Source organism: Amycolatopsis sp. PSD-21 (genome assembly GCF_055561455.1).
This window is the reverse complement of record NZ_CM145712.1, coordinates 9,039,915-9,150,801: the sequence shown is the minus strand read 5'-3', so window position 1 is coordinate 9,150,801 and position 110,887 is coordinate 9,039,915. Positions and strand designations below refer to the sequence as shown.

Below are 110,887 nucleotides of genomic sequence, written 5' to 3'. Positions count from 1 at the left end.
TAGTAGTCGAGCAAGGCCTGCGCGACGGTTTCGGGCGTGCCGACCAGCGCGTTGGAGTTCCCGGCGCCGCCGGTCGCGGCCGCCGTCGGGGTCCACAGTGCCCGGTCGAATCGTTCCCCTTCGGCGGCGACCGCGAGGAGCCGCTGCGAGCCGGTGTTCTCCGGGTTCGTGAGCGAATGCCGCCGGGTCAGCTGCTTGCCCCCGCTCGTCCGCTTCTTGATGGCGTCGACCGTGCGGTAGGCCTTCTCCCAGGCGAGTTCCTCGGTCGGCGCGATGATCGGGCGGAAGGCCACCTGGATCCGCGGCACGTCCGTCCGCCCGGCGGCCTTCGCCGCGGCCTTGACGGACTCGATCTGCTCGGCCGTCTGCGCGAGGGGCTCGCCCCACAGGCAGAAGATGTCCGCTTCGGCCCCGCCCGCCGCGTACGCCGCCGGAGACGAGCCGCCGAACGAGACTCCCGGGCGCGGCTGCTGCACCGGACGGACGTCGAGGACGAAGTCGGCGAAGCGGTAGTGCTCGCCTTCGTGGTCGAAGGGCTCTTCGGACGTCCAGGCCCGCTTCACGATCTGGATGTACTCGCGCGTGCGTGAGTAGCGCTCGTCCTTGGTGAGGTAGTCGCCTTCGCGCTGCTGTTCGTGGTCGCTGCCGCCGGTGATGAAGTGCACCGTGAGCCTTCCGCCGGAAAGCTGGTCCAGCGTGGCGAACGTTTTCGCCGCGAAGGTCGGGTACGAGACGTTCGGCCGGTGCGCCAGCAGGATCTGGAGCTTGTCGAGCTTCGACGCGACGTACGCGGCCGCCTGCGCCGGATCCGGCCCGCTGGAGCCGTACGCGAACAACACCCGGTCCCAGCCGAAGTCCTCGTGCGCCCGGGCGAGGCGCAGCGTGTAGTCCTTGTCGAAGACGCCGCCCGACCGCGGATGGGTCTCCGAACCGTCGTTGGTGCCTCCGATACCCAGGAATTCGACCGGCATCGCACGTTCCTCTCGTCCGTGTCCCCCTGCTCGACGAGTACGCGCCGGTTCTCCGCCGTGGCAACGGGTTCCGCTCCTTGAGAACCCGCACACCGCCCGGAATCCCGGCGTAGCTTCGGCTTCGTGGGTACCGCAGACCTTCCCTACGTGCTCGCGGTGGTCGGCGCCGGTCCACGTGGGGTGGGCGTGCTCGAACGGCTCGGCGCCAACGCCGCCGAACTGCTCGGCGGACGACGGCTGGTGGTGCATCTCGTCGATCCCTTCCCCGCCGGGGCGGGGCGGGTCTGGCGGTACGAACAGTCTCCGTTGCTGCGGATGAACTCCATGCCCGAGGACGTCACGGTGTTCACCGACGACACCGTGCGGATCGACGGCCCGGTCAGGCCGGGCCCGTCACTGATCGAGTGGGCGCGGCTGGTCCGCTCGGGCGAACTCGACGCCGAGGTGGACGACAGTCTGAGCGCCGAACTCGAAGCACTGCAAAGAGATCACTTCCCGACGAGGCGGCTGCAGAGCGCGTACCTCGCGTGGTTTCACCGCAAGGTACGCGCCGAACTTCCCGCCGGAATCGAGGTCGTCGAGCACCGGACCCGCGCGGTGCGGCTCGAAGACGGCGAGCCGCAGTCGCTCTGGCTGGAAGGCCGCGCGGAACCCCTGGAGGTGAACGCCGTTCTGTTCACCGTCGGGCATCTCGACGCCGAACCGCCCGAACGGGAGGCCGGACTCGCGGATTTCGCCGCGCGTCACGACCTCGCCTACTATCCGGCCGGTTACACCGCCGACGTCGACTACTCGGCGATCGAGCCGGGGGAAACCGTGCTGGTGCGCGGATTCGGCCTCGCGTTCGTCGACCTGATGCTGCTGCTGACCGAAGGCCGCGGTGGCCGGTTCGAAGAGCAGGCGTGCGGCGGGCTGAAGTATCACCCGTCCGGGGCCGAGCCCGTGTTGCACGTCGGATCACGTCGCGGGGTGCCGTACCACGCGAAGATCGGCTACCGGTTGCGCGGGAAACCGTTGCAGCTGCCCAAGTTCTTCGACGCTTACGCCATCGAAAAGCTGTGCGCCGTGCCCGGGCGGATCGACTTCCGCCGCGACGTCTGGCCGCTGATCTCGAAGGAGATCGCGTGGGCCTATTACAGCGAGTTGTTCACCGCTCATCCCGAGCGGGTGCGGATGGAATTCGCCGTCTTCGCCGATGCCTTCGCGGACGCCGCACCCGGTGAGCTCGACGAGCTGGTGGCGCGCGCGGTTCCGGGCGTGGACGACCGGCTCGATCTGGAGCGCCTGGACCGGCCGATGGCGGGAGCCCGGTTCGGCAGCGCCGAGGAGTACGGCAAGGAGCTGCGCGAGTACGTCGAGGCGGACTTGAGCCGGCGGGCGGACCCCGGGTACAGCGCGGATCTCGGCGCGTTCACGGCACTGTTGTCCGTGATGGGGCAGCTTCCCGCGCTGGTGCAGACGGGACGGCTCGACGCGGTCTCTCAACTGTCCGATTTGGACGGCTGGTTCCTCGGCTTCTTCTCCTATTTCGCCAGCGGCCCGCCTCCACGACGGCTCGAAGAACTGCTCGCGCTCCAGGAAGCCGGTCTCGTTTCCTTCCTTGGCGCCGAAACACGGGTGTCGGCCGACGAGGAACGCCGGACCTTCGTCGCTTCCGGCGCGAGCTTCCCCGGCGAGACCGAGGCGCGCACACTCGTCGAGGCACGGCTGCCAGAGCCGAGTGTCACCAGGGCGTCCGATGTCCTTTTGCGACAGTTGCACGCCAGCGGCGCGCTCGGTGAGGAGGCCGTCGTCGACACGGTGACCGGCGACAGGCTGCTCGCCGGCCGGATCCACACCCGCGTCTCCGACGGCCGGATGCTCGACGGTGCGGGCCGTCCGCATCCGCGCCGGTTCGCGCTCGGACCGCATACGTCGGCGCGGTCGGCCGGGGCGTTCACCCGGCCGCGGACGAACGCGCTCCCGTTCCGGCAGAACGACGTCGTCGCGCGGGAGATCCTGAAGCTGGTCGCGGAGGCGTAACTCGCGTGATCAGAGCCGTAACTCACGTGATTGGAGACGTAACTCGGGTGTGCCGCGTCTGATCACGCGAGTTACGCCTTCAATCACGCGAGTTACGTCTCTAATCACGCGAGTGCTGGCTTTCCCAGACCCGCGAGGGCAGTTCCTTCCGCACGATCGGGACCACCTCGGAGGCGAAGAGCTCCAGGACGTCCCGCGCTTCCCCGGAGGTCAGCCCGTCGACCGACACCGCCTGCACCTCGTGCCCGAACGACGCGTGGTAGTCGCCGATCTTGTCGATCACCTGCTCCGGGCTCCCGACCAGCGCGGAACCTCCGGTGATCTTGTCCTCCAACGTGGTGAACTCGGACTTGTTGTGCTGATACGCGGGCGTCTTCATCAGCGCCTCGAAGTACGGCCGGTAGCCGTCCAGCGCCTCCTGCGAGGTCTTGGCGACATACAGCCCGCCCGCGCCCGAACCGACGAGCGCGTCCGCCGGGTCGTGGCCGTACTCCGCCCATCGCCGCCGGTAGTGGTCGATCAGGTCCGCGTACTTCTTCTTGGGGTGGAAGCCGTTCGCGGTGAACAGCGGATCGCCGAACTTCGCCGCCAGCTCGGTCGACTCGGTGCTCGACGCGCTCCCGTGCCAGATCCGCGGCCGCGCGTGGAACGGCCGCGGCTGGGTCGTGACGTCGGTCAGCGGCGAGCGGAACTCGCCATCCCAGGTCACTCCTTCCTCCTGGAACAGCCTGCGCAGCAGGGCGAACTTCTCCGCCTGGTACTCCCACTGCCGCTCCTCTTCGAGGCCGAACAGCGGGAAGTGCCGGGGATCGTTGCCCTTCCCGATCATGAGCTCCAGCCGTCCGCCGGAAAGCTGGTCGAGCGTCGCGTAGTCCTCGGCGACGCGCACCGGGTCGAGCACGCTGATCACGGTCAGCGTGGTCAGCAGCCGGACGCGCCGGGTGCGTTCGGCCACCGCGGCCAGGATCACCGGCGGCGCCGAGGAGAGAAACGGCTCGCCGTGCCGCTCGCCGACGCCGTACGCGTCGAAGCCGAGCTCTTCGGCGAAGATCGCTTCGTCGACGACTCGGCGAAGGCGCTCATGCTGGGTCGGTGTCGCCCCGGTTTCGGGGTCGGGATGGTTGGCGACCAGGGAGAAGAGCCCGAACTTCATCGTGTCTCCAGGGGTTTCCGGCCGGGGATGGCGGCGAGCAGTTCCCGCGTGTAGTCCGCGGACGGCCGTTCGAGGACGTCCCGGGCGGGGCCGAGTTCGACCAGTTCGCCGCCGCGCAGCACGCCGACGGTGTCCGCGATCTGCCGGACCACGGCGAGATCGTGCGAGATGAACAGGTACGTCAGACCGAGCTCGTCCTGGAGATCGGCGAGCAGCCGCAGGATCTGCGCCTGTACCGAGACGTCCAGCGCGGACACGGGTTCGTCGGCGACGATCAGCTCCGGGCGCAGCGCGAGCGCCCGCGCGATCGCCGCGCGTTGCCGTTGCCCGCCGGACAGTTCGGCGGGTTTGCGCTTCAGCACCGAAGACGGCAGGGCGACCTGGTCGACCAGCTCCGCCGCCCGTGCCCGGCGTTCCGCCTTCGTGCCGACGCCGAAGGCCCGCAGCGGCTCGGAGATGACGTCCTCGATGCTGAACTTCGGATTCAGCGACGCGTACGGGTTCTGGTACACGAGCTGGAACCGGCGCCTCAGCCGTCGCAGCTCCTCGCCGCGCAGCGCGGTGATGTCCTCGCCGTCGAACTCGACGACGCCGTCCGTCGGCGTCTCCAGTCGCAGGATCATCCGCGCGGTGGTCGACTTGCCCGAACCAGATTCGCCGACCAGCGCGAGCGTCCGGCCGCGGGCGATGTCGAACGAGACGCCGTCCACGGCGCGGACGGCCCCGAAGGTCTTGCCGAGATCGCGGACCGACACCAGGACGTCGGACGACGGTGGCTTCGGGTCCCGCAACGGGGTGTCGGACAGGCTCGGCGCGGCGGCGAGCAGATCCCGCGTGTACTTCTGGGTGGGCGCCGCGAGGATCTCACCGGTCGTCCCTTCCTCGACCACGGCCCCTTGGGACAGCACCACGATCCGCGACGCCCGGTCGGACGCGACGCCGAGATCGTGGGTGATCAGCAGGACGGCGGTGCCCGCGTCGGCGGCGAGTTCTTCGAGATGGTCGAGGATCTGCCGTTGCACGGTGACGTCGAGCGCGCTCGTCGGCTCGTCGGCGATGATGAGTTTCGGCCGTCCGGCGAGGGCGGCGGCGATCAGCGCCCGCTGACGCAGCCCGCCGGACAACTCGTGCGGATACTGCCGTGCCCGCGTCTCCGGGTCGGCGATCCCGGCCTTGCGCAGCAGTTTCACCGCCTCGGCGCCGGCGTCGCGTTTGCCGGCGAGGCCGTGGATGAGCAGCACCTCCGCGACCTGATCACCGATCCGGTGCACGGGGTTGAGCGACACCGTCGGATCCTGGGGGACCAGCGCGATCTCGCGGCCGCGCACCGAACGCCAGGCGCGGTCGGAGAGTTTCGTGAGATCACGGCCGTCGAAGGTGATCTCGCCGCGGTCGATCCGCCCGCCGCGCGGCAGCAGCCCGATGGCCGCGTGCGCCGTCGTGCTCTTGCCGGATCCGGACTCGCCGACCACGGCGACAATTTGTCCCTTGTGGACGGAGAGCGAGACGCCGTCCACGGCGGGCACGGATTTGTAGGAAACCGCGAGATCGCGGATGGTCAGCAGTTCGCTCACCGCACGTCTCCTTCGATCGCTCTGGACAGCCGGTTCGCGGACAGCACCACGGCGGCGACGGTGAGCCCGGGGAAGGTCGTCATCCACCAGGCGGTGGCGAGGAAGCCGCGGCCGCCCGCCACCAGCGAGCCCCATTCCGGCGTCGGCGGGGTGGCGCCGTAGCCGAGGAAGCTCAGCGCGCTCACCTCCAGCACCGCCGTGCCGAAGGTGAGCGTCGCGAGCGCGAGCACCGGGCCGAGCGCGTTGGGCAGCACGTGCCGTCCGAGCACCCCGGTCCAGCGCACGCCTCCCGCGCGGGCGGCCTCGACGAACACGCCACTGCGGACACGCAGCACCTCGGCGCGCATCAGCCGGGCGAACTGCGCGAGATTCGCGACCCCGACCGCGATCGCGACGTTGGTCGTGCCGAAACCGAGCGCGGTGACCAGCGCCAGCGACAACAGGATGGACGGGATCGCCAGCAGGACGTCGACGCAGCGCATGATCGTCGAATCGAGCGCGCCGCCCCGGAATCCGGCGAGCAGGCCGAGCGCGGAACCGGCGGCGAGCGCGACGACGACGGCGATCACGGTCGCCTGCAACGAAAGCGCGGCGCCGTGCACCACCCGCGCGAAGATGTCCCGCCCGGTTTCGTCGGTGCCGAAGAGGTGTCCGAGCGACGGACCCCGCATCTTCTCCGCGGGGACGCCGGCGAGCGGGTCCTGCCCGGTGAAGAGGCCGGGGGCGACCGCCGCCAGCAGGGCGAACGCGAGGACGGCGATCGCGATGATCAGGCCCGGCTTCCGCCGGGTGCGCACGAGAACGTCAGGCATCGGCGGTCTCCCGGTGTCGGATCCGCGGGTCGAGCAGGGGATAGACGAGGTCGACGAGCAGGTTGATCACGACGAACACCAGCGCGGCGAGCACGATCACCGCCTGTACCACCGGGATGTCCTGCGCGGTGACCGCCGACGACGTCACGCGGCCGAGGCCGTCACGGGAGAACACGGTCTCGGTGATCACCGAACCCGCGATCAGGTTTCCCGCGACCACTCCGGCGATGGTCAGTGTCGGCACCGCCGCGTTGCGCAGTAAGTGTCCGAAGTGGACCCTCGACCGGCTCGCTCCCTTCGCCAGCGCGATCTCGGCGTACGGCTCGGCGAGCTGCGTGCGGAGGCTCTTCGCCAGCACCTGCCCGATGATCGCGCCGGTCGGGATGGCGAGCGTGATCGCGGGCAGGATCAGCGACTCGAAGCCGTTCGAGCCCAGCGCGGGCAGCAGCTTGAGCTGGAAGGAGAAGAACTGGATGAGCAGCAGCCCGACCCAGAACGGCGGCAGTGAGATCCCCAGCGGCGGCAACGCGAGCAGGAGGTTGCCCAGCCAGCGGTGCCGGGTGAGGGTGCCTGCGAACGCGATTCCGCCGCCGAACAGGATCGCGAGCACCAGGGCGAAGCCGGTCACCGCGAGGGTCGGCGGAAGTGCCGAGACGACCATGTTCGTGGCGTCGTCCCCGGTGGCGATCGAGCGGCCGAAGTCGCCCTGCGCCGCCGCGACCAGCCGCTTTCCGTACTGCAGCGGCAACGGATCGTCGAGTCCGTACTCCGCCTTCGCGGCGGCCAGTTGTTCCGGCGTGACCGAAAGACCGGCCTCGCCTCCGCCGAGCTTCGCGCTGACCGCGTCACCCGGCAGGAGGTAGAGGATCACGAAGGAGACGGTGAACGCGGCCCAGAGGACGAAGACCGCCTGCAGGACCCGCCGGAGTAGATATCGCCTCACGAGCCGGACACCCAGGCGTCGAACAGCTGAAGCCGGGACGACGCTTCGAAGCCGACGCCGTGCGCGTTCGGCCCGTGCGCCAGCACCTGCGTCAGCTCGAACACCGGCGCCGAGTAGCCGTGCTCGATGATCGCGCGCTGCGCCTCCTCGGCGGCGGGCTTCCGTTTCGCCGGGTCCACAGTGGACGACTGGGCGTCGAGCGGCGCGTCGACCGGATTCTCCGCGGGCAGCTTGCTGCGGTTGTTCGCCTTGGTGGAGAACAGGTTGCGCAGGATGTCCGGATCGGCGCGGGTGGTGTTGTACCAGAGGTACTCGTAGTTCCCGCTCTGCGTGATCTGCACGCTCTCGGCCGTCGTGCGTTGCTCGATCTGGAGGTCGAAGCCGATCTTCCGCAGCTGCTGCTGGACGAGTTCGAGCACGCTCTTGTTCTGGTTGAACACCAGGGAGAAGACGACCTTCGCGGTCAGCCGCTGCCCGTTCTTGGTGCGGATGCCGTCGGGGCCGGGCAGCCAGCCCGCGCTTTCCAGCAGCGCCGTCGCGCCGGCCGGATCGTAGGCGAGCAGTGGCGAAAGGTCGGTGTAGAACGGCGTCGCCGAGCCGAGGATGCTGGTGGCCGGCTTGTAGTTCGGCGTCAGCACGGTGTTCGTGACCTCGGGCCGGTTGATGCCCTTGACCACCGCCTGGCGGACCTTCTCGTCGGTGAGCACGCCCTTGGTGACGTTGGCGTGCAGGTTGAACACGACGCCGGGGTTCGGCCGGGTGGGCTCGGTGAAGCCGTTGCCGGTGAACTGCGGTTCGTCGACCGGCTGGACGTCGGTGATGGCGTCGAGCTGCGCGGACGCGAGGCTTCCGGTGCGCACACCGGGTTCCGGCACGATCTTGTACGCGATCTTGTCGAGGTACGCCTCACCCTGGTGCTTGAACAGTGACGACCCCCAGCCGTAGCCCTTCCGTTTGGCGAGAACGATCTCTTGGTTCTGTTTCAGGCTCTCGAAAACGAACGGCCCGGAGCCGATCAGGCCGTCGCCCTGGCAACGCTGGTCGGCGGTCTTCCGGTACGCGGCGGGCGCGAGGACGCCGAGCGACATCGTCGAGCTGGCCTGCAGGAACTGTGCGCTGGGAACGGAGAACTCGATCTTGACCGTCTTCGGGTCGACGACCGTCGTTCCCTTGTACACGGCCAGATAGCCCGAGCCGAGCTGCGATTTCGGGCCGAGCGCCTTGATCGCGTCGAAGCTCGTCTTGACCGCGGCCGCGTCGACCGGGCTGCCGTCGGAGAAGGTCGCGCCGTCACGCAGATGGAAGGTGAACGCGGTCGAATCCGCGTTGCTCTCCCACTTTTCGGCCAGCCACGGCTTGATCTCGCCGGTGGCCGGATCCTGGTCGGTCAGCGAATCGACCAGCTGGCGGCCGACGTTCAGCGAAGCGTTGGTGCCGACCTGTTGCGGATCGATGCAGTCCGGGCTGGACGAGATCCCGAGGCGCAGCGTGCCACCGGGTTTGGGCGGCCCGGCGTCGGCGCCCGTCGAGCCGCCCGCGGAGGAGCAGGCGGTGATGACAAGTGCGGTGAGCGCGAGTAAGGATGTGGTGGCGGTACGGGACACCGGGTGGCCTCCAGCGGGGAACGGAGCGCGTTTTCTCTTGCGCTGACCCGATTCACGCTAATCACGCCCTTGAGGCCCGCCCACATACTGAGCCCGGCTCCCAGCCCGCGAAACGTCCCATGTTTCCGCTTGACAGCACCGAATGCGCGTGAAGGCCCCCTTCACGCGGCTGAGCCGAGGGAAGGGGGCCTTCACGCGGGAACGGATCTAGCAGCGGTTGAGCATGTCCGTCAGCGCGGTCTTCTCCGCGGACTTGATGCTCAGCTTGTACTTGTACTTCACCGTGGTCCACATCTTCGCGTAGGTGCACCAGTAGCCGACCGTCGGCGGCTTCCAGGCGTCCGGCGACTTGTCGCCCTTCTCCTGGTTGACGTTGTCGGTGACGGCGATCAGCTGCGGCGAGCTGAGGTCGTTCGCGAACGCCTGCCGCTGCGCGGTGGTCCACGACGAGGCGCCGGTGCGCCACGCGGCGGCCAGCGGGACGACGTGGTCGATGTCCACATCGGACGCCGCACGCCAGGTGGCGCCGTCGTACGGGCTGAACCAGCTGCCGGAGACGGCGGCGCAACTGCTGTCCTGCTGGACGTTCGTCCCGTCCCGCTTCAGCACGACCTCACGGGTGTTGCAGCTGTTGCCCTGGTCGGACCAGTGCGGGAACTTGTCGCGGCTGTACCCGGTCGACGAACCGTCCGGCTTGACGGTCAGCGCGGCGAGCTGGGTCTTGGCGGTGTCGGCCGACGGGATGCCCGGGGGCGTCGCTTCGGCGACGCCGACCACACCCGCCGAGACGATCGCCGAAACGGCGAGAACGGTGAAGGAGCGACGAACAGCAAGCGCAGTTGGCATATTGCTGCCTCCGTGTCAGGTTTGGGGACCTGGTCACCTTGCGGTACGGATATGGCCCACGCAACACCATCGGATGACACTCTGCTGGCTATTCGTGAACGGAGGGTGTCACGAGCAGGTAGGACAAGGTGTCCGTCGCCGAAAAATCTTCGGAAAGTCCAGCTGAAGGTTCTGAGCCGAACGGGCTAGTCGTGTCGCTACTCGAGCCCGCGGACCAGCCGGAGGTCCTCCGTGTGCCGGTACCAGGTCCACCGGCTCATGGCGCGCGGATGGGCGACACCGTCGAGGCTCGGCCGGGTGGGGATGCAGCCGAGCTGGAACGCCCGCGCGTAATGCGTCGAAGGCCGCTTGAACAGCGTCCCCTTCGTGACCCGGACCATGAGCCCAGGGCCACTCGCGTCCGGCTCGACCTCGATCGAGCGCGCGGGCCCGCGCAGCACGGTGTGCTCGTCGCAGTAGGCCACCCCGCGGATCATCCCGATCGTCCCGCGCCCGACCAGCACCCCGCCGGTGTCGTCGCGGATCAGCGGCACCGGGTCGACCTCGCCACGCAGGGCGAGCGAGAGGGCACGCAGCGGCTGCGTCGGCAGGCTCCAGATGCGGGCGACGTCGGAATCCGGCGACGACGGCACGAAGCCGAGCGACACGCCCGAGAGCTGTTCTTTTCGTAACAGCCGCAGCGCGACGGCCGCGAGGTCCGCGTCGGTGCCCGCGACCACCAGATGATCGTGTTCCCCCAGCAAGGGGTCGATATCCGCCTTGCCGGGACGGCTCGGGACGCGCACCATTTCGACGTCGTCGATCTCCGGGAGTGTGGGCTCGCCCTCGGGACAGACCACCACTATTCCGCGCACCCGAAGGCCCTCCGTTACGCTCATGCACCGGCATTTACCAGCGCCAAACCACAAGTCGCCGAACACCTGGAGTGTCACATGCCGGCCATCGTGCTGATCGGGGCCCAATGGGGGGACGAGGGCAAGGGCAAGGCCACCGACCTGCTCGGCGACCGCGTCCAGTGGATCGTGCGTTACCAAGGCGGTAACAACGCGGGCCACACCGTAGTCCTTCCCGACGGGCAGAACTTCGCCCTCCACCTCATCCCGTCCGGGATCCTCACGCCGGGCGTCACCAACGTCATCGGCAACGGTGTCGTCATCGACCCGGGTGTGCTGCTCGACGAGCTCGCCGGGCTGGAGGAACGCGACGTCGACACCAGCAAGCTGCTGATCTCCGCCGACGCGCATTTGATCATGCCGTACCACGTGGCGATCGATAAGGTCACCGAGCGTTACCTCGGCAGCCGCAAGATCGGCACCACCGGCCGCGGCATCGGCCCCTGCTACCAGGACAAGATCGCCCGCGTCGGCGTCCGCGTGCAGGACCTGCTCGACGAGAAGATCTTCCGGCAGAAGGTCGAATCGGCACTGGAGTTCAAGAACCAGGTGCTGGTCAAGGTCTACAACCGCAAGGCGCTCGACGCGGACCAGGTCGCCGACGAGGTGCTGGCCGCGGGCGAGAAGTTCGCGCACCGCATCGCCGACACGCGCCTCCAGCTCAACCAGGCCCTCGAACGCGGCGAGACCGTGCTGCTCGAAGGCTCGCAGGGCACCCTGCTCGACGTCGACCACGGCACCTACCCGTTCGTGACGTCGTCGAACCCGACCTCCGGCGGCGCGAGCGCGGGTTCGGGTATCGGCCCCGGCAAGATCGACACCGTGCTGGGCATCCTCAAGGCCTACACCACGCGTGTCGGCTCCGGCCCGTTCCCGACCGAGCTGGACGACGAATCCGGCGAGTACCTGCGCAAACAGGGCGGCGAATTCGGCGTCACCACCGGCCGCTCGCGGCGCACCGGCTGGTTCGACGCGGTCATCGCGCGCTACGCGGTGCGGGTCAACGGCATCACCGACTACTTCCTCACCAAGCTGGACGTGCTGTCCGGCCTGGAGAAGGTGCCGGTGTGCGTCGGCTACGAGGTCGACGGGTTCCGGACGTACGACATGCCGATGACGCAGACCGACGTGCACCACGCGCTGCCGATCTACGAAGAGCTGCCGGGCTGGTTCGAGGACATCTCGGGCTGCCGCACCTTCGAGGAGCTGCCCGCGAACGCGCGGGCCTACGTCGAGCGGCTCGAAGAGCTCTCGGGTGCGCGGATTTCGGCGATCGGCGTCGGGCCGGGCCGCGAGCAGACCATCGTTCGCCACGAGTTCGTCTGACCTCGTGAGTGGCTAGGACGGTTAGAACCGCCCTAGCCACTCACGACTCAGGCGAGCGAGGTCTTCACCGGCGTCGGGTTCCGGAACAGGTCGAGCACCGGGCAGTGCTCGTCCACCTGCCGCTTTAGGTCCTCGTAGGCTTCCGCCCCCGCGGGCCCGCTCAGCTCGACCGAAACGCGCACATCGCCGAAGCCCGGCCGGGTCTCCGAGAACCCGAAGAACCCGTGCAGGTCGATGTCGCCGTCCACGGTCACCTTCACGCCTTCGAGCGGCACGCCGAGCTTCGCCGCCCAGAACTGGTAGGTGATCACCTGGCACGAGCCCAGCGCGGCGAGCGCGTATTCGACGGGGTTCGCCGCGGTGTCGGTGCCGCCGAGCGCGGCGGGTTCGTCGACGGTGAACGCGTGATCGCGAACCCGCACGTCGACCTGCGTCGCGGTGCCGGGGTTCAGCGCGTTGGCGACGCTGAACGAGACGGCGGCGTTGCGCGGGTCGGCGTCGACGGCGGTCTTGGTTCCTTCGATGACATCGGTCAGCGACATCGGGTCACTCCAGGATCGAGGTGTCGGACGCCGCCAAGGGTGGGCCAACAGCGGAAACCGCGCGCGTGATCTCAGTCCGTGAAAAGCGAAATATCCTTTGGACAGCGTCGTTGGCGTTGAACATGACCATCGGAGTGGCACTCCCGTCCGGGGACACCGCGGACGCAGTCAACATCGTCGACGAACTCATCACGCAGACCCGGCAGGCCGCCGACGCGGGCCTGACGTCCGTTTGGTTCTCCCAGCAGATGGAGCACGACGCGATCACCGTCGCCGCTCTCGCGGGCCGCGCCGTCCCGGGGATCACCGTCGGGACCGGCGTCGTGCCGATCTACCCACGGCATCCCTTGCTGATCACCGGTCTCGCGCAGACGGCGCAGGCCGCCACCGGGGGCCGGTTCGTCCTCGGTCTCGGAACCGGCGCGAAGAACTGGCTCGAACCGGCGTACGGCGTCGAGTACCCGTCGCCGATCAAGCACCTTCGCGAGTACCTCACGATCCTCCGGCAGGTGCTCGACGGCGGCGAAGTCGACTTCCAGGGCGAGACGGTCCAGGCGCACGCCGAGGGCTTCGCGGCTTCGCTGTCCGTCGCGGGTTCTTCGGACATCCCGGTGATCATCGCGGCGATGGGACGGCAGGCGCTGCGCGTCACCGGCGAACTCGCCGACGGCACGATCCCGTTCCTTGCCGGGCCGAAGGCCCTTTCCGGGCTGATCGTCCCGGAGATCACCAAGGCCGCCGCCGGCCGCCCGGCGCCGCGGATCATCGCGATGGCCCCGGTCGTCGTGACCGACGATCCCGATGCCGTCCGTGCCCAGGTCGACCGGCAGTACGCGTTCTTCCGCGACATCCCGTCCTACCGCGCGGTCTTCGACCACCAGGGCGTGGACTCCGCCGGTGAACTGGTGATCGCCGGTGACGAGGAGACCGTCGCGGCCGAGATCCGGCGGTACTTCGACGCCGGTGCGACCGAGGTCGTCGCGACGCAGAGCGGCATCCGGAACAGCGAAGAGCGGCTGCGCACCTGGAGCGTCCTCGGGGAACTCGCCAAGCGCTGAACCCGCATGTCAGGAAAGGGGCGTTCAGGACATTCATCGTCCTGAACGCCCCTTTCATGACTTCGACAGGCCCAGTGGCCTTGCTCACAGCGTTCGTATTGTGCATACTCGTGCGCATTGCGAACACAGCTGGAGGTCTTCAATGTCCACTGCCGCGGCCCGTTCGTGGGTGGTCCCACTCGCCTGGACGGCGGTCCTGCTCGACGGATTCGACCTGGTCGTCCTGGGTACCGTGCTGCCGTCGCTGCTCCGTGACCACGTCTGGGGCCTGACCCCCGGCACGGCGTCGGTGATCTCGACGTTCGGCCTGATCGGCATGATGATCGGCGCGATGGCGATCGGCACGATCACCGACGTCATCGGCCGCCGCAAGGCGCTGATCATCGCGGTCACGGCCTTCTCCGCGTTCACCGCGCTCTGCGCGATATCGCCGTCGGCGTTCGTCTTCGGTCTGCTGCGTTTCCTCGCCGGGCTGGGCCTCGGAGGCTGTCTGCCGACGGCGATCGCGCTGGTCACCGAGTACGCCCGCAAGGGAAAGGGCGGCAGCGCGACGACCACGGTGATGACCGGCTACCACGTCGGCGCGGTGCTCACGGCCCTGCTCGGCATCTGGCTGATCCAGCCGCTCGGCTGGCGCGCGATGTTCATCGCGGGGGCGCTGCCCGCGCTCGTGCTGGTACCGCTGATGATCAAGTACCTGCCCGAATCGGAGTCCTTCGAGCGGGCGCGGGAGACACAGGAGAAGTCGGCGACCCAGGTCGTCGGCGGGCTGTTCCGCGGCGGGCTCCTGCGCGCCACCATCGCGTTCTGGGTGACGTCGTTCATGGGGCTCCTGCTGGTCTACGGGCTCAACACCTGGCTGCCGGAGATCATGCGCCAGGCCGGATACCCGCTGGGCGCGGCGCTCGGGCTGCTGCTCACGCTGAACCTCGGTGGTGTCGTCGGTTTGCTCGTCGCGGGCCGGGTGGCGGACAAGGTCGGTGTGCGGCCCGCGGTGATCTTCTGGTTCCTCGGCGCGGCCGTGTTCTTGGCCCTGTTGAGCGTGAAACTGCCCGCCGTCGGCTTGTACGCGGCCGTGTTCCTCACCGGCGGTTTCGTGTTCAGCGCGCAGGTGCTCGTGTACGCCTACATCGGCAAGACGTACCCGGATGCCATGCGCGCCACCGGGATCGGCTGGGCGGCGGGGGTCGGCCGGGTCGGCGCGATCAGCGGCCCGATCCTCGGCGGCGCGCTGCTGAGCGCCGGAATCGCGTACCCGTGGGGTTTCTACGCCTTCGCCGGAGTCGGGGCGCTGGGAGCGGCCGCGGTGACCGTGGTCCGGGCGGGCCGCTCCCAGGAGAACGCCGCTACCCCAGTTCCTTGAGTTCCCTTTCCACCGCGGCGAGTTCTTCCTCGGAACCCTGCACCTTCGGGCCCGTGAACCACTTGCGCGCCGAGGCGAACCACCACACCGCCGCACCACCGAGTACGACGAGGAAGGCGATGGGCGTGTAGTTGAAGCTGTCGATAGTGACCGGTGATCCCTGCGGGAGCATGAAGAGCACGAAGATGAAGCACACCCACACGGTCGCGATGGTCCCGACGAGCTTGCCCCAGCGGCCGAGGTTCCACGGCCCTGGTTCGAAATCGTCGCCCTTGCGCACCCGCAGGAACACCGGGATCACGTAGGCCACGTAAAGGCCGACGACGGCGATCGAGGTCACCGCCGCGTAGGCGGTCGCGCTCCACAGGTACGGCAGGGCGAGCAGGAGCGCGCCGCCCGCGGCCAGCCACACCGCGTTGGTCGGCGTCTGGGTGCGCTTGTTGATGCGGTGCCAGAACTTCGAACCCGGGATCGCGCCGTCGCGGGCGAACGCGTAGATCATCCGGGAGTTCGCGGTCACCGACGCCATCCCGCAGAACAACTGCGCGCCGATGCAGATCAGCAACAGGAACTTGCCGGTCGTCGCGCCGGTCGCGTCGATGAAGATCTGCGCGGGCGGCACCCCGGTTTCGGAGCCGACGGCGCCTTCGTAGTCCTGGATGGCGAAGGTGATGCCGATCAGCAGGATCCAGCCGGCGACCAGGGAGACGAGGATCGAGTTGATGATCCCGCGCGGCCCGGCCTTCGCCGCGTTCTTGGTCTCCTCGGTCATATGGGCCGAGGCGTCGTACCCGGTGAGCGTGTACTGCGCGAGCAGGAGGCCCAGTAAGAAGACGTAGACAGGCGACGCCCAGCCGGTGTTGTTCACGAACTCGCCGAAGACGAACGACGCGTCCTGGTGCTTCTCGGGAACGATGATCAGCACCCCGACGATGACCAGCACGCCCGCCAGATGCCACCACACGCTGATGCTGTTCAGCAGCGCGACGATCTTGACGCCGAAGGTGTTCAGCAGCCCGTGGATCACCAGGATGATCGCCAGCAGCAGGATCGTGTTGCCCGGTGTCGCCTCGAACCCGAACTGCAGATCGAGGAAGGCGTTGAGGAACAGCGCCGCGCCGAAGTCGATCCCCGCGGTGACGGCGATCTGCCCGATGAGGTTGAACCAGCCGGTGAACCACGACCACGCCGCGCCGTTGCGCGGGGCGAGCTTCGCCGCCCAGTAGTAGAGGCCGCCCGCGGTCGGGTAGCTGGAGCAGACCTCGGCCATGCCCAGCCCGACCAGGATGACGAACAGGCCGACCAGCGGCCAGCCCCAGATCATCGCGGCGGGCCCGCCGGTCTTCATACCGAACCCGTAGAGGGTCAGGCAGCCGGAGAGGATCGAGATGATCGTGAAGGAGACGGCGAAGTTGGAGAAGGCCGACATCGTGCGCCGGAGTTCCTGCGCGTAGCCGAGCTGGTGGAGCCGGGCACTGTCTTCGTCGGCGGGTTCTGCGGCCTGCTTGTCAGAGACATCCATCGGGCACCCACTTCAAAGGTATGCGGACAGACCATTGAGATCCGCCGAAATTAGGCCCGCCGACCTGCGCATGTCAAGGTCCCGTCAAGACCTCGCCCCTCCGGACGCGAGGAACGGGCTGTTCAGGGCCGCGGTGACCGGACCTGTCACGCGGGCACACGGTCGGCGCCCTGTGGGCCCGCGTCCCGCAGGCCCGTCCCGAGTCCGGTTGCCGTGATCCGTTGCCGACGACCTGTGGCGGTCCGCTCGTGGACGAGGGCAGCTGCGGTCGGGGTGCTCAGCCTGGCGATGCGCTCGGGGGCTTTCCCGCCCACCTCAACCACCACAGCCCCTCGGGCACCTCCGAAACGTCGAGCCTGTCACGCAGGCCCACATCGCCACACTCGTCCAACCGAACCGGCGCTCTCGAAGTACATGAAGGCCCCCTTCCTTGCGCCTGGCGCAAGGAAGGGGGCCTTCATGTACTTGGGCAGGTCCTCAGCGCCCCCGGAACGCCTTCACGGCCTCCAGCGCGGTGTCCGGGTGGTCCGAGAAGTACCCGTCGACACCCGCCTTGAGGAACGCCTCCTGCTCGGCGAACGTGTTGCCGTACTCGGCGAGGTTCGCCGACGAGCGCAGGCTCTGCGGGAGGAAGTTGTTCTCGTTGCGGAACGTGTACGGCCCGACCTTCAGCCCGGCCTGGTGCGCGTCGGCGACGAGCCTGGTCGGCTGCCCCAGCGCGCCGTTCACCACCGGGATGACCTGCGCCTTCTCCGGGCCCAGGTAGTCCGCGTACTTCGAGATCTCCTTCAGGCCCGCCGGCGTCACGAGGTCGGCGTACGTCCGCGGGTCACCCTTCGCGACGAAGTCGGCCGGAGCGCCGGTCGCCGAAGTCAGCTGCAGCAGCGGCACCCGCACCTGCCGCGAGAGCGCGATCAGGTTCGACACCTCGAACGACTGGATGATCACCGGCGCCTTCGGGTGGTTGAGCCCGTTGCGCTTGATCAGCTCGACCAGCTTCGGCTCGGTCGGGTTCTTGATCGACGAGAAGTAGGTCGAGTGCTTGATCTCCGGGTACGTCCCCAGTTCGCGGCGCAGTTCGCGGCCGAGCCGTCGCGTCAGGTCGAGCACCTCCTGGTAGGTGGCGATCTGGTAGCGGCCGTCGTAGATCTTGTTGTTCGGCCGCAGCTGCGGGATCCGCTCGGTCGCGCGCAGGGTCTTCAGCTCGGCGAGCGTGAAGTCCTCGGTGAACCAGCCGGTGTACGACGTGCCGTCGATGACCTTCGTCGTCTTCCGGTTCGCGAACTCGGGGTGCTTCGCGACGTCGGTGGTCCCGCCGATCTCGTTCTCGTGCCGGGCGACGAGCTGGCCGTCCTTGGTCGGCACGAGGTCGACGTCGACCCAGTCGACGCCCTGGCGGTAGGCGAGCTCATACGAGGCGAGCGTGTGCTCCGGCCGGTAGCCGGGGGCGCCGCGGTGTCCGACGATCACCGGACCATCGTGACCCTTCGCCAGCGCCGACACATCTTGGGTGCTCGGCTCGGCGGCGCCCGCCAGCCCTGTGACGCTGAGTACGGCGAGTCCGGACAGGGCGAGCACGCCCAGGCGCTTTCGCATGGTGGGGAACCTCTTTCGCTTGAACTCGGGGTACCGCGCAACCCTTGACGCAGGAGGCGTCCGGACGGCGAAGACGGACCGGCGGAGCGCTGACCGCCGGGTGAACGCCGGATGGAACCACCCGCTCGAGGACGGCGACGTCTCTGTAGCTCACCGGCCCGGTTACCCTGTGCGTCGTGCGCGTACTGGTAATCGGGTCCGGCGCCCGTGAGCATGCACTCGTCCTCGCGGTCGCGGAAGACCCTTCCGTCACCGCACTGGCCTGTGCCCCGGGCAACGCCGGCACCGCCGCGGTGGCCGAACAACTCGGCGTGGACGCGGCGGACCCCGAGTCCGTCTCCGCCCTCGCCAAGCAGTGGCAGGCGGACCTCGTCGTGGTCGGTCCCGAGGTCCCGCTGGTGGCCGGAGTCGCCGACGCGGTCCGGAAGGCGGGCATCGCCTGCTTCGGCCCGTCCGCGTCCGCGGCAAGGATCGAGGGCTCGAAGGCGTTCGCGAAGGACGTCATGGCGGCCGCGAAGGTGCCGACGGCGCACTGCGAGGTCGTCGACAACCCCGCCCGTCTCGACGCCGCTCTCGGCCGTTTCGGTCCCACCTGGGTGGTCAAGGACGACGGGCTCGCCGCGGGCAAGGGTGTCGTGGTCACCACGGACGTCGACGTCGCGCGCAAGCACGCCCTGATGCTGCTCGACGGCGGGCACCCGGTGCTCCTGGAGTCCTTCCTCGACGGCCCGGAGGCCTCTCTCTTCTGCTTCGTCGACGGCCGCACGGTCGTCCCGTTGCTGCCCGCGCAGGACTTCAAGCGCGTCGGCGACGGCGACGCGGGCCCGAACACCGGCGGCATGGGGGCGTACGCGCCGTTGCCGTGGGCGCCGAAGGACCTGGTCGACGACGTCGTCGCCCGCATCGTGCAGCCCGTGGTCGACGAGCTCGACAACCGCGGCGCCACCTTCTCCGGCCTGCTCTACGCCGGTCTCGCGCTGACTTCCGAGGGCCCGCAGGTCATCGAGTTCAACTGCCGGTTCGGCGACCCGGAGACCCAGGTCGTCCTGGCGCTGCTGCGCAGCCCGCTCGGCAAGGTCCTGCACGCGACGGCGACCGGCGGACTCGCCGAACTGCCGCCGCTGGAGTGGGACTCCGGCGCGGCGGTCACCGTCGTGCTCGCCGCGGACGGCTACCCCGGCAAGCCGAGGACCGGCGACGTCATCACCGGTGGCGAGCTCGAAGGCGTACTCCACGCCGGCACCCGCCGCCGCGACGACGGTGCCGTGGTCTCCTCCGGCGGCCGCGTGCTGTCGGTGGTCGGCACCGGCAAGAACCTGAAGGCCGCCCGCAAGGCCGCCTACGCGACGGTCGAGAAGGTCCACCTGGCCGGCTCCCACCACCGCACCGACATCGCCCTGCTCGCCGCCAAGGGAGAGATCGCCACCCCGGTCTCGTGAATTCCCGGCGGAACCGCCCGGGCGACCGCTGCGTCTAACCCGGTATTTCCTGAGAAGCTTAGGCGCTCGATACATCGGCGTTGGTAGCCTCGACAGGGCGAACGGTCACCGTGCGTGTTTCCAAGGGGTGGGGAATGGCAGCATCGAGCAAGGTCCAGGACCTCACGTCGGCGGTCCCGACGCCACCGTCGGTGGCCGACATCAGAGTCGACCCGTCGAAGCTGCTCGAAGTGGCGAAGATCGTCGAAGAGCAGGTCGACGCTCTGCAGGACAAGCTCATGACACGGCTGGACCAGCTGCGTATCGACACGCCGGCCAACGACACCGTGAGCGTGCACGCGACCAGCGTCTGGAACGAGCTCGTGGCCGACGGCGACCAGTCGTACGCCGCGCAGGTCCGGGCGTACGTGGCCGGTCTCCGTGGCCTGGTCAGCCAGCTCCGCACGGCGGCCAAGGAGTACAAGACCAGTGATGCGGACAAGGCCGCCGCGTTCGGGGACCGTGGTGTACACCGGGCGTAGGCCTCGTGTGCTGGTGACCGGCGGGGTGCTCACCCTCGTGCTGGCCGGATGCGCCACGGACACGGGCGGGCAGGCGTTCCCCGACGAACCGGCGCTGGCCTCGGTCACGCAGGGCGCCAAAGCGTCGGCGTTGCCCGCCAGACCCGCCGAACTGAGCCTGCAGGGCGTCGATCCGTGCGCGCTGTTCACCGATCCGCAGCTCGACCAGCTCAAGATCAACAGCAAACCGCGCGCGGCCGCGGAACCGATCGACGGCCCGACCTGTGTCCTCGACGCGGACGCCGCGCAGCCCTTCCGCAGCTACTACGTCCGCACGATCACCGCGGACGTCGAAGAATGGTTCACCGGCAAGCGCCGCAAGAACAGCATGACGACGGAACCGACGGCGGTCGGCGGGTTCCCCGCCATCAAGAACCACCGTGACGCCGGCACACCGGGCGATTGCGAAACGCTCGTCGGGGTGGCTCAGGGACAGACGCTGGCGGTGCGGGCGGTCACCGTCACCGCCGGCGCGTTCACCATGCCGCAGCTGTGCGAGATGTCCGCACAGGCGGCCGATTCGGCTTTGCAGACCTTGAAAGCACGCAACTAGGGAGGGCGGCGTGAACGTTTCCGACCTCGCGGGCAGGCTCCGCGATCTTCGGTTCGACGGCTACACCGACACCGGGATCGCGACCGAGATCGAACGCTTCCGCAGTGGTGACGGCACCGGAAGTATCGGTATCGCCGTCGACGCGTTGAAATCCGTCGCGGGCGCGCTCGCCGACACCGACAAGACGCTGCGTGACGAGCTGGGCAAGCTCGGCGTGGAATGGCAGAGCGAGGCCGGCGGTGCCGCCGGTCAGGTGTTCACCGAGCAGGCGGGCTTCTCCCAGGACGCGAACTCGAAGGTCTCGCACTCCGCGGAGATGATCTTCGCCCAGGGTGAGGCCTTCAACCGGACGCTGCACAAGCTCCCGGATCCGGAAGTGGTCCGGAAGGGCGCCGGCGGCCTGACCGTCGGTGACGTCCTGCTGAGCCTCATCGGGTTCGAGACCGACCACGCCAAAACCGTCAGCGCCGCGAACAACGCGCGGGCGCAGGCGCAGGAGGCGTTGAACGACTACGCCAAGACGAGCGGCGAGAACCTGCTGTCGACCGGCACGCTGGCCGACCCGCAGGCGATGAACCTGACCCAGACCACGACGGCCGCCGGAGCGGGCGGCGGTTCCGCGACGCTCGACCTGGCGGGCACGGCCACGGACCTGACCCTGGACGGCAGCGTGCGGCCCGCGTCGGCCGCCGTCGAATCGAAGTACGTGCCGCCGGTCGCGCAGCCCGTCAGCAACCCGAAGGCGCCGTCCTACGACGCGCCGACCCCGGCCTACGGCGTCGCCATGGGCGGCGGGACGGCCCGCAAGACCGGTGCGTCGGCGCCGAACGCCGGGGCCACGGCTCCCGCGGCCGCCGCGCCGACGGTGCCGTCCGGCACGTCGAAGCCCGCTCCCGCGCCGGGTGCCGGCTGGGTGACGCCGAACCGCCCGTCCCCGCAGCCCGAACAGGGCAGGCCGTCCTATCCAGTCGCCGGTTCGCCGCCGTTCGCTCCGCCGGGCGCGCCGAACATCCCGAACATCCCGAACGTGCCGCCGGGTCAGTCCACCGGCAGCGCGCCGCCGAACAGCACCACCTCGGCGCAGCCGGCCGGCAAGTCGTTCGGCACCGGCCCCGGTATCGACAGCGCTGTCGGAAAGGGCCCCGGCTCCAGCTCGGGTCCTGGTGTCTTCGGCAACGTCGGCGGTGGCGCGGGTGGCGACCAGGCACTCGGCAAGGGCCGCTCCGTCGGCTCCGGACCGCAGGCGCCGATGGCCCCCGGCAACGAATCCGGCCGCGGTTTCCCCGCCGTCCCGAAGATCACCGGACCGGCCGCGGGTGACCTGGGCGCCGGTGCCGCGGCGCTCGGCGCCGGTGTCGCCGGCGGTGCGCTCAGTGGCGACCGGGAACGCGACCGCCGTCCCCGTCAGGAAGGCGGCGGCGTGAAGCCGACCCGCCAGCTCCCGATCGGTGAGCTTCCCGAAGAGGAGGCCATGCGGCGCTCGGAGAAGATCGGCGCGAAGCAGCCGAAGCCCGAGTCGAAGTTCATGGAGCGCGCGGCCACCCAGGACGTCGAGGAGGACGCGGAGCACATCAGGCGTTACGGCGTCGACGACAAGGATCTGTTCACCGACGAGCGGCTGGTGTCGCCGGACGTGATCGGCGACCACGGCAACCGGGAAGCGCGCTGAACCTGTGCCGAACGACAACGGCAGCCTGGTGCTGTCCGCACTCGAGTTCGAGATGCTCTGGGAAGCCGAACGGCTGCCCCGTCGTCATGCCGCACTCGACGTGCCGAGCCCCGGAACGACCCACACGGAGCGGGCGGCGCTGATCGAAGAAGCCTGGGAATCCCTGCGCGCGCGAGGTCTCGCGCGGGGACACCAGGCGTCGGGCGAGCTGGTCGACATGCTGAACCTGTTCGCGCACCCCCGGATCGCGATCGACGTCTGGGTGTGGACCGACCGCGAGATCAAGGGCCAGGCGGTGAGCGTCGGCAACCAGGCGCTGCTCGGCGTGATCGACTCCGGCCAGGTGTGGCTGATCCCCGCCAGGGAGAGCTCCCTCGCCGAAGCCGCGGTCTCGGTCGCGGGTGATCTCGGCCCCGGCGTCGGCCAGTCGATCAGCGTCCCGCACGACGTCCTCGTCCAGGCCGACGCCGCCGCCCGCGGCGACGCGAAGGCTCTGGTAACCGCGCTGGAAGACCTGGACGTGCCCCTCTGGCAGGCCCAGGAGGTGGCGGGCATGCTCCTCGGCCAGGAGGCGCGCGGCCAGTTCGGTGTCGAGCGCGCCGGCCGCGACGGCCGTCCCCGGCGCGCGGACAGCGTTGTCGCCTTCTACGACACGGACGCGGGGCGGTACCTGTTCCAGGTCGCGCGGAACCGGGACGGGCGGGATTGGGCGACCATCACCCCGGCCGACAACCAGTTGCTGGCGACCAGGATCCGGGAAGTCGCCGATTTCTGATTCGCCCGATTATCGGCGGGGTGGAAGTTGGCGTGGATACGCACCCGGCCAACCGCGGAGGTCTTAAAGTAGGCGCCGGGAACCGTCCTGACCGGCCGCGCGTCTGATCGGGCGGATACGAGTTTTTCCGTGAAGGGGATGACGAACCGTGCCTGTGTACGACCCGGATTCCATGGGGATCGCCGCCGGTCAGGTGGAGAAGCTCAAGGACGAGTTCGAGAAGACGAAAAAAGGCGTCACCGGGATGGATGACGAGAAGGAATCCCCCTTCGGCGGAGTGGACGAGCACGGCGACGCGCACGGCGCGGTCGGCAAGTTCAAACAGGGCGTCCACAACGAATTCGATTCGGCCGGTCAGCTCATGGAGGCCACGGCCTTCGTGCTGCGAAAGGCGGCGGGGCTGATCAAGGAGACCGAAGCGGTCCACGTGGACAACCTGAAGGTGCACGGGGAACTGTGACGACTCGCCAGGCCTGGGGGCCGAAGACCAAGGGGGCTTGAGCAGTGGCTTTGAACGGTGTCGGTGCCGGCACGCCGGACGGCTGGGACGGACTGACCCAGAAGGCCGAGCAGATCGGCAAGGTCAACCTCGCCGCCATTCAGAACGCTTCGAGGCAGTTCAAGACGGCCGCCGACAACGCGGGCGACCACAGCGCGGCGTTGAAAACGTCGACCGAAGCGTTGAACGGCGGCGTCTGGGCCGGACCCGCCGCGGAGGCCTTCTTCGAGTACGTCAAGTCGATCACGAAGGCCGGGAAGAACGTCGAGGAGCAGCTGGGCAAGGTCGTCGACGACCTCGATCGCGTCCACACCGATCTCGGCAACATCAAGATGCAGGTGAAGGGTGTCTACGAAGACGCCGAAGCCGCGGTCAACAAAAGGAACACCCAGGCGGAGGCGGACAAGAACGCGGCGATCACGGCCGCCGCGCAGGCCGAGAAGGATCACAAGCCGGCGCCGAGCCCTTCGGCCGACGAGATCATCCAGAAGGCCAAGACCGACATCAACAAGATCGCCAGCGACGCCGACACCCGGGTCAAGGGCCTGCTCGACCAGGCCAACCAGATGATCCAGAAGTCCCAAGAGCTGATGAAGAAGGACATCCAGGGCGGCTACTCCACCGTCCCGATGCCCGGCAAGGACGGCTCCGTCCCGAAGCGCACCGGCGGTCTCCACGCCGGTGGCGGCGGCGGTGGAGGAGGCGGCGGTGGCGGTGGGGGCGGCGGCCTCGGCCCGAGCGGCGGCCCGCCCTCGACGACGCCGCCGGGCAACGTCCAGCAATGGATCCAAGAGGCCATCAAGATCCTGCAGGCCAACGGGATCCCGGTGACCGAGGCGGATATCCAGAAGATCTGGACGATCATCGAGAAGGAGTCCGGCGGCAACCCCAACGCCATCAACAACTGGGACTCCAACGCGGCGAAGGGCACGCCGTCCAAGGGGCTGATGCAGTGCATCGACCCGACCTTCAACGCGCACAAGCTTCCCGGGCACGACGACATCTACAACCCGGTGGACAACATCATCGCGGGTGTCCGGTACACGTTCTCGCGGTACGGCGGCTTCGAGGGGCACCCGGGCCTGAAGTCCATGGCCGGTGGCGGCGGTTACCAGGGCTACTAACGGCCTCGTGAGTGGCAGGGACGGTTAGAACCGTCCCTTACCACTCACGAGCCCTGGCCCGGCCCCGGCCGCCGCGCGTGATCCGCCGGACGCCACGCGTGACCCGCCGGACGACACGCGTGACTGGATGGACGCCACGCGTGATCCGATGGACGCCACACTCGCGACCGTATCGCGCCGCGTGCCGTCCGGCGGATCACACGTGCCGTCCGCCCAAGCACACGTGCCGTCCGGCCAGTCACGCGTGTCGTCCATCCAGTCACGCGTGTCGTCCGTCTGGACACGAGTGTCGTCCGTCCAATCACGCGTGTCGTCCGTCCAGTCACGGGTGTCGGCCCGCCGATCACGCGAGTCCCTGGCCCGTCGTGTCGCGAAAGCCACTTTCGGGACATCAGGCGTCGCGAAAGTGGCTTTCGCGACATGCCTCCGGAGCTCGGCACCCCGAGCGGTCAGTAATCCTTGAGCACCAGGCCGTTCGCCGCCTCCGTCAGCGGCCGCATGGCCGCCTTCATCACCCGGTCCCGGAACGGCAGGTAAGGCAGCAGCCGCATCGACTGGATCTGCTTCCACTGCCGGAACCGCGTCTGCTTCTTCTGGTTCAGCGAAGCCAGCGCCTGGTTCCGGAGGATGAACGGCCGCATTTCCCTTTCGTACGAAGCGAAAGCGGCGCGGTGGTCGCTGGAGGCAGCCAGTGAGCCCGCGAGCACATAGGCTCCGACGAGCGCCAAACTGGTGCCCTGTCCCGAAAGTGGCGACGGGCCATAACCCGCATCGCCGACGAGTGCGACGCGGCCGTCGGTGAACCGGTCCATCTGGATCTGGGTCATGGAATCGAAGTACAGCTCGCTCGACGCCATTTCCCGGAGCAGTCGCGGGATTTCCCAGCCCTGCCCCGGGAATCGGTCCGCGATCAGCTTCCGTTGCTGCTCGACGTCGTGGCGGTCGAAGTCGAGTTCCGGCGACTGGAAGCCGAGCATCGCCCGCGCCTCCGTGTTCTTTCGCGCGCTGTACAGCCCGGCGAGCTTCCCCGGGGTCATGTGGAAGATCTGCCAGCGGTCCAGATCGAGGAAGTTCGGCACGGTGAACACCGCGAGATAGGTGTCCAGGTAGTGCGAAAACTGTTTCTCCGCACCGAAAACCAGCGATCGCACGGCCGAATGCTGCCCGTCCGCACCGACGACGAGATCGAAGTCCCGCGCCTCGCCGCGAGCGAAGGCGACCCGGACACCGTCGGTCTGCTGCGCGATTCCGGTGATCCAGTCTCCGTAGACGTACTCGACACCCTCCTGGGCGACCGAGGTCAGCGTGTCGGTGAGGTCGTCCCGCAGGATCTCGACGTCCTCGCTGTCGGTGAGCCCGCCGGTCAGCGTGTGGTCGGTGACCTTTACGAGGGTCTTCCCCTCGCCGTTCACGAACGACATCCCGCGCATGTCCGTACTCAACTCCCGGAGCCGCCCGAGCACCCCCATCCGGTCGACGACGCCGAGCGCCGTGCCCCGGATGTCGACCGCGTGCCCGCCGACGCGGGGCGCGGGGGCCCGCTCGACGACCGTCGGCGCGAAACCGTGCCGCCGCAGCCAGTACGCCAGCGTCGTACCGGCGATTCCCGCTCCCGAAATCAGGACCTTCCGCATGTCCACTCCCTGTGTACGGTGTTTTGAAGCACTGCGTACAACGTATGGACACTGCGTCGAACCCCCAGGAAAAGTGGCAGAAAGTCCTCAGTGCACTAGTGCGATCCAGCTAGTGCGCCCGATAAACTGCCGTCAGGTGCACTATGGCAAGGAGCCGACCATGACCGAGCCGCCCTACCTGCGGATCGCCGCCGAGATCCGCCACCGGATCACCTCCGGTGAGCTGCGCGAGGGCGACAAGGTCCCGTCGACGCGCCGGATCATCGCCGAATGGGGCGTCGCGATGGCGACCGCGACGAAGGTCCTCGCCACGCTCAAACGGGACGGCCTTGTCGTCGCCAAACCCGGCGCGGGCACGGTCGTCGCGAGCCGCACCCGGAAGCCCCCGCCGCGAACCGAGGCGGAGCTGTCACGCGAGCGGGTGGTGAAGGCGGCGATCCGGATCGCCGACGCCGAGGGCATCCGCGCGCTCTCGATGCGCCGCGTCGCTTCGGGTCTCGGCGTCGCGACGATGGCGCTTTATCGCCATGTCACCGCGAAGGAGGAGCTGATCCTCGAAATGGCGGACATGGCGCTCGGCGAAATCCGTTTCCCGCCCGAACCGCCGCCCGGCTGGCGGGCCCAGCTGGAGTTGATGGCGAGGGCGCAATGGGCCCTGTTCCGGCGGCATCCCTGGCTCGCGCAGGCGCTCTCGATCACCCGCCCGCAGCCACTGCCGAACCTGCTCGCCCACGCGGACTGGGCGACCCGCGCGCTCGACGGCCACGGCCTCCCGGCGTCGACGATCATGTACGCGCACATCACGATCTTCAACCACGTCCGCGGCATCGCCCTCAGTTTCGAGTCCGAAGCCGACACCGAATCCGGGACGGCGGTCTCGGCCGACGCCTGGCTGGCGGAACACGAGCCGATCCTCTGGGACCTGGTGTCCGGCGGTCGTTTCCCGAATTTCGCCGGTGTCGTCTCGCGAGCCCCGTTCGACTACGACCTCGACACGCTCTTCGAGTTCGGGCTCCAACGACTCCTCGACGGCTACGCGGTTCTCCTCGCGAAGGCGAGTTAGCCTCACCCACATGTCTTTCCCAGGTCCCGCCGCACGTTCCGCCGTCCCGCCGTTCCACGTCATGGACGTCCTTTCGGCCGCGCAGGCGCGCCAACGCAGCCACGGGGACCTGGTCCCGCTGCTCGCGGGGCAGCCGTCCGCGCCGGCGCCGCGACCGGTCCTCGAAGCCGCCCAGCGGGCGTTGAAGGACCACAACCTCGGCTACACCGAGCAGCTCGGCATCCCGGAACTGCGCGAGGCCGTCGCGGAGCACTACAACCGCACGTACCCGGTCGACGTGAGCCCGCAGGACGTCATCATGACGACCGGTTCCTCCGGCGGCTTCCTGCTCTCGTTCCTCAGTGCCTTCGAGTCGGGAGACCGGGTCGCGATGGCGCGTCCCGGCTATCCGGCCTACCGGAACCTGCTGAAGGTGCTCGGCTGCGAGGTCGTCGAGTTCGCCACCGGGCCCGAGACGAACTTCCAGCCCACCGTCGCCCGGCTGGACGAGCTGGGGCCGATCAAGGGACTCATCGTGGCCAGCCCGAGCAATCCCACCGGCACCGTCCTGCCACCGGGTGAACTGGCTGCGATCAGCGGCTGGTGCGCGTCACACGGCGTGCAGCTGATCAGCGACGAGATCTACCACGGGATCTCCTACGGCGCCGGGCTCGATTGCGCCTGGCAGTACGGCGACGAGGCGCTCGTCCTCGGCTCGTTCTCGAAGTACTTCGCCATGACCGGTTGGCGGCTCGGCTGGATGCTGGCGCCCCAGCGGCTGCATCGCGCGATCGACGTCCTGACCGGCAACTTCACCATCTGCCCGCCCGCGGTCTCCCAGCACGCCGCGGTCGCCGCGTTCACCCCGGAGTCGTACGCGGAGGCCGACGGCCACGTCGAGCGCTACAAGGCCAACCGCGACGTGCTCTTCGCCGGCCTCAAGGGCATCGGCATCGACAAGCTCGCGCCGGCCGAAGGCGCCTTCTACGCCTACGCCGACGTTTCCGCGTACACGAACGACAGCCTCAGCTGGTGCCAGCGGCTCCTCGCCGACACCGGTGTCGCGATCGCTCCCGGGATCGACTTCGACCCGGTCGACGGCGGAAGGTTCGTGCGGTTCTCCTTCGCGGGCTCCCGCGAGGACATCGACGAAGGGGTCCGCCGGCTCGGAGACTGGCTCGGTCAGGGGGAACCCGGAAATCACCCTGAACGTTAGCCGGAAAGAAGGCGCTCACGACTCCCGCCTGACAACCTGGACTCACCGGGCCCGCATGGGCACGGCGAGGCAATCGGAGGATGCCATGTTCTGGAAGATCGTCGGCGGGCTGATCCTGGCTTGGGTGGCCTTCATGGTGCTCGGATCCGTGCTCGGTTTTCTCGTGAAGGCCGTCTTTTGGATCGCCGTCATCGGCGGTGCGGTCTTCCTCGGCACGGCCGCGTACGGCGCCATCAAGGGCAAGGGCACCCCGAAGCAGCTTCGCCGTTAAGGCTTACGCGCCACCCCGCCGAGCGACGTGAAGTTCACGGGCGAAAGCGGGGTGAAGCGCGGGCCGTCCGGCCACCACAGGTGCGGATACGTCAGGCCCGGCTCCATGAGATCGAGTCCCTCGAAGAAGGACTCGATCTCTTCGCGCGTCCGGTACAGCGTGTCCAGCCCTGTGCCGTTGAAGCGCTTCTCGAGTGCGGTCGCGACGTCGGCCGCTTCGGTGCCGTCGGCGGGATTGTGCTGGTGCAGCAGCGCGACGAACGAGCCCGGCGCCAGCGCGTCGACGTAGGCGCGGACGATCTTCCGCGCCTCGTCGAGATCCTGGATGTGGTGGACGATCGCGCACAGGATCAGCCCGACCGGCCGGTCGAATTCCAGCCGGTGGGTGCGGGCGAGCTCCTCGATGACCTCGGCCGGTTCGGTCAGGTCGGCGGCGGTCATATGCGCGAAGTCGTTCGCCGCCAGCAGTGCGCGGCCGTGCGCCTGCACCACCGGATCCCGGTCGACGTAGACGACCTGGGCCTCGGGGTTGTACCGCTGCGCGACCTGGTGCGTGTTGTCCATGGTCGGGAAGCCGGAGCCGAGGTCGAGGAACTGGTCGATGCCTTCGCGGTCGGTCAGGTAGCGCACGGTACGGACCAGCCAGTGCCGGACCTCCTTGGCCATGGCCCGCGCGTCCGGTGAGATCTCCAGGATCTGGCGCAGCGCCACCCGGTCGGCCTCGTAGTTGTCCTGGCCGCCCATTAGTGCGTCGAAGACCCGCGCGATGCTCGGCCGGTCGAAATCGACGGGCACGAACGGGCGTCGGTCCACGGACATGGGCACCTACCGGGGGTGAATCGGTTTGGACTGGTTCAGCGTAGGTCATCCGCTTCACCGCGCGTAAGCGGATGAGCGGCGAGGGTGAATTATTCCTCCGAAGAGCCGAAGCCGGATTTCGCCGTGGTCACGCCGACCCAGCGTTCCGCTCGCATCCCGACCGCCCGTGCTCCGTCCACATTGGACTGACGGTCGTCGAAGAACAGGCAGTCGGCCGGTTCGGCGCCTAGTTCGGCGAGCAGGATCCGGTAGATCTTCGCGTCGGGCTTCATGCAGCCGAGATCGCCCGAAAAGAGCTTCACGCGGAACAGCTTCGCCCATTCCTGCTCGCGCACCCAGCGGCCGAAGGTGGTCGACGCGTTCGAGAGCAGCGCGAGCGCCGCGCCCGCTTCGTGCAGCCCTTCCAGCAGTTCGAGGACGTCCGGTTCGAGGTGCGTCCAGCCCTCGACGTCGATGGCGGTCAGCTCGTCGGAGAACGCCTTGTCGACCGGGACGTCCAGCGCGCGGCCGATGCTCTGCCAGTACTCGAGGTCCGTGCCGCCGGAGTCGTACCGGATCCGCTCGGCCCAGTAGTGCGGCTCGAAGTCGGCGACTTCGAGTCCGAACGCCTTGGCCAGGGTCGGCAGCGCGTCGGTGTGCTCGCTGATGACGTCGCCGTAGTCGAAGACGATCCAGTTCATGTTCAGCCCCCGGTCTTGATGCGTTGAAGGGTTTCTTCGATGTCCGCCGCGGAAAGGTCCCGGTGTGCCACGAACCGGATCCGGCCCGAGCTCGGCAGCGTCAGGATCCCGAGGTCCGCCAGCCAAGCCAGCCGTCCTTCGAGGTCCGGCGCGGCCACCTGCACGATGTTGGTCTCGGGAGCGTTGACCTCCCAGCCGTGCTCCGCGAGCCCGGCCGCGAGCCGTGTCGCGTTCTCGTGCGTCTCGGCGAGGCTGTCGACGCGGTCCAGGGCGACCATGCAGGCCGCGGCCAGCACGCCGCCCTGACGGACACCGCCGCCGAGCATCTGACGCATCCGCCGCGCCTTCTCGACGAACTCCTCGCTGCCGGCCACCACCGAGCCGACGGGCGCCCCGAGCCCCTTCGAGAAGCAAGCCGAAACGGTGTCGACACCGACCGTGAGCGCCGCGGGCGGGATCCCCAGCGCGACCGACGCGTGCCAGATGCGGGCGCCGTCGAGGTGCACGGTCAGCCCGGCCTCCTTCGCCACCGCGACCAGCTGCGCGTGCTCGTCGGGCGGGGTGACCGCGCCACCGGCCGTGTTGTGCGTGTTCTCCAGGCACAACAGCGGGGTGCGCAGCGCGTAGTACGGCCCGCGCGGGACGCCGATCGCGGCCGAAAGCGTTTCCGGCGTCGGGCGGCCCGGCCCGGCGTCGTGCTCCAGCGGCTCCGGCATACCGCCCGCTAGCCAGGCGGCGGAACCGAGTTCGTCGGTGATCACGTGTGAGCCGCGCGGCGCGAGGAACCGGTCCCCGCGCTGGAGATGGATGCTCAGCGCGATCAGGTTGGCCATGGTCCCGCTCGGTGTCCAGAGCGCGGCGGGCATGCCGAGGAGTTTCGCGGCACGCCGTTCCAGCGCGCCGACGGTCGGATCGCCGTCGAGGACGTTGTCGCCGACCTCGGCCTTCGCCATGGCCTGGCGCATGACGTCGTCCGGCCGGGTCACGGTGTCGGAGCGGAAATCGATCTGCGGAAGGGAGCGCGAGGTCACGGTACGATCACATCACATCGACCGGCCTGCGGTGAATCTCCTCCCCGGCTGGTCCGCCGCGCCCGCTCATGCAACCGTGGACGCCCCCGGTTCCGTCCTACCCACCGACGAGGCAAGAGCGGAGACAAAACCCGCGTGAACCAGCGCGACGAACAAGAGTTCGCGGAGTACTTCGCCGCGAAGCGGGACGCCGTGCGCAGGACCGCGTACATGCTCTGCGGTGACTGGCATCGTGCGGACGACCTCGCGCAGACGGCGTTCGTCGCGCTGCACCGGAGGTGGAAGAAGATCAGAGAACGGGCGGCGACCGACGCCTACGTACGGAAGACCCTGGTCAGGGCGGCCATCGACGAATCGAGGCGGCCGTGGCGGCGGGAGTGGCAGACCGAGGAGCTGCCCGAACCGCCGCAGGACGGCTTCGACCTCGGCGAGCAGGTCGTCACCAGGGAGGACCTGCTGGCCGCGTTGCGCGAAGTGCCCCCGAAGCAGCGGGCCGTGCTGGTGCTCAGGTTCTTCGAGGGCCTGGACGTCGGTGCGGCGGCGAAGGCGCTCGGCTGCAGCGAAGGGAACGTGAAGAGCCAGACCGCGCGCGGGCTGGCGAATCTCAGGCAGGTCATGGAGAAGGAGGAGGTGGCACGGGATGGACGAGAATGACCTGAAGGCGTTGTTCCGTGACGCCCCCGGCGACGCGCCGTCGCCGACCTTCGACACCGCCGACGTGGTCCGCGCCTCCAAACGCGCCACTGCTCGACGCCGAAACGGTATCGCGGTGGCCTGTAGTGCTTTGGTTTTGGTCTTGGCCGGAGTGGGCATGTTCGGCGTGCTCGGCGGAACCGAGCTCCAGACGGGGAGCGCGGCCAAATCCGAGAACGAAGCGGCTTCCGCGGGGCAACCCGGGGCGGCGTCCGTACGTCCTCTTGACAGCGGGGACCCCTCGAACTTCTCGAACCCGCCGCCTCAGCAGGGGGGCGACGGGCCAGAGAGGACCGGCCAGAAGACGGCCGAAGGCACCTACGGGTGCGACCAGGTGGACCGGGAGCTCGCCACCGCCCTCGCTGGCGAGCTCCCGGTCCCCGTGGATGTCGCCAAGTCGACGCCCGGCGACCTCTGTACGACGGGAGCCAGGTCCGCGGGGTTCCAGGTGCCGGGCGGCACGGTCTCCGCCGCGGTCTTCCCGGCCGGTTCGGCCGTCCCGTCGCTGCCCACCGGGGCGGCCGAAGCGCGCCGGACCACCGCCAAGGGATCGCTCGTGGTCGTGGTGAGCCTCGGCGACGGCTCTGGCAGGCCGGCGCTCCCGGACTCCGACGTCGACAGGCTGGTCGGCGTCCTCGCCGCCCGCTACTAGCCGAGCTGGCAAAATAGCCCGGCATGACCGCAGCAGCGACCACACCGAAGGGTGAGCGACGCCGGGCCGAACTCATCGAGGCCGCCGCGTCGTTGCTGGCCGAGGGTGGGTTCGACGCCGTGCGGCATCGTGCGGTCGCCGAACGCGCGGGGCTGCCGCTGGCGTCGACGACGTACTACTTCGACTCGCTCGAAGAGCTGGTCACCGCCGCGGTGGAGCATCACGCGAAGGTGGAGTTGGAGACCGGGCGGCGACGCCTCGACGAGCTGGCGACCCGCAACCGCGGTGTGGAGGCCACGGTCGACCTGGTGCTGGACATGCTCCTCGGCCCGCTTCGCCCGGATCGTGAGGCAGACGCCGAAGCGGTGCTCCTGCGCTACGAACGTCTCGTCGGGACGGGCCGCCGTCCGTACCTTCGACCGCTGATGCGGACGCTGTCCGCGCAGCTGTACGAACTGCTCCACGAGATCTTCGCGCGCTCCGGCACGCCTGTGGACAGCACCGAACTGGAGCGGTTGGTCGCCCTGGTCGATGGCGCCGTGGTCAACGCGCTGATCGAGGTCGACCCCGAGCCCCGCGCCGCCGCCGCCCGGATGCTGCAGGCCGCCCTCGCCTAGCGCCCGGTTAGTCTGGCCGCGTGACGGACAAGCCCCGCATCCCCAACGTGCTCGCCGGCCGCTACGCCTCGCCTGAGCTGGTCGAACTCTGGTCCCCGGAACGCAAGGTCGTACTTGAGCGCGAGCTCTGGCTCGCCGTGCTCCGCGCGCAGGCCGACCTCGGCGTCGAGGTGGGCGAAGGTGTCGTCGCCGACTACGAACGCGTGCTGGAGCAGGTCGACCTCGACTCGATCGCCGCCCGCGAGCGGGTCACCCGGCACGACGTGAAGGCCCGTATCGAGGAGTTCAACGCGCTCGCCGGCCACGAGCACGTCCACAAGGGCATGACGTCGCGGGACCTCACCGAGAACGTCGAGCAGCTGCAGATTCTCCGCTCCCTGGAGCTGATGCGGAGCCGCGTCGGCGCGGTGCTCGCCCGGCTGGCCGCGATCGCGGTCGAGCACTCCGACACGGTGATGGCGGGCCGTTCGCACAACGTCGCAGCGCAGGCCACGACGCTGGGCAAGCGCTTCGCCACCGCCGCGGACGAACTGCTGGTCGCCTTCGACCGGCTCGAAAACCTCATCGGCCGCTACCCGCTGCGCGGGATCAAGGGCCCGGTCGGCACCGCGCAGGACATGCTCGACCTGCTCGGCGACGAGTCCACTTTGGACGAACTGGAGTCGCGGGTCGCGGCCCACCTCGGCTTCGAGAACGTGTTCACCAGCGTCGGCCAGGTGTACCCGCGTTCGCTCGACTTCGACGTGCTGTCCACCGTCGTCCAGCTCGCGGCCGCCCCGTCGAGCCTCGCGAAGACGATCCGCCTGATGGCCGGCCACGAGCTGGTCACCGAAGGCTTCAAGCCGGGACAGGTCGGCTCGTCGGCCATGCCGCACAAGATGAACACCCGTTCGTGCGAGCGCGTCAACGGGCTCGCCGTCGTGCTGCGCGGCTACCTGTCGATGGTCGGCGAGCTCGCCGGCGACCAGTGGAATGAAGGCGACGTGTCCGACTCCGTCGTCCGCCGGGTCGCGCTGCCCGACGCGTTCTTCGCGCTCGACGGTCTGTTGGAGACCTTCCTCACGGTGCTGGCCGAGTTCGGCGCGTTCCCGGCGGTCATCGGACGTGAGCTCGATCGCTATCTGCCGTTCCTCGCGACCACCAAGGTGCTCATGGCCTCGGTCCGCGCGGGCGTCGGGCGTGAAACCGCTCACGAGGCGATCAAGGAGAACGCCGTCGGCGTCGCGCTCGCGATGCGGGAGCAGGGGCTCGCGGAGAACGACCTCCTCGACCGGCTCGCCGCCGACGAGCGCATCCCGCTCGACCGCGGTGAGCTGGACAAACTCCTCGCCGACCGGATCTCGTTCACCGGTGTCGCGCCGCGTCAGGTGGCCGCGATCGCGTCCCGCGTCGAGGGCATCCTGGAGCGTTTCCCGGAAGCGGCGAACTACTCGCCGGCACCGATCCTCTGACCGCGCGTGAAGGCCCCCTTCCCTCGGCTCAGCCGAGGGAAGGGGGCCTTCACGCGCGTTGTGAGCAGCCCCACCACGGGGTGTTCACAGAGTGAGACGAAGTTACTCGATCGGGCGAAATGCCTAATCTCGATCGCTGAACCCGGAGCGCCAGGCCGCCCATGAGGCGGCCTGGCGTGTTTGTATCGCGCCTTGCGCGCCGAACCCACGGAAGAAGCGATGAGATCCACGCTGTCGAAAATCGTCGCCGTCGTCACGGCCGGAGCGGCCACCCTCGCCCTCGCCGCCTGCGGCTCCGGTGACGCGGGTACGACCGGCCAGAAGCTGCGGGTCGGCACCCTGACCGACGCGCCGCCGTCCATCTACCTGGAGAACGGCACCTTCACCGGCTACGACAACGAACTGCTGCGCGACATCGCGAAGCGCGAGGGCTTCGAGGTCGAGTTCGTCGGCACCGAATTCGCCGGCCTGCTCGCCGCCGTCGCCACCAACAAGTTCGACATCGGCAGCTCCACGATCTCCACCACCGAGGCCCGCAAGAAGACCGTCGCGTTCAGCAACGGCTACAGCACCGGGTTCACCTCGATCATCACCAAGAAGGGCGCGGGTCTCAAGGACGTCGCCGCCTTCACCGGCAAGCGGCTCGGCGTCGTGCAGGCGTCGGTGCAGGACGACTTCGCGACCGGCAAGGTGCCCGGCGCCAACGTCGTCCGGTTCCCCGACTACAACGCCGGTTTCGCGCAGCTGAAGGGCGGCAGCCTCGACGGCTGGGTCGTGCCGAAGGACATCGGGCAGAAGTACATCGACCAGAACCCGGATCTGCAGCTGGAGTTCGGCTACACCGTCGAGACCAAGGACACGCCGTCCGCGTTCGCCGTCCGCAAGGACAACAAGGAACTGCTGAAGAAGCTCAACGACGGCCTCGCGAAGGCCGTGGCGGACGGCACCGTCGCCCGCCTGCACGCTCAGTTCTTCAAGACCGAGCCGCTGCCCAAGGAACTCGAACAGGGCGGCCCCGGCCTGCCCGTCCAGAACGCGGGGGTCTGAAAACCATGAAGAAAGCCTTCCTCGCCACGCTGGCCGCCGGCCTCGTCGCCGTGCTCGCCGCCTGCGGTGGTGGCGAATCCGCCACCGAGAAGACCCTGCGCGTCGGGACGCTGAGTGACGCGCCGCCGAACATCTATGTCGAGAACGGCAACTACACCGGCTTCGACAACGAGCTGCTGAAGGCCATCGCCGCCAAGCAGAACCTGAAGCTCGAATTCGCCTCGACCGACTTCTCCTCGCTGCTCGGCCAGGTCGCGAACAACCAGTTCGACATCGGCAGCTCGGCCATCGCCCAGACCGACGAGCGCAAGAAGAACGTCGACTTCTCCAGCCCGTACAACTTCGAGGTCATGAGCATCCAGACCAAGGACGGCTCGCCGATCACCGAGGAGAAGGGCCTGTCCGGCAAGCGGGTCGCGGTCATCCAGGCGACCGTCGGCGACAAGTGGCTCACCTCGACGGTGCCCGACGCGCAGGCCGTGCGCTTCCCGGGATACGCGCCGGCGCTGGCCGCGTTGAAGAGCGGCGCCGTCGACGCGTACATCCTCGACCAGGCGATCGCCGAGACGAACGTCAAGGAGAGCACCGACGCGAAGCTCAAGGTCGTCAAGTCCTTCACCACCGACGTGCCTCACGGCTTCGCGGTGAAGAAGGGCAACGCGGAGCTGCTCACCAAGATCAACGAGGGCCTGAAGCAGGTCATCGCCGACGGCACCTGGGTCAAGCTGCACGAGAAGTTCCTGCCGACGGCCCCGGTCCCGGACCAGTTCAAGGCGTGAGGATCACGATGAAGAAGTCACTCGCCGCCGTCGTCGGTGCAGCCCTCGTGGCGGTGTTGGCGGCGTGCGGCGGCGGCGATGGCGCGAGCGGCGACACGCTGCGCGTCGGCACGCTCAGCGACTCGAAACCCAACGCCTATCAGGAAAACGGCGTGTTCACCGGGTTCGACAACGAGCTGCTGAAGGCCATCGCCGCGCACCAGAACCTGAAACTCGAGTTCGTCTCCACGGAGTTCTCGACCCTGCTGAGCCAGGTCGCGAACGGCAAGTTCGACATCGGCAGTTCGGGGATCTCGCAGACCGACGAACGCCGCAAGACCGTCGACTTCTCGGCGCCGTACAACTACCAGTCGCTCGGTATCGAGGCCCGCGAGGGCACCGGTATCACCGACGAGAACTCTTTGGCCGGTAAGCGGATCGGGGTCGTGCAGGGCACGGTGTCGGACAGCTGGCTGGCGGCCAACGCGCCCGCCGCGCAGGCCGTGAAGTTCCCGCAGGACGCCGCGACGCTGGCCGCGCTCAAATCGGGCGCGATCGACGGCGCGATCTTCGACCAGGCGACCGCCGAGGACTACGCGGCGAAGAACCCGGACGCGAAGCTCAAGGTGGTCAAGGCGATCACCACGACCATCCCGCACGGCTTCGCGGTCAAGAAGGGCAACACCGAGCTGGCTGGCAAGATCAACGCCGGACTCAAGGCGGTCATCGCCGACGGCACATGGGAAAGGCTGCACCAGCGGTTCGAGCCGAACGCGCCGGTGCCCGCGGAGTTCAAGGCCGGGCAGAAGTAAGTGGACGATTTCCTCAACACCTTCCTGAACTGGGAGTACATCTGGGAGGTCTTCCCGGACCTCCTCGGGACCGGCCTGCTGAACACGCTGATCCTGTCGGTGTTCTCGGCGCTGATCGGCACCGTGCTCGGCATGCTGCTGGCCACCATGGGCCTGTCCAGCAAGGCGTGGCTGCGCTGGCCCGCCCGGGTGTACACCGATATCTTCCGCGGCCTGCCCGCGATCCTGACCATCCTGGTGATCGGGCAGGGCGGCGGGATCCTCATCCCGTCGCTGTCACGGAATCCGTACCCGCTGGGCATTCTCGCGCTGAGCCTGATCGCCGCCGCCTACATCGGCGAGATCTTCCGCGCCGGTATCCAGAGTGTCGAAAAAGGACAGATGGAGGCCAGCCGCGCGCTGGGCATGAGCTACACCAAGGCGATGACGCTCGTCGTCATCCCGCAGGGTGTGCGGCGTGTGCTGCCCGCGCTGGTGAACCAGTTCATCGCGCTGGTCAAGGACTCCAGCCTGGTGTACTTCCTCGGCTTCCTCGCCGAGCAGCGCGACCTGTTCCGCATCGGGCAGGACCTCGCGGCGAACACCGGGAACCTGTCGCCGCTGGTCGCGGCGGGCGCGGTGTACCTGGTGATCACCGTGCCGCTGACGCATCTGGTCAACTACATCGACAAGAAGCTGCGCACCGGCAAGAAGATCCGGGTCGACGACGAGGGCGGCGAGCCGGAACTCCTGAACACCGGAAAGGTGCCGATGCCATGACCGCCGCCGTACGTTCATCGAGCGTCGAACTCCGCGACATCCACGTCTCCTTCGGCACCCTCGAAGTGCTGAAGGGCGTGAACCTCAAGGTCGAGAAGGGCCGTACGACCTGCATCATCGGCCCGTCCGGCTCCGGCAAGTCGACGCTGCTGCGCTGTGTGAACCGGTTGCAGGAGCCGGACTCGGGCGACCTGCTGCTGGGAGGCGAGAGCGTCATCTCATCCGACCCGGACGCGCTGCGCCAGCGGGTCGGGATGGTGTTCCAGCACTTCAACCTGTTCGGGCACCGCAGTGTGCTGGACAACATCACGCTGCCGCTGCGCAGCGTCCGCAAGCTCGGCAAGGAGGAGGCGGCGGAGATCGCGCACGCCCGCCTCGCCGAGGTCGGCCTCGCCGACAAGGCGCCGTACCGGCCGAGCGCGCTCTCGGGCGGGCAGCAGCAGCGGGTCGCGATCGCGCGGGCGCTCGCCATGGAGCCCGAGGTCATGCTGTTCGACGAGGCGACCAGCGCGCTGGACCCGGAGCTGGTCAAAGGCGTCCTCACCCTGATGGCGGGGCTGGCCGAACGCGGGCTGACGCTGCTCGTGGTCACCCACGAGATGGGTTTCGCGCGCGGCGTCGCCGACGAGGTCGCGTTCATGGACGACGGGAAGATCGTCGAACAGGGCGCTCCGGAGGCGATCTTCGACGCTCCGCGGAGCGAGCGGCTGCAGCGATTCCTATCTCAGGTGTTGTAGGGCGCCGCCGTTGCCCCGGGCCCGATCTGCGGGGTCTGTGGGGCCTGGAGCCGGTGTCGCGAAAGCCACTTTCGGGACATCAGAGGTCTCGAAAGTGGCTTTCGCGACATGATCACCATGCCTGGCCGCGGCCAATGTTGCGAAAGCCACTTTCGCAACGTTGAAGGTCTCGAAAGTGGCTTTCGCGACCCCCGGCCAAGCCCCAGCACCGGCGGTACCGAGCGCCTCGGGTTCTCGTGAGTGGCGATTCGGGTTCTAACCCGAATCGCCACTCACGACCACCTGTACCGACCGACTCCCGGCCGGACTCGTTAACCTGCGGTCATGGCGAGAGTGGCGAAACTGGTCTATTACCCGGTCAAAGGCTGCGCCGGGACGGCGGTCGAAACGGCCGACGTCACCCCGGCGGGGCTGAGGTTCGACCGTGCCTGGATGGTCGTCTCCCCGGAGGGCGAGTTCCGCAGCCAGCGCAAGCATCCGGTGATGGCCGCCATCCGGGCCGAGGTGGCCGACGACGGCGCCCGCCTGCGGCTCGCCGCTCCCGGCGTCGAAGATCTCCTGGTCGAGACGGTCACGGACGGCCCGCGGCACCCCGCCGCGACGTTCACCTGGCAGGGTAAGGGCGTCCATCAGGGTGACGAGGCCGCCGAGTGGTTCTCCACCGTGCTGGGCCTCCCGTCGGTGTTCGTCGGGCTAGCGCCGGAGCACGAGCGCGTCACCAACGGCGAGATCCCCGGCACCGCGGCTTTCGCCGACGCGCACGCGATCCTGCTGACCTCGGAGTCCTCTTTGGACGGACTGAACGAGCGGATCGCGTCGCGCGGCGCGGAGGCCGTGCCGATGGATCGCTTCCGGCCCAACATCGTCGTCTCGGGCTGGCCGGAGCCCCACCGCGAGGACGACGTCCGCTCGCTCACCGCCGGCGGTCTCGAACTCGGGTACGCCAAGGTCTGCATCCGCTGCACGGTGCCGATGGTCGACCAGGAGACCGGTGAGAAGGCCGGTCCCGAGCCGATCCGCTCGCTCGCCGACTACCGCCGCGAGCCCGAGGGCGGCGTCTCGTTCGGGATCAAGATGGCGGTGACCGGCCCGGGTCAGGTGTCCGTCGGCGACGAGGTGATCGTGCACTCCTGGGCGGGCCCCAGCCGGAGCACCTCCGACGCCGAACCGCCGTTCACGGCGACCGCGAGCCGTCCCGCGGAATCGGTGTAGAGCACGTTCCGGCCCGGCGGCACCGTGCCGAAGGTGTCGCCGACCAGCGCTTTCACCAGGACGTGTTCGCTGCTGACGGAGACCGTGCCCGCCAGCCCGGCCAGTTCGAGGTCGGCGGGGCTCGCGGCCAGCTGGACGTTGCCGAAGTGGTCGACCGTGAGCACTTCGGCCACCAGCTTGCCGGGGAACACCGCCACGAACGGATCCGGCAGGCGCACGAGGTCGTCGACGGGCGGCCCGAACTCCTCGGGGGCGACGCCGAGCGCGAGATGCGCCGCCGCGGGGGCGAAGACGTCGCGTCCGTGGAAGGTCGACGACGTCACCGGAAGGCGGTACTCCGGGGCCGCGAGTTCGTACGCCGCTATCACCCCGGTGAGTGTTTCGGCGGCGGGAATGAGAAGCCCGTTGTCCGGGCCGACGAGCATTCCGCGGTCGGTGACCACCACGACACCGCGCCGAGCGGTGCCGACGCCGGGGTCCACGACGGCGAGATGGACCGACTCCGGCAGATACGGCACGGTCTGGGCGAGTACCTCGGCGCCGGTCCTGACCTGCTGCGGAGGGATCTCGTGGCTCACGTCGATCACCCGTACGGACGGCGCGATCCGCGCGATCACACCGTGGCACGCGGCCACGAAACCGTCTCTCAGCCCGTAGTCGGTCGTGAACGAAACGCAGTGGATCGGCATGATCAGCCATCATCCTTGATCGCTAGGGTGCAGCCGTGACGACGCTCGAATACCCGAAGATCGCCGCCGGCAAGGTCCGTGAGCTCTACGCCGTCGATGACGAGCATCTGCTGCTCGTCACTTCGGATCGGATCTCCGCCTACGACGTCGTCTTCGACACGCCCATCCCGGACAAGGGTCGGGTACTCACCGCGATGAGCGTGTTCTGGTTCTCCCTGCTCTCCGATGTCCTCCCCAACCACCTGGTCTCCTACGAAGACGAACGCATCCCCGCCGAGGTCCGCGGCCGCGCGCTGCTGGTGCGGCGGCTGGCGATGCTGCCGCTCGAAGCCGTCGCCCGCGGGTACCTCACCGGTACCGGTCTCGCCGATTATCGCGCGTGCGGCAGGGTTTGCGGGGTCGAACTCCCCCCTGGCCTGTCCGAGTCGTCCCGGCTCCCCGAACCGATCTTCACCCCCGCGACCAAGGCCGACCGCGGCTCGCACGACCAGAACATCGCCTTCGACGACGTCGTCGGGCAACTCGGCCGCGAACGGGCCGAGGAGGTCCGCGAGGCGACGCTGGCGGTGTACCGCCGCGGCGCGGAGTTCGCCGCCGAACGCGGCATCCTGCTCGCGGACACGAAGCTCGAATTCGGCATCGACCGTCAGGGGAACCTCGTGCTGGCCGACGAAGTCCTGACCCCGGATTCCTCGCGCTACTGGCCCGCCGGCGGTTACGCGCCGGACAGCCCGCAGCCGTCGTACGACAAGCAGCCGCTGCGGGACTGGCTCACCAGCCCCGCGTCCGGCTGGCACCGCCGGGACAGACCGGAGTCGCCACCCCTGCCAGAGGACATCGTCGCCGCCACACGGGCGAGGTACATCGAGTCCTACGAACGCATCACCGGCCGGTCGTTGCAGGATTGGCCCGCCTGACCTGCGGAGTTCACTCCGACGTCAGGCGAGCGCAAGCCCGGGCTGGCTCACTGGTGGGGTGGATGCACGTTTGCTGGTTTCCCTGTCCGGCGTGACCACCCGGACGTTGCACCGCTGTGCCGATCTCGCGGCCGAACTCGACCGGCGCAGGGTCCCGCTGTCGGTGCTCTACGCCGCTCGCACCGGCGAGGGCCCCGTGACCGAGTGGGTCCGGACGCGCCGCACCCACGGCGACTCCGTCCTCCTGCACGGCTACGACCACCAGGTCCCTCCCACCCATCGCGCCGTCTACCTGGGAAAACGCGCCGAGTTCGCGGCGCTTCCCGCGCATGAGGCGCGGCTGCGGCTGATCGCGGCGAAGGCCGCGCTCGACGCCAACGGCATGGCCGTCGACGGTTTCGCGCCGCCGCGCTGGATCGCCTCGGAGGGCACCGTGCAGGCCTTGCGCGAGCACGGTTTCACCCTGTGCGCGGACCTGGTCTCGGTGCGGGATCTGGTGTCCGGAGAGGTCCAGCGCGCCAGGGTCCAGGAATTCGGCGGGCCGTCGCACCGCACGGAGACCGTCCGGTGTTTCGCGCTGGTGCTAGCCGCGGCCAGGGCCGCGCGCCGCGGCGGGCTCGTCCGGCTCGGCATCGACGCCGCGGATCTCGCCCGGCCGGGGCTGCGGCAGGCGTTCCTCGACGCCGTCGACGTCTCGCTGGAGAACCGCGCTTTCGGAACCACGTACGGCTCGCTCTCGCGAACGCGGGTTAAATTGTCGGGATGACCGACGAGGGTGGCGCACCGGCGACGCTGATGCGGCTCTGGCGGCAAGCGGAGCGCCCGACGCGCGGCAGGCCGTCCGTGCTCGACATCGACAGGGTCGTGGCGGCCGCGGTAGATCTCGCCGATCGCGAAGGCGTCGCGAACGTGACGCTGGCGAGCGTGGCGAAGGATCTCGGCGTCACGAAGATGTCCCTGTACCGCCACATCGGTTCGAAGGCGGAACTGCTGGAGCTGATGGCCGATTTCGCCATCGGCGATCCGCCGCCGGTGGAGCAGGCCGGTGACTGGCGGGCCGAGCTGACCACGCTGGCCGAGGCCAACCGCGATGTCCTGATGAAGCACCCGTGGCTGGTCGAGCTGCCGCTCACCGGCCCGCCGGCCGGGCCGCACGCGGTCGCGTGGATGGACGCGATCCTGCGGACGCTGCGCGACACCGGCCTCGACTGGGGCACCAAGGGTGGGATCCTGGTGCTGATCGGCGGCTATGTCCGCCTCGCCTGCGCGCAGGCCATCCAGCTCGCCGAGGGCAGGAAAGGCAGTGAGCTGAGCCAGGCTCAGGCCGAACAGGCCTACGGCAAAGGCCTGGCCGAGCTGATCGACCCCGAGCGTTTCCCCGATGCCGCGGGCTTCCTGACCTCGGGGCTCGGCGACTCCGAACAGGACTCCGACTTCGACTTCGGTCTCGGCGTCGTGCTCGACGGCATCGCCGCTCTCGTCGACGCAGGCTGACAAGTACCCCCTTCCGTCTTTAGTATCCATCGGATATTAATTAGTGTACGTTGGATACTAAAGGGGGCTTCATGACATCGACACCGACGAGCGAGCGGGTGCTCGCTCCGGATCTGGCCAGGGGTTTCGCGCTCCTGCTCGTCGCGCTGGCGCATACCGCGAGCATCTTTCTTGGGAACACGCCGGGCGTCGACCAGACACCGGAAGGCCTGGAACGGCCGTACTTCGTGATCCTGTTCGTGTTCGTCCACGCGTGCGCGCTGCCTCTGTTCGGCATGATGCTCGGCTACGGCATCGTGCAGTTCGCCAACCGCCAGGAGGCGCTGGGGCAGCCGTGGACGCGGACGCGTGGCATCCTGCTCCGCCGTCACGCGTGGCTGCTGGTCTTCGGCGCCGTCGACGGGGTGCTGTTCTTCTCCGGTGACGTGCTCGGCGCGTACGGCGTGATCGGCGTGGTGTTCACCCTGCTGCTTTTGAGGCGCGGCAAGGGTTTCTATCGGATTCCGGTGTTGTACCTCGGAATCGGCGTCTGCTATTTGGCCGTGCTGATGTACCTGGTGCTCACCGGCGGCTCCGGGAGCGCGCCGGTCCCGTCCGTCGAGGACGTGTCGTCACTGGCGCCGACGTATGGCGACGCCGTGCGCGAGCGGCTCACGGAATGGCCGATGAGCACGGCGATCCTGCTGTCGTCGATCCTCTTCGTCTGGGTGGGTGCCTGGGCCGCGAAGAAGCGCGTCCTGGAGGAGCCGAATCGAAAACTGCTCCTCTTCGGTGTGTTCGGCGGTTTCGGCGTCGCGATCGCGGGTGCGTTGCCGATGGGCCTTTTCGCCGGCGACTACGTCGGCTTCGACGAAGGGACCGCGAGCCTCGTCAAGCTGATGTACGAGGGCGCCGGTCTGTTCGGCGCGATCGGCTACGTCAGTTTGTTCGGGCTCATCGGGATGGCGGTCGGCGAGAAGCGCCGCGGCGTCGTGGTCACCGCGATCTCGGCGCTCGGCCAGCGCACGCTGAGCGCGTACCTGTTCCAGTCGGTGGCGTGGCTGATCCTGGCGCCGCCGTTCATGCTGGGGCTGGCCGGGCAGACGTTCGTGGCGGCGGCGTGCGGGCTCGGCGTGTGGCTGGTGACGGTCGTCGTCGCGTACCTGATGCACCGGCGGTCGTATCGGGGACCGGCGGAGATTTTGGTGCGGAAATTGGCCTACCGGACCCCGGAGACTGTGTCGCGAAAGCCACTTTCGCGACGCTAGATGTCCCGAAAGTGGCTTTCGCGACGCTGGCGGGAACGCCCTACGCTCGCCGCGCCTACCGCTAGAGCTTCACCGGCTCCCCGACATCGAGCACCTTCACCTCGGTGCCCTCCGGCGCGAGATTCGTGAACAGGCCGTAGTGCATCTGCGGCCGCGCGAGGACGGCTTCGTGGATCGGGACGGCGAGGCGCGGCGACACCGCACGCAGGTAGTCGACGGCCTCGCCGGCCTTCAGCCACGGGGCGCCCGTGGGCAGGCCGAGGATGTCGATCTTCTGTTCCGGCACGAAGAACGAGTCGCCCGGGTGGTAGAACGCGCCGTGGTCGACGACGTAGCCGACGTTCGGGATCACCGGGATCTCCTCGTGGATCACCGCGTGCTCGCCGCCGACGACGTCAACGCTGCTGGAGCCGATTTCGAGGGCGTCGCCGGGGTTCGCGATCTGGAACTCGGCGCCGATCTTCCCCACCGCTTCGGCGGAACCCGGGTCGACGATCAGCCGCACGCCGGGGTTGGCCTCCAGTAGCGAGGGCAGCCTGTCCGCGTCGAGGTGGTCGAAATGCTGGTGCGTGATCAGGATGGCGTCCAGTTCGCGCTCGCCCTCGAAGCCCGCCGAGAAGGTGCCGGGGTCGATCAGGATCCGCGCGCCCTCGGTCTCCAGAAGGGTACAAGCGTGTCCAAAGTGGACAATACGCATCGGTGTTCTCCTTCGCGGTAGCTCGATTCCAGCCTATGCCCGCAGCAGGGCGTCGCCAAGTTCGGTGCGCCGGTAGCGGACTTCGCGGCCGCGCCGCCGGGTTTCGAGCAGGCCGGCCGCACGCATCGCGGTCAGATGCCGCGAGACCGTCGGTGCCGAGAAGCCCAGCCTGCGGGCCAGTTCGGTGGTGCTCGCGGGTTCGTTGAGCGTCGTGAGCAGCGCGGCCTTCGTCCGGCCGAGTACGCCGGCGAGCGCGCCGGGCGGACGTTCGGGATCCGACCAGAGTTCGGCCACCCCGCGAGCCGGGTACAGCAGCGAAGGCTGCCACGGCTCCATCGTGATCACCCCGACCGAAGGCCAGGCGAAAACGCCGGGGATCAGCAAGAGCCCGCGCCGGTCGAGGTGGACGCGGCCGCGTTCCTTCATTTCGATCACCAGGACGTCGTCGACGAGCCGCACGCGCGGGTGGATGTCCTCCAGTACCAGCGCGATACCGCCGGCGGCCAGGCGCCGTGAGCGTTCCTCGATGTCGGCGACCAGGAATCGGCGCATCCGGGGCCAGTGCGGCTCGACCAGCTCGGTCCAGGCGATCTCCATCTGGTTCGCCAGCAGATCCCTTGCCTCGGCGGGATCTTCCGGCAGGCCGCTCAGGTCGGCGTCCACTTTGGACAGCTCATGCGCGACCTGCTCCGGTGTCGTACGGCGGATCTCGGCGAGCTGGGCGGACGCCGTGGTCTCCGGGCCGCTCGGCGGCGGGCTGAGGAAATCGGTGATGTAGTGCCGCGCGCTCATCACCTTGGCGAAGCCGTCGATGGGCAGGTCCGGCAGTTTCGCGGCGGCCTCGCGCAGCCACGGCAGGTGGCTCGGGTGCCCGCGCCGTCCGAGCAGCGTCTGCATCGCGCCCATGGTCTCGTCGAGCGCGGAGATGCCGAAACGAACACGGTTCGCGCTCTCGGCGGTCAGGACCAGCTCGATCATCGGATTAGGCTATGTCCTAATCAATAGTCCTGGCCAGCTTGGGTTCGGCAGTGTTCGTGCCATGACGTTGCTGCGTAATTCCGGGTATTGGCGCTGGTCGGCGGGGGTGCAGCTGAACCGGCTGCCCGGCATGATGGCGCCGCTGGCCTTCACCGTGCTGACCACCGCGACCACCGGTTCGTACCGGCTCGGCGGGATCATGATGGCCGTTTTCGTCGCCGCCGAGATGGTCGGCGCCGTGCCGACGGGACGGCTGCTCGACCGCGTCGGCCCCGCGCGCGGGCTCGTCGTGCTGCTCCCGCTGGTCGCCGCCGGACTGTTCCTGCTGGCCGCGGTCGCTTCCGCCGGAGCCCCGGACTGGGTGCTGCTCGCGCTGGCGATCCCGCCGGGGCTGGTCGCGGGCGGGCTGAACGGCGGTTTCCGGACGTTGCTCGCCGCGACGGTGACCGAAGAGGAGCTGCCGAGGGCGGTTTCGGTGGACGCGATGATCCTCGAAGGCGTGATCGTCGGCGGGCCGCTGCTGGTGGCGCTCCTGGCGACGTCCGGCCCGGTCGTCCCGATCCTCGCGATGGCCGTCGTCGCCCTGCTCGCGGCGCTGCTCGTACCGCGGCGGACCGTCCGGCGAGATCCACAAAGGACGGTCGAACGCCGGCCGATCCCGGTCGCCGCGTGCGTGCCCTGGCTCGCGGGGTTGTTCACCGTCGGGCTCCTGCTGTCGACCATCGAGGTCGGATTGCTGCCGCTCGTCCTGCGCCTCGGCGCGCCCGAATCGGCGACGGCCATCGTCATCGTGGTGCTGTGCGGGGCCAGTATCGCCGGGAGCGCGCTGTACGCGGCGAGGGGGAAGGAAGGCGATCCGCGGCTGTTCCTCGCCGGTTTCGTGCTCGGCGGGATCGTGGTTTCGGCGGGCTTCGGCTGGGCCGGGCTGCTCGGCGGGGTCGCGCTGATCGGGCTCTGCACCGGCCCGCTGATGGCCGTCTCGTCGGTCAACCTGCAGAAGCTGCTGCCGGAACGCCGCCGGTCGGAGGGCTTCTCGCTGGCCTTCACCGTGCAGGCTTCGGGCTTCGGCCTGGGTTCGCTGGCGATCGGGATCCTGCCGGTCTGGCTGGCCCCGCTGCTCGGTGTCCTTGCGGCCCTCGTCTCCTGTGCGATGCTGGTGGCACGCCCCAGGCGAGCTATTGGCACGCCGTCAGTAACGTCGTAGCCTGGGCTTTGAGCCGAGACACGGGAGAAGTCGATGACCGCAGTCCAGCCGAAGCCGACCGCGCACAGCGTGGGGGAGACCTTCGATTCCCTCAGCCCGGCGACCGACGAGGTCGTCGGTACCTACCCGGTGCACAGCAAGGAGGACGTCCGCGCCGCCATCGCCCGCGCGAAGGACGCCGCCGAATGGTGGGCCGGGCTCGGCTACGACGGTCGCGCCGAACGCCTGCGCCGCTGGAAGGGCGTCATCACCCGCAGGCTGCCGCAGCTGTGCCAGGTCGTGCGCGACGAGACCGGGAAGCCGATCGCCGACGCGCAGCTGGAGAGCGTGCTGGCCATCGAGCACATCGCCTGGGCGGGCAAGCACGCGCGCAAGATCCTCGGCAAGCAGCGCCGCGCGGCCGGGCTGATGATGTCGAACCAGGCGGCGACGGTCGAGTACCAGCCGCTCGGCGTCGTGGGCGTGATCGGCCCGTGGAACTACCCCGTGTTCACGCCGCTCGGCTCCATCGCGTACGCCCTCGCCGCCGGCAACACCGTCGTCTTCAAGCCGAGCGAGTACACGCCCGGCGTCGGGAAATGGCTGGTCGACGCCTTCAACGAGGTCGTCCCGGAGTGGCCGGTGCTGCAGCTGATCACCGGCTTCGGCGAGACCGGCGCATCGCTCGTCACGGGAGGCGTCGACAAGATCGCCTTCACCGGTTCGACCGGCACGGGCAAGAAGATCATGGCCGCGGCCGCCGAGACGCTGACCCCGGTGATCATCGAGGCGGGCGGCAAGGACGCCGTCCTGGTCGACGCGGACGCCGATCTCGAAGCCGCCGCCGACGCGACCGTCTGGGGCGCGTTCTCCAACTCGGGCCAGACCTGTATCGGCGTCGAGCGCGTGTACGTCCACGAGCGCGTGCACGACGAGTTCGTCGCGAAGGTCGTCGAGAAGTCGAAGGACGTGCGGGCCGGCTCGGACGCGGCCGCGCAGTACGGCCCGGTGACGATGCCTTCGCAGCTCTCGGTGATCAAGCGCCACATCGCCGACGCCATCGAGCGCGGCGGTAAGGCGCTGGTCGGCGGCGTCGACGCGGTCGGTGACCGCTACGTGCAGCCGACGGTGCTCGTCGACGTGCCCGAGGACTCCGTGGCGGTCCAGGAGGAGACGTTCGGCCCGACCGTCACCATCGCCAAGGTCCGCGACATGGACGAGGCCGTCGAGAAGGCCAACGACACGAAGTACGGCCTCGGTTCGACCGTGTTCTCGAAGTCGCGCGGCCTCGAACTCGCCGGACGGCTGCGCACCGGCATGACGTCGATCAACGCGCCGCTTTCCTTCGCCGGTATCGCTTCGCTGCCGTTCGGCGGCGTCGGCGACTCGGGCTTCGGCCGGATCCACGGCCCGGAAGGCCTGCGCGAGTTCGCCCGCCCGAAGGCCGTCGCGCGGCAGCGGTTCACCGCGCCGATCGTGCTGACGTCGTTCTCCCGCAAGGAAAAGACGGACGCCCTGGTCGCGAAGCTGATCACGGTGCTGCACGGGAAGCGCTAAGACCCTCGTGAGTGGTAAGGACGGTTAGAACCGTCCTTACCACTCACGAGTGCTACTTGCCCCGGATGAGGTCCGCGGCCTTCTCCGCCACCATGATCGTCGGCGCGTTCGTGTTCCCGCGCGGCACCACGGGCATCACCGACGCGTCGACCACGCGCAGCCCGTCCACCCCGCGCACCTTCAGCGACGGATCGACGACGGCGTTCTCGCCCGTCCCCATCGAGCAGGTCCCGACGGGGTGGTACAGCGTCTGCGTCTTCTCGCGCACGTAGTCGGCCAGTTCATCGTCGGTCAGGTCGTGCCGCTCCGGCAGGAACGGCTTGTCCAGATACCGCGCCAGCGGGCCGGACTTCCCGATCTCCACCAGGGCGCGCATCCCGGCGAGCATCTTCTCCATGTCCACGGACTCCGCGTAGTACGCCGGGTCGATTTCCGGCTTCCACAACGGATTCGACGACTTCAGCCGCAGGCGCCCCCGGCTCGCGACGTCCACCAGGGTCGCCGCCGAAGTGAAGCCCGGCACCGTCGGCTCGCGCATCCCGTTGTCGTAGAACAACGTCGGTGCGACGTGGATCTGCATGTCCGGCGGCGAGACACCGTCCGCGGCGGGGAAGAACGCGCCCGCCTCGCCGATGTTCGAAGCCAGCGGGCCGCGTTTCGTGAGCTGGTACCGCACCAGGCCGCCCGGCGTCGCCGCGTCCACGAGGTCGGTGGTGCCCCGCGTCGACCAGATGATCCCGCAGGCGGGGTGGTCGTGCAGGTTGCCGCCGACGCCGGGAAGCGCGGCGACGACGTCGATCCCGTGCTCACGCAGGTGTTCCGCCGGGCCGACCCCGGACAGCATCAGCAGTTGCGGCGAGTTCACCGCGCCGCCGCTCAGCAGGACCTCCGTCGACGCACGCACCGTCGTCTCGACACCCTTGTCCAAATAGGACACTCCGACCGCGCGGGTGCCTTCGAAGACGACGCGGGTGGCCTGCGCGTTCGTCCGCACGGTGAGGTTCGGGCGCGCCAGCGCGGGCCGCAGGTACGCGTCGGCCGTCGACCAGCGGCGGCCCTTCTTGCACGTCACCTGGTAGACGCCGGCGCCTTCCTGTGACTCGCCGTTGAAGTCGTCGGTGCGTTTGAGGCCCCAGGCGACCGCGGAATCCACCCAGGCGAGGGACAGTTCGTGCGTGAAGCGCCGGTCCTCGACGTTCAACGGGCCGTCGGTACCGTGCAGCGGTCCGCCGAGCCGCTGGTTGCCCTCCGCCCGTTTGAAGTACGGCAGGACGTCGTCGAAACCCCAGCCCTCGGCGCCGTGCCCGTCGCGCCAGCCGTCGTAGTCGGCGCGGTTGCCGCGGATGTAGATCATCGCGTTGATAGACGAACAGCCGCCGAGCGTCTTCCCGCGCGGCCAGTACAGCGTCTTGCCGGTGTGCTTCTGCTCGACCGTCTCGTAGTTCCAGTCCCATTTGGTCTTGAACAGACCGGGGAACGCGGCGGGGATGTGGATCTCGTCGGCGTCGTCCTCGCCGCCCGCTTCGAGCAGGAGCACCCGCGCCGACGGATCCTCGCTCAGCCGGTTCGCCAGTACGCATCCCGCGCTGCCCGCGCCGACGATCACGTAGTCGAAGGAGTCCTGATCGGCCACGGTGCCTCCTGCTGCTCGCCCGGTGTTGACGCCCCGCCAATGGGCTCATCTTGGCCCAGCGCCGCGCTCCGAGCATCCCCCAGACGAAGGATCGGTGCGAGCTCAGTCGGAGTCGGGTGAAAAAGAGGCCACGCAGGGGCCGCCCTCGGCGTCGTCCTCCGTCTCGATGCGGCCGGGGTTCCGGACGCCGTCGACCTCGCCGGTGAGGTGCAGGATCGTCTGCTTCGCGACGGTCAGCACGTCGGCCGTGTCGACGGTGTACCTGCCCTCGCCGTGGATGATCTGCTGCACGCCGTCGCGCGTCGTGTCGGGCACCTTCTCGCACAGCACGGACAGCGCCGCCGGGATGTCGCGCGCGTTGATCGCGTCGACGAACTTGTTCCCCGCCTCTTCGCCGGTCTTGACGTCGGGCCGCGGCGACGGCTTCGTCTCGATACCCGGAAGCGGCTCGGGCTCGCCGCCGATCTTGGCGTCGCGCACGCACCAGCCGCCCTCGCCGGGGATCATCGCGATCCCGACGGTCTGCCCGCCTGCGTTGAGCGTGGCCGAATACTCCTGCGGCGCACGCTGGCGCGCGGGCGTGCTCAGCTGTGCGCCGTCGGTGGCGGCCATGACCTGTTCGAAGCTGTAGGACCGCTTCGAGCGGATCGGGCACCAGAGCTGGCTGAGCCGATCTTCGGCGACGCCGTTCACGAACGACTGGCTCAGCTGCTCCGGCGTCGCGCGCGAGGTGGTGTCGGCCTTGGCCTTGAAGAAGCCCGGCGTCACGAACCCGGTGAACGCGACACCGCCCGCGATCAGGACGAAGACCAGCACCAGCGTGATCCAGAGCCCGGTCTTCGGCTTCTTCGGCGGTGCGTACTGCCCGTAGGTCATGCGGCAACCGTAGTGAAGTAGGCTCGGGCGGTACCCACGACCTGCGTGAATAAGGAGCAGCCTGCCGTGGCCCGAGTCGTCGTCGACGTCATGCCCAAGCCCGAAATCCTCGACCCGCAGGGCCAAGCCGCGCTCGGCGCGGCCGGTCGTCTCGGCTTCACCGGGATCACCGAGATCCGTCAGGGCAAGCACTTCGAGATCGAGGTCGACGACTCCGTCGACGACGCGACGCTCGAAAAGATCGCCGAGGGTTTCCTCGCGAACCCCGTCATCGAGCAGTGGACCATCAAGCGGGTGGACGCGTGAGCGCCCGCATCGGGGTCATCACCTTCCCCGGCACGCTCGACGACGGTGACGCGGCCCGCGCGGTCCGCTACGCCGACGCCGAAGCCGTGCCGCTGTGGCACGCGGACGAGGACCTGAAGGGCGTCGACGCGGTCGTCGTCCCCGGTGGCTTCTCGTACGGCGACTACCTGCGCGCCGGCGTCATCGCCCGGTTCGCGCCGGTGATGTCGTCGGTGATCGAGGCCGCCCACAAGGGCATGCCGGTGCTCGGCATCTGCAACGGCTTCCAGATCCTGTGCGAGGCCGGGCTGCTGCCGGGCGCGATGATCCGCAACGCGGGCCTGCACTTCATCTGCCGTGACCAGTGGCTCCGCGTCGAGAACAACGACACCGCGTGGACCACCCGGTACGACAAGGACGCCGAGATCCTCATCCCGATGAAGAACATCGATGGCTGCTTCGTCGCCGAGCAGGCCACGCTCGACGAGCTGGAGGGCGAGGGCCGCGTGGTGTTCCGCTACGTCGGTGGCAACCCGAACGGCTCGCGCAACGACATCGCCGGGATCCGCAGCGAGAACGGCCGCGTCGTGGGGCTCATGCCGCACCCGGAGCACGCCATCGACGCCCTCACCGGGCCCTCCGACGATGGTCTCGGCATGTTCTACAGCGCCGTGGACGCCCTCGTCTCCGCCTGACCCAAGTGTCATGAAAGGGTCGTTCATGAACGACCCTTTCATGACATCTCAGGAGGCGGCGGCCACCAGGGCGGAGTAGGGGCCTCCGGCGGCCAGCAGCTCCGCGTGCGAGCCCAGCTCGGTCACCCGGCCGCCCTCGATGACGGCGACCCGGTCGGCCGCGGCCGCGGTGTGCAGCCGGTGCGCGATCGCGATCACCGTGCGCCCTTCGAGCACCGCGCTCAACGACCGCTCCAGCTCCCGCGCCGAACCCGTGTCCAGCAGCGACGTCGCCTCGTCCAGCACCAGCGTGTGCGGGTCGGCCAGCACCACCCGCGCCAGCGCGAGCTGCTGCGCCATCGCCGCCGGGACGGCGACCGCCCCGGCCCCGACCTTCGTGTCCAGCCCGTCCGGCAGGCTCGCCACCCACTCCGAAGCGCCGACCGAAGCCAGCGCGGCCAGTAGCCGTTCGTCGGTCCAGTCCCCGGCGGGCAGGGTGAGGTTGTCCCGCAGCGTTCCCGCGAAGACGTGCTGCTCCTGCGTCAGCAGCAGGACCTCGCCGCGCAGGACGTCGTCCGGCAGCGTCGACACCTCGGCGCCGCCGATCCGCACGGAACCCGAGGTCGGCGCCGACATCCCGGCCAGCAGCCGCCCGAGGGTCGACTTGCCTGCCCCGGACGGGCCGACGATCGCCAGCCGCTCACCGGCGGGCACCCGCAGGTCGATCCCGTGCAGCACCTCCCGGTCGGCGTTGTAGCCGAAGCGCACGTCGCGGACCTCGATGTCCTGGCCGCGCGGGGTCTCCGTGACCGTCTCCGAAGCAGGAGCGGGCCGCACGCCCAGCAGCCGTCGCAGCGACGCACCGGCGACCTGCATGTCCGCGAGCCAGAACAGCGCCTCGTTCAGCGGACCGGTCATGACCTGCGAGTACAGCAGCATCGCGGTGATCGTGCCGAGCCCTTCCCAGCCGTTCGAGTAGGCGAGCAGGCCCAGCCCGAGCATCACCGGCACCGGCAGCACGTAGCTGATCTCCAGCGACGGGATCCACCGCATCTGCAGCGCCCGGATCTTGCGTTCGCCCAGCATCGACGCGTCGAGACCGTCGTGCCCGGTCCGGATCCGGCGGCCGGTCAGGCTCAGCGCCTCCGCCGTCCGCGCGCCCTCCGCGGTCTCGTGCGTGGTGGACTGCAGCTCGGACCACTTGTCCAGCATCCGCCGCATCACGTCGGGGATCCGCCGCTGGTACCAGATGTTCACCGGCACCAGCAGCGGCAGCGCGACAAGCAGGCCCAGCGCCAGGAACGGCGACGTGATCACCATCGCCACCACCGTGAACACCACTGTGACGGCGGCGATCAGGATCTCCGGCGCGCCGTGGCGCACCGCGTGGTCGATCCGGCTGACGTCGGTGGTCGCACGGCTGAGCAGGTCACCGGTGCCCGCCGCTTCGACCGTGCCGAGCGGTAGGTCCAGCGCGTTCCCGACGAATTCCTCGCGGTTGAGCGCCAGGATCCGCTCACCGAACACCCGCGCGCGCAGCCGCGCCAGTCCCTTGAACCAGGCCTGCGCGCCCAGCACGACCACGAACGCGACCGCGAGCCAGGTGATCGTGGTGGTCGTCGTACCGTCGACGACCTCGTCCACCAGCGCGCCAAGCAGCCTCGGCCCGGCCAGCCCGATCGCGGTCGCGACACAGAACAGGCCGAGCATCACGGAGAACTCGCGCTTGTTGGCGCGCGCGGTCTCCTTGATCCAACGTCTGACGTCTTTCTTGTCTGCCAGCGGCAGCTTCTTCATGCCGGTACTTTCGAATCGATGACCACATCGGCCACATGTGTCCACAAAGGACTCTGGCTGAACACGACGGTGGTCTTGCCGCGCCGCAGCTTCGCGACGCGTTCGGTTATGCGGGCTTCGGTATGCGCGTCGACGGCCGAGGTCGGCTCGTCGAGCAGCAGGACGTCGGCGTCGGTCGCCAGCGCGCGGGCCAGGTTCAGCCGCTGCCGCTGACCACCGGAAACCTCACGTCCGCGTTCGCCGATCACCTCGTCGACGCCGTTGGGCAGCGCGTCCACGATGTCCTCGGCGTCCGCCGCGTACAGCGCTTCGGTGATCTCGACGTCGCCGGGCTCGGCGGGGGTGACCTGCTCGCGCAGCACACCGGAGAACCAGATGTCCTGGTTGTGCGCGAACACGACCCGCCGCCGCAGCTCGTCGAGGGCGACCCGGTCCACCGGAACCCCGCCGACGAGCGCGGGTTCACTCGGATCGGTGAACCGCGCCATCCGCGAAGCCACCGCTTCGGCGTCGGCCCCGACGTCGATGACGGTCAGTTTCCCGGCCTCGACCTTGATCCCGGACGTCTCGTCGTACAGATCCAGCGGGCCTTCCGGCAGCGGCACCGGGTGCTCCGGCTCGGCCAGCGTGCGTTCGGTGGACAGCAGTTTGCACACCTTCCGCGCCGAAACCAGCGCGGCGCTCAGCACGCCCGCGAACTCGGTCGCCGTCGTCACCGGGATCACCAGGAACACCGAGATGCCGTAGAACGTGATCAGCTCGCCGACGCGGATGGTGCCGTTCATCGTCGCCTGGGCGCCCAGCCAGGTGATGGCCACCGTGACCAGTCCCGGCAGCGCGACCTCCGCGGCCGCGAGCCACGCTTCGCTGCGTCCGACCTGGACACCGGCCGCGCGGACCTTCTGGCTGGAGCGACGGAAGCGGTCGAGGAACTGCTTCTCACCGCCGACACCGCGAAGGATCCGCAGGCCGGAGACGATATCCGCGGCCAGCGCGTTGACCTCGGTCTTCTCCTCGCGCTGTTTCGTCTGGCGCTTCTCCAGTGGCTTCAACAGCGGCCCGATGCCCACCACCGCCAGCGGGACACCGATCAGCGCGACCATGCCGAGCAGCGGCGACGTCGTCAGCAGCGCCGTCGCGCACACGATGAACGCGATCAGCGAACCGAAGGCCCGCCCGAGCACCTCGAAGGAGTCACCGATCGGGTTGATGTCGCTGGTGGTGATCGCGACCACGTCACCCGTGGTGGTCGTGTCACGCAGGTTCGCGCCCAGCTTCGCCGCGTGTTCGGTGGCGAGGCGCTGCGTCACCCCGGCGCCGTGGATCCAGCAGCCGTAGGACGCGAAGTGCTGCACCGTGCCCGCGATCGTCTGCGCGATGCCGAGCCCGGCGGCCGCGAGCCCCCACAGCCAGACGGAATCGCCGTCGCCGCGGCCGATCGCGTCGATGCCCCGGCCGATCGCGACCGGCAGCAGGGCGATCGGAAGCGACCACAGCGCACCGCTGATCGCCGAGACGGCGAGCAGTCCCGGACGCGCGAGCATCATCCTGACCAGGTACCGCCAGGCGGTCGGCTTGGCGGGCAGACGTAGTCGCGGAAGCGGATATGTGGCGGAAAGCACGATTGCCGACGGTAAGCGGATCACCGTCGCGGGCGCGACCGATTTATGCGTGGGCGACCGCAAGGTGAACAACCCCCTCGCCTATTCTCAAGGCCGTGGCGAACCCTGAGGTTGACACCGTGACCAGCACCGTTGACACCACTCAACGCGCCGAGGCGACCCCCGAACTGACCCAGCCGTACGTCGAGCTCGGCCTCGCCGACGACGAGTACGCCCGGATCAGGGAGATCCTCGGCCGCCGTCCGACCGACGCCGAACTGGCGATGTATTCGGTGATGTGGAGCGAGCACTGCTCGTACAAGTCCTCGAAGAAGCACCTGCGCTACTTCGGCGAGACCGCCACTCCCGAGATGAAGGAGAAGATGCTCGCCGGCATCGGCGAGAACGCGGGCGTCGTCGACATCGGCGAGGGCTGGGCGGTCACCTTCAAGGTCGAGAGCCACAACCACCCGTCCTACGTCGAGCCGTACCAGGGCGCCGCGACCGGCGTCGGCGGCATCGTGCGCGACATCATGGCGATGGGCGCGCGCCCGCTCGCGGTGGCGGACGCGCTGCGCTTCGGCCCGGCGGACGCCCCCGACACCCGCCGCGTGCTGCCCGGTGTGGTCGCCGGTGTCGGCGGCTACGGCAACTGCCTCGGCCTGCCGAACATCGGCGGCGAGCTGGTGTTCGACCCGAGCTACTCCGGCAACCCGCTGGTCAACGCCCTGTGCGTCGGCGCGATGCGCGTCGAGGACCTCCACCTCGCCTTCGCCTCCGGCAAGGGCAACAAGATCATCCTGTTCGGCGCGCGCACCGGCCTCGACGGCATCGGCGGCGTCTCCGTCCTCGCGAGCGACACCTTCTCGGGTGACGAAAGCTCGGGCGGCCGCAAGAAGCTGCCCAGCGTCCAGGTCGGCGACCCGTTCACCGAGAAGGTGCTCATCGAGTGCTGTCTCGAACTGTTCGCCCAGAAGCTCGTCGTCGGTATCCAGGATCTCGGCGGCGCAGGGCTTTCCTGCGCGACGTCGGAGCTCGCGGCCGCCGGTGACGGCGGTATGCACATCTACCTCGACCGGGTTCCGTTGCGCGCCACCGGGATGACCCCGGCGGAGGTGCTGTCCAGCGAGTCGCAGGAGCGCATGTGCGCGGTCGTCTCGCCGGAGAACGTCGAGGCGTTCATGAAGGTCTGCGAGAAGTGGGACGTCATCGCCACCGACATCGGCGAGGTCACCGACGGCGAGCACCTGGTCATCACCTGGAACGACGAGGTCGTCGTCGACGTCCCGGCGCACACCGTGGCGCACCAGGGCCCGGTGTACGACCGCCCGATCCAGCGACCGTCGGAACAGGACGCCCTGCAGGCCGACACCTCGGCCAAGCTGCCGCGTCCGTCCACTTCGGACGAACTGCGCGCCGACATCCTCAAGCTGATCTCGTCGCCGAACCAGGCGTCGAAGGAATGGGTGACCTCCCAGTACGACCGCTACGTGCGCGGCAACACCGTGCTCGCGCAGCCGTCGGACTCCGGCGTCATCCGGATCGACGAGTCCACCGGCCGCGGCGTCGCCGTCTCGACCGACTGCAACAGCAAGTTCGTCTACCTCGACCCGTACGAGGGCGCGAAGCTCGCGCTGGCCGAGGCGTACCGCAACGTCGCCACCAGCGGCGCGAAGCCCGTCGCGGTGTCGGACTGCCTGAACTTCGGCGCACCGACCGACCCGGGTGTGATGTGGCAGTTCGAGCAGGCCGTGCACGGTCTCGCCGACGGTTGCGTCGAACTCGGCATCCCGGTCACCGGCGGCAACGTCAGCTTCTTCAACCAGACCGGTGACACGGCCATCCTGCCGACCCCGGTGGTCGGCGTGCTCGGCGTGATCGACGACGTCACCCGCCGCATCCCCACCGGGATCGGCGCCGAGGCCGGGGAAACCCTGCTGCTGCTGGGCGAGACGCACGACGAGCTGGACGGTTCCGCCTGGGCGCGCGAACTGCACGGCCACCTCGGCGGCCGCCCGCCCAAGGTCGACCTCGCGCGCGAGAAGCTGCTCGCCGACATCCTCATCGCCGGTTCGCGCGACGGCATGATCTCCGCCGCGCACGACATCTCCGACGGCGGCCTGATCCAGACGCTCGTCGAGACCGTCCTCATCGGACAGTGCGGTGCCCGTGTCTTCCTCGACGCGGAGCAGGACCCGTTCGTGCAGCTGTTCTCGGAGTCCGCGGGCCGGGTGCTGGTCGCCGTGCCGCGCACCGAGGAACTGCGGTTCACCGAGATGCTGACCGCGCGCGGCCTGCCGTGGCGCAAGACCGGCGTCGTGGACCCGGAGTCGGGCTCGCTCGAACTCCAGGGCATCACGGAGTTCACGCTGGACGAGCTTCGGGAGACCTGGGAGCGCACGCTCCCCGCGCTGTTCGACTGAGCTGAAGGGCCGCGTTCGCCCTCCGGAAGTACATGAAGGCCCCCTTCCTTGCGCCAGGCGCAAGGAAGGGGGCCTTCATGTACTGGGAATGGGGCTCTGCGCGCCCGCAGCCTGAGGTCTGCCCGGTTCACCTGTCGCGAAAGCCACTTTCGGGACATCAGACGTCGCGAAAGTGGCTTTCGCGACGTCTGATGGGTCGTGAGTGGCTAGCCCTCACCGGCAGGCAGAACCGAACCCGGCGGAAACTTCGTACCCTCCAGCGAAGGCGCCTCCTCGAAGGTCGCCACACTCAAGTCGACCGGCGCCTCGACGACCAGGCCGTCCAGCGCCACCTTCCGCTCGAACCGAGCCCTCGTGACCTCGAACCTGCCGCGGATCGTCGCGTTCTCCAACAGGAACTTCCCGGACAGCTGAGCGTCGGTGAGGTCGAGATAGGACAGCACCTCGCAGCGGTCCGCGCCGAACCAGCCGACCCGCCTGCCGAGCAGCCCCAGCTTGTCGAGCCGGGCGTCGCTGAGGTTGAGTGAAAGCGTCGGGCCGGTGGTGCCGGCGTGGGGAAGGATGTCGCGGATCAGCCGCTCGGCGGTACGCCGGACCAGCCGTTCGCGTTCCGCGGCCGCCTCGTCGGCCGGTTCCCACGTGCGATCTCGGTCGAAACTCGGGTGCTCGAACGGCCGCCGCAGGTAGGCGCACAACACGTCCAGCACCGTTTGCCGGTACTCCGGACGCGTCCTGGCGAGCCCGGCGAGCGAATGCATCGCCCCGATCCGGACCTGATCGGCTTCGTTGCCCAGGAGCTCGATCGACTTGGCGAAGCGTTCGTCGGAGATCCGGCTGCGCTCGATCTCGTGCCGGTCCTCTTCGGTACGCCGTCGCCGGTCGTTGAGCCAGAGCCCGTAGAGCGCTGCGATCGCCCCGCCCGCCAGCGCGCCGGTCTTGAGCGCGTCGCCGCGGCTGGTCGCGCGATCCGTGAGCAGCCAGGCGGTGACCCCGACGAGCACCACGACCGAGGACAGCAACGTCCACAGCAGCGGCGAGGAGAGCAGGCGCCTCATCAGTCCTTCACCGTGAGCCGGGCGCGGCCGTCCGGCAGGGTCTCGACGGCCCAGCCGGACGGGAGTTCGTGATCCCTCGCCGGCTCCACCGACGTGTTGTACAGCGACACCGTGCCGGGCGGCTTCCGGAAGGTCAGGTCCCCGAAGCCCTCGAACCGGGCGCGACGCAGATCGAGCGTGCCCTTGAACTCCGCGTCGGCGAAGACGGCGTCCTTCGCGAAAACGCTGTCCTTGAAGGAGGTCTCGCCCGCGAACACGGTGTCGCGGAACTCGACGTCCTCGGAGAACCGGACCCCGCTGAACCACGCCCGCTGTTCGAACTTGGCGTCACTGCACCGGAAGAAGCCGATGCGCTTCTCCTTTTCGGTGCCCGCGCCAGTCAGGTACACCGGTCCGAGGAAAACACAGCCGGACAGGTTGGTGCTGCTGTACAAACCCGCGTAGCGGAGCAACAGCTTGCCGACCTTCCGCTCCGAAAGATCGAAGTACTCCAGTACCGCGCCGGTCAGGTCGAGGTCGTACGCGTTGCCCTCGGAATCCGCGGCGGGCAGCAGTTCCCCGATCAGCCGTTGCGCGGTCTGCCGGACCTGGAGTTCCTGTTCCTGCTCCGCGGAGCCCGCTTCCGGCGCGGTGTTCCCGTCCCGTTTCGCCGTGTCCTTGTACCGCGGATGCTTGAACGGCCGCCGCAGGTACGAGCACAGGATGTCCAGCACGGTCTGCTTGTAGATCTCGCGGCCGCGAGCCAGACCCGCCAGCGCGTGCAGTGCCCCGACCCGCACCTGGTCGGCCTCGTGACCGAGCAGTTCGACGGCCTTCGCGAACCGTTCGTCCGAGATCCGGTCCCGGTCCTGGTCTGCCCGCCGCAGCTCGAGTTCCTGGCGCTGCCGTTCGACCTCCTGGCGTCGCTCCTCGACCCGGCGCCGCCGGTCGTTGAGCCACAACGCGTACAACGCGACGATGGCGCCCCCGGCGATGCCGCCGGTCTTCAGCGCCTCGCTGCGGCTGGTCGCCGGATCCGTCAGCAACCAGCCGCCGACCGCGAGCAGCAGTACGAGCGAGACGACGAAGGTCCAGAGCAGTGGGGAGCGGAGAAACCGCTTCATCCGCTCAGAATACGAAGAAGTTGCGGACGCAGAAGGACTTGTCCGGGTTGTCGTCCGAGGAGATCCCCGATCCGCTCACCTTCTTGCCCTTGACCGTGCCCTCGATGTCACCGGTGATGAACCCGTCACCGATACCGGAGGTCGAGGTGACCTCCAGCTGCGACGGCGCCGGGGCCATGATGTCGATCGAGTCGCCCATGGTCGCCTTCATGTCCGCGCACACCAGCGCCAGCGCGCCGGCCTTGTCCCCGGCGCTCACCTTGGCCAGGAAGTCCTTCAGGTTCTGGATGCCCTTCGGGTTCCCCTCGGAGCCCGTGCCACCGCTTTCGGTGCTCCGCGGGCTGCTGCTCCTCGGCGAGCTCGACTTCGGGCTGCTCTTCGGCGCGGAGGTCGGCGCCTGCTCGGACGACGACGCGGGCGGCGGCGCGGCCGTGTTGTTCCCCTCGTCCTTGCTGAGCAGGAAGCCCGGCGCGACGAACCCGGTGACACCGAACGCGATCAGCACCACCAGGCCGATCACGATCCCGATGATCAGGCCGGTCTTGCTCTTTGGCGGCGGCGCGGGCGGGCCGCCGAAGCCCTGCTGGTAGCCCTGGTTGTTCGGGTCCCAGCCCTGCTGGGGCTGCTGCGGGTACTGCTGGGTCGGGTCCCAGCCCTGCTGCGGCTGCTGCTGGTACTGCTGCGTCTGGTCCCAGCCCTGCTGCTGTCCGTACTGCTGCGGCTGACCGTACTGCTGGGTCTGGTCCCAGCCACCCTGGTGCGGCTGCTGTCCCTGGGGGTCCTGGCCATAGGGCTGGCCTGGCTGGGGTGGGTAGGTCATCGGTCTCGCCTTCCGTACTGGGGCCTGAGGCTTCAGATCAGACGACCGGCGGTCAGCGCTGGTTCCGGATCCGCCCGTGCCAGGGATTTCAGGGGCATTCTGCCCGGAAGGTACCTTGCGCTGGAAGCGGAACGCGAAAGCGGCTCCCGGCCGGGGCCGGGAGCCGCCTGTTCACGGTATACGCAGCTCAGCCGTTGGCCAGTGCCTGCAAGCGGTCGTAAGCGCCGTTGAAGGTGTTCTGGTCCAGCGGGCTGGAGGTGTACTGCCACACGGTGTAGTAGCCCCAGCCGTAGGGCAGCGCGCCCACGGTGGAGGCGTAACGCGCGATCCACAGCGGAACCGTGCCACCGAAGTTCTGCGTGGTGCCGACGCAGGTGCTCCACCAACTCGTCGAGGTGTAGATGACGGGCCAGCGGCCGGTGCGCGCCTTGTAGCGGTCGTGGAAAGCCCGGATCCACGACCCCATGGCGGACTGGCTCAGGCCGTAACAGGTGGCGCCGTACGGGTTGTACTCCATGTCCAGCGCGCCCGGCAGGGTCTTGCCGTCCTTGGACCAGCCGCCACCGTTGTTGATGAAGAAGTCGGCCTGCGCCGCGCCGCTCGAGACGTTCGGCAGGGCGAAGTGGTACGCGCCGCGGATGAAGCCCTGGTTGTAGGAACCGTTGTACTGCTGGGCGAAGTACGGGTTCTTGTAGCTCGTGCCCTCGGTGGCCTTCGTCCACACGAAGCGCTTGCCCTGACCCCACCAGTAGGCCCAGTCGACGTTCTTCTGGTAGCTGGCCACGTCCATACCCGCGACGGTCGCGAGCACCCCGGCCTCGGGCTGCGGCTGCGCGGCCTTGGCCTTCGACTCGGGGGTGGAGGTGTCGCCTTCCACGCGCCGGATCTGCGATCCGATCGTGTGGTCGTTCTGCTGGAGATCCTGTTCGATCGACATGATCTCGGGGGATGGGGAGGCCGACGCCTGGACCGTGCTGCCGAGCAGGAGCAGCGCGGAGCCGACGGCGATGGCGATTCTTCGGGAAGTGCGCATCACGACAATCCCTTCACGGATAACCCTCGCTGAGGACGGCGACCTTGCAGGTGGTAGCCGTCCGGGCACGATTGTTGACGACGAGTGCCGGGTTTGTCACTAACTTCCGTGAAATTGGTACTACGCGTGGGTGATTTTCATTTCCAAGTAGCCCTGGTTATGTGATCTTGTAACGCCCACTCGGGTGAGTATTCAGCCGAGGGACAGCGCGCGTACCCGATCGACCGTGCCGTTGAACCAGTTCTGGTCGCCGGGGAGGCTGCCCCTGTCCGCGAACTGCCAGATGGTCTGGTGCTTCCAGCTCGCGGGCAGCTCGCCGATCTGCGTGTTGTAGCGCGCGAGCCACAGCGGGTTCTGCCAGAACGCGTTGCTGTTCCCCGTGCAGCGCTTCCACCAGCTCGTCGACGTGTAGATCGTCGGATGCCGCCCGGTGCGGTGAAAATACGTCGTCGCGAAGGACGCCATCCAGGCGACCATCTGCGCCGGTGTCTTGCCGTAACAGGTTTCACCGTATGGGTTGTACTCGACGTCGAGCGCGCCCGGCAGCGTCTTGCCGTCCTTGGACCAGCCGCCGCCGTGGTCGACGAAGTAGTGCGCCTGCGCGGCGCCGTCCGAGATGTCGGGGCGGGCGAAGTGGTACGCGCCGCGGATCAGGCCGACGCCGTAGGAACCGTTGTACTGCTGGGCGAACCGGGGATTGACGAAGCCGGTGCCCTCGGTCGCCTTCACGTAGACGAACTTCGCGCCGGTCCGGGCGGCGGCGGGCCAGTCGACCTCGCCCTGATGGCCACTGACGTCATGTCCGAGCGTCTGCCCTTCGCCGCCGTACAGCGGCCCCACCGACACGTTGACGCCTTCGTGCAACGCGATCTGGGAACCGGCGTAGTGCTCCTCGGCCCCGTCGTATCGCGGCCCGCTTTCCCGTGCGACGGCGGGGGTCTGCGCGAGCAGCAAAACCCCCGCCGTGAGGACGGCCCCCCAGCCTTTTGAACACACTCTGCGACTCATCACGTCGCCACGATCCCCCGCGGAAAGGGAATCAGCGACTCGAACATCACTCGAAAGAGTGGCGTTCGCCCTGAATAAATTGGGCCGAGTGGGTTAACCGGGCCCTAACGACGCTCGTCCGAAAGGGCTTTGTCGAGGTGCTCCGAGGGGATGATCGCGGTGAGCCGGTCGTGCGGATTGATCGTCACGGGGTGGCCGGCGAGCAGCGGGACCATGTCCCGGCCCAGCACCGCCCTGGCGTGCGGCCATTCGCGCGGCACCAGCGATTTGGCCGTGTACGCGGGAACGAGCACCTTGCCGTCGGTGTTGTGGAAGCCGATCACCGTGCGCTGCACCGGCGAAAGGGCGTAGACGAACAGCGTCGAGTCGAGGATGACGCGCGGCAGGTCGGCGGCCGGGCGGTGGTTCGTGCGCACCAGCTGGAGCAGCTGCTCGAGTTCGTTGCGCGGCTCGGGGAAACCGAGCGCCTTCGGCGAGGGACGGTAGCGGTCGTTGGGGTGGAAGTCCTCGACGATCTCGCCGCCGCCGTTCACCGGGTACGCGCCGACGACCGCCCAGGACGGGACCGGGCCGTCGGGGTCGAAGGCCTCGTCGATGACGTACAGCCAGCTGTTGGGGTTGGCCTTCGCGTTGGCGCGCATCTCTTCGGTGATCTTCGGCTTCGCCTGTTTCCGCTTGCCCGCCGGGCTCGACGCCAACCGATCCGCCTCGTCCCGCTGCGCCATCGCCATCCCCACGTTCCGGGTGCCTGAAGGTTTGTTCGCGCTCACTCTACTGTTCTCCCATGGCCTCTTCGCGTTCGGTCGACCCCGCTGAGTTACGAGCCGCGATCGCGGCGATTTCCCCCTGGTTGAGCGGATCCGGTCCGGATCCGGCCCGTCCGGAGCTGGCCGCGGCGGTGCGGCTGAGCCTGCGGACACTGGCCGGGGACGCCCCGGGGAAGAGTGTCGAAGTGCGGGTGCCGCCGTTCGCGGCGGTGCAGTGTGTCGAAGGATTGCGCCACACCCGCGGGACGCCGCCGAACGTCGTCGAAACGGATCCGCGTACGTGGCTGGAACTGGCGACCGGGCTGCTCGGCTGGGCCGACGCCGTCGAGTCGGGGCGGGTCACCGCCTCCGGGAGCAGGGCCGATCTGGCCCGCTGGCTGCCCTTGGTCCGCCTCTGAAACTTGAACGGGCCGTTCCTCGCGAGACTGGCAAGGAACGGCCCGTTCAGAGCGGGTCTCAGGCCTTACGGCCGATGCCGCCCGAGATCGTCCGCTGAGCCGCGTTCAGCTCCTTGATCCGCGGGCCGTCCGGCCACCAGTCGGCGCACAGCTGGACACCGGGCTCGACCATCTCGAGGTCGTGGAACAGCTCCTCGATCTCGGCCTTGGTGCGGAAGGTGCCCGAACCCATCGGGCTGTGGAGGAAGAACTCCTCCATCTTGCGGGCGATCTCGGACAGCTCGTCCTCCGGGTCGGAGAAGTGCGAGATCGCCACGTACGAACCCGACGGCAGCGCGTCGATGTACTTCTTCATGATCTTGGCGGGCTCGTCGTGCGGCCCGTTGTAGTGGTGCAGGGTCCCGAGCTGCAGCAACGCGATCGGCTGCGAGAAGTCGATGTGCCGCCGGATGTCCGGGTTCTCCATGATCCGCTCGGGCTCGAAGATGTCGTCCGAGACGAAGTGCGTGTTCTCGTTCTCTTCGAGCAGCGCGCGCCCGTGGGCGAGCACGACCGGGTCGTTGTCGACGTAGACGACCTTGATCTCCGGGTTGATCCGCTGCACGACCTGGTGCGTGTTCTCGGCCGTCGGCAGGCCGGATCCCAGGTCGAGGAACTGGGTGATGCCCGTCTGGCTGGCGAGGAACCGGCACGCGCGGATCAGGAAGCCGCGGTTCTCGGTCGCCAGGTCCTGTGCCTCGGGGGCCGCCTGCTGGACCTTGCGCAGGACCTCCCGGTCGATCTCGTAGTTGTCCTTGCCGAGGAGGAAGGCGTCGTACACCCGGGCGATGCTGGCCCGGGTCGGGTCGACACCCACGGGCACTCGTTCCGTCCGGGTCGGGGCGTCGGGCATCTTGAACCTCACAAAACTGTGTCGGAAGTCTCGGGCTCTACGTAGAGTAGAACCACGTACGCGACCGGTAAACCGAGCCATCCCTGTCGTGTCGAGGCCCAAACGTGTACTTTCAGTAATCGGCTTGTTCCCCTGTGAGTGTCGTCGTGCGAAAGGTCCCCGGTCGATGAACGCGGTCACCCCGCCTGGCGGTGAGCAGTCCCTGGGTCCCACCGCGCGACGGATGATCCTCGGCTCTCAGCTCCGCCGGATGCGCGAGGACGCGGGCATCACGCGCCAGGAGGCCGGCTACAGCATCCGCGGCTCCGAGTCGAAGATCAGCAGGCTCGAGCTCGGCCGCGTCGGCTTCAAGGAACGCGACGTCGCCGATCTGCTGACCATGTACGGGATGACCGATCCCGCCGAGCGGCAGCAGTTCCTCGACATGGTCAAGGAGTCGAACGAGCCGGGCTGGTGGCGCCGCTACGGCGACCTGATGCCGAGCTGGTTCAACGACCTCGTCGGGCTCGAAGAGGCCGCGGCCCGGATCCAGGTGTGGGAGCCGCTGTACGTCACGGGTCTGCTGCAGACCGAGGACTACGCGCGGGCGATCATGAGCCACGGCCGCAAGGACATGGTCAACGAACAGGTCGACCGCCGGGTCGCGCTGCGGATGCGCCGGCAGAAGATGCTGTCCCGGCCGGACGCGCCGCGGTTGTGGCTGGTGCTCGACGAGTCGGTGCTCTACCGGCCGATCGGCGACCGCGAGGTGCTGAAGGGCCAGATCGACCACCTGCTGGAGATGATCCAGCAGCCGAACATCTCGGTGCAGGTGCTCCCGTTCGACCGGAGCGGCTACTCCGCGGACAGCGCGTTCTCGCTGCTCAGGTTCGCGGAAGAGGAATTGCCGAACATCGCCTACACCGAGTACCTGACCGGCGCGCACTACATCGACAAACGCGAAGAGATCGAGCGGTACAGCCGGGCGCTGGACATGCTCGCGGTCGACGCGGAGACGCCGGATCGCAGCCGCCAGATGCTGATGAAGCGCCGCGCCGAAATCTGAGCCGGTCACCGTTGTGGGGCTGGCCGCCGTTCCGGGTCCCGCCGGTTTTTTCTTGCCTGCGCCCAAAATTCCGGCAACAAGTCGTAGTTGTTCACCCAACGGTGGCTCCGCTCGTCACCCTTTAGTGGGACGACTGAAGACCTGAGTCGTCACCGCCCGCGAATTCTGCAAAAACTTCTGCACGTGCATTTACCGCTGCAGTCACACGTGCTAACTTTGGGATCACAGGCAAATGCACATGCAGATGCATCGCCCGAAGTCTTCTGTCGGGGAAGGTGGGGACCATGGCTGAACAGTTCGACAACGGCATCCCGGCCGATCGTCTTACCGGCGCCCAATGGCGCAAAGCCAGCTACAGCAACGCGATCGGCAACTGTGTCGAGGTGGCGCCGCTCGCCTCCGGCGAGATCGCGATGCGCAACTCGCGTTTTCCGACCGGGCCCGCCCTGGTCTACACCCAGGCCGAGATGGCCGCGTTCCTCGCGGGTGCCAAGGACGGCGAATTCGATGACGTCCTCGGGTGACACCATCACCGCGGAGATCACCGATATCGAAAGCGGCCTGCAGGAACTGATCCACCGCGGGTACCAGTTCGTGCACCCGTGCGACGCGAACGGCGAGGTACTGGCCGTGGTCGGCGTGCGAGTCCACGACAACGTGGTCGACGTGGTCCGGCTCAACGCCGAGGACGACGTCGTCGCCACCCGCATGCCCGGGACCGAGGAGGACATCCTCGAACCCCAGGTCTGGCTGTGGCGGTACGCCGGCGACGCGGCGACGGTCCTGACCGAACTGCTCGCGCTGCCGGACGAGCGGACTCCCGGCTCGCTGTACGTCCCGGAGACCGCGGCCAAGGGCTGCTGGGTCCCCGGCCGCGGCGGCACGTCCAAGTGGCTTGCCGCCGGCTGACTCGTCTCGCTCCAGCTGGTCGTGAGTGGCGTTTCGGGTTCTAACCCGAAACGCCACTCACGACCACCTGGAGCCCCTAGGCACAGTCGACCGCCTCTGTCGAGGGGGAGCGGTCGGCTGGTCGGGGGTCGTGAGTGGCGGGCCTTGACACCCGCTCGTCACTCACGGTCATCACTCGAAGCGTGTCCAGTGCCACGTCGCGCGGCGCGTTGATCTCCTGCTCACCGTTTACACTGGTGGCGGCCTGCCCTCTTTCTCCCTGGGAGCACCTCGGTGGTTTCCGACCCGTCCCTCGCCGGACAGCCCGTGACCGACCAGCCCGATCCGGAACCCCGCGAGGAATGCGGTGTCTTCGGTGTCTGGGCGCCCGGAGAAGAGGTCGCGAAGCTGACCTACTACGGGCTCTACGCACTTCAGCACCGCGGCCAGGAAGCGGCCGGCATCTCGGTCTCCGACGGTTCGCAGATCGTCGTCTTCAAGGATCTCGGCCTGGTCAGCCAGGTGTTCGACGAGCAGGTCCTGCAGTCGCTGCAAGGACATATCGCCGTCGGCCACTGCCGCTACTCGACCACCGGCGCGACCATCTGGGAGAACGCGCAGCCGATCTTCCGCACCACCGCCACCGGTAGCGGGCTGTCCTTCGCGCACAACGGGAACCTCGTCAACACCGCCGAACTGCGGGATCGCACGGTCGAAGCCGGGCTCAAACCGCACGCGGGCCTGACCGGTTCGTCCAGCGACTCCGACCTGGTGTGCGGGCTGCTCGCGGCCAACGCCGCCGACAAGGGCATCGAAGCCGCCGCGCTGGAACTGCTGCCCACCCTCAAGGGCGCCTTCTGCCTGGTCTTCGCCGACGAGTCCACCCTGTACGCCGCGCGCGACCCGCACGGCGTGCACCCGCTGGTGCTCGGCAGGCTCGAACGCGGCTGGGTGGTCGCGAGCGAGACGGCCGCGCTGGACATCTGCGGCGCGTCGTTCGTCCGCGAGGTCGAGCCCGGTGAGCTCATCGCGATCGACGCCGAGGGCCTGCGCTCCTCGCGCTTCGCGAACCCCGAGCCCAAGGGCTGCGTCTTCGAGTACGTGTACCTCGCGCGCCCCGACACCTCGATCGCCGGCCGCAGCGTGCACGCCACCCGCGTCGAGATCGGCCGCAAACTCGCCGCCGAGCACCCGGCCGACGCCGACCTGGTCATGCCGGTGCCCGAATCCGGCACCCCGGCCGCCATCGGCTACGCGCAGGGCTCCGGCATCCCGTACGGCACCGGCCTGGTGAAGAACGCCTACGTCGGCCGCACCTTCATCCAGCCGTCGCAGACCATCCGCCAGCTGGGCATCCGGCTCAAGCTGAACCCGCTGCGCGACGTCATCCGCGGCAAACGGCTCGTGGTGGTCGACGACTCCATCGTCCGCGGCAACACCCAGCGCGCCCTGGTCCGCATGCTGCGGGAGGCCGGCGCGCTCGAAGTGCACGTCCGGATCGCGTCGCCGCCGGTGCGCTGGCCGTGCTTCTACGGCATCGACTTCGCCTCGCGCGCCGAACTGGTGGCCAACGGCGTCGACCTCGACGGCATCCGCCGCTCCATCGGCGCGGACACCCTGGGCTACATCTCCCTGGACGGGCTGGTCGCGGCTTCGGAGCAGCCGAAGTCGCGGTTGTGCACCGCGTGCTTCTCCGGCGAGTACCCGATCGCGCTGCCCGAAGACGCGCTGATCGGGAAGCACCTGCTGGAGAGCCTGGACTCGGTCAATGGCGCGGCGAAGCCCGTCAGCCCTGCCGGGTACGGTGCTGAGGACGCCATCCGGCGTCCCTAGACCTCACTTCCAGAGTTGGAGTCCGCTTCCGTGAGCGAGTCCACGAGCGCCACGTACGCCGCCGCCGGCGTCAGCATCGACGCCGGTGACAAAGCCGTCGAGCTGCTCAAACCGCACGCCGAGAGGGCCACACGGCCCGAGGTGATGGGCGGGGTCGGCGGTTTCGCCGGGCTGTTCTCCCTGAAGCTGGACAAGTGGAAAGAGCCGGTGCTGGCCTCGTCGACCGACGGGGTCGGCACCAAGATCGCCGTCGCGCAGGCGCTCGACAAGCACGACACGGTCGGCATCGACCTGGTCGCGATGGTCGTCGACGACCTGGTCGTCACCGGTGCCGAGCCGCTGTTCATGCAGGACTACATCGCCGTCGGCAAGGTCGTCCCGGAGAAGATCGCGGCGCTGGTCGGCGGGATCGCCGAGGGCTGTGTCCAGGCTGGTTGCGCGCTGCTCGGCGGCGAGACCGCGGAGCACCCCGGCCTGATGGGCGAGCACGACTACGACCTTTCGGGCACCGGCATCGGTGTCGTCGAGGCGTCGAACGTGCTCGGCCCGGAGCGCGTCCGCCCCGGCGACGTCGTCCTCGCGCTCGGCTCGTCCGGCCTGCACTCCAACGGCTACTCGCTCGCCCGGCACGTGCTGCTGGACATCGCGCGTATGCCGCTCGACGGGCACGTCGAGGAGTTCGGCCGCTCGCTCGGCGAGGAGATGCTGGAGCCGACCAGGATCTACGCGAAGGACTGCCTCGCGCTGGCCGCCGAGGCCGACGTCCGCACGTTCGCGCACATCACCGGCGGCGGCCTGGAGCAGAACCTCGCCCGCGTCATGCCGCGCGGGCTGGTCGCCCGCCTCGAACGCGGCACCTGGACCCCGGCGCCGGTGTTCGCGCTGATCGGTCACCGCGGCAAGGTCGAGCGCGCCGAGCTGGAGAAGACGTTCAACATGGGCGTCGGCATGGTCGCGATCGTCGGCGCCGACGACGTCGACCGCGCGCTGGCGATGCTGACCGCGCGGCACGTGCCGGCGTGGATCCTCGGCGACGTGCAGCCCGCGGAAGACCCGGACGGTCCGCGCGCCGTGCTCTCCGGTGACCACCCGCGCTTCTGAGTGTTCTGTTGGTGAACCCGCGCCGCGATCGACGTCGGCAGGGCGCGACCTGGTATATCCCCGTTCCGGTGGGTGATCAGGGCGGGTTCACGCTCGCCAACAGGCACTGAATATTCTCTTGGCCCTGGTGGAACACTGGGTCCGTGGCTGATGACGTGGTGGTCGGCACCCGGTTCGTGATCCCGGGTGCCGAATTGAGCGAACGGTTCTCCCGGTCGTCGGGTCCGGGTGGGCAGGGCGTGAACACCACGGACTCGCGGGTCGAACTGTCCTTCGACGTGGCCGGTTCGGCGTCCGTCCCGGAGCATCTCCGGGCGCGGATGCTGGACCGGCTTTCTTCGCGCCTGGTCGACGGGGTCGTCACGATCACCGCGTCCGAACACCGCTCCCAGCTGATGAACCGGGAAGCCGCGCGGGCGCGGCTGGTGATGCTGCTGCTGGACGCGTCGGCGCCCCCGGCCGCCAAGCGGCGTCCCACCAAACCCTCCCGAGGTTCGAAGGAACGCCGCCTGGCGTCGAAGAAGCGCCGCGGCGAGGTCAAGAAGTCACGCCGTGGCGGTTACTCAGACGACTGACAGGTGCACGCATTCGGCCGCCGTCTTGAACCCGACCCGGCCGTAGACGCGTTCCGCCTGCCCGGCGCCCGGCGTCAGGAACACCGACCGGCCGCCGCGCGCGTGGGCTTCACGCGTCAGGTATTCCGTCATCGCCGCGGCGATCCCGCGGCTCCGGTACCCCTCGACCACGCCGATCCCGGCGATCTCGGTCGCGCCGTCGAGGATCGCTGTCGCGACCCCGCCGCCGACGACCTCGCCGGTCTCGGCCACGGCCATCACCGACATGGTCTCGCCGCTCAGCTGATCCGGTGACGGGTCGAGGTGGAGATCGGGATCGTCCTCCCCGAACGCCAAGTTCTGCGCGCGGATCATCTGCCGGAGTTCGCCCTCGGTCTTCGGGGTGACCAGGCTGATCCCGGCCGGTTCCGGCTGGCCGACGACCTGCCCCGGAGAGCAGATCATCAGCGGGACCCGTCGCTCCAGCGTGTAACCGCACTCGACGAGCACGGCCTCGGCGGCCGGAACCGCTTCGGTGAGGAACTCCAGACGCGGCACGAGCCCGCGCTTACGGAACGCCTCGGTCAGCGCGGCGACGTCGTCCTTCGCGGGGACGGCGCCGTCGTCGGGGATCGCGTAGTTGAGGAACGGACTGCCGGACTCGAGGTAGTACGTGGCCAGGAACGGCCCGATCCGCTCGGTCTCCCGGAACTTCGCCGCGGTGAGGCGGATGTAGGACTGCAAAGCACGAATCGTCTCGGAAAGCACTGGTGGAAAGCCTTTCGGGCAGAAGAAAGAGACGCACGGGAGGATCCGCGTGCGTGCTGGGGCTGGCGGGTGCGCCGGCTAGCTCGTGCCGACGCCACCGAAGGCGTCAGGCATGAGGCATCCCTCTTTCCGCGTACGTAGGGCTTTCGCGATCACTCTCGCACCGCGGTCAAGCCATTTACCTCCGCTGCGGATGCGCGATGCTCGAATACCGCTCGTCCCACGCCGATCTCGGGACCCGCAGCCGGACCGGGGCGGCGCACACCCGCCGGACCTGGACCGGGATCCGCACCGGCGGCCGGACGTCCAGGCGATGCCACAGCCGTTTGCTCAGCGCGGCACCCGCCACGGCGCCCAGCGTGTTCAGCAGGATGTCGTCGGCCGAGGTCACCCTGCCCGCCTGGATCAGATATTGCGTGCCTTCCACCAGCACCGAGACGGCCAGCGCGCCCAGCGCGATCCGGGCGAGCGACCGCAGGCGGCGGGACCGCACGGGGAGGAGGGCGCCGAGCGGACTCAGCATGAGGACGTTGCCCAGCGCCTGCCAGAGGTTGGCGCTGTCGGTCAGGGCGAGCCGCAGGTCGGTGCCGGGTTCGAGGTTCAGCCTGCTGCCCTGTACGCCGGTCACCGGCATCGTGACCAGGCACAACACCAGGAAGCAGGCCAAGGCGAGAGTCATGTCGACGGCGGCCGTCGCCGACGCGGAGAAGGGGTCGGCCCGTCTTCGCCGTCGATGCGCCGCGAGGAGCGGCCAGCCGAGCAACGCGTAGGGAATCGCGATGATCGTCAACGGGATCATCCCGCCGAAAGCGCGGAGCAGCTCACCCATGGCCTTCCTTTCCGGAGCGCCCAAGATCACCTTCGCATCGCAAGATCGACTCGGCATGGCGGAGTCGGCGCACTAAGAGGTGATCTTTTCCGGTGGCGGAAAAGGTTTTCCCATGCTGGTGACCGTCCACAAAGGAACCTGTGGACAAACCTGTGGATGGCCGCGAACTCTTCGGAAGAAGGCCTTATCGCGTAAGGAAAAGCCTTGTGGGTGACCTGTGTACTACTTGCCGTGTCCGGCGAGTTCCCGCGCGTGTTCGAGCAGCTTCTGCAGGTGCAGTCCGCGACGCACGTCACACGGGTGCGAGGTCGTCCCGCTCGCGGCCATCGCGGCGAAATCGTCAAGAAGCGCTGTGTACGACTCGCCCGCCGAGCCCGGCTTGCGCCCCAGGGTGCGGTAGCCGTGCTCGCCGTAGACGGCGACTTCGACGACCGTCGGCTGGATCGGCAGCCGCAGCGACAGGGTCGCCGTACTGGTCGCGCCACCCTCGTGGGCTAACAGCAGTTGCCACAGATCGTCATCGGTCCGGTTCGCGGCGAGCACGCCGGTGATCTCACCGAGCGCCGCGTCTAGCAGATCGAGGGCGTGCGGGCCGATGTCGGCGAGCGCGCCGGAGTCGTGGCGCCACGCCGAGGACTGGTACTGGCCGCCGAGCAGCGCGCCCGAAAGCCACCGCGCCCCGCCGCCGCGCCAGCCGCCCGCCTCCTTGATGCCGTCGAGCCACTCCCGGGTCATCGGCGAAAACCGCAGGATGAGGACCACGAGCGCCGCGACACCGGCGGCATCCACCGCGTCCGCGAGCCGCCGCGCGCCGTCGAGATCGGCGGCGATCGGCTTCTCCAGGATCAGGTGCTTGCCCGCTTCAGCGGCCTTGACCGCCAGCTCCGCCTGGACGGCGGGCGGCACCGCGAACGCGACCGCGTCCACCTGGTCGAGCAACTCGTCGAAACTGCCGACGGCCTGGGCGCCATGCGCCTCGGCCAGCTCCTTCGCGGCCTCGGGACGCCTGGCCCACACCGCGCGCAACGTCGTCCCGGGGTGATCGGCGAGACCTGGCGCGTGCACCGTCTTCGCCCACGGACCGGCACCGACCAGACCCGCGCGCAGCTGTCCCTGTCCCACGCCCCCGAGTCTAGGGCCCCGCGTTCAGTCCTCTGAATGCGGTAGTTGCGCGTGCAAGAACCGCATCCAGAGGGCTAAATGCGTAAGAGCCGGATCAGGAGTAGCTGTAGAAGCCGCGGCCGGTCTTCTTGCCGAGCAGGCCGGCGTCGACCATGCGCAGCAGCAGCGGCGGCGAGGAGTACAGCGGCTCCTTGAACTCGGCGTACATCGAGTCCGCGATCGCCTTGATGGTGTCCAGGCCGATCAGGTCCGAAAGCCGCAGCGGGCCCATCGGGTGCGCGGTGCCGAGCTCCATACCGCGGTCGATGTCCTCCGCCGACGCGAAACCCGACTCGATCATCCGGATCGCCGACAGCAGGTACGGCACGAGCAGCGAATTCACGATGAACCCGGCGCGGTCCTGCGACCGGATCACCGTCTTGTTCAACGCCGACGTCGCGTGCTCCTCGGCCCGGCGGGCGGTGTCGTCGCTGGTCAGCAGCGAGGGCACCAGCTCGACGAGCGGCAGCACCGGGACCGGGTTGAAGAAGTGGATGCCGACCACCTGCTGCGGACGGCCGGTGGCCATGCCGAGCTTCATGATCGGGATGGAAGAGGTGTTGGACGCGAACACCGCGTCCTCCCGCTCGACGATCTTGTCCAGCGACCGGAACACCTCGACCTTGGCCTGCTCCTGTTCCAGGATGGCCTCGATGACGAGGTCGCGGTCGGCGAACTCGCCGATCTCGGTGGTGAAGCGGAGCCGTCCGAGCGCCGCGTCGGCGTCTTCCTGCGAGAGCTTCCCGTTCTTGACGCCGCGTTGCAGCGACTTCTCGATCCGCGCTCGCCCGGAGTCCAGCGCGGGCTGGTTGACCTCGGTGACGATCACGTCCAGCCCGGCCCGCGCGTGCACCTCGGCGATGCCCGAGCCCATGAGCCCGGCCCCGACGACACCTACTCGCGCTACGTCAGACATGGCACCTCCTCGTATTTTGGGCAGCACGCGACACGCGAGGGTGGTCTACCGGGCAAGCCCGGATCCACCCTCGCGTGTCACGCGTTGCTCAGCGGCGGTATTCGTCGTACCCGTCGTACGGGTCGTCGTCATACCGCTTGTCGTCCTCGTGCCTGTCTTCCGAGGAACTACTGGACAGCTCGCGCTGCAAAGCATCGAAGTCGGTTTCGTGCGAGCTGTACTTGAGCTCGCGCGCCACCTTCGTCTGCTTGGCCTTAGCCCGGCCGCGCCCCATGGCTCGACCCCCTCGCACAGGGGCGGGGCGGCCGGGGGAATCGGCGGCCCCGCATCGTCTCGACAATTCTTTCCTGCTGACACCGTACCGTGTCCGGGGGGTTGGATGCGACGTGGCACGGTGTGCCGGTGGCGACAGTGTTCACGGAACGCCGGTTACCGGCCAGTCGGTGGCGATAGTCGCAGGTCGGCGTGCCACGATGCTCGTGTGCCCCGTCCGTTCGCGGCTTATCTCCGCGTCTATGAGCCCCTGCTCGCGCTGGGGGATCCACCGGACGAACGCCTGCTCGAGGCCGTCGAAGCGGCCCGGCTCGATCGTTCGGCCGCGGGCGCGCGCGAGCAGGCATTGTGGCTCAAGTCACAGCATGTCGGCCGGTTGCTGCCCGCCGAGCTCGCGGACGGCAGGGCCGCGCCCAGTCTCGTCACCGACGTCCTCGTTCTGGATCCCGAAGACGTGCCGGAGGGTGAGCACGGCGACGCCGGCCCGGGGCCGCTGATCTGTCCGATGGAGATCCGCGCGCGTTCGGCCGCGGCACTGGTGACCTTCCTCGGCGACGCGCATCCCGCGTTGAAGAGCGCGGTGCTCGACGCGGGCGGCGCGTCGCTCGACACGATCCGCTCGCGGGCGAAGTCCGCCATCGGCGATCTGTCCGCCTCGGCGTCTCACACGCTGTCGACGACGTGGACCGTCCCGCTTCCGTGGTTCGTGCTGTTCGACCCCGGGATGCGCAGGGTCAAACTCGGCAAAGGCCGGGACGACCCCGAACGCGAGGTGTCGTGGCGGGTCTCCATCGCCGACGCGCGGCATCGCGCCCGCGAGGTCGGCGACCTGCTCGAAGCGACCTTCGGCGACTCGGGTCCGGGCCGGGTGCTGCTCGAGACGCGGCGCTGGCTCGACAGCTTCCACCCCGGCTCCGCGGTCGAGCTCGACTACGGCGGTCTCGTGCAGCTTTTCGCCGACCCGATCCTGCAGGCCGACACGACGGCCGAAGAGGTGCACGACATCCTGGACGCGCTCCGCACCGGCAATGTCGACGAGCTGGCGGAACTGTTCGCCGACCTGCGGGACTTCTGGGGCGACCTGGCCGCGCGGGAACGCGCGAACTAGCCGTAGAGGCCTTCGGCGACCCTCAGTTCGCCGACCGGTTTCCCGCCGCCCAGCACCGCGTCGCGCGCGAGGGCGCCGGCTTCGTCGCCAGGGTCGATGCCGAGGTGGCGCAGCGTCGCGAGCAGGAGCGGGATCCGGGCCCTGGCCGCACCGTCGTCGATCTTCAGCGCGAGCGCCGTGCCGTCCGGGAGGGCGAACGCGTGCACTCCCTCGGCGCCGCCCTTCGACAGCAGGCCCTCGATGTTCCGCATCAGCACGGTGTCCTCGCGACCGGTGCCCGCGACCTGCCACGGATGGGCGCGGACCGCGTCGGCGACCCTGCGTTCGGGCCCGCCCATGGCCGTGACCAGCCTGCCGAACGAACGGGCGAGGCCGGTGAGGGAGAACGCGAACAGGGGCGCCCCGCAGCCGTCGACGCCGACCGTCTCGATCGTCTCGCTGGTGAGGTCGGCGACGGCGGCCTGGACGACCTTCTGCAGCGGATGGATCTCGGCCTCGTAGTCCTTGGTCGGCCAGCCGAGCTGCGCGCAGGTCATGAGCATCGCGGCGTGCTTGCCGGAGCAGTTCATCGCGGCGCGGCGTTTCCCGGCCGAGGCCACGGCCAGCATGCTGGGCTCGTGCAGCGGGAAGGCGGGCGGGCAGGCCAGCGCGTCCTCGGTCAGCCCCGCGCGGGAAAGCATCGCCAAGGCGCCCTCGACATGGCCCGGCTCGCCGTTGTGCGATCCGCAACCGAGCGCGAGTTCTTCGTCGCCGATCGTGAGACCGGCGCGGAGCATCCCGACGGCTTGCAGGGGTTTGTTGGACGAACGCGGGTACACTGGCCGCTCGATGTCGCCGGCGGAGAACCGCACCGAGCCGTCCGGCGCGGTGATCACGAGCGCGCCGCGGTGCACGCTCTCCACGAAACCGGATCGGACGACCTCGACCAGGACCGGATTCGTCACTCGGAGCCGCCGCGTTCAGTGTCGAGCAGGTCGTCGACCGAGGCCGTGCCCTTGCGGTAGCGGGTGGCGATCTCGGCGTTGATCGTGTCCATCACGCTCTGGACCTCGCGCCGGTACGAGGAGACCGAAACCTCTTCGTCGGCGTACCGGTTGAGGGCGTTGACCAGCTTCTCGTCCGACAGGGTGCTGACGTCGGAAAGGTCCGTGTCGCCGATGAGCGCCTCGGCGAACCGGCGGTGCTCACCCGCGCGCGACGGCTCCAGCCGCTGGTGCCTGCCCGAACCCGTGGCCGGGCCGATCGCGTTGTCCGCCAGGATCGCGGCCAGCCGCTCGACGACGCTGCTCTCGCCGCCCGAACTCCGGCGCTCCTGCTCGGCCCGCACGATGTCGATCCGCGCGTGCAGCAGGCGCCGCAGGTACGACAGGTCGGTCTCCTCCTGCGCGGCCTCGTCACGGCGCTCGCGCAGCACGGAAAGGGTCAGCTCGCCGAGGTCGCTGAGATACCCAGGGCCGAGCACGCGGTCGATACGACGGCGACCACCGGGCCGGACTTCGATCACCCGCGTAGCTTATCGCGCTCCAGCGGAAATGTTCCGCAGGGAGCGATACCACAAGGATCTCCGCCCCTCACGACACCCTCCGCCGGGCAGTCGCTCTTTCGGTTCCTTCCAAAGCGCGCCCCCCACCCGTCCCGGGGGCGGCCCCTGGTCCAGTCTACCGGGGGTGGGGCGGGAAAAGTGCTGGTCGGCGGAGTTGTCCACAGGTGGGCAACGTTGTGGACAACTTGTGGATGGCTGTGTGCGAGTACGTGAAGGCCCCCTTCATTGAGCTAGGCGCAATGAAGGGGGCCTTCACGTACTTGGTCGTGAGCGAAGGGCGAGTTTCCAGCGCTCAGCCGAGGGAAGGGGGCCTTCACGCGCAGCCGCTGTGACCAGCGAGGCGGAAGCGGCCGGTGAGGCGACAGTGACGTATCCGCAGGTAGTGAAGGCCTCCTTGAGAGGCCCAGAGTCTCTCAAGCAGGCCTTCACGGACCAGCCAGCAAGGTAGCGAAGGGCCCCTTCAAGGTAGGCAAGGAGGCCTTCACGGAAACGAGCAGCCGCACCTACCCCCGCAGCCGCTGAGCCGCTTCTCGCCCAGGCGCCGGAGCCTCACCAGGCACCGAGTCCGGATCGATGGTCGCCTGCACGACGCGATCCTCGGCACCCACCAGGAGTTCCGCGCCCGGCTGCGTCGAACGTTTGACCAGCGCCAGCGCGATCGGTCCCAGTTCGTGGTGCTGCACCACGCTCCCGACGCGGCCGACCGTCCGCTCGCCCAGCACCACCGGATCGCCGGTTTCCGGCGTGATCTCCGGCGAACCGTCCAGGTGCAGCAGCGCCATGTACCGCGGCGGCCGCCCGACGTTGTGGACCTTCGCGACGGTCTCCTGCCCGCGGTAACAGCCCTTCGCCACGTGCGCGGCGGAGTCGACCCAGTTCACTTCGTGCGGGATCGTGCGCTCGTCGGTGTCGAGGCCCAGCCGCGGCCGCAGCGACTCGACGCGCAGCGCGTCGAACGTCCAGCTGCCCGCCGGTCGCGCGCCCGCGTCGGTCAGGCGCCGCCACCAGACGGCGAGTTCGGCGCGGGGAACGGCGAGGTCGACGCTGTGCCGTCCCGGCCACGGCATCCGCCGCGCGAAACCGCCGGGGATCGCCACGACCGAGTACGGGTCCGCGCCGACGGAAACACCGACGGCGTCCAGCACGCGGTCCGCGTCGGGGCCGAGGACGGTCAGCAACGCCAGCTCGTCCGAGACATCGCGGATGTCCACTTTGGACCAGAACTTCATCGCTTCGAGGTACTCGCGCAAAGTCTGCTTGCCACCGGACGGCAACGCGCTGGTGGCCACCGCGCCCCGGTCGCTGTCCAGCCACACCGTGCCGTCCGCGTGCGCGACGACCATATGCGTGTCGACGCGGCCTTGGCTGTCGAGCACGAGCGCCTCGGTGCCGGTGCCTTCGGCGAGCCCGGTGACGTGCTGCGAGATCACCAAATGCAGCCAGGACAGCCGTTCTTCCCCGGTCACGGCCAGGATTTCGCGATGTGAGCGGTCGATCACGACCGCGCCGCGCGCGGCCGTCCGTTGCTCGGCGAAGGGATCTCCCCAATGCCACGGGACACCCTCTTCCGGATGCCCGTCGGGTGCCGCGATCGGTCCGGGAAGGTCGAGCAGGGGGGAGCGGTAGGGCATGAAACCCATGCTAGTGAGTACCGTGTCCCCATGCGCGTGCTTGCCTTCCTCGACGGGACCCTGGCCGACCCCGAAGCCGCCCACCTGCGAGTAGACGACCTCGGGTTGCTTCGCGGCGACGGCGTGTTCGAGACGATCCTCGTCGTCGACGGGCGGCCCCGTGAGCTCCGCCCGCACCTCGAGCGGCTGGCCCGTTCCGCGGCCATGCTCGACCTGCCGGAGCCCGACCTCGCCGCCTGGGAGCGCGCCGCGCAGGTCGTCATCGACAACTGGTCCGGCCCGGCCGAGATCGCGCTGAAACTGGTGTACACCAGGGGAATCGACGGCGATCCGGAGGCGAAGCCGTTCGGGTTCGCGCTCGGCGTGGAGATCGACGAGAAGGTCCAGCGGGCCCGCGTCGAAGGCGTCGCGGCGATCACCCTCGAACGCGGGATCGAGCCCGACCTCGCCGAGCGCGCGCCGTGGCTGCTGCTGGGCGCGAAGTCGATTTCGTACGGCGTCAACATGGCCGCGTTGCGGGAGGCCGGCCGCCGTGGCGCGAGCGATGTGATTTTCACCGCCGCCGACGGCACGGTCTTCGAAGGGCCGACTTCGACGGTCGTCCTCGCGAAGGACAAGACGCTCTACACGCCGCCGGCGACCATCGGCATCCTGCCGGGGACGACGCAGGCGGCGCTGTTCCGCGGCGCCGAGCGCGCGGGCTGGTCGGTCAAGGTCGAGCCGCTCAACGTCTCGGACCTCACCGAGGGCGAAGGGCTGTTCCTCGCGTCGTCGGTCCGCAAGCTGACCAGGGTGCACACGCTCGACGGCGTCGCGCTCACCGACTCCAGCGCGATCCACGCCGAGCTGGCCGCCGCGTACGAGAGCGAATACTCGATCAGTTGAGCGGGCTGATGATCAGCAGGTGCGGCAGGATCGCTTCTTCGCGGTAGGCGGCGATCTTGTGGTGCCCGTCGAGGATCACCGCCGCGTCGGTGGTCTCCAGCACGACGGCGACCGGCCGGTGCCCGCTCTTGATCGCCGTCCGGTAGTAGCCGACGCGGGAAACGTCGGCGGGCGGCCAGTCGGCGCTCGGCGTCAGGTAGCGGTCCTCGGCCAGCCGTTCGGGCCCGGCGACCTGGTATTCGCCGTCGGCGAAGAGATTCAGAAGCGGGCGGAGCGTGTCGCCGAGCGGGCGCCGCATCTGACCGGTGGCCAGCGCGATCCGCAGCGACTGCGGAAGCTCTGGTTGGGTGGGGACCGAATTCGTGTCGATGACACCCGTGCCACCGTCGACCTTTACCTGTTCCACACCCTCGTGGACGAGTGAAAGCGGAGAAGGGTTCCGGGTCTGGCCTGCGCGAGTGCCGGGAGTGACGCCTGTCTCACCACGGCCGCCACCGGATAACCACCGGTAGTTGGATGATCCGCCAAGAACACCACCGGCAACCCGTTCGGCGGCACCTGGACGGCGCCGGTCAGCAGGCCCTCGCTCGGCAGTTCCCGCTCCGCGTATCCGGCCGCGCGAGTCAGCGCGGGTCCGTCGAGCCGGAGGCCGACGCGGTTGGATTCCGCCGTCACCGTCCAGGTCTTCGCGAGCCCGGACGCCGGGTTCTCGAACCAGTGCGCCCGCGGCCCCGGATCGATCAGCACGACGAGCTCGGCCGGAGCCACGGTGGGCAGCACCACGTCGGCGCCGCCGGGCACCGACGGTGTGCCGAGCGGGAGGACGTCGCCCGCCTTCAGCGGCGCCGGCCCGATCTCCGAAAGGACGTCCCGCGACCGGCTGCCGAGTTCCTCTTCGACCGTGATCCCGCCGGAAACCGCCAGGTAGCACCGCAATCCAGATGCCGGGGCGCCGAGCGACAGGACCTGCCCCGCCGCCAGCCACACCGGCGCGTGCGAGCCGACGGGACGCCCGTCGACCTCGACCGGGACGGCCGGACCGGTCACCGCGATGGTGCAGGACGCCGTGGCGCGCAGCCGTAACCCGCCGAACAGGCACTCGACTCCCGCGGCGGCTTCGTCGTTGCCGACGAGCCGGTTTGCCAGCTTCAGCGCCGGAACGTCCAGCGCCCCGGACGGCGGCACGCCGAGATGCGCGAAACCGGGCCTGCCGAGGTCCTGTACCAGCGCGAGCGGACCTGTCCCGACCACTTCCACGGTCCTCATCCGGCGCTCCGGAACCGCACGCGGTCGCCGGGCGCCAGCAACGCGGGCGGATCGGCGCGCGGATCGAACAGGACGGTCCGGGTGTGGCCGATCAGCCGCCAGCCACCGGGCGAGACGCGCGGATAAACGCCGGTGAACTCGCCGGCGATGCCGACCGAGCCCGGCGGCACGCGAGTTCGCGGGGCCGACAGCCGTGGCTGCCGAAGTGGCTCGGGAAGGCCTGTCAGGTAACCGAATCCGGGCGCGAAACCGGTGAAGGCCACGGTGTAGACGGCTCCGGTGTGCAGCCGGACGACGTCCTCAGTGGACACTCCGGCGTCCCGCGCGACGAGTTCGAGGTCTTCGCCGTCATAGGTCACTTCGAGGGTGATCTCGCGGGATTCGCCCTCCGGAGGATGTTCGAGGTCGGCGTCCGCGAGCAGTTCGCGGACGGCCGCGAGGGCGCCGGAACCCGGGATCTCCACCACGAGCAGGCTGCGGGCGCCGGGTACGAGCTCGGCGATGCCAGGCGGGCGCGCGGACGTGACCGTGGCGTGCGCCGCCATCGACTCGGTGAGGGAAGCGCAGTCGAGCAGGGCGGCGTGCTCGCCGTAGGCACGCCACCGCATGGGAAGAGGCTCAGCCCACCACGCGACGCAGCAGCGCCGACGTGTGCGGCTGCAGTTCCTGGCCCATCATCGCGCGCTCCTCGACGTAGCCGAGTTCGCCGTTGACGATGCCGTAGAGCCGCTGCGAAGCCGTGACGTCCTTGGCGGACGACGTGCGGACGACCGCGTCGGTGCCGAGCTCCCAGGCCGGGACCGAGGCCTTGCCGCGCGGCTTGCCGTAGAAGAGCTCCACGATGCCGGTGTTGTGGGTCAGCAGCAGCTCGATCGTGTCGTCGGCCTGCGGACGCCAGAACCCGGATTCGCGGGCGGCGGGCCGGATGACCTTGCCGTCCTCGTCGAGCAGCCAGGCGCGTGCCTCGTGCGTGAGGAACGGGCGGCCGTCGTGCGCGATGGTCAGCTGCATGCCGAACCGGTACGGGCCGTCGATGGTCGGATAGTCGACCTCGCCCTCGCCGCGCCAGACACCGACGAGCGGCAGGAGCGCCAGGCAGGCGTCGTTGAGGTTCGCTCCCTCGCGCAGGTTCGCCGTGTCGCCCGGGATGGGCATGTCGTCGAACTGCGGAAGGTTCCGGTCGCGCGTGTTTTCCGCGCGCTTCTCCGCGGCCTGGATGGCCTCGTCGCCACTAGCCGTCATCGGTCAGCGCTGGTCCGCGTAAAGCCGGTAGACGACGTACACGGCGAACCAGGTGGTCGCGACGCCGGCGAGCACCAGCAGGGTCGTAAACAGGATTTCCACGTCACGCACCTTAGTCGCTACCTGCCCGGACAGGCCTGCCGAGGTCGCGTGGCAGTGCCCACACGCGCGTGAAGGCCCCCTTCCCTCGGCTCAGCCGAGGGAAGGGGGCCTTCACGCGCGAAAACGTCAGGCGACGGAGATGGCGAGCTGGTGCACGCCGGGTCCCTGCGCGGTGACGGAGGCCTCGCCGTTGCCGGAGCGGTGCAGCGCGCGCACCGTCCAGTCACCAGGGGCCGCGTAGAAACGGAAATCGCCGTCGGCCGACGAGACCACCTCGCCGGTGAAGTCGCCGCCGCCGTCCAGCAACCGCACGAAGGCGCCGCCGACGGGGCCCTCCGAACCGGTCACCTTGCCCGCCAGCACGACCTGGCCGCGGGTGTCGTAATCGGCGGGCGTGGCCTCCTGGGCCGGTGCGCCGCAGCTGTCAGTGTCGTTGCCAGCCATCACTTCGCTCCCAACTCGACCGGCACGCCGACGAGCGAGCCGTATTCCGTCCACGAACCGTCGTAGTTCTTCACCTGGTCGTACCCGAGGAGCTCGTGCAGCGCGAACCACGCGATGGACGAGCGCTCACCGATCCGGCAGTACGCGATGGTGGCCTTCGACTCGTCGAGGCCCTCGTCGGAGTACAGCTCCTTGATCTCTTCCTCGGTCTTGAAGGTGCCGTCCTCGTTGGCGACCTTCGCCCACGGGACGTTCAGCGCGCCCGGGATGTGGCCGGGGACCTGCGACTGCTCCTGCGGCAGGTGCGCCGGGGCGAGCAGCTTGCCGGAGAACTCGTCGGGCGAGCGCACGTCGACGTAGTTGCTCTTGCCGATCTCGGCGACGACCTCGTCGCGGAACGCGCGGATCGAGAGGTCCTGCTCCTTGGCCTTGTACTCGGTCGGCTCGCGCTTGACCTCGTCCGAGTTCAGCTCGCGGCCGTCGAGCTCCCACTTCTTGCGGCCGCCGTCGAGCAGCTGCACCTTGTCGTGGCCGTAGAGCTTGAAGTACCAGTACGCGTACGCGGCGAACCAGTTGTTGTTGCCGCCGTAGAGGATCACGCGGTCGTCGTTCGAGATGCCCTTCTCGGACAGCAGCTTCTCGAAGCCCTCCTTGTCGACGAAGTCGCGGCGGACGCCGTCCTGCAGGTCCTTGCGCCAGTCGAACTTCACCGCCCCGCGGATGTGTCCGTTGTCGTACGCGGTCGTGTCCTCGTCGACCTCGATGAACACGACACCCGGGGTGTCCAGGTTCTCCTCGGCCCACTGGGTGGTGACCAGGACGTCTTCACGGCTCATGGAGCTGACTCTCTTTCTGGGTTAGGACGCGCGAGGGCTGGGGCTGAAACGCTTGATGAGCAGGTACATCTCGCAACCGAGACAGAAGTTGAACGCCGCGTTGAGGAACGCCGCGAAGAGCGCGAACGCCGTCGCGACGAAGCCGAGCGCGGTCAGGCCGGTGGCGAAACCGACGGTGCCGACGACGGCGAACACGAACCCGACGGCCTGCGCGAACCGCAGCGGGGCGGCGTCCTCGCGTTCGGTCGTCGGGCCGAGCCGCGGCGCGACGAGGTAGCGATAGACCAGGGAGTACGGCGCCGGCTTCAGGCCGATGAAGGCGCCGATCGCGAACACCACCGCCTGCGCCGCGAGCAGTGGCCACCACTGGGTGATGAGCACGACCGCGAGCACGATCGTCGTCAGGATGGCGGCGAAACGCGGACCACGGGGGTCGACGGCCGGTCCTGCGGACATGGTTCCTCCTGCGAACGAGAGGGAAAAGAGATGCGTGCCGGAAGTGGCACGCGCGGCGGCTTCGAAAGCGCGATCAGCGAACCGGACACAGGCTGCTGCGAACGCGGCACAGGTCCACTGCGCGGCGCTGGGTCAGCAAGGTTCGGGGCAGCCGGTTCACGGGCACGAGGGTACGCAGAGCTCCCTCAGGTTGGGAACCGTGTTCACACCTTGGGACGCTTCCCGGAATCCGGGATCAGGCGTTCGCCAAATGGGGCTTCAGGGCGTCGAGAAGGTCCTGACCTCGGGGAACGCCGCCGACCCGGAAGACCTCACGGCCGTCCGCGGTCAAGGCCAGGGTCGTCGGGGTTCGCAGCACCGACAGCGCCTGGGCGACTTCGGGGGTTTCGGTGACGTCCAGATCGACGTGCGTGAGGCCGTCGGTCTTCTCCGCGAGCGCGGACAGGATCGCGCGGGTGTGGCGGCACGGCGCGCAGAACGTCGTGGAGATCTGGACCAGGGTGACGCCTTCGGCCGCGAGGGCGTCCGAGACGCGGCCGGGCAGTGTGGGCGCGGTGGACTTGGCCGGTTTGGCCGCGCGGATGCGGCCGTTGCGCGCCCGCAGCAGCGCGCCGGCCACTCCGCCGAGCACCAATACGCCCAGCAGCACCCACACCCCGGTCATCCGCAAGTCACCCCTGAGGCTTCGCTCCGCTGAAGGCGACGTTCTTGCCCTCGCCCTTGATGGTCACCGAGCCGCTGTTCACCCGCACCGACGTCGGCGTCACCGAGAACGGCATCGCGCCGGTGTCGATGGTCGCGTTGAAGTTCGGCAGCAGCGCGTCCTGTACGGCCTGGGGAACGACGGTGGTCTCCTTGTCATTCCCGAACTGGAGCCGCTTCGGTTCGAGACGGATCTTCTGCCCGTCCAGTTCGATCATCGCGAAGCAGAAGATCTCCACCTTCTGCCCGGCGATCTGGACGTTGCCCGAAACCCGGATCCCGGTGCTGGCGGTGTCGACCGGCTCGCCGTTCTCGTTCGTCGCGGTCGGCTTCGTCTCGCCCTGCCCGCTGTCGCCGTTGCGGACGTAGTCCTCGGTGACCGGCTCGATCTTCAGGTTCTCGATCTTGTCCAGCGGCGCCTGCCGCGCGATGTCCGCGGCCTTGATCGTCACCTCGCCCTTGAGCGTGCCGATGACGATCGACTTCGTGTTGCCGGACGTCAGGTCGGACAGCGGGGCCGTGACGTCGCTCATGTCGGCGTTGAAGTCCACGTCCCGCAGCCGCGGCGGGACGGCGACGCCCTGGGCGTTGATCGTGATGTGACTGTAGTCACCGGAAAGGGCCTGGGTCAGGAAGGGGAAACCGTGCACCGTGACCGCCGGATCGTTGGCCAGCTCCAGCTGTTGACGGGCCTTCTGGGAGATCGTGTGCTCGGCGTACGCCGCCGCCCCGAAATCGGCCCCGACCAGCAGCACCACCAGCACCGCGAGGGCGATGAGCCAGCCCCGGCCACGGCGCTTTCCTCGCTTGGCCGGCCGGCCGGAAGACGGTCGGTCGTCACGCGCCACGGGCCTGCTCACCATTGTGTCGAATCTCCTTCGTAAACCTCTTTGGCCAGGTGTGATCGATCCAGCACGGGGTAGGTCCTCGGCCCGGCACCCGCTATTCTCACCAAGCACCGGCTGTAGCCACGTTCGAGGCGACCACGACTGAAGGCGGTGCGGCGATGAGCCTGGACCTTCTGGTACTGACCGCGGAAGCAGATGCCACCACGGTATTGCCCGCTCTGGATCTGCTGCCCCACACCGTACGCGTCCGTGCTCCGGAAGTGACCGCGCTGCTCGACGCCGGCCACCGCGACGTCATCGTCCTCGACGCCCGCAGCGATCTCGCCTCCGCGAAGAGCCTCTGCCGCCTGCTCAAGGGCGCCGGCGAGGACGAGACCTCCACGCCGGTCATCGCCGTCGTCGGCGAAGGCGGCCTGGTCGCGGTCAGCGCGGAATGGCGCACCGACGACATCCTCCTCCCGACGGCCGGTCCCGCCGAGGTCGACGCCCGGCTGCGGCTGGTCACCACCCGCGACGGCGGCGCCGCGCAGGTCGACGCCGAGCTCCGGGTCGGCGAACTGGTCATCGACGAGGCGACCTACACCGCGAAGCTCCGCAAGCGCACCCTCGAACTGACCTACAAGGAGTTCGAGCTCCTCAAGTACCTCGCCCAGCACGCCGGCCGGGTGTTCACCCGCGCCCAGCTGCTGCAGGAGGTCTGGGGCTACGACTTCTTCGGCGGCACGCGCACGGTCGACGTCCACGTCCGGCGTCTCCGCGCGAAGCTGGGGCCGGAGCACGAGCAGATGATCGGGACCGTGCGCAACGTCGGCTACAAGTTCGAGCGGCCGTCGAAGGGCAGCGCCGCCGCCAAGCAGGCCATCGCCCCGGACTCGAGCGTCTACGAGCCGAACGAGCTGTCCGCGCACTGAATCCCCTCTCCTGCCTGACAAGACGTCCGGGCAGAGACCGGGTTCCCGGGTAGGGTCGATTTCATGCTCGATCTGGCTTGGACCGGTGAACCGGACACGGAAGAGATCCACGACTTCCTGCTCGCCGTGCGTGAGGCCGACGGGCGCCCGGAGGACACCGGTTTCGCCGGTGGACAGCACCTTCTGGGGCGCCTGGACGGTGAGTTGGTCGCGTACGCGCACCTGGACACCGAAGGCGATTCGCACGGCAACCAGGTCGCCGAACTGTTCGTTCACCCCGGGCACCGCCGTTCCGGGCACGGCAGGGCGCTCGTCAAGGCGCTCGTCGACCACGCCGCGGGGAAGCCGCTGCGGGTCTGGGCGCACGGCGATCACCCCGCCGCCGTCCATCTCGCCGGGACCGAAGGTTTCGAGCGCGCCCGCGAGCTGTTGATCCTGCACGCCGATGTAGAAGCCGCGGACTGGCCGGAGCCCGTGACTCGTGAGGGCGTCACGCTGCGGACGTTCGTCCCCGGCCAGGACGAGGAAGCAATGGTCCGCGTCAACGCGCGCGCCTTCGACTGGCACCCCGAACAGGGTGCACTGACCGCCGACGAGGTCCGGGCGACCGAGAAGGAAGCCTGGTTCGACCCCGAGGGCTTCTTCCTCGCGGAAGAGGACGGGAAGGTCATCGGCTTCCACTGGACGAAGGTCCACGAGGCCGTCCCCGGCCGCTTCGGCGGCGAGCCCGCGGGTGAGGTCTACGTCGTCGGCATCGATCCGGACGCACAGGGCGGCGGTCTCGGGAAGGCGCTCACACTCGCCGGGCTGCGGTACCTCCGTGATCGCGGGCTGGGCCAAGTGATCTTGTACGTCGAAGGTGACAACGCGCCCGCACTCGCCGTGTATTCGAAGCTCGGCTTCACCCGATACGAGGTAGACGTCCAATACGCTCGGTAGCGGCGTTCACACGTGCGGCACTTGACCGGTCACGGAGAGCAGACGCGCAGGTCACGGCTGGGACACAGGCCACTTTCGGAGTAGTCGCGCTGCTCACATCGGCCGCCTTGTTCACCTGTCGTTCACCCTTAGACGGCCGCCTGTCCACTGTCGGTGCTTAGTGTCCGGGTCCGGAAGGAACGCTCCCGTTCCACCGATCCGGCGAAAGTCTCCCAGTGGAGGAAATGCAGTGAAGATCATGCGGCCCGCGGGCGCGATCGGCATCGTGGCCACCGCCGCCCTCGTGCTCGGCGCCTGTGGATCCGACCCGGCGGCGACCAAGCCCGGCAGCACCGGTGCCGCCGCCGCCCCCAGCGGCGCGGCGAACGTCGAATGCGGTGGCAAGAGCCCGCTTTCGGCCGAGGGCTCGTCCGCGCAGAAGAACGCGATCGACATCTTCGTGCAGGCTTACGCCGCCAAGTGCTCCGGCCAGAAGGTGAACTACAACCCGAGCGGTTCGGGCGCCGGCATCAAGCAGTTCAACGCGAACCAGGTCGACTTCGCCGGCTCGGACTCGCCCCTCAAGGACGAAGAGGCCGAGAAGGCCAAGGCCCGCTGCGCCTCCGACGCGTGGAACCTCCCGCTCGTCGTCGGCCCGGTCGCCGTCGCCTACAAGCTCGCCGGGGTCGACAAGCTGACCCTGACCCCCGAGGTCACCGCCAAGATCTTCAACGGTGGCATCACCAAGTGGAACGACCCGGCCATCAAGGCGGTCAAGGGCAACGAGAGCCTGAACCTGCCGGACAAGGCCATCCAGGTCATCTCCCGCACCGACGAGTCGGGCACCACCGACAACTTCCAGAAGTACCTGAAGGTCGCGTCCAAGGGCGCCTGGACCCAGGGTGACGGCAAGAAGTTCAACGGCGGTGTCGGCAACGGCGCGGAGAAGTCCAACGGTGTCGCCAACGCCGTGAAGTCCGCCGACGGCGCGATCACCTACGTCGAGTCCGCGTTCGCGAAGGACGGCATCAGCACCGCCCTCATCGACAGCGGCTCCGGCGGTGTCGAGCTCAACGCGGCGAACGTCGCCAAGTCCCTCGACGCGGCGAAGTTCAAGAAGGAGGGCACGAACGACCTGGCCCTCGACCTGGACTCGATCTACTCCAGCAACGTGCCCGGCGCGTACCCGGTCATCCTGGCCACCTACGAGATCGTGTGCTCCAAGTACGCGGACCCCGAGGTCGCCAAGGCCGTCAAGGCGTTCCTGAACGTCGCCGCCACCGACGGGCAGAAGCCGCTCTCGGAAAAGGGCTACGTGCCGATCCCGCAGAGCCTGCAGGACAAGGTCCTGACCGCCGTCAAGGCCATCGCCTGATCCTTCCGGTTGATCGGTAAAGACAGGCTGGACAGAAGTAGTCGATGAGCGATTCATCTTCGCCCAGAACGCCCACCGGCGACCCCGGTGGGCGTTCTGGCGTCCGCGAAACCTTCACGGAGGACCCGATTTCGGAGCAGTCTGCCGCGTCACCGCCCGAGCAGTCCTCGGTGCGCCTCGCGAGCCCCAATTCCAGGACGGTGCGACCCGGTGACCGCATCTTCCAGATCCTGACCACCGGAGCCGGCGTCTTCGTCGTCTCGCTGATCGGCCTGATCGGGTTGTTCCTGCTGGTGCAGGCCATTCCGGCGCTCCAGGCCGACAACGTGAACTTCCTGACCAGCCAGGTCTGGCAGACCGATCCGGACGACATGCGGTTCGGCATCATGGGCCTGCTGCTGGTCACGGTGTACTCGTCCCTGCTGGCGCTGATCATCGCGATGCCGATCTCGCTCGGGATCGCGCTGTTCCTCACCCAGTACGCGCCGAAGCGCCTGGCGCGGCCGTTCGCGTACGTCATCGACCTGCTCGCCGCGGTCCCCTCGATCATCTACGGCCTCTGGGGCCTGATGGTCTTCGCGCCGGCGATCGAGCCCTTCTCGAAGTGGGTCAACGAGACCTTCTCGTGGATCCCGCTCTTCGCGGCGGGCAACGTGTCGCCGGACATGCGCGGCACCATCTTCACCGCGGGCATCGTGCTCGCCGTGATGATCCTGCCGATCATCACCTCGCTGTCCCGCGAGGTGTTCGAGCGGACGCCGACCCCGCATATCGAAGGCGCGCTGGCGCTGGGCGCCACCCGCTGGGAGGTCATCCGCACCACGGTGCTGCCGTTCGGCAAGGCGGGCTACATCGGCGCTTCGATGCTCGGCCTCGGCCGCGCGCTCGGCGAGACGATCGCGCTCGCGATCATCCTGACCGGCATCGTGGGCCGCGAGTTCACCTGGAGCCTCTTCGACGGCGGCGCGACGTTCGCCTCGAAGATCGCGGCGGACTACGCGGAACTCAACAACGAGATCTCGGCGGGCGCGTACATCGCGGCGGGTCTCGTGCTGTTCCTGCTGACGCTCGTCGTCAACTTCATCGCGCGATCCGTCATCGCCAAGAAGGGGGACTGAGCATGTCCACCACGCTCGAGAAGACCCCCGCCACCACCCCCGCCTTCCAGCAGGTCAGCATGGCGAGGAAGGTCAAGAACGGCCTCGCGACCGCGCTGATCTGGCTGTCGTTCCTGATCGCCGTCGTGCCGCTGGTGTGGCTGCTCGCCACCGTGGTCATCAACGGTGTCAAGCGGATCCCCTACAGCAACTGGTGGACCGAGGACTTCGGCTCGGTGCTGTCGGACGAGGTCGGCGGCGGCGTGGCCCACGCCGTCATCGGCTCGGTGCTGCAGGGCCTGGTCTGCGCGATCATCGCGGTCCCGATCGGCATGCTGGTCGCGATCTACCTGGTCGAATACGGCCGCGGCAAACTCGCGAAGATCACCACGTTCATGGTGGACATCCTCTCCGGTGTCCCCTCGATCGTCGCGGCGCTGTTCATCTACGCCCTGTGGATCACCACGTTCGGCCTCCCGCGCAGCGGTTTCGCCGTCTCGCTGGCCCTGGTGCTGCTGATGATCCCGGTGGTCGTGCGCTCCTCGGAGGAGATGCTGCGGATCGTCCCGGACGACCTGCGCGAGGCCTCCTACGCGCTCGGCGTGCCGAAGTGGAAGACGATCATGAAGATCGTCCTGCCGACCGCGCTGTCCGGCATCATCGGCGGCATCATGATGGCGCTCGCCCGGGTCATGGGCGAGACCGCGCCGCTGCTGGTCCTCGTGGGCTACTCGGCCTACGTGAACTGGGACATCTTCGGTGGCGAGCAGGCCGCTTTGCCGCTTCTGATGAACAACGAACGGGTCAGCAACCCGTTCGACGAAGGTACCGTCGCGTTCGACAGGATCTGGGGTGCGGCACTCACCCTGGTACTGATCATCGCGATCGTGAACCTCCTCGCCATGCTCTTTGCCCGTCTTGTCGCCCCGAAGAAGAAGTGAGCTGTTTGAGATGGCCAAACGAATCGACGTCAAAGACGTGGACATATACTACGGCAAATTCCACGCCGTGGACGGCGTCACCCTCTCGGTGCCGCCGCGGAACGTCACCGCGTTCATCGGCCCGTCGGGCTGCGGCAAGTCGACGGTGCTGCGCACGCTGAACCGGATGCACGAGGTCATCCCCGGCGCCCGCGTCGAGGGTGAGGTGCTGCTCGACGGCGAGGACATCTACGGCGCCGGGGTCGACCCGGTGCAGGTCCGCCGCACGATCGGCATGGTGTTCCAGCGGCCCAACCCGTTCCCGACGATGTCCATCCGCGACAACGTCGTGGCGGGCCTGCGCCTCGGCGGCACCAAGGGCAAGAAGGAACTCGACGAGGTCGCCGAGCGCGCCCTGCGCGGCGCGAACCTGTGGAACGAGGTCAAGGACCGGCTGAACAAGCCGGGCGGCGGCCTCTCCGGTGGTCAGCAGCAGCGGCTCTGCATCGCGCGGGCGATCGCCGTGCGGCCCGACGTGCTGCTGATGGACGAGCCGTGCTCCGCGCTCGACCCGATCTCGACCCTCGCCATCGAGGACCTGATCGGTGAGCTCAAGAAGGAGTACACGATCGTCATCGTGACGCACAATATGCAGCAGGCGGCGCGGGTCTCGGACCAGACCGCGTTCTTCAACCTGGCGGGCGTCGGCCAGCCGGGTCGCCTGGTGGAGCTGAACGACACCGAGAAGATCTTCTCGAACCCGGACGAGAAGGCGACCGAGGACTACATCTCGGGCCGCTTCGGCTGAGTCTCCCTTTTTGCGCGTGAAGGCCCCCTTCCCTCGGCTGAGCCGAGGGAAGGGGGCCTTCACGCGCTTGGGGTCTGCCGCCGGCGGCGGGTTCGCTCGCGTGACCGGCCGGCCGCCACGCGCGTCTGGCCGGCCGCCACACGTGACCGGGCGGCCGCCGCACGTGATCAGACGGACGACACGCGTGATTACGCGGCCGACACACGTGACTGGGCGACATACGCGACTGGGACGGCACACGCGACTGGGACGGCACACGCGACTGGGACGGCACAGGTGATTGCGCGGCCGCCACGCGTGCTTGGAGGCCGCCACACGCGTCGGCGAGGCGGACCTGTGTCGTCCGTCTGATCACGCGTGTCGTCCGTCTGGACACGCGTGTCGTCCATCCCGTCACGGGTGTCGGCCATTCAGTCACGGGGGACTGCCCGGCAGGTACTCGAGAACTGCCCCTCAAGGCCCGGGCGGGACGGCACGTGTCGCCCGGGGCAAGTCGCGAAAGCCACTTTCGGGACACCAGGCGTCTCGAAAGTGGCTTTCGCGACATGTGCCCAGGGGCGGGGACGGGAGCGTGCGCAGGGTCGGGGCGGGAGAAGACAAAAGGGTCCTTCACCGCGTGAGATGCGGTGAAGGACCCTTTCGCTACGCGTCCTATGCGGGGAAAGCCCCCTTCGGCCCCTAGAGCTCGTCGGGTCCGTAGCCGGGCATCTTGCCGGTCACCACGAAGATCATCCGGCGCGCGACCGAGACGGCGTGGTCGGCGAAGCGCTCGTAGAAGCGGCCCAGCAGGGTGACGTCCACGGCCGCGGCGACGCCGTGGTCCCAGTTCCGGTCCATGATGACCGTGAACAGGTGCTTGTGGATCTCGTCGACCTCGTCGTCGTCCGACTCGATCGTGCGGGCGGCCTCGACGTCCTTGGACTTGATGACCTGCTCGACCTGGCGGGCCAGGCTGACACCGACCTCGCCCATCTTGGCGAAGTCCGCCTTCACCTCTTCGGGGAGCACGGGGTCCGGGTGACGGCGGCGCGCGGCCTTGGCCACGTGCAGCGCCAGGTCGCCCATCCGCTCCAGGCTCTCCGCCGCGTGGATCGCGGCGAGGACGGTCCGCAGGTCGGTCGCGACGGGTGCCTGCAGGGCCAGCAGCGCGTACGCCTGCTCCTCGCATTCGGCGCGCGCGTCGTCGACCTTCGCGTCGTCGCTGATCACCTGCTCGGCGAGTCCGAGATCGACCTCGAGCAACGCCCGGGTCGCCCGCTCCATCGCGTCGGCGACCTGGAGCGACATGCTCGCTAGGTTCTCGGCGAGCTGTTCGAGTTCGACATGGTAAGCCTCACGCATGGCCCAACCCTACGGGCAACAGGGTCCAAAAGCCGCATCCCAGAGTGAACCTGACGTGAACCCGGACTAACGAATGCTCCTCAGCCTGAGCTGCTGCTCTTCTTGGCGCCGCCGGACTTGGCGGAGCTGGTCGGAGCGGGCGCCGTGTCGCTCGCGGGCGGCGCCGGCGCCTTCTCCTCCAGCGGGGTGTTGTTGATCAACGCGTCGAAGACGGCCTTCGCCCGGCTCTGCACCAACACCTCGTTGCCGCGCTTGTTCGCCTCTTCGGTGGTGGGCACGGTGAGGAACTTGACCTTGTCCGAACCCATCCCGCGCATCGACTTCGCCAGCGTCATCATCTGGTTGATGCCGATGTTCTCGCCGAAGGTGGCCTTGGCGAACGCGTCGATGAACCCGCTGAGCTTGCCGGTGTCCAGGATGACGTCCTTCGACATCACCGTCTTCAGCAGCGCGCCGAGGAAGGCCTGCTGCCGTTTGATCCGGCCGTAGTCCGACGTCGGGTCGCCCTTGACGTGCCGGGCCCGGACGTAGTTCAGCGCCTGGTCGCCGGAGATCCGGACCTCGCCCGCCTGCGGGATGATCATGCCGAGCGTGGTGTCGTCGACCGGTTTCTCGTTGTACACGGTGACGCCCTGCACGGCGTCGACCATGGATTTGAAGCCGTTGAAGTCGATCCCGACGAAGTGGTTCATCTTCATGCCGGTGATCTGCTGGATGACCTTCGTGACGCACTGCGGGCCGCCGACCGCGTAGGCCGTGTTCAGCTTCGCGATCTTCTGCGCCGGCGCGGACTCTTCCGAGTACGACGACGTCGCCGGGTCCCAGCGCTTGCATTCGGGCCGGTTGATCTCGAGGTCGCGCGGGAAGGACACCATGACGACGCGCTGCCGGTCGGCGGGGACGTGCGCGATCATGACCGTGTCCGAACGGGCGCCCGGGGTGCCGTCGGCGTCGCCGACCCCGTCTTCGGCGGCCGCGCCGTCACGGGTGTCGGAGCCGACCATCAGGAAGTTCTCGTCGCCGGTCTGGCCCGCGGCGTCCTGGATGTCGGCCGAGTCTTCGTCGAGCGAAGCGACGGTGTTGAACTTCGCGTCGAACCAGGTCTGGGCGCCCCAGGCGGAGCCGATGGAGAGGAACACGAGCGCGGCGACCACGGCGGCGGCGATCCGGCCCGCCTTGGCGGTCTGCCTGGTCTTGCGTTCCTTCTTCTCCTGCAGACGGGTCTGCGGAGCCGACTCCTCCGCCGGCGCGGAATCGGTGGTCGTGACCACTCGCTGCAACGCCGTGCGGGTCTGCTCCAGGAGCGCGGCGGGGCGGGCGGCGAATCGTTCGCGGCGCTCGCGTTTCTTGGCCTCTTCGGCTTCGAGTTCGTCGTGCGCGGCGGAGAACCGGGCCAGCGTGTGATCGATCTTGCGCTTGACGATCGTCGCGTCGTCGATCGCCTCGAGCTCGTCGGTCATCGTGAGCCGGTCCATTTCGGACCTCGGCGGGACCGGCGCCTGCTGCGCCGGCCGCTGCATCGGGCGGCGGGGACGACGCGGGGGCGGCGGGGCCGCGGGCTGCTGCTGAGCGCCCGGATTCACCAACGGCGGACGGCGCTGTGTCGGGGCTTCGGGGCTGGGCGCGGCCTGCGAAGTGCGGCGCGGCTGGCGCGCACGAGGCGGACGGGGAGTCTCGGTGGGCTGCGGGTTCCGCGGCGGTGTCTGTGCCCGTGGCGTGGCGGGTGCGGCCGCGCGAGGCGCGGGCGCCGGGTTTTCGGCGGGAGCCGCCGGACGAGGACGACGCGGTGCGGGCGGCTCCGTCCGAGCGGCGCGCACACCGGGTCTCGGAGGTTCGGGCGCCGGTTCGCTCTGCCGGAGGCGGCGCGGAGCCGGGGGCTCGGCGGTGGGATCGAAGACCGGGCGCTCACCGGTGTGCCGTGCGACGACGTCCGAAACGCTGATACCGCCGTGGGTGTCCATCGAGCGGCGTCGGGCCCTGCGGCCGCGCTCACCGGTGCTCCTGTCGGTGTGACTGTGGCGACCGGTCCCCGGGTTGTGGTGCTCGTCGGGCACTCGGTCTCCTTTCACGACTCGTCGAAGCTCTTTCGTTATCGTACGGACACCTCGGGTTCGTGACGACAACCATCCCGGAATTTTCTTCACTCAAGGTACCGAGAAGCGCCGAACGGTCCATGCGATCGGGTGAGCGGTCGTGGTTAAAGCTGCGTTAAAAGGCGCGAAACCACTACACAGAGTGCGACGGCTGCCGGTGTGAGTGGCGGCGAGTGGTGGCCTAGGCGCCCGCGGACTCGGCGGCGTTCAGCGCCTGCGGAATCGTCCGCGACGATTCCGCGTCCTGATAGGCCACTTTGTTTCGCCCGGCCCGTTTCGCCATATACAACAAAGCGTCGGCGCTGCGCAACTGCCGTTCCGGTTCCGCCCCGATATCCGGCTCCGTGCGGCTTTCGTGCGCGAGCCCCACGCTGATCGTCACCGAGAGGCCGGGACGGATCCGGCGCCACGGATGGCGGGCCACCCGGATACGGGCGGTGTCGGCGATGCGCACGGCGCGGGCGGCGTCGACGTCGGGGATGACGAGCGCGAACTCTTCGCCGCCGTAGCGGGCGCAGAACGCTTCGGGTGGGAGCCCTTGCTGCAGGAGGTCGGCAACTTCGCGGAGCACCCGATCGCCGACCAGATGTCCGAAAGTGTCGTTGACGTCCTTGAACAGGTCCAAGTCCACCAAAGCGATGGCCACACCGGGCGGGCCACGGTGGTCGACGGCCGGGCCGTGCAGCCACTGATCGAGGTAGCGGCGGTTGTAACTGGACGTCAGAGTATCCCGCAGGCTGCCTGCCCTGGCGAGGTCCAAAGCGGACTTGAGGTGGTGGTACGCGCGGCGCCAATCACCCTGCGTGGCGAGGACTCGCGCGATCGACTCATGCAAGGTGAGCAGATCGGTGGTCGGCGCGCCCGATGGGAGCGCGGCCTCGTCGTCGGCTGCCACGCTCACCTCCGCCACGAATTGGTTTTCGTCGTATAGGAGGGATCTCTTGAGGTATGAGTACGGGCCAAAGCGAATATCGCTCAAGAGGACGACGGTTCGGCGCCATTGTCACGCACCGGAGTTCCGTTCTGTAAGGACGAAAAGGGCTCGGCGTCTTTGAGCTGCGAAAACTGATCTTTCGCCCAGTAACTCACGTCAGTCACATCGTCATTCAGCAACAGTGCGTAATCATTCCAGCTCAGCCAGCGCCAGTCGCCGACCTCGTCCGGATGCGGTTCCGGATCTTCGTCGACCCAGGCGACGAACACCGGGCAGAACTCGTTCTCGACCACGCCTTCGAACGGTGGCGTCGAGTAGCGATACGCCGGAAGGACGCACCTGAGCCCGTTCAGCCGGGGCAAGCCGAGCTCGAACGCGGCCCGGCGCCGGACGGCCTCCTCGATCGGTTCACCCGGTGCGGGATGGCCGCAGACACTGTTGGTCCACACCCGGGGCCACACCTTCTTGGTGGCGGCACGGCTGGTGATCAGGAGGGCCTGGTCGCTGCTGCGCAGCAGATAGCAGGAGAACGCCAGATGCAGGCGGGTGTGCTCGTGGTGGGCGGCCAGCTTGGGCGCGGTTTCACCGGTCGGCTCGCCGTCCTCGGTGACGTAGACGATGCGTTCGGTGTCCACTTCGGTCATCTTGTTCATCCGCCCCACTGAACCAGCAGGCTCGCTGTAACCGGTACCGCGACCAGAGTTACCCCTGTTAGTGGGACGAAAGGTGCTCCACGAGCAAAGAAGTGACGGCCTCGGGCGCCTCTTCAACCACCCAGTGGGAGACGTCCTGGATCATCTCGAAGCGATACGGGCCGGTGACCCGGTTCGCGGTGTCGAGCGCGGCCGTCGAGCCGAAGGCGGCGTCCTCGGTGCTCCAGATGTAGAGCGTCGGCACCTCGATCGGCCCGATCTTCCCGCCGGGGCGGCCGGCGCGGTACCAGTTGAGCGCGGCGGTCAGCGCGCCCGGTTCGGACAGGCGCCGGACGTACTCGTCGACCTTGCTCGGCGACACCTTCCAGTCGAAGATGCGGCGCAGCGCGTCGGCGTTGTTCTCGAGCATCCGCCGTTCGGTGACCCGGGTCTGCCGCCATTCGGTCATGTACGCCGACCGGAGATGCTGGTCCTCGTCGGTCTTCATAGCTTCCGCCAGCGCCGCCGGATGCGGCGTCGAGATCACCGCGAGACTGCGGAGCCTGCCGGGATGCGCGTCGGCCGTCCACCACGCGACAGCGCCGCCCCAGTCGTGTCCGACGAGATCGAATTCGTTCCACCCCAAGCGATCCGCGATCGCGATGACGTCACCGACGAGGTCGTCGATCCCGTACTCGGACGCCTGTTCCGGCCGGACGTCCGGCGAGTAACCGCGCTGATCCGGGGCCACCGCGCGATAGCCGAGCACGCCGAGCGTCGCGACCTGGTGCTCCCATTCGACCGCGGCCTCGGGAAAGCCGTGCAGCAGCAGGACGGGGCGGCCGTCTTCGGGGCCGGCCGCGATGGCGTCGAAGGAACCGGCCGCGGTGGGGATGCTCAGCTGCTCGATCACGACGCCGACTTTACGGAACGGCTATCCGCCCGAATGCATGTCCTCGGCCTCGGGCACGCAGTCGTCGTCCGGGTCGTCGAGCCAGCCGTGCGGCAGCGTCACCTTGCCCGGCGAACCCTGCCGCCCGCGCGGCCCGGTGGCGGCGCTGGGGAACGGGGCGTCGTGGTCGAGTTTGGCGATGAGATCGTCGAGTTCGTCCATGCTGGACAGCATCGCGAAACCGCGGCGAAGTTCGGAGCCGACCGGGAAACCCATGAAGTACCAGGCCATGTGCTTGCGGATGTCGCGCATGGCCTTGTCGTGGCCGTCGTGCTCGACGAGCAGTTCCGTGTGGCGGCGCAGCACCTTCGCGACCTCGCCGAGATTCGGCGGCGTCGGCTGCGGGCGCCCGGCGAAGGCAGCTTCGAGCTCGCCGAACAGCCAGGGCCTGCCCAGGCAACCGCGGCCGACCACGACACCGTCGCAACCGGTCTCGTCGACCATGCGCAACGCGTCTTCGGCGGAGAAGATGTCGCCGTTGCCGAGCACCGGAATGCTGGTGACCGCTTCCTTGAGGGCCGCGATCTTCGTCCAGTCGGCCTGGCCGGAGTAGCGCTGCGCGGCGGTGCGCGCGTGCAGGCTGACCGCCGCCGCGCCCTCCGCCTCGGCGATCCGCCCGGCGTCGAGGTAGGTGAGGTGGTCGTCGTCGATCCCCACCCGGAACTTGACCGTGAACGGCACCCCCGCCTCGGCCGCGGCCTTCGCCGACTCGCGCACGATGTCGGCGAACAGCTTGCGCTTGAACGGCAACGCCGCTCCGCCACCCTTCCGCGTCACCTTCGCCACCGGGCAACCGAAGTTGCTGTCGATGTGGTCGGCGAGCCCCTCGCCGGTGATGATGCGGACGGCCTCGGCCATGGTCTTGGGGTCGACCCCGTAAAGCTGCATGGACCTGGGCTTTTCGTTCTCGCCGAAGGTCATCATGTGCATGGTGCCGGGGTGGCGCTCGACCACCGCGCGGGCCGTGATCATCTCGCAGACGTAGATGCCGGCGCCGTACTCCTGGCACAGCTGCCGGAACGCGACGTTGGTGATGCCCGCCATGGGAGCGAGCACGACCGGCGGATCGACCTCGTAGGGGCCGATCTTCAGGCTGGGCTTGCTCAGGGTGGCTGTCACGTCCTCCATTGTCGCCTGTGGTGTCTGTCACTCGCAGGTGGGCCGGGTAGTTCCTGTTCGAGGTGTGACGGTCACTCGGCTGGGTGGAGGAAACGCGATGTTGCGCGGGGGATCTGGACCGTACCGATCGGGCGCGATCAGGCTTCTTAGGCTCGGCGGATGTCCGCGCTTCAAGCCTTCGCCGACGAATCCTTCAGAGAAGACGACGACGGTGGCTTCTACGTACTCGCGGCGGCGGTCTTGCCCGTCGAACGGCATTCCGAACTGCGTGAGGTCATGTTCGGCATACGTGCCGAACGCACGGGAAAACTGCATTGGAACGTGCTGACCGACGGGCAGAAGCGAACGGTCGTCAAACAGGTCGCCGACTTCGGGGAACTGCACCTGGTGGCGGTGGGCACTCCGGTGCCGGCGCGACGGCAGGAACGTGGCCGTTCTCTGTGTATGCAACGCCTGGTGATGGAGCTGCACGCGCTCGGTGTCGGTCTCTTGGTCGCTGAAGGCTGTACGGTCCAGCTCGATGCCCGCGACGTGCGAACCGTCCAGCACTGCCGCTTTTCCTTGCCGCGAGGCGCCGTATTTCGTATCCGGCACGTTCGCGGTGCCGACGAGCCACTGTTGTGGATCTCCGACATCGTCGCCGGGGCTGTTCGTGCTCGCAGGCAAGGAATCCCCGACTACGCCGACCAACTGGCCGGGTGCGCCATCGAGTTTCAGGTCGACACACGTGCCTGATCCCGGACATGCGTAAGGCCAGGGTCCCGGTATTCCCCGGGTGCACCTGGCCTTGCGACTCGTGCTGCGCCCACGGCGCCGCACTCCGCATCCAGTTTAGCTCATGTGCGTTTCAGGTGCTGAAGTCGCGATTTCGGTAGCTTCGCCTCCATGAGCGTCCGGACGAGACTCGACGACCTCTACGCGCGACGGCTCCGCGCCCGCCTCCTCCAAGGTCCGCTGCCCCGCCACGTCGGCGTGATCATCGACGGCAACCGCCGCTGGGCCCGCGCGATGGGCTTCGTGGACGTCCGCGAGGGGCATCGTCACGGAGCACAGCACATCGCCCGGTTGATGTCGTGGTGCGAAGGCCTCGGCATCGGGCACGTGACGGTGTACCTCGCTTCGGTCGACAACCTCACGAAGCGCGCGTCGCCGGAGATGGCCTTCTTGATGCAGGTGATCGAGGATGTCGTCCGTGACCGGCTCACCGCGCCGGGCGCGAACTGGCGTGTCGCGCCTGTGGGGCGACTCGACATGCTGCCGTCGTCCACGGCCGAAGTGCTGAAGCGGGCCGAAGAGGACACTCGCGGTGCGACGGGGGTCGAGCTGACTCTCGCCATCGGGTACGAAAGCCGCGAGGAGATCGTCGACGCCGTACGCGATCTCGTGCTCGAAGGTGCCGCGGACGGCAAGTCCCTCCCGGAGATCGCGGAATCCGTTTCCGTGGATGCCCTTTCCGCGCATCTGTACACAGTGGGCAGTCCCGACCCGGACCTGATCATCCGGACCAGTGGCGAGGTCCGGCTGTCCGGATTCCTGCTTTGGCAGGCGAAGGATTCCCGGCTGCACTTCTGTGACGTCAACTGGCCGGGCTTCCGGTACATCGACCTTCTGCGGGCACTCAGGGTGTGGGCCCGATCCCGATGATCTTGCAGGTCGCGACCACATCGTCATCACGATTGAGTAGTGCTACGGATCCCTCCGGGCCCTTCAGGCCGCATGCTGATCGCCATGACCACCGATGGGGATGTGCTCCTCAGGCTCGCCGGGGAGATCGACGACCTTGGGGCCCGCCTCGCGCGGGTCGGCACGGAGCTGCGGACCGTCCAGTCCGCGGCGGAACCGAAGCACGAAGAGGCGCCTGAGCAGGCCGATCAGTCCGCGCAGGAGACGCCACAGGCCGAGCAAGCGCAGCAGCAGGTGCCCCAGCAGCCGCAAGGCGGGCAGCCGGAGGCCCAGCAGCCGCAGCCGGAGGCCCAGCAGGCGCAGCCCGAGGCCCAGCAGCAGCCCGCACCCCAAGTGCCGCCTCAGGCCCAGCAGCCTCCGCAACCGCAGGTCCCGCAGCAGCCGTACCCCCACCCCCAGTACCAGCACCCGCAGCACGCCCACTACCAGCAGCAATACCAGCAGGCCCAGTACGCGCAGTGGCAGCAACAGCAGCAGTACCGCCAGCAGTATCAGCAGCCCTACCGCCCGTACCAGCCCGCCCCGAAGGTGTCCCTCGCCGAGAAGCTGGGCAAGGAAGGCGCGGGCAGCAGGCTGCTGGCCTGGATCGGCGGCGCGGTCACGTTGCTCGGCATCGTGCTGTTCCTCGTGCTCGCGATCCAGCGCGGCTGGTTCGGCCCGTTGCCGCGGGTGATCGGTGGTGCCGTGCTCGGCGCCGCGCTGGTCGGCATCGGCCTGAGGCTGCACCGCACGCCGGCGGGCCGCACGGGCGCGTTCGCGCTCGCCGCCACCGGTATCGGCGCGCTGTACCTCGACGCCATCGCCGCGACGACGATGTACGAGTACCTCCCGGCCTACGCCGGTCTCGCGCTCGGGCTGCTGATCGCGGTCGGCGGGTTGCTGCTGGCCGTGCGGTGGAAGTCGTCGCTGCTCGCGACGGCCGTCGTGCTCGGTTGCGTGGTCTGCGCGCCGATCATCACGCAGGGTTTCACCGCGCAACTGGTCGCGTTCCTGCTCGTGGTCCAGGTCGCTTCGACGCCGGTGCAGCTGCGCCAGTCGTGGCCGTCGGTCGCGGTCGCGGCGGGGATCCCGCCGCTGGTCGCGTCGGTCTTCAGCACGGCGTTCACCGGACTCGGCGGCAGCACCGCCAACACCGCCGCCGCGCTGGCGGTGGGAGGCGTGGGACTCGCGCTGGCCCTGATCGTCACCGCCAAGCGGCCGGGAGACGCCGCCGCGCTCGTCCTGCTCGCCTTCGCCCCCGCGCCTTCGCTGATCGCCGCCCTGTTCCTGCCGAAGACCCCGGCCGTGGTGGTCACGGCGTCGGTCGCGCTGGTGCTGCTCGCGGTGTGGGCCGTCGGCAAGTGGCTCGACGGCTGGACGGGGGAGCTCGCGGGCGCCGCCGGGCTGGTCGCGGCCCTGCAGACGACGATGACGCTGTTCGACGGCAGCGCCCGGTCGGCGATCCTCATCGGCGAAGGGGTCCTGCTGGCGCTGGTCGCGCTGTGGACGAAGAAGCACGTGGCCCTCTTCGGCGGCCTCGGCTTCGCTGTCATCGGCGGCATGATCGCGCTGGTCTTCGACGTCCCGCCCACGCTCTTCTTCCTGATCCGCAACCGTCCGGACGCCGACCTCGCCGCCGCCTTCCTGGTGGCGCTGGCGATCCTGGCCGTCTCGATCACGCTTCCGTGGGTCGCGCACCGGCTCGGGCTCTTCAAGGCCGCGGCGGAGAACGTGGTGCCGTGGCTCTTCGCCGGGGTCTGCGGGCTCTACGGCGCGGGCGCGATGGTGCTGTGCGGCGCGATGCTGGTCGTTCCCGGCCGCTCGGGTTTCCTGGTCGGCCACGTGGTGATCACGGTGTCCTGGACGGTCGCCGCGCTGGTGCTGCTCGTCCGCGGCATCTCCGCGGTCAACCTGCGCGTGATCGGCTTCGTGCTGGTCGGCGCGGCGGTGCTGAAGCTGGTGCTGTTCGACCTCGCCGCGCTGGACGGCCTGGCCAGGGTCGCCGCCTTCCTCATCGCCGGTCTGGTGCTGCTCGGCGCCGGGACGCGGTACGCGAAACTCGTCGCGTCCCGCTGAGCGGACGAGGAAGAAAAGCCGCGGGGTCGTGGTTGGTCGGTTCATGACCTACCAACCCGACCCACGGCTCGCCGAGCGGGCGAAGGAGAGCGTCGCCTGGCTGACCACGATCAGCCCGAAGGGACGCCCTTCGCCCCGACCGGTGTGGTTCGTCCTCGACGGTGACGACTTCATCGTCTTCAGCCAGCCGGATACGGCGAAGACCCGCCACATCGAGGCCAACCCGGAGGTCAGCCTCCACTTCAACAGCGACGAGCACGGGGGCTCGATCCTGGTGATCGGCGGCAAGGCCGAGATCCTGCCGGACGGTCTCGCGTCGGAGCAGCCTGGCTTCCTCGACAAGTACGAGAAGCACTACCCGGCGATCGACTACGACGTCCCGAAATTCGACCGGGAGTACCGCGTCCGGATCAGGATCCGGCCCGAACGTACCTGGGGCTTCTAGAAACCGACGGTCACGCAGGCCAGCCGGGCCCCCGCGGTCCCGGCGTGGCCCGGGTGGGTGTGGGTATGCGTTTCGTGGATCACGATGGAGTTCGCGCGCCGGTCGGTGAACGTCCAGTCCACTTTGGACACGGCGGCGCCGCGGCCGGTGGCGTCGGTGGTGAGGTCGAGCCAGATCTCGTTGCGGGGGTTGGCGTAGGCCGGGTCCACCGACGGCTTCACCGGGTCTTCGACGTTCTGGTAGTGCGGGCCGGCGAGGTCGCCGGTGGCGCCGCACGGCTTCGTGTGGGCGTGGGCGCCGTATTCGCGGTTGGGCAGCAGGCCGGTCACGAGGATCGCGGTCGAGGTGCCGTGTGCCTTGGACGTCAACCCGAAGACGTGCGCGCGGGCGCCGGGCGGCACCAGTTCGGGTTTGTAGCTCGTGAGACCGCTCTTGGCGGTGATCACGTGGACCCGGGAGCCGGGGACGGCGGTGGCCGGCCCGGCGCCGGCGGTCAGGGCCAGTGCGGCCGCGGACAGGACGAGGGAAAGTGCGGGGACGGGGCGCATGCCCCTTGCCTAGTCCGCACGAATCGGACACGCCAGAGCGGTCACTCGGTCGGGCGATCATTCTCAAACTATGGGCAGGAAATGTGAGTAGCAACCCTCCGGATCGCACTTGGCTGGTCGCGGTCGCCGCCGCTCTTTGGGGCACCGACGGACTTCTGAGGCTTCCGCTCGCCGAAGCCCTCCCGGCGGCCACGGTCGTTTTCTGGGAGCACCTGCTGGTCGTGCTCGTGCTGAGCCCTCTCATCCCCGGCGCCATCCGGGCGCTGCGCCGGACCGGCCCGCGGGAATGGCTGGCCGTGCTCGCCATCGGCGGCGGATCCTCCGCGCTCGCGACGGCGATGTTCACCGCGGCCTTCAAACTGGGCGACCCCGTGACGCCGTTGGTGCTGCAGAAGCTCCAGCCGGTGTTCGCCGTGCTGGCGGCGTATTTCGTGCTCCGTGAGCGGGTCCGCCCGGGATACGCCTTGTTCGCGATCCCGGCGCTGCTCGGTGCGTGGCTGCTGGCCTTCAAGGATCCGCTGAACATCCAGGTCGCCGCGGCAAAGGCGGCCTTGCTGGCGATCGGCGCCGCCGCGTTGTGGGCGGCGGGCACGGTGCTCGGACGGCTGCTGTCCACCGAGCTGGCGCCGAAGGAGGTCACCACGCTGCGTTTCACGGTCGGGCTGCCGGTCTCGGCGGGGATCGTGGCGTACCAGGGCGGCCAGTTCGCCGTGGGCTGGGACAACGCGCTCGGGCTCGGCCTGCTGGCGCTGGTCCCGGGCCTGCTCGCGTTGAGCCTGTACTACCTGGGCCTGCGGTCGACCCCGGCCGCCAGGGCGACGCTCGCGGAGCTGGCGTTCCCCGTCACGGCGGCCGTTATCGGCGTATTGTGCTTGAACGCCGATTTGTCGGGTACTCAGTGGCTGGGCCTCGCCGTGGTGGTGGTGTCAGTGACTTCGCTCGGCTGGCATGAAAAGGTCAGGCGTCAACCGATGGTCTTGGAGCCGCTGAATGGTCGAGCACACCGGCGAGACGAAGAACGAACGCCTGACCCGCAACGTCAGTGAGCTCCTCCAGGAGCTGCGGGTCGCGCAGGCCGGTGTCCAGATCCTCTTCGGTTTCCTGCTCACGGTGGTGTTCACCGACGAGTTCCACCAGGCGAGCGGGTTCGAGAAATCCGTCCATCTGACGGCGGTCCTGCTCACGGTCTGCTCGACGGTGCTGCTGACGGCGCCCGCCGCGTGGCACCGGCTGCTCTTCCGCACCGGGAACCGTGAGCGGATCCTCACCGTCGGCAACCGGTCCGTCCTGGTCGGGCTCGGCTGCCTCGCGGCCGCCATCACGACGACCGTCGCGCTCATCGCCAAGGTCGTCTTCGGCCCGATCGCGATGACGATCCTCGGCGTGGTGACGGCGGTGCTGTTCGTCGTCATGTGGTTCGTGGTGCCGAAGAAGATCGACCGAAACGGCGACTGATCACCGTCCCGCGCGCACCGGGGTGCTTTCGGGCAGGCCGAAGGCGGCGGCCGACACGTTCCGAGGGTCGTCCGGGCTCGCGCCGTCGAGCACCCGGCGGGCGCCGACCCAGGAGAACATCTCCTTGACCGAAGGCGAGTAGCCCGCCCCGTCCACCGCGACCTTCCGGTCGAGCACGCGGTACCCGCCGGGGGTGCGTTCGACGCGGTAGACCATCGGCTGACGGCGGAATCCGCCGCGCGTGACGAGCCCGTCGCCTTCCTTTTCGACCTCGTCGCAGCTCGCGACCAGGCCGATCTTGACCCGTTCGCCGTCCGCGCGGGTCTCGATCACCTTCTGCGTGCACACCCAGCGGATTCCCGCCTCCCGGGCGCCGGCGAGCGAGCGCAGATGTTCGTCGATCGGCGGCAGCGCCTCACGCGCGACGGCGTCGTCCACCGATGGCATCTCGTCCACGATCCACCAGCCTGCCGCGGCCACCACCACACCGACCCCGGCGAGCACGGGCCAGCGTTTGACGTTCCCCATGGCACGAAGCTACCGAGCGGGGCAAGTGTTCATCCGCGGTTCGGGACGCGTTGCCTCCGCGACCGTAGGTTGCGGCCGTGAACGACTCATCCAGACGGACCTTCCTGCGCGGCGCGGGCCTGCTCGGCGCCGGTGCGGCGGTCTCCGCGTTACCCGCGCTAGGTGCTCCCGCCGCTTCGGCGACCTTCGGCCATCAGGGCCCGGACTTCGAAGACGGCCGCTTCACCCTCGCGGTGCTGCCCGACACCCAGTACCTCTTCGACGCCGACCGTGGTGACCCCGCGCCGTTGGACGCCACCCTGCGGTACGTCACCGGTGGCGACGAGAACATCGTCTTCCTGGCGCATCTCGGCGACCTCACCGAGAACGGGCAGCCCGGCGAATTCGAGCAGATCAGCCGCTCGTTCCAGCACCTGGACCGTCGCCGGTTCCCGTACAGCACGCTGGCCGGCAACCACGACGTCAAGTCCTCCACCGACGACCAGCGCGGCCGCACGCCGTACCTGGACGCGTTCGGGCCGCACCGGCAGCGTGGTTCGCGGACCTTCCGCGGCGCGAGCCCGGACGGCTACAACAGCCACCACGTCTTCCGCGCGGGCGGACGCGAGTGGCTGCTGCTCGCGCTCGACTGGCGGCCGTCGGCGGGCGGGCTGGAGTGGGCGCGGTCGGTGCTCGCGCGGAATCCGCGGCTCCCGGCCATTCTGACCATCCATGAATTGGTATGGGCCGACGACGCGGGACAGGCACAGTTCTCGGAATTCGGGCAGAAGGTGTGGGACGAGCTGATCGACGGGAACGATCAGATCTTCCTCACCCTCAACGGGCACTACTGGCCGCCGGGCCGCACGGTGAAGCGGAACAAGGCGGGCCACGACGTCCATCTGCACATCACGAACTACCAGGACCGCTACTACGGCGGCAGCGCGATGATCCGGCTCTACCGGTTCGACCTCGCGCGCGACGTGATCGACGTCCGCACCGTCTCGCCGTGGCTGGCGGACCAGGCGCCACGGCTGAACGAGCTGCAACGGCAGGAGATCGAACGCACCGGCCCGGCGGACTACTTCAGCCTGGAGATCGACTTCGAGTCGAGGTTCGCCGGGTTCGCGCCGGTCCCGGTCCCGCCCGCGCGGCCCGCCGAACGGCAGCTGGTCCGCGGGACCGTGGCCTACTGGCGATTCGAGGGCCGGGAGGGCGTCCCCGTGGATGGGGTGCGTGACCTTTCGGGCCGGGGCAACGACCTGGTCCGCGTGACCCTGCCCGGCAGCGCGCCCGAGGCGCTGCGGTTCTCCGGCGAGTTCTCCGGACGGCAGCCGTCGAGGTCGAGCCTCCGGTTCGACGGCGGCAAGAAACCGGCTCGCGGCGGCTATCTGCGCACGGCGGACTCCGCGCCGATGAACGCGGAGACGTTCGCGCGCGGTTACACCGTCGAGGCGTTCGTCAAACTGCCGGCGGATTTCAAGGACGGCAAGCACGCCTGGGCCGCGATCTTCGGCAGGCAGGGCTCCGGCGGCAAGGCGGGCAAGACCGGCGACGATCCCGGCGAGCCTTCGGCCACACTGTCCCTTTCGGACGGTGCGGCGTTCCAGTGGGCGGTGTTCCCGGTGAACCAGAACGGGATCTCCACCTGCTGGGGGCACGAACTGAAGCTGGAGGAGTGGATCCACGTCGCCGCGGTCAACGACGGCAGGCGGACGACGCTCTACGTCGACGGCTGCCCGGTGCTGCGGAATCCGAAGACGCCGGCCGCGGGGATCGCGAACCCCGGCGGCTCGTGGCTGATCGGCGCCTACGCCTACGACTCGATCGTCGAGCAGGCGTTCCACGGCTGGCTCGGCGACGTCCGGGTGGTGGGGCGCGCGCTGGACCCCCGCGAGTTCATGCTCGGCTGAGCGGATCGTGCGCGGTAATGGCGGATGTTCGTCCCCATTATCGCGCACGATCGTTCATCCGGGAATGCCGGGTCCCTCTTGACAAGCGGTGGACAATAAAAAATCGGCGCCTGATCAAAATCACTGATCAGTACGCCGAATGTGTTGTCAGTCTAACCGCTGTGAGGGGAACTTGTCAAATCAGGGGTACGACGAGGAATTGCGATCCGAACGGCAGTATGTCGCGTCGCTCTACCGGCGGCTGGACGCCGAACGCGCGCGGGTCAAGGAGGCGTATGCCGGTGCGCTGCGGGGAGAAGGCTTCGCGCTTTCCGACCGTGAGGTGTCGGTCGGTGCCAAGGCGCGCGAGATGACGAGGCTGAAGATCGCCGACGAAGGTCTTTGTTTCGGCCGGTTGGACGCCCTTTCGGGAGAACGGTCGTACGTCGGCCGGATCGGCCTTTTCGACGAAGAGAACGACTACGAACCTTTGGTGCTCGATTGGCGGGCGCCGGCGTCGCGCGCGTTTTACTGCGCGACGGGCGCGTCCCCTGAAGGAATGGCGCGGCGCCGTCAATTCCGCACCCTCGGCCGCGACGTCCGCGACTTCGCCGACGAGGTCTTCGGCCGCCCGGAATCGGCGGGGGAACGCGGCGACGCGGCGCTGCTGGCCGCGGTCAACGCGCCGCGCGGCGAGGGGATGCGGGACATCGTCGCGACGATCCAGGCCGAGCAGGACGAGATCATCCGGCTGGCGCACCCGGGCGTCGTCGTCGTGGAGGGCGGTCCGGGCACGGGGAAGACGGCGGTGGCGCTGCATCGGGTGGCGTACCTGCTGTACACGAAACGCGAGCGCATGGAACGGCGCGGCGTGCTCGTGGTCGGGCCGAGCAGCGGATTCCTCGACCACATCGGCCGTGTCCTGCCTTCGCTCGGCGAGACCAGCGTGGTCTTCGCGACGCCGGGTGACCTCGTCGCCGGTCTGCGCACCGAACGCGAGGATCCGCCGGCGGTGCAGCGGATGAAGGGCTCGCTGGCGATCCTGGACGTGCTCTCGGCGGCGGTGGCCGACCGGCAGGAGCTGCCCGCCGAGGCGGAACCGATCGAGCTCGACGACGTCACCGTGCCGCTGGACGCCGAGGTCGCGGCCGCCGCGCGCGAGCTGGCCAGGGAAAGCGGCCTGCTGCACAACGAGGCGAAGGCCGTCTTCGAACAGGAGGTGATCACCGCGCTCGCCACCCGCGCGGTCGACCGGCTCGGCGCGGGGTGGCTGCCGTCGGACGACGAGCACACGCGCCCGGAGATGCTGAAGAACGCCCGGCGTGATCTCGAAGCCAGCGAGCAGCTCCGCGCGGTGCTCGACCGCCTTTGGCCGTCGCTGACGCCACAGCGGCTGCTCGCGGACCTCTACGCCTCGCCGGAGCGGTTGCGGGCGGCCGGCGCCGATCCGGCGCTGTTCCGCGAGGACGCGGACGCGTGGACGGTCTCCGATGTGCCGTTGCTGGACGAGGCCGTCGAACTGCTCGGCCGCGACCGCACGGCCGAGCGCCGGGCGGAGGAACGGCAGCGGCGGGTACGGAGGGAGTACGCCGAGCGGGTGCTGGAGATCGTCGAGGTCGAGGAGGACCACGACGACTACGAGTTCGCGCTGCGGCCGACGGACGTGCTGATGGCCGAGGAACTGGCCGACCGGTTCGCCGAGCGCGACGAGCGGGATCTGGCCGAACGCGCCGCCGCCGACCGGGAATGGACCTACGGTCACGTCGTGGTCGACGAGGCGCAGGAACTGTCCGAAATGGACTGGCGGGTGCTGATGCGGCGCTGTCCCAGCCGGTCGTTCACCGTCGTCGGGGATCTCGCGCAACGGCGGTCGCCGTCGGGTGCCCGGTCCTGGGACTCGATGCTCTCGCGGTACGTCGCCGATCGCTGGGTCTACCGGAAGCTGACCGTCAACTACCGGACGCCGTCGGAGATCATGGCGGTGGCGGCTTCGCTGCTGGCGAGTTTCGCGCCGGGCGCCGTTCCGCCGGAATCGGTGCGTTCGTGCGGGGTCCGGCCGTGGGCGCGCCGAGTGTCCGAAGTGGACATCCAGGAGGCCATCGCCGAGTTCGTCCGCGAGGAATCGGGTCGCGAGGGGACGTCGGTCGTCATCGGGCCGCCGGGAGTGCCCGGCGCGATCGCGCCCGCCGCGACCAAGGGGCTGGAGTACGACGCCGTCCTGGTGGTGGAACCGGAGCGGATCCTCGCGGACGGCCCGAGCGGCGAGGCGGAACTGTACGTCGCGCTGACGCGGGCGACGCAGCGGCTCGGGGTCCTGTACACCGGGACGCTGCCGAAAGTCCTCCGCGGTCTCGATTCCGGGCGGCGGACTCCCGACGCGTTCCTGCGCTGCGTCTGATCGCTCCCGCGAGCGCCATGAAAGGTCCCTTCCTTGCGCAATCTGCGAGGAAGGGACCTGTCATGGCACGGGACGGGCCGTCATCGGGTCAGGTTGCCCCAGGCGTATGTCTGTTTCGCGAGTTTCAGGTAGACCAAGGTCTCCGTGCTGACGACACCCGGGATGGGCCGGATGTCGTCGTTCAGCACACTCAAGAGGTGTTCGTCGTCCCGGCAGGCGACCTCGGCGAGCAGGTCGTAGCCTCCCGCGGTCAGCACGACGTAGTGGACGTCCGGCAATCCGGAGAGCTGGTCGGAGACCGCCCGCGGATCGCCTTGGACCCGGATCCCGACCATCGCCTGACGGCCGAGCCCGACGTTCGCCGGATCCGTGACCGCGACGATCTGCATCGTCTCGTCCCGCAGCAGCCGCTGGACGCGCTGCCGCACGGCGCCCTCCGACAGCCCGACGGCCTTGGCCAAGGCCGTGAACGAGGCCCGCCCGTCGACTTGCAGTAGAGCGATCAGCGTGCGATCGGTATTGTCCAAACCTCTAGGCGTGCGCTGCTCCATCTGCGCGCGTGGTTCGTCACCCATGCCGTCCCTCCCTTTGTTTCGGCATGTGATTCTTGTCGCGCAGCGTATCGATCAATGTCCAGAATGCTACCGCCGTTAAGTTGTTTGTCGCGATTCTCTTTCTCTGCCCCTTAGGGCAAAGGATTCTGTCGCGTGACAGGCCGGGTGCCGAGGATTTCGGACGGCGCCTCAGCCGAGATCGCGTTCGAGCAGGTCCTCCTCGGTTTCCCGGCGGACGAGCAGCGTCGCCCGACCTCGGGAAACACCGACCACCGGCGGCCTGCCGACGAGGTTGTAATTCGACGCGAGCGAGTGGTGGTAGGCCCCGGTGCAGGGGACGGCGAGCAGATCGCCGGGGTGGACGTCGTCGGGGAGCGAGAGCCCGTCGGCGAGGACGTCGCCCGATTCGCAGTGCCGC

The 110,887-nt window shown here is 68.8% G+C and carries 112 protein-coding genes (2 of these 112 only partly in view); 56 read left to right on the top strand and 56 right to left on the bottom strand.

All coding sequences use genetic code 11. The features are described 5' to 3' along the window. Nucleotides 1-971 carry the 5' portion of an LLM class flavin-dependent oxidoreductase gene (locus ACZ1DY_RS43160; protein WP_257483381.1) on the bottom strand. It extends 151 nt beyond the left edge of the window, so only the first 971 of its 1,122 coding nucleotides appear in the window; the start codon lies at nt 969-971; the stop codon falls past the left edge of the window. Between the two features lie 123 nt (nt 972-1,094). Here ACZ1DY_RS43160 and ACZ1DY_RS43155 point away from each other — a divergent pair, with 123 nt between their 5' ends. Beyond that, entirely contained in the window at nt 1,095-2,993 is a 1,899-nt protein-coding gene (locus ACZ1DY_RS43155; RefSeq protein ID WP_465483119.1) for an FAD/NAD(P)-binding protein, read from the top strand. Nucleotides 2,994-3,093: 100 nt separating this feature from the next. On the opposite strand, the gene ACZ1DY_RS43150 is transcribed toward ACZ1DY_RS43155, so the two are convergent. From ACZ1DY_RS43150 to ACZ1DY_RS43120, 7 genes are all read right to left on the bottom strand, one after another. After that, the gene (locus ACZ1DY_RS43150; protein ID WP_465483118.1) at nt 3,094-4,146 is read right to left on the bottom strand and encodes an LLM class flavin-dependent oxidoreductase; all 1,053 of its coding nucleotides are present in this window, start codon (nt 4,144-4,146) and stop codon (nt 3,094-3,096) included. Next, on the bottom strand, nt 4,143-5,720 hold the full coding sequence (locus ACZ1DY_RS43145) for a dipeptide ABC transporter ATP-binding protein (protein ID WP_257483378.1): 1,578 nt from the start codon (nt 5,718-5,720) through the stop codon (nt 4,143-4,145). The genes ACZ1DY_RS43150 and ACZ1DY_RS43145 overlap by 4 nt, the downstream gene beginning before the upstream one ends. Continuing rightward, a complete protein-coding gene (locus ACZ1DY_RS43140; protein WP_465483117.1) occupies nt 5,717-6,532 on the bottom strand; it encodes an ABC transporter permease in 816 nt (271 codons plus the stop codon). Before ACZ1DY_RS43140 ends, ACZ1DY_RS43145 begins: the two co-directional genes overlap by 4 nt. After that, nucleotides 6,525-7,475 (bottom strand): ABC transporter permease, encoded by a 951-nt coding sequence (locus ACZ1DY_RS43135; protein ID WP_465483116.1) that lies wholly within the window; start codon nt 7,473-7,475, stop codon nt 6,525-6,527. The genes ACZ1DY_RS43140 and ACZ1DY_RS43135 overlap by 8 nt, the downstream gene beginning before the upstream one ends. Further along, on the bottom strand, nt 7,472-9,079 hold the full coding sequence (locus ACZ1DY_RS43130) for an ABC transporter substrate-binding protein (protein WP_465483115.1): 1,608 nt from the start codon (nt 9,077-9,079) through the stop codon (nt 7,472-7,474). The genes ACZ1DY_RS43135 and ACZ1DY_RS43130 overlap by 4 nt, the downstream gene beginning before the upstream one ends. Nucleotides 9,080-9,286: 207 nt before the next feature. Next, complete coding sequence (locus ACZ1DY_RS43125; RefSeq protein WP_126736272.1) at nt 9,287-9,925, bottom strand: GmrSD restriction endonuclease domain-containing protein; 639 nt, start codon at nt 9,923-9,925, stop codon at nt 9,287-9,289. A gap of 197 nt (nt 9,926-10,122) precedes the next feature. After that, nucleotides 10,123-10,803, bottom strand: coding sequence for a hypothetical protein (locus ACZ1DY_RS43120; RefSeq protein WP_257483375.1), 681 nt, complete (start codon nt 10,801-10,803; stop codon nt 10,123-10,125). Nucleotides 10,804-10,857: 54 nt separating this feature from the next. Between ACZ1DY_RS43120 and ACZ1DY_RS43115 the strand changes: the two genes are divergently transcribed. Then, nucleotides 10,858-12,144, top strand: coding sequence for an adenylosuccinate synthase (locus ACZ1DY_RS43115; RefSeq protein ID WP_126736271.1), 1,287 nt, complete (start codon nt 10,858-10,860; stop codon nt 12,142-12,144). 47 nt (nt 12,145-12,191) lie between these two features. Here the strand turns inward: ACZ1DY_RS43115 and ACZ1DY_RS43110 are convergent, their stop codons facing one another. Next, nucleotides 12,192-12,686 carry an OsmC family protein gene (locus ACZ1DY_RS43110; RefSeq protein ID WP_126736270.1) on the bottom strand — a complete coding sequence of 165 codons (495 nt, stop codon included), beginning with the start codon at nt 12,684-12,686 and terminating at the stop codon, nt 12,192-12,194. A 122-nt stretch (nt 12,687-12,808) separates the two neighbouring features. Here ACZ1DY_RS43110 and ACZ1DY_RS43105 point away from each other — a divergent pair, with 122 nt between their 5' ends. Both ACZ1DY_RS43105 and ACZ1DY_RS43100 read left to right on the top strand, forming a co-directional pair. Beyond that, nucleotides 12,809-13,744 carry an LLM class F420-dependent oxidoreductase gene (locus ACZ1DY_RS43105; protein WP_465483114.1) on the top strand — a complete coding sequence of 312 codons (936 nt, stop codon included), beginning with the start codon at nt 12,809-12,811 and terminating at the stop codon, nt 13,742-13,744. Nucleotides 13,745-13,886: 142 nt separating this feature from the next. Next, nucleotides 13,887-15,107, top strand: a complete 1,221-nt coding sequence (locus ACZ1DY_RS43100; RefSeq protein ID WP_257483373.1) for an MFS transporter — start codon at nt 13,887-13,889, stop codon at nt 15,105-15,107. On the opposite strand, the gene ACZ1DY_RS43095 is transcribed toward ACZ1DY_RS43100, so the two are convergent. Both ACZ1DY_RS43095 and ACZ1DY_RS43090 read right to left on the bottom strand, forming a co-directional pair. Beyond that, nucleotides 15,091-16,629 (bottom strand): amino acid permease, encoded by a 1,539-nt coding sequence (locus ACZ1DY_RS43095; protein WP_126736267.1) that lies wholly within the window; start codon nt 16,627-16,629, stop codon nt 15,091-15,093. The two genes, ACZ1DY_RS43100 and ACZ1DY_RS43095, sit on opposite strands and share 17 nt — an antisense overlap. Nucleotides 16,630-17,106: 477 nt before the next feature. Then, nucleotides 17,107-18,225 carry a glycerophosphodiester phosphodiesterase gene (locus ACZ1DY_RS43090; RefSeq protein ID WP_465483113.1) on the bottom strand — a complete coding sequence of 373 codons (1,119 nt, stop codon included), beginning with the start codon at nt 18,223-18,225 and terminating at the stop codon, nt 17,107-17,109. 176 nt (nt 18,226-18,401) lie between these two features. Between ACZ1DY_RS43090 and purD the strand changes: the two genes are divergently transcribed. From purD to ACZ1DY_RS43055, 7 genes are all read left to right on the top strand, one after another. Next, a complete protein-coding gene (purD, locus tag ACZ1DY_RS43085) occupies nt 18,402-19,664 on the top strand; it encodes a phosphoribosylamine--glycine ligase (protein ID WP_257483370.1) in 1,263 nt (420 codons plus the stop codon). A 134-nt stretch (nt 19,665-19,798) separates the two neighbouring features. Continuing rightward, a complete protein-coding gene (locus ACZ1DY_RS43080; protein WP_126736264.1) occupies nt 19,799-20,185 on the top strand; it encodes a PE domain-containing protein in 387 nt (128 codons plus the stop codon). Next, nucleotides 20,136-20,777, top strand: coding sequence for a DUF3558 domain-containing protein (locus ACZ1DY_RS43075; RefSeq protein WP_465483112.1), 642 nt, complete (start codon nt 20,136-20,138; stop codon nt 20,775-20,777). Before ACZ1DY_RS43080 ends, ACZ1DY_RS43075 begins: the two co-directional genes overlap by 50 nt. A 10-nt stretch (nt 20,778-20,787) precedes the next feature. Then, the gene (locus ACZ1DY_RS43070; protein WP_465483111.1) at nt 20,788-22,446 is read left to right on the top strand and encodes a hypothetical protein; all 1,659 of its coding nucleotides are present in this window, start codon (nt 20,788-20,790) and stop codon (nt 22,444-22,446) included. 4 nt (nt 22,447-22,450) lie between these two features. Then, nucleotides 22,451-23,221 carry an ESX secretion-associated protein EspG gene (locus tag ACZ1DY_RS43065; RefSeq protein ID WP_257483366.1) on the top strand — a complete coding sequence of 257 codons (771 nt, stop codon included), beginning with the start codon at nt 22,451-22,453 and terminating at the stop codon, nt 23,219-23,221. Nucleotides 23,222-23,369: 148 nt separating this feature from the next. Further along, entirely contained in the window at nt 23,370-23,681 is a 312-nt protein-coding gene (locus ACZ1DY_RS43060) for a hypothetical protein (RefSeq protein WP_185927309.1), read from the top strand. Nucleotides 23,682-23,725: 44 nt separating this feature from the next. After that, the gene (locus ACZ1DY_RS43055) at nt 23,726-24,844 is read left to right on the top strand and encodes a transglycosylase SLT domain-containing protein (protein WP_465483110.1); all 1,119 of its coding nucleotides are present in this window, start codon (nt 23,726-23,728) and stop codon (nt 24,842-24,844) included. 449 nt (nt 24,845-25,293) lie between these two features. Here ACZ1DY_RS43055 and ACZ1DY_RS43050 read toward each other — a convergent pair whose 3' ends face one another. Next, nucleotides 25,294-26,478: an FAD-dependent monooxygenase gene (locus ACZ1DY_RS43050; RefSeq protein WP_465483109.1), complete on the bottom strand. Its 1,185-nt coding sequence runs from the start codon at nt 26,476-26,478 to the stop codon at nt 25,294-25,296. Between the two features lie 160 nt (nt 26,479-26,638). Between ACZ1DY_RS43050 and ACZ1DY_RS43045 the strand changes: the two genes are divergently transcribed. From ACZ1DY_RS43045 to ACZ1DY_RS43035, 3 genes are all read left to right on the top strand, one after another. Further along, nucleotides 26,639-27,541, top strand: coding sequence for a TetR/AcrR family transcriptional regulator C-terminal domain-containing protein (locus ACZ1DY_RS43045; RefSeq protein WP_465483108.1), 903 nt, complete (start codon nt 26,639-26,641; stop codon nt 27,539-27,541). Nucleotides 27,542-27,551: 10 nt separating this feature from the next. Next, nucleotides 27,552-28,736 (top strand): pyridoxal phosphate-dependent aminotransferase, encoded by a 1,185-nt coding sequence (locus ACZ1DY_RS43040; RefSeq protein WP_465483107.1) that lies wholly within the window; start codon nt 27,552-27,554, stop codon nt 28,734-28,736. An 85-nt stretch (nt 28,737-28,821) separates the two neighbouring features. Next, on the top strand, nt 28,822-29,007 hold the full coding sequence (locus tag ACZ1DY_RS43035; RefSeq protein WP_007032516.1) for a hypothetical protein: 186 nt from the start codon (nt 28,822-28,824) through the stop codon (nt 29,005-29,007). Here the strand turns inward: ACZ1DY_RS43035 and ACZ1DY_RS43030 are convergent. The 3 genes from ACZ1DY_RS43030 to ACZ1DY_RS43020 all read right to left on the bottom strand — a co-directional run bounded on the left by ACZ1DY_RS43030 (nt 29,004) and on the right by ACZ1DY_RS43020 (nt 31,536). Next, nucleotides 29,004-29,825, bottom strand: coding sequence for an SAM-dependent methyltransferase (locus ACZ1DY_RS43030; RefSeq protein ID WP_257483362.1), 822 nt, complete (start codon nt 29,823-29,825; stop codon nt 29,004-29,006). The two genes, ACZ1DY_RS43035 and ACZ1DY_RS43030, sit on opposite strands and share 4 nt — an antisense overlap. Before the next feature lie 89 nt (nt 29,826-29,914). After that, nucleotides 29,915-30,505 (bottom strand): HAD family hydrolase, encoded by a 591-nt coding sequence (locus ACZ1DY_RS43025; RefSeq protein WP_465483106.1) that lies wholly within the window; start codon nt 30,503-30,505, stop codon nt 29,915-29,917. A 2-nt stretch (nt 30,506-30,507) separates the two neighbouring features. Next, nucleotides 30,508-31,536 (bottom strand): threonine aldolase family protein, encoded by a 1,029-nt coding sequence (locus ACZ1DY_RS43020; protein WP_465483105.1) that lies wholly within the window; start codon nt 31,534-31,536, stop codon nt 30,508-30,510. 135 nt (nt 31,537-31,671) lie between these two features. Between ACZ1DY_RS43020 and ACZ1DY_RS43015 the strand changes: the two genes are divergently transcribed. The 10 genes from ACZ1DY_RS43015 to ACZ1DY_RS42970 all read left to right on the top strand — a co-directional run bounded on the left by ACZ1DY_RS43015 (nt 31,672) and on the right by ACZ1DY_RS42970 (nt 40,274). Further along, the gene (locus tag ACZ1DY_RS43015) at nt 31,672-32,190 is read left to right on the top strand and encodes a SigE family RNA polymerase sigma factor (protein WP_257483359.1); all 519 of its coding nucleotides are present in this window, start codon (nt 31,672-31,674) and stop codon (nt 32,188-32,190) included. Continuing rightward, nucleotides 32,177-32,881, top strand: coding sequence for a hypothetical protein (locus ACZ1DY_RS43010; protein ID WP_465483104.1), 705 nt, complete (start codon nt 32,177-32,179; stop codon nt 32,879-32,881). Before ACZ1DY_RS43015 ends, ACZ1DY_RS43010 begins: the two co-directional genes overlap by 14 nt. A 23-nt stretch (nt 32,882-32,904) precedes the next feature. Beyond that, nucleotides 32,905-33,498 carry a TetR/AcrR family transcriptional regulator gene (locus ACZ1DY_RS43005; protein ID WP_126736253.1) on the top strand — a complete coding sequence of 198 codons (594 nt, stop codon included), beginning with the start codon at nt 32,905-32,907 and terminating at the stop codon, nt 33,496-33,498. Between the two features lie 20 nt (nt 33,499-33,518). Next, nucleotides 33,519-34,949, top strand: a complete 1,431-nt coding sequence (purB, locus tag ACZ1DY_RS43000) for an adenylosuccinate lyase (protein ID WP_465483103.1) — start codon at nt 33,519-33,521, stop codon at nt 34,947-34,949. Between the two features lie 219 nt (nt 34,950-35,168). Then, nucleotides 35,169-35,996: a substrate-binding periplasmic protein gene (locus ACZ1DY_RS42995; RefSeq protein ID WP_465483102.1), complete on the top strand. Its 828-nt coding sequence runs from the start codon at nt 35,169-35,171 to the stop codon at nt 35,994-35,996. Nucleotides 35,997-36,001: 5 nt separating this feature from the next. Continuing rightward, nucleotides 36,002-36,775, top strand: coding sequence for an ABC transporter substrate-binding protein (locus ACZ1DY_RS42990; protein WP_465483101.1), 774 nt, complete (start codon nt 36,002-36,004; stop codon nt 36,773-36,775). Between the two features lie 8 nt (nt 36,776-36,783). Further along, entirely contained in the window at nt 36,784-37,566 is a 783-nt protein-coding gene (locus tag ACZ1DY_RS42985; RefSeq protein ID WP_465483100.1) for an ABC transporter substrate-binding protein, read from the top strand. After that, on the top strand, nt 37,567-38,325 hold the full coding sequence (locus tag ACZ1DY_RS42980; RefSeq protein ID WP_016338057.1) for an amino acid ABC transporter permease: 759 nt from the start codon (nt 37,567-37,569) through the stop codon (nt 38,323-38,325). It abuts the gene before it with no gap. Beyond that, nucleotides 38,322-39,062, top strand: coding sequence for an amino acid ABC transporter ATP-binding protein (locus ACZ1DY_RS42975; RefSeq protein ID WP_037334665.1), 741 nt, complete (start codon nt 38,322-38,324; stop codon nt 39,060-39,062). Before ACZ1DY_RS42980 ends, ACZ1DY_RS42975 begins: the two co-directional genes overlap by 4 nt. Before the next feature lie 324 nt (nt 39,063-39,386). Beyond that, nucleotides 39,387-40,274, top strand: coding sequence for an MOSC domain-containing protein (locus tag ACZ1DY_RS42970; protein ID WP_457959219.1), 888 nt, complete (start codon nt 39,387-39,389; stop codon nt 40,272-40,274). Here ACZ1DY_RS42970 and ACZ1DY_RS42965 read toward each other — a convergent pair. Further along, nucleotides 40,157-40,963, bottom strand: a complete 807-nt coding sequence (locus ACZ1DY_RS42965; RefSeq protein ID WP_257483352.1) for an SAM hydrolase/SAM-dependent halogenase family protein — start codon at nt 40,961-40,963, stop codon at nt 40,157-40,159. The two genes, ACZ1DY_RS42970 and ACZ1DY_RS42965, sit on opposite strands and share 118 nt — an antisense overlap. A 35-nt stretch (nt 40,964-40,998) precedes the next feature. On the opposite strand from ACZ1DY_RS42965, the gene ACZ1DY_RS42960 reads away from it, so the two are divergent. From ACZ1DY_RS42960 to ACZ1DY_RS42945, 4 genes are all read left to right on the top strand, one after another. Further along, nucleotides 40,999-41,880, top strand: coding sequence for a phosphoribosylaminoimidazolesuccinocarboxamide synthase (locus ACZ1DY_RS42960; RefSeq protein WP_257483351.1), 882 nt, complete (start codon nt 40,999-41,001; stop codon nt 41,878-41,880). Nucleotides 41,881-41,938: 58 nt separating this feature from the next. Continuing rightward, nucleotides 41,939-42,646, top strand: a complete 708-nt coding sequence (locus tag ACZ1DY_RS42955; protein ID WP_257483350.1) for a DUF2334 domain-containing protein — start codon at nt 41,939-41,941, stop codon at nt 42,644-42,646. Continuing rightward, nucleotides 42,643-43,374, top strand: coding sequence for a TetR/AcrR family transcriptional regulator (locus ACZ1DY_RS42950; protein WP_465483099.1), 732 nt, complete (start codon nt 42,643-42,645; stop codon nt 43,372-43,374). The genes ACZ1DY_RS42955 and ACZ1DY_RS42950 overlap by 4 nt, the downstream gene beginning before the upstream one ends. Before the next feature lie 71 nt (nt 43,375-43,445). Next, nucleotides 43,446-44,621, top strand: coding sequence for a DUF418 domain-containing protein (locus ACZ1DY_RS42945; protein WP_465483098.1), 1,176 nt, complete (start codon nt 43,446-43,448; stop codon nt 44,619-44,621). A 61-nt stretch (nt 44,622-44,682) separates the two neighbouring features. Here the strand turns inward: ACZ1DY_RS42945 and ACZ1DY_RS42940 are convergent, their stop codons facing one another. Then, nucleotides 44,683-45,318, bottom strand: a complete 636-nt coding sequence (locus ACZ1DY_RS42940) for an MBL fold metallo-hydrolase (RefSeq protein ID WP_257483347.1) — start codon at nt 45,316-45,318, stop codon at nt 44,683-44,685. A 33-nt stretch (nt 45,319-45,351) separates the two neighbouring features. Further along, a complete protein-coding gene (locus ACZ1DY_RS42935; RefSeq protein WP_465483097.1) occupies nt 45,352-46,296 on the bottom strand; it encodes a DUF5937 family protein in 945 nt (314 codons plus the stop codon). A gap of 61 nt (nt 46,297-46,357) precedes the next feature. Between ACZ1DY_RS42935 and ACZ1DY_RS42930 the strand changes: the two genes are divergently transcribed. Together ACZ1DY_RS42930 and ACZ1DY_RS42925 are read left to right on the top strand one after the other, a co-directional pair. Next, on the top strand, nt 46,358-47,500 hold the full coding sequence (locus ACZ1DY_RS42930) for an MFS transporter (RefSeq protein WP_465483096.1): 1,143 nt from the start codon (nt 46,358-46,360) through the stop codon (nt 47,498-47,500). Nucleotides 47,501-47,533: 33 nt separating this feature from the next. Continuing rightward, nucleotides 47,534-49,036 carry an aldehyde dehydrogenase family protein gene (locus ACZ1DY_RS42925; protein ID WP_257483344.1) on the top strand — a complete coding sequence of 501 codons (1,503 nt, stop codon included), beginning with the start codon at nt 47,534-47,536 and terminating at the stop codon, nt 49,034-49,036. Between the two features lie 52 nt (nt 49,037-49,088). On the opposite strand, the gene ACZ1DY_RS42920 is transcribed toward ACZ1DY_RS42925, so the two are convergent. Together ACZ1DY_RS42920 and ACZ1DY_RS42915 are read right to left on the bottom strand one after the other, a co-directional pair. Beyond that, on the bottom strand, nt 49,089-50,669 hold the full coding sequence (locus ACZ1DY_RS42920; RefSeq protein WP_465483095.1) for a GMC family oxidoreductase: 1,581 nt from the start codon (nt 50,667-50,669) through the stop codon (nt 49,089-49,091). Nucleotides 50,670-50,771: 102 nt separating this feature from the next. Next, nucleotides 50,772-51,545 (bottom strand): hypothetical protein, encoded by a 774-nt coding sequence (locus ACZ1DY_RS42915; RefSeq protein ID WP_465483094.1) that lies wholly within the window; start codon nt 51,543-51,545, stop codon nt 50,772-50,774. Nucleotides 51,546-51,611: 66 nt separating this feature from the next. Here ACZ1DY_RS42915 and purS point away from each other — a divergent pair, with 66 nt between their 5' ends. Beyond that, nucleotides 51,612-51,851 carry a phosphoribosylformylglycinamidine synthase subunit PurS gene (gene purS / locus ACZ1DY_RS42910; protein ID WP_125784867.1) on the top strand — a complete coding sequence of 80 codons (240 nt, stop codon included), beginning with the start codon at nt 51,612-51,614 and terminating at the stop codon, nt 51,849-51,851. Then, on the top strand, nt 51,848-52,525 hold the full coding sequence (gene purQ, locus ACZ1DY_RS42905) for a phosphoribosylformylglycinamidine synthase subunit PurQ (protein WP_007032539.1): 678 nt from the start codon (nt 51,848-51,850) through the stop codon (nt 52,523-52,525). The genes purS and purQ overlap by 4 nt, the downstream gene beginning before the upstream one ends. A gap of 48 nt (nt 52,526-52,573) precedes the next feature. Here the strand turns inward: purQ and ACZ1DY_RS42900 are convergent, their stop codons facing one another. Continuing rightward, nucleotides 52,574-54,301 carry an ABC transporter ATP-binding protein gene (locus tag ACZ1DY_RS42900; protein ID WP_465483093.1) on the bottom strand — a complete coding sequence of 576 codons (1,728 nt, stop codon included), beginning with the start codon at nt 54,299-54,301 and terminating at the stop codon, nt 52,574-52,576. Beyond that, the gene (locus ACZ1DY_RS42895; protein ID WP_465483092.1) at nt 54,298-55,923 is read right to left on the bottom strand and encodes an ABC transporter ATP-binding protein; all 1,626 of its coding nucleotides are present in this window, start codon (nt 55,921-55,923) and stop codon (nt 54,298-54,300) included. The genes ACZ1DY_RS42900 and ACZ1DY_RS42895 overlap by 4 nt, the downstream gene beginning before the upstream one ends. 119 nt (nt 55,924-56,042) lie before the next feature. Here ACZ1DY_RS42895 and purL point away from each other — a divergent pair, with 119 nt between their 5' ends. After that, nucleotides 56,043-58,325: a phosphoribosylformylglycinamidine synthase subunit PurL gene (purL, locus tag ACZ1DY_RS42890; protein WP_465483091.1), complete on the top strand. Its 2,283-nt coding sequence runs from the start codon at nt 56,043-56,045 to the stop codon at nt 58,323-58,325. Nucleotides 58,326-58,531: 206 nt separating this feature from the next. Here purL and ACZ1DY_RS42885 read toward each other — a convergent pair whose 3' ends face one another. The 6 genes from ACZ1DY_RS42885 to ACZ1DY_RS42860 all read right to left on the bottom strand — a co-directional run bounded on the left by ACZ1DY_RS42885 (nt 58,532) and on the right by ACZ1DY_RS42860 (nt 64,075). Next, a complete protein-coding gene (locus ACZ1DY_RS42885; RefSeq protein WP_465483090.1) occupies nt 58,532-59,380 on the bottom strand; it encodes a hypothetical protein in 849 nt (282 codons plus the stop codon). Continuing rightward, a complete protein-coding gene (locus tag ACZ1DY_RS42880) occupies nt 59,380-60,483 on the bottom strand; it encodes a pentapeptide repeat-containing protein (protein ID WP_257483336.1) in 1,104 nt (367 codons plus the stop codon). Before ACZ1DY_RS42880 ends, ACZ1DY_RS42885 begins: the two co-directional genes overlap by 1 nt. Nucleotides 60,484-60,487: 4 nt before the next feature. Next, a complete protein-coding gene (locus tag ACZ1DY_RS42875; RefSeq protein WP_126736232.1) occupies nt 60,488-61,303 on the bottom strand; it encodes a flagellar basal body-associated FliL family protein in 816 nt (271 codons plus the stop codon). A 187-nt stretch (nt 61,304-61,490) separates the two neighbouring features. Continuing rightward, complete coding sequence (locus tag ACZ1DY_RS42870; RefSeq protein ID WP_257483335.1) at nt 61,491-62,336, bottom strand: lysozyme; 846 nt, start codon at nt 62,334-62,336, stop codon at nt 61,491-61,493. Nucleotides 62,337-62,528: 192 nt separating this feature from the next. Continuing rightward, the gene (locus ACZ1DY_RS42865; RefSeq protein WP_465485791.1) at nt 62,529-63,344 is read right to left on the bottom strand and encodes a lysozyme; all 816 of its coding nucleotides are present in this window, start codon (nt 63,342-63,344) and stop codon (nt 62,529-62,531) included. A gap of 104 nt (nt 63,345-63,448) precedes the next feature. Further along, entirely contained in the window at nt 63,449-64,075 is a 627-nt protein-coding gene (locus ACZ1DY_RS42860; RefSeq protein ID WP_257489828.1) for a type VII secretion system-associated protein, read from the bottom strand. A gap of 53 nt (nt 64,076-64,128) precedes the next feature. On the opposite strand from ACZ1DY_RS42860, the gene ACZ1DY_RS42855 reads away from it, so the two are divergent. Further along, the gene (locus ACZ1DY_RS42855; RefSeq protein ID WP_126736229.1) at nt 64,129-64,509 is read left to right on the top strand and encodes a sterol carrier family protein; all 381 of its coding nucleotides are present in this window, start codon (nt 64,129-64,131) and stop codon (nt 64,507-64,509) included. A 58-nt stretch (nt 64,510-64,567) separates the two neighbouring features. Here the strand turns inward: ACZ1DY_RS42855 and ACZ1DY_RS42850 are convergent, their stop codons facing one another. Beyond that, nucleotides 64,568-65,365, bottom strand: coding sequence for an SAM-dependent methyltransferase (locus ACZ1DY_RS42850; protein ID WP_257489827.1), 798 nt, complete (start codon nt 65,363-65,365; stop codon nt 64,568-64,570). A gap of 202 nt (nt 65,366-65,567) precedes the next feature. Here ACZ1DY_RS42850 and ACZ1DY_RS42845 point away from each other — a divergent pair, with 202 nt between their 5' ends. The 6 genes from ACZ1DY_RS42845 (at nt 65,568) to arfB (ending at nt 70,843) form a co-directional block, all read left to right on the top strand. Next, entirely contained in the window at nt 65,568-66,446 is an 879-nt protein-coding gene (locus ACZ1DY_RS42845; protein WP_126736227.1) for a helix-turn-helix domain-containing protein, read from the top strand. Nucleotides 66,447-66,730: 284 nt separating this feature from the next. After that, nucleotides 66,731-66,970: a DUF397 domain-containing protein gene (locus tag ACZ1DY_RS42840; RefSeq protein ID WP_038521375.1), complete on the top strand. Its 240-nt coding sequence runs from the start codon at nt 66,731-66,733 to the stop codon at nt 66,968-66,970. Then, the gene (locus tag ACZ1DY_RS42835) at nt 66,954-67,355 is read left to right on the top strand and encodes a hypothetical protein (protein WP_126736226.1); all 402 of its coding nucleotides are present in this window, start codon (nt 66,954-66,956) and stop codon (nt 67,353-67,355) included. The genes ACZ1DY_RS42840 and ACZ1DY_RS42835 overlap by 17 nt, the downstream gene beginning before the upstream one ends. Nucleotides 67,356-67,628: 273 nt before the next feature. Beyond that, a complete protein-coding gene (gene purF, locus ACZ1DY_RS42830; protein WP_007032554.1) occupies nt 67,629-69,167 on the top strand; it encodes an amidophosphoribosyltransferase in 1,539 nt (512 codons plus the stop codon). Between the two features lie 30 nt (nt 69,168-69,197). After that, nucleotides 69,198-70,268, top strand: a complete 1,071-nt coding sequence (gene purM, locus ACZ1DY_RS42825) for a phosphoribosylformylglycinamidine cyclo-ligase (protein ID WP_126736225.1) — start codon at nt 69,198-69,200, stop codon at nt 70,266-70,268. 143 nt (nt 70,269-70,411) lie between these two features. Further along, nucleotides 70,412-70,843, top strand: a complete 432-nt coding sequence (gene arfB, locus ACZ1DY_RS42820; protein ID WP_233621656.1) for an alternative ribosome rescue aminoacyl-tRNA hydrolase ArfB — start codon at nt 70,412-70,414, stop codon at nt 70,841-70,843. Here the strand turns inward: arfB and ACZ1DY_RS42815 are convergent. The 5 genes from ACZ1DY_RS42815 to ACZ1DY_RS42795 all read right to left on the bottom strand — a co-directional run bounded on the left by ACZ1DY_RS42815 (nt 70,832) and on the right by ACZ1DY_RS42795 (nt 74,770). Continuing rightward, nucleotides 70,832-71,590, bottom strand: a complete 759-nt coding sequence (locus ACZ1DY_RS42815; protein ID WP_257483330.1) for a GNAT family N-acetyltransferase — start codon at nt 71,588-71,590, stop codon at nt 70,832-70,834. The two genes, arfB and ACZ1DY_RS42815, sit on opposite strands and share 12 nt — an antisense overlap. A gap of 178 nt (nt 71,591-71,768) precedes the next feature. Continuing rightward, nucleotides 71,769-72,419, bottom strand: a complete 651-nt coding sequence (locus tag ACZ1DY_RS42810) for a VanZ family protein (protein ID WP_465483089.1) — start codon at nt 72,417-72,419, stop codon at nt 71,769-71,771. 222 nt (nt 72,420-72,641) lie between these two features. After that, nucleotides 72,642-73,541 carry a Gfo/Idh/MocA family protein gene (locus ACZ1DY_RS42805; protein WP_257483328.1) on the bottom strand — a complete coding sequence of 300 codons (900 nt, stop codon included), beginning with the start codon at nt 73,539-73,541 and terminating at the stop codon, nt 72,642-72,644. Between the two features lie 94 nt (nt 73,542-73,635). Beyond that, complete coding sequence (locus ACZ1DY_RS42800) at nt 73,636-74,496, bottom strand: 3-hydroxybutyryl-CoA dehydrogenase (RefSeq protein ID WP_126736221.1); 861 nt, start codon at nt 74,494-74,496, stop codon at nt 73,636-73,638. An 88-nt stretch (nt 74,497-74,584) separates the two neighbouring features. After that, a complete protein-coding gene (locus tag ACZ1DY_RS42795) occupies nt 74,585-74,770 on the bottom strand; it encodes a DUF3073 domain-containing protein (protein ID WP_007032561.1) in 186 nt (61 codons plus the stop codon). Between the two features lie 207 nt (nt 74,771-74,977). Between ACZ1DY_RS42795 and ACZ1DY_RS42790 the strand changes: the two genes are divergently transcribed. After that, nucleotides 74,978-75,877, top strand: a complete 900-nt coding sequence (locus ACZ1DY_RS42790) for a DUF8083 family protein (RefSeq protein WP_257483327.1) — start codon at nt 74,978-74,980, stop codon at nt 75,875-75,877. On the opposite strand, the gene ACZ1DY_RS42785 is transcribed toward ACZ1DY_RS42790, so the two are convergent. The 3 genes from ACZ1DY_RS42785 to ygfZ all read right to left on the bottom strand — a co-directional run bounded on the left by ACZ1DY_RS42785 (nt 75,874) and on the right by ygfZ (nt 79,051). Next, complete coding sequence (locus ACZ1DY_RS42785; protein WP_126736219.1) at nt 75,874-76,821, bottom strand: asparaginase; 948 nt, start codon at nt 76,819-76,821, stop codon at nt 75,874-75,876. The genes ACZ1DY_RS42790 and ACZ1DY_RS42785 overlap by 4 nt on opposite strands. Further along, nucleotides 76,818-77,381, bottom strand: a complete 564-nt coding sequence (locus ACZ1DY_RS42780) for an RsiG family protein (RefSeq protein WP_007032564.1) — start codon at nt 77,379-77,381, stop codon at nt 76,818-76,820. Before ACZ1DY_RS42780 ends, ACZ1DY_RS42785 begins: the two co-directional genes overlap by 4 nt. Before the next feature lie 542 nt (nt 77,382-77,923). Further along, nucleotides 77,924-79,051 (bottom strand): CAF17-like 4Fe-4S cluster assembly/insertion protein YgfZ, encoded by a 1,128-nt coding sequence (gene ygfZ / locus ACZ1DY_RS42775; RefSeq protein WP_257483325.1) that lies wholly within the window; start codon nt 79,049-79,051, stop codon nt 77,924-77,926. 30 nt (nt 79,052-79,081) lie between these two features. On the opposite strand from ygfZ, the gene ACZ1DY_RS42770 reads away from it, so the two are divergent. Continuing rightward, nucleotides 79,082-79,936: an aminodeoxychorismate lyase gene (locus tag ACZ1DY_RS42770; protein ID WP_126736216.1), complete on the top strand. Its 855-nt coding sequence runs from the start codon at nt 79,082-79,084 to the stop codon at nt 79,934-79,936. On the opposite strand, the gene ACZ1DY_RS42765 is transcribed toward ACZ1DY_RS42770, so the two are convergent. The 9 genes from ACZ1DY_RS42765 to ACZ1DY_RS42725 form a co-directional block, all read right to left on the bottom strand. Next, nucleotides 79,929-80,342, bottom strand: a complete 414-nt coding sequence (locus ACZ1DY_RS42765; RefSeq protein WP_126736215.1) for a hypothetical protein — start codon at nt 80,340-80,342, stop codon at nt 79,929-79,931. The genes ACZ1DY_RS42770 and ACZ1DY_RS42765 overlap by 8 nt on opposite strands. Then, nucleotides 80,330-81,202: a 5-oxoprolinase subunit C family protein gene (locus tag ACZ1DY_RS42760; RefSeq protein WP_465483088.1), complete on the bottom strand. Its 873-nt coding sequence runs from the start codon at nt 81,200-81,202 to the stop codon at nt 80,330-80,332. The genes ACZ1DY_RS42765 and ACZ1DY_RS42760 overlap by 13 nt, the downstream gene beginning before the upstream one ends. After that, on the bottom strand, nt 81,199-81,810 hold the full coding sequence (gene pxpB, locus ACZ1DY_RS42755; protein ID WP_465483087.1) for a 5-oxoprolinase subunit PxpB: 612 nt from the start codon (nt 81,808-81,810) through the stop codon (nt 81,199-81,201). Before pxpB ends, ACZ1DY_RS42760 begins: the two co-directional genes overlap by 4 nt. Nucleotides 81,811-81,820: 10 nt before the next feature. Next, nucleotides 81,821-82,444: a heme-binding beta-barrel domain-containing protein gene (locus ACZ1DY_RS42750; protein ID WP_465483086.1), complete on the bottom strand. Its 624-nt coding sequence runs from the start codon at nt 82,442-82,444 to the stop codon at nt 81,821-81,823. 228 nt (nt 82,445-82,672) lie between these two features. After that, entirely contained in the window at nt 82,673-82,990 is a 318-nt protein-coding gene (locus ACZ1DY_RS42745; protein WP_126736211.1) for a DUF1416 domain-containing protein, read from the bottom strand. Continuing rightward, entirely contained in the window at nt 82,990-83,826 is an 837-nt protein-coding gene (locus tag ACZ1DY_RS42740; RefSeq protein ID WP_257483321.1) for a sulfurtransferase, read from the bottom strand. Before ACZ1DY_RS42740 ends, ACZ1DY_RS42745 begins: the two co-directional genes overlap by 1 nt. A gap of 21 nt (nt 83,827-83,847) precedes the next feature. Beyond that, the gene (locus ACZ1DY_RS42735) at nt 83,848-84,282 is read right to left on the bottom strand and encodes a DUF4395 domain-containing protein (RefSeq protein ID WP_257483320.1); all 435 of its coding nucleotides are present in this window, start codon (nt 84,280-84,282) and stop codon (nt 83,848-83,850) included. A 235-nt stretch (nt 84,283-84,517) separates the two neighbouring features. Next, the gene (locus tag ACZ1DY_RS42730) at nt 84,518-84,946 is read right to left on the bottom strand and encodes a TlpA family protein disulfide reductase (RefSeq protein WP_465483085.1); all 429 of its coding nucleotides are present in this window, start codon (nt 84,944-84,946) and stop codon (nt 84,518-84,520) included. 7 nt (nt 84,947-84,953) lie between these two features. Next, nucleotides 84,954-85,847 (bottom strand): LmeA family phospholipid-binding protein, encoded by an 894-nt coding sequence (locus ACZ1DY_RS42725; protein ID WP_126736209.1) that lies wholly within the window; start codon nt 85,845-85,847, stop codon nt 84,954-84,956. Nucleotides 85,848-85,990: 143 nt separating this feature from the next. Between ACZ1DY_RS42725 and ACZ1DY_RS42720 the strand changes: the two genes are divergently transcribed. From ACZ1DY_RS42720 to pstB, 6 genes are all read left to right on the top strand, one after another. Further along, the gene (locus ACZ1DY_RS42720; RefSeq protein WP_257483317.1) at nt 85,991-86,743 is read left to right on the top strand and encodes a winged helix-turn-helix transcriptional regulator; all 753 of its coding nucleotides are present in this window, start codon (nt 85,991-85,993) and stop codon (nt 86,741-86,743) included. 63 nt (nt 86,744-86,806) lie between these two features. Beyond that, the gene (mshD, locus tag ACZ1DY_RS42715; RefSeq protein ID WP_465483084.1) at nt 86,807-87,682 is read left to right on the top strand and encodes a mycothiol synthase; all 876 of its coding nucleotides are present in this window, start codon (nt 86,807-86,809) and stop codon (nt 87,680-87,682) included. Between the two features lie 229 nt (nt 87,683-87,911). Next, entirely contained in the window at nt 87,912-89,036 is a 1,125-nt protein-coding gene (pstS, locus tag ACZ1DY_RS42710) for a phosphate ABC transporter substrate-binding protein PstS (RefSeq protein WP_126736206.1), read from the top strand. Between the two features lie 200 nt (nt 89,037-89,236). Then, nucleotides 89,237-90,154 (top strand): phosphate ABC transporter permease subunit PstC, encoded by a 918-nt coding sequence (gene pstC / locus ACZ1DY_RS42705; RefSeq protein WP_126736300.1) that lies wholly within the window; start codon nt 89,237-89,239, stop codon nt 90,152-90,154. Nucleotides 90,155-90,156: 2 nt separating this feature from the next. After that, entirely contained in the window at nt 90,157-91,074 is a 918-nt protein-coding gene (pstA, locus tag ACZ1DY_RS42700) for a phosphate ABC transporter permease PstA (RefSeq protein WP_126736205.1), read from the top strand. A gap of 10 nt (nt 91,075-91,084) precedes the next feature. Beyond that, on the top strand, nt 91,085-91,861 hold the full coding sequence (gene pstB, locus ACZ1DY_RS42695) for a phosphate ABC transporter ATP-binding protein PstB (RefSeq protein ID WP_005152681.1): 777 nt from the start codon (nt 91,085-91,087) through the stop codon (nt 91,859-91,861). Nucleotides 91,862-92,539: 678 nt separating this feature from the next. Here pstB and phoU read toward each other — a convergent pair. The 6 genes from phoU to dusB form a co-directional block, all read right to left on the bottom strand. Then, a complete protein-coding gene (gene phoU, locus ACZ1DY_RS42690) occupies nt 92,540-93,202 on the bottom strand; it encodes a phosphate signaling complex protein PhoU (protein WP_016337999.1) in 663 nt (220 codons plus the stop codon). Between the two features lie 80 nt (nt 93,203-93,282). Next, nucleotides 93,283-94,677, bottom strand: a complete 1,395-nt coding sequence (locus ACZ1DY_RS42685) for an LCP family protein (protein ID WP_465485790.1) — start codon at nt 94,675-94,677, stop codon at nt 93,283-93,285. A gap of 799 nt (nt 94,678-95,476) precedes the next feature. Continuing rightward, nucleotides 95,477-96,205 (bottom strand): GGDEF domain-containing protein, encoded by a 729-nt coding sequence (locus tag ACZ1DY_RS42680; RefSeq protein WP_126737525.1) that lies wholly within the window; start codon nt 96,203-96,205, stop codon nt 95,477-95,479. Nucleotides 96,206-96,270: 65 nt separating this feature from the next. Further along, nucleotides 96,271-96,882 carry an isopentenyl-diphosphate Delta-isomerase gene (gene idi / locus ACZ1DY_RS42675; RefSeq protein WP_465483083.1) on the bottom strand — a complete coding sequence of 204 codons (612 nt, stop codon included), beginning with the start codon at nt 96,880-96,882 and terminating at the stop codon, nt 96,271-96,273. A 58-nt stretch (nt 96,883-96,940) separates the two neighbouring features. Further along, the gene (locus tag ACZ1DY_RS42670; protein WP_465483082.1) at nt 96,941-97,774 is read right to left on the bottom strand and encodes an alpha/beta fold hydrolase; all 834 of its coding nucleotides are present in this window, start codon (nt 97,772-97,774) and stop codon (nt 96,941-96,943) included. 21 nt (nt 97,775-97,795) lie between these two features. Further along, on the bottom strand, nt 97,796-98,941 hold the full coding sequence (gene dusB / locus ACZ1DY_RS42665; RefSeq protein ID WP_034314478.1) for a tRNA dihydrouridine synthase DusB: 1,146 nt from the start codon (nt 98,939-98,941) through the stop codon (nt 97,796-97,798). A gap of 150 nt (nt 98,942-99,091) precedes the next feature. On the opposite strand from dusB, the gene ACZ1DY_RS42660 reads away from it, so the two are divergent. The 4 genes from ACZ1DY_RS42660 (at nt 99,092) to ACZ1DY_RS42645 (ending at nt 103,115) form a co-directional block, all read left to right on the top strand. Then, entirely contained in the window at nt 99,092-99,667 is a 576-nt protein-coding gene (locus ACZ1DY_RS42660; protein ID WP_465483081.1) for a hypothetical protein, read from the top strand. A 150-nt stretch (nt 99,668-99,817) separates the two neighbouring features. Next, the gene (gene uppS, locus ACZ1DY_RS42655) at nt 99,818-100,576 is read left to right on the top strand and encodes a polyprenyl diphosphate synthase (protein ID WP_465483080.1); all 759 of its coding nucleotides are present in this window, start codon (nt 99,818-99,820) and stop codon (nt 100,574-100,576) included. Between the two features lie 72 nt (nt 100,577-100,648). Further along, a complete protein-coding gene (locus ACZ1DY_RS42650) occupies nt 100,649-102,670 on the top strand; it encodes a DUF2339 domain-containing protein (RefSeq protein WP_465483079.1) in 2,022 nt (673 codons plus the stop codon). Between the two features lie 43 nt (nt 102,671-102,713). Then, complete coding sequence (locus tag ACZ1DY_RS42645) at nt 102,714-103,115, top strand: TIGR03667 family PPOX class F420-dependent oxidoreductase (protein ID WP_126737533.1); 402 nt, start codon at nt 102,714-102,716, stop codon at nt 103,113-103,115. On the opposite strand, the gene ACZ1DY_RS42640 is transcribed toward ACZ1DY_RS42645, so the two are convergent. Beyond that, complete coding sequence (locus ACZ1DY_RS42640) at nt 103,112-103,663, bottom strand: superoxide dismutase family protein (protein ID WP_126737534.1); 552 nt, start codon at nt 103,661-103,663, stop codon at nt 103,112-103,114. The two genes, ACZ1DY_RS42645 and ACZ1DY_RS42640, sit on opposite strands and share 4 nt — an antisense overlap. 83 nt (nt 103,664-103,746) lie before the next feature. Here ACZ1DY_RS42640 and ACZ1DY_RS42635 point away from each other — a divergent pair, with 83 nt between their 5' ends. Then, nucleotides 103,747-104,709, top strand: a complete 963-nt coding sequence (locus ACZ1DY_RS42635; protein ID WP_126737535.1) for a DMT family transporter — start codon at nt 103,747-103,749, stop codon at nt 104,707-104,709. Continuing rightward, a complete protein-coding gene (locus tag ACZ1DY_RS42630; protein ID WP_126737536.1) occupies nt 104,654-105,118 on the top strand; it encodes a DUF6328 family protein in 465 nt (154 codons plus the stop codon). The genes ACZ1DY_RS42635 and ACZ1DY_RS42630 overlap by 56 nt, the downstream gene beginning before the upstream one ends. Here ACZ1DY_RS42630 and ACZ1DY_RS42625 read toward each other — a convergent pair whose 3' ends face one another. Further along, a complete protein-coding gene (locus ACZ1DY_RS42625; protein ID WP_465483078.1) occupies nt 105,119-105,646 on the bottom strand; it encodes a hypothetical protein in 528 nt (175 codons plus the stop codon). 77 nt (nt 105,647-105,723) lie between these two features. Here ACZ1DY_RS42625 and ACZ1DY_RS42620 point away from each other — a divergent pair, with 77 nt between their 5' ends. Both ACZ1DY_RS42620 and helR read left to right on the top strand, forming a co-directional pair. Continuing rightward, nucleotides 105,724-107,538 (top strand): LamG-like jellyroll fold domain-containing protein, encoded by a 1,815-nt coding sequence (locus tag ACZ1DY_RS42620; RefSeq protein WP_465483077.1) that lies wholly within the window; start codon nt 105,724-105,726, stop codon nt 107,536-107,538. Nucleotides 107,539-107,710: 172 nt separating this feature from the next. Beyond that, entirely contained in the window at nt 107,711-109,915 is a 2,205-nt protein-coding gene (helR, locus tag ACZ1DY_RS42615) for an RNA polymerase recycling motor ATPase HelR (protein WP_465483076.1), read from the top strand. 80 nt (nt 109,916-109,995) lie between these two features. On the opposite strand, the gene ACZ1DY_RS42610 is transcribed toward helR, so the two are convergent. Continuing rightward, complete coding sequence (locus ACZ1DY_RS42610; RefSeq protein ID WP_005167158.1) at nt 109,996-110,490, bottom strand: Lrp/AsnC family transcriptional regulator; 495 nt, start codon at nt 110,488-110,490, stop codon at nt 109,996-109,998. A gap of 168 nt (nt 110,491-110,658) precedes the next feature. After that, nucleotides 110,659-110,887: the end of a diaminopimelate decarboxylase gene (lysA, locus tag ACZ1DY_RS42605; RefSeq protein WP_465483075.1), read on the bottom strand. 1,115 nt of this gene lie beyond the right edge of the window; 229 of the gene's 1,344 nt are visible here — the last part of the coding sequence; the start codon falls outside the window, past its right edge; the stop codon is at nt 110,659-110,661.

What these genes read in the sequence shown, in the direction of transcription:
- ACZ1DY_RS43150 (WP_465483118.1), bottom strand. Translation starts at nt 4,146, where the DNA reads ATGAAGTTCGGGCTCTTCTCCCTGGTCGCCAACCATCCCGACCCCGAA.
- ACZ1DY_RS43140 (WP_465483117.1), bottom strand. Translation starts at nt 6,532, where the DNA reads ATGCCTGACGTTCTCGTGCGCACCCGGCGGAAGCCGGGCCTGATCATC.
- ACZ1DY_RS43125 (WP_126736272.1), bottom strand. Translation starts at nt 9,925, where the DNA reads ATGCCAACTGCGCTTGCTGTTCGTCGCTCCTTCACCGTTCTCGCCGTT.
- ACZ1DY_RS43120 (WP_257483375.1), bottom strand. Translation starts at nt 10,803, where the DNA reads ATGAGCGTAACGGAGGGCCTTCGGGTGCGCGGAATAGTGGTGGTCTGT.
- ACZ1DY_RS43115 (WP_126736271.1), top strand. Translation starts at nt 10,858, where the DNA reads ATGCCGGCCATCGTGCTGATCGGGGCCCAATGGGGGGACGAGGGCAAG.
- ACZ1DY_RS43110 (WP_126736270.1), bottom strand. Translation starts at nt 12,686, where the DNA reads ATGTCGCTGACCGATGTCATCGAAGGAACCAAGACCGCCGTCGACGCC.
- ACZ1DY_RS43105 (WP_465483114.1), top strand. Translation starts at nt 12,809, where the DNA reads ATGACCATCGGAGTGGCACTCCCGTCCGGGGACACCGCGGACGCAGTC.
- ACZ1DY_RS43100 (WP_257483373.1), top strand. Translation starts at nt 13,887, where the DNA reads ATGTCCACTGCCGCGGCCCGTTCGTGGGTGGTCCCACTCGCCTGGACG.
- ACZ1DY_RS43095 (WP_126736267.1), bottom strand. Translation starts at nt 16,629, where the DNA reads ATGGATGTCTCTGACAAGCAGGCCGCAGAACCCGCCGACGAAGACAGT.
- ACZ1DY_RS43090 (WP_465483113.1), bottom strand. Translation starts at nt 18,225, where the DNA reads ATGCGAAAGCGCCTGGGCGTGCTCGCCCTGTCCGGACTCGCCGTACTC.
- ACZ1DY_RS43080 (WP_126736264.1), top strand. Translation starts at nt 19,799, where the DNA reads ATGGCAGCATCGAGCAAGGTCCAGGACCTCACGTCGGCGGTCCCGACG.
- ACZ1DY_RS43075 (WP_465483112.1), top strand. Translation starts at nt 20,136, where the DNA reads ATGCGGACAAGGCCGCCGCGTTCGGGGACCGTGGTGTACACCGGGCGT.
- ACZ1DY_RS43050 (WP_465483109.1), bottom strand. Translation starts at nt 26,478, where the DNA reads ATGCGGAAGGTCCTGATTTCGGGAGCGGGAATCGCCGGTACGACGCTG.
- ACZ1DY_RS43045 (WP_465483108.1), top strand. Translation starts at nt 26,639, where the DNA reads ATGACCGAGCCGCCCTACCTGCGGATCGCCGCCGAGATCCGCCACCGG.
- ACZ1DY_RS43040 (WP_465483107.1), top strand. Translation starts at nt 27,552, where the DNA reads ATGTCTTTCCCAGGTCCCGCCGCACGTTCCGCCGTCCCGCCGTTCCAC.
- ACZ1DY_RS43035 (WP_007032516.1), top strand. Translation starts at nt 28,822, where the DNA reads ATGTTCTGGAAGATCGTCGGCGGGCTGATCCTGGCTTGGGTGGCCTTC.
- ACZ1DY_RS43030 (WP_257483362.1), bottom strand. Translation starts at nt 29,825, where the DNA reads ATGTCCGTGGACCGACGCCCGTTCGTGCCCGTCGATTTCGACCGGCCG.
- ACZ1DY_RS43025 (WP_465483106.1), bottom strand. Translation starts at nt 30,505, where the DNA reads ATGAACTGGATCGTCTTCGACTACGGCGACGTCATCAGCGAGCACACC.
- ACZ1DY_RS43010 (WP_465483104.1), top strand. Translation starts at nt 32,177, where the DNA reads ATGGACGAGAATGACCTGAAGGCGTTGTTCCGTGACGCCCCCGGCGAC.
- ACZ1DY_RS43005 (WP_126736253.1), top strand. Translation starts at nt 32,905, where the DNA reads ATGACCGCAGCAGCGACCACACCGAAGGGTGAGCGACGCCGGGCCGAA.
- ACZ1DY_RS42995 (WP_465483102.1), top strand. Translation starts at nt 35,169, where the DNA reads ATGAGATCCACGCTGTCGAAAATCGTCGCCGTCGTCACGGCCGGAGCG.
- ACZ1DY_RS42990 (WP_465483101.1), top strand. Translation starts at nt 36,002, where the DNA reads ATGAAGAAAGCCTTCCTCGCCACGCTGGCCGCCGGCCTCGTCGCCGTG.
- ACZ1DY_RS42985 (WP_465483100.1), top strand. Translation starts at nt 36,784, where the DNA reads ATGAAGAAGTCACTCGCCGCCGTCGTCGGTGCAGCCCTCGTGGCGGTG.
- ACZ1DY_RS42975 (WP_037334665.1), top strand. Translation starts at nt 38,322, where the DNA reads ATGACCGCCGCCGTACGTTCATCGAGCGTCGAACTCCGCGACATCCAC.
- ACZ1DY_RS42970 (WP_457959219.1), top strand. Translation starts at nt 39,387, where the DNA reads ATGGCGAGAGTGGCGAAACTGGTCTATTACCCGGTCAAAGGCTGCGCC.
- ACZ1DY_RS42965 (WP_257483352.1), bottom strand. Translation starts at nt 40,963, where the DNA reads ATGCCGATCCACTGCGTTTCGTTCACGACCGACTACGGGCTGAGAGAC.
- ACZ1DY_RS42950 (WP_465483099.1), top strand. Translation starts at nt 42,643, where the DNA reads ATGACCGACGAGGGTGGCGCACCGGCGACGCTGATGCGGCTCTGGCGG.
- ACZ1DY_RS42945 (WP_465483098.1), top strand. Translation starts at nt 43,446, where the DNA reads ATGACATCGACACCGACGAGCGAGCGGGTGCTCGCTCCGGATCTGGCC.
- ACZ1DY_RS42940 (WP_257483347.1), bottom strand. Translation starts at nt 45,318, where the DNA reads ATGCGTATTGTCCACTTTGGACACGCTTGTACCCTTCTGGAGACCGAG.
- ACZ1DY_RS42935 (WP_465483097.1), bottom strand. Translation starts at nt 46,296, where the DNA reads ATGATCGAGCTGGTCCTGACCGCCGAGAGCGCGAACCGTGTTCGTTTC.
- ACZ1DY_RS42930 (WP_465483096.1), top strand. Translation starts at nt 46,358, where the DNA reads ATGACGTTGCTGCGTAATTCCGGGTATTGGCGCTGGTCGGCGGGGGTG.
- ACZ1DY_RS42925 (WP_257483344.1), top strand. Translation starts at nt 47,534, where the DNA reads ATGACCGCAGTCCAGCCGAAGCCGACCGCGCACAGCGTGGGGGAGACC.
- ACZ1DY_RS42915 (WP_465483094.1), bottom strand. Translation starts at nt 51,545, where the DNA reads ATGACCTACGGGCAGTACGCACCGCCGAAGAAGCCGAAGACCGGGCTC.
- ACZ1DY_RS42900 (WP_465483093.1), bottom strand. Translation starts at nt 54,301, where the DNA reads ATGAAGAAGCTGCCGCTGGCAGACAAGAAAGACGTCAGACGTTGGATC.
- ACZ1DY_RS42885 (WP_465483090.1), bottom strand. Translation starts at nt 59,380, where the DNA reads ATGAGGCGCCTGCTCTCCTCGCCGCTGCTGTGGACGTTGCTGTCCTCG.
- ACZ1DY_RS42880 (WP_257483336.1), bottom strand. Translation starts at nt 60,483, where the DNA reads ATGAAGCGGTTTCTCCGCTCCCCACTGCTCTGGACCTTCGTCGTCTCG.
- ACZ1DY_RS42875 (WP_126736232.1), bottom strand. Translation starts at nt 61,303, where the DNA reads ATGACCTACCCACCCCAGCCAGGCCAGCCCTATGGCCAGGACCCCCAG.
- ACZ1DY_RS42870 (WP_257483335.1), bottom strand. Translation starts at nt 62,336, where the DNA reads ATGCGCACTTCCCGAAGAATCGCCATCGCCGTCGGCTCCGCGCTGCTC.
- ACZ1DY_RS42865 (WP_465485791.1), bottom strand. Translation starts at nt 63,344, where the DNA reads ATGAGTCGCAGAGTGTGTTCAAAAGGCTGGGGGGCCGTCCTCACGGCG.
- ACZ1DY_RS42860 (WP_257489828.1), bottom strand. Translation starts at nt 64,075, where the DNA reads ATGGCGATGGCGCAGCGGGACGAGGCGGATCGGTTGGCGTCGAGCCCG.
- ACZ1DY_RS42855 (WP_126736229.1), top strand. Translation starts at nt 64,129, where the DNA reads ATGGCCTCTTCGCGTTCGGTCGACCCCGCTGAGTTACGAGCCGCGATC.
- ACZ1DY_RS42845 (WP_126736227.1), top strand. Translation starts at nt 65,568, where the DNA reads ATGAACGCGGTCACCCCGCCTGGCGGTGAGCAGTCCCTGGGTCCCACC.
- ACZ1DY_RS42840 (WP_038521375.1), top strand. Translation starts at nt 66,731, where the DNA reads ATGGCTGAACAGTTCGACAACGGCATCCCGGCCGATCGTCTTACCGGC.
- ACZ1DY_RS42835 (WP_126736226.1), top strand. Translation starts at nt 66,954, where the DNA reads ATGACGTCCTCGGGTGACACCATCACCGCGGAGATCACCGATATCGAA.
- ACZ1DY_RS42810 (WP_465483089.1), bottom strand. Translation starts at nt 72,419, where the DNA reads ATGGGTGAGCTGCTCCGCGCTTTCGGCGGGATGATCCCGTTGACGATC.
- ACZ1DY_RS42800 (WP_126736221.1), bottom strand. Translation starts at nt 74,496, where the DNA reads ATGTCTGACGTAGCGCGAGTAGGTGTCGTCGGGGCCGGGCTCATGGGC.
- ACZ1DY_RS42795 (WP_007032561.1), bottom strand. Translation starts at nt 74,770, where the DNA reads ATGGGGCGCGGCCGGGCTAAGGCCAAGCAGACGAAGGTGGCGCGCGAG.
- ygfZ (WP_257483325.1), bottom strand. Translation starts at nt 79,051, where the DNA reads ATGCCCTACCGCTCCCCCCTGCTCGACCTTCCCGGACCGATCGCGGCA.
- ACZ1DY_RS42770 (WP_126736216.1), top strand. Translation starts at nt 79,082, where the DNA reads ATGCGCGTGCTTGCCTTCCTCGACGGGACCCTGGCCGACCCCGAAGCC.
- ACZ1DY_RS42760 (WP_465483088.1), bottom strand. Translation starts at nt 81,202, where the DNA reads ATGAGGACCGTGGAAGTGGTCGGGACAGGTCCGCTCGCGCTGGTACAG.
- pxpB (WP_465483087.1), bottom strand. Translation starts at nt 81,810, where the DNA reads ATGCGGTGGCGTGCCTACGGCGAGCACGCCGCCCTGCTCGACTGCGCT.
- ACZ1DY_RS42750 (WP_465483086.1), bottom strand. Translation starts at nt 82,444, where the DNA reads ATGACGGCTAGTGGCGACGAGGCCATCCAGGCCGCGGAGAAGCGCGCG.
- ACZ1DY_RS42745 (WP_126736211.1), bottom strand. Translation starts at nt 82,990, where the DNA reads ATGGCTGGCAACGACACTGACAGCTGCGGCGCACCGGCCCAGGAGGCC.
- ACZ1DY_RS42740 (WP_257483321.1), bottom strand. Translation starts at nt 83,826, where the DNA reads ATGAGCCGTGAAGACGTCCTGGTCACCACCCAGTGGGCCGAGGAGAAC.
- ACZ1DY_RS42735 (WP_257483320.1), bottom strand. Translation starts at nt 84,282, where the DNA reads ATGTCCGCAGGACCGGCCGTCGACCCCCGTGGTCCGCGTTTCGCCGCC.
- ACZ1DY_RS42730 (WP_465483085.1), bottom strand. Translation starts at nt 84,946, where the DNA reads ATGACCGGGGTGTGGGTGCTGCTGGGCGTATTGGTGCTCGGCGGAGTG.
- ACZ1DY_RS42725 (WP_126736209.1), bottom strand. Translation starts at nt 85,847, where the DNA reads ATGGTGAGCAGGCCCGTGGCGCGTGACGACCGACCGTCTTCCGGCCGG.
- ACZ1DY_RS42720 (WP_257483317.1), top strand. Translation starts at nt 85,991, where the DNA reads ATGAGCCTGGACCTTCTGGTACTGACCGCGGAAGCAGATGCCACCACG.
- mshD (WP_465483084.1), top strand. Translation starts at nt 86,807, where the DNA reads ATGCTCGATCTGGCTTGGACCGGTGAACCGGACACGGAAGAGATCCAC.
- pstA (WP_126736205.1), top strand. Translation starts at nt 90,157, where the DNA reads ATGTCCACCACGCTCGAGAAGACCCCCGCCACCACCCCCGCCTTCCAG.
- pstB (WP_005152681.1), top strand. Translation starts at nt 91,085, where the DNA reads ATGGCCAAACGAATCGACGTCAAAGACGTGGACATATACTACGGCAAA.
- phoU (WP_016337999.1), bottom strand. Translation starts at nt 93,202, where the DNA reads ATGCGTGAGGCTTACCATGTCGAACTCGAACAGCTCGCCGAGAACCTA.
- ACZ1DY_RS42685 (WP_465485790.1), bottom strand. Translation starts at nt 94,677, where the DNA reads ATGGACCGGCTCACGATGACCGACGAGCTCGAGGCGATCGACGACGCG.
- idi (WP_465483083.1), bottom strand. Translation starts at nt 96,882, where the DNA reads ATGAACAAGATGACCGAAGTGGACACCGAACGCATCGTCTACGTCACC.
- dusB (WP_034314478.1), bottom strand. Translation starts at nt 98,941, where the DNA reads ATGGAGGACGTGACAGCCACCCTGAGCAAGCCCAGCCTGAAGATCGGC.
- ACZ1DY_RS42660 (WP_465483081.1), top strand. Translation starts at nt 99,092, where the DNA reads ATGTCCGCGCTTCAAGCCTTCGCCGACGAATCCTTCAGAGAAGACGAC.
- uppS (WP_465483080.1), top strand. Translation starts at nt 99,818, where the DNA reads ATGAGCGTCCGGACGAGACTCGACGACCTCTACGCGCGACGGCTCCGC.
- ACZ1DY_RS42650 (WP_465483079.1), top strand. Translation starts at nt 100,649, where the DNA reads ATGCTGATCGCCATGACCACCGATGGGGATGTGCTCCTCAGGCTCGCC.
- ACZ1DY_RS42645 (WP_126737533.1), top strand. Translation starts at nt 102,714, where the DNA reads ATGACCTACCAACCCGACCCACGGCTCGCCGAGCGGGCGAAGGAGAGC.
- ACZ1DY_RS42640 (WP_126737534.1), bottom strand. Translation starts at nt 103,663, where the DNA reads ATGCGCCCCGTCCCCGCACTTTCCCTCGTCCTGTCCGCGGCCGCACTG.
- ACZ1DY_RS42630 (WP_126737536.1), top strand. Translation starts at nt 104,654, where the DNA reads ATGGTCGAGCACACCGGCGAGACGAAGAACGAACGCCTGACCCGCAAC.
- ACZ1DY_RS42625 (WP_465483078.1), bottom strand. Translation starts at nt 105,646, where the DNA reads ATGGGGAACGTCAAACGCTGGCCCGTGCTCGCCGGGGTCGGTGTGGTG.
- ACZ1DY_RS42610 (WP_005167158.1), bottom strand. Translation starts at nt 110,490, where the DNA reads ATGGGTGACGAACCACGCGCGCAGATGGAGCAGCGCACGCCTAGAGGT.